This window comes from Streptomyces sp. NPDC053755 (assembly GCF_040677675.1).
Classification (GTDB): domain Bacteria; phylum Actinomycetota; class Actinomycetes; order Streptomycetales; family Streptomycetaceae; genus Streptomyces.
On record NZ_JBFASK010000022.1, the window covers coordinates 1 to 97,650 of the forward strand.

The 97,650-nt window shown below is 72.3% G+C and carries 94 protein-coding genes, 1 tRNA gene and 1 pseudogene; 49 read left to right on the forward strand and 47 right to left on the reverse strand.

Annotated elements, in window-relative coordinates; genetic code table 11:
* Window positions 1-126: 126 nt before the first annotated feature.
* Window positions 127-690 (forward strand): GNAT family N-acetyltransferase, encoded by a 564-nt coding sequence (locus AB0K65_RS21075; protein WP_365718657.1) that lies wholly within the window; start codon window positions 127-129, stop codon window positions 688-690.
* A gap of 102 nt (window positions 691-792) precedes the next feature.
* Here AB0K65_RS21075 and AB0K65_RS21080 read toward each other — a convergent pair whose 3' ends face one another.
* From AB0K65_RS21080 to AB0K65_RS21105, 6 genes are all read right to left on the reverse strand, one after another.
* On the reverse strand, window positions 793-2,433 hold the full coding sequence (locus tag AB0K65_RS21080) for a type IV secretory system conjugative DNA transfer family protein (protein WP_365718659.1): 1,641 nt from the start codon (window positions 2,431-2,433) through the stop codon (window positions 793-795).
* A gap of 1 nt (window position 2,434) precedes the next feature.
* Window positions 2,435-3,847, reverse strand: a complete 1,413-nt coding sequence (locus AB0K65_RS21085; RefSeq protein ID WP_365718661.1) for an ATP-binding protein — start codon at window positions 3,845-3,847, stop codon at window positions 2,435-2,437.
* Between the two features lie 19 nt (window positions 3,848-3,866).
* The gene (locus AB0K65_RS21090) at window positions 3,867-5,420 is read right to left on the reverse strand and encodes an SCO6880 family protein (RefSeq protein WP_365718663.1); all 1,554 of its coding nucleotides are present in this window, start codon (window positions 5,418-5,420) and stop codon (window positions 3,867-3,869) included.
* Window positions 5,417-6,751, reverse strand: coding sequence for a hypothetical protein (locus AB0K65_RS21095; protein WP_365718665.1), 1,335 nt, complete (start codon window positions 6,749-6,751; stop codon window positions 5,417-5,419). The genes AB0K65_RS21090 and AB0K65_RS21095 overlap by 4 nt, the downstream gene beginning before the upstream one ends.
* Window positions 6,741-7,592 carry a hypothetical protein gene (locus AB0K65_RS21100; protein ID WP_365718667.1) on the reverse strand — a complete coding sequence of 284 codons (852 nt, stop codon included), beginning with the start codon at window positions 7,590-7,592 and terminating at the stop codon, window positions 6,741-6,743. Before AB0K65_RS21100 ends, AB0K65_RS21095 begins: the two co-directional genes overlap by 11 nt.
* Before the next feature lie 106 nt (window positions 7,593-7,698).
* Complete coding sequence (locus tag AB0K65_RS21105) at window positions 7,699-8,007, reverse strand: hypothetical protein (protein ID WP_365718875.1); 309 nt, start codon at window positions 8,005-8,007, stop codon at window positions 7,699-7,701.
* 431 nt (window positions 8,008-8,438) lie between these two features.
* Between AB0K65_RS21105 and AB0K65_RS21110 the strand changes: the two genes are divergently transcribed.
* From AB0K65_RS21110 to AB0K65_RS21125, 4 genes are all read left to right on the forward strand, one after another.
* Window positions 8,439-9,458, forward strand: coding sequence for a bifunctional lytic transglycosylase/C40 family peptidase (locus AB0K65_RS21110; RefSeq protein WP_365718669.1), 1,020 nt, complete (start codon window positions 8,439-8,441; stop codon window positions 9,456-9,458).
* A gap of 194 nt (window positions 9,459-9,652) precedes the next feature.
* Window positions 9,653-10,369 (forward strand): phosphatase PAP2 family protein, encoded by a 717-nt coding sequence (locus AB0K65_RS21115; RefSeq protein WP_365718671.1) that lies wholly within the window; start codon window positions 9,653-9,655, stop codon window positions 10,367-10,369.
* A 281-nt stretch (window positions 10,370-10,650) separates the two neighbouring features.
* A complete protein-coding gene (locus AB0K65_RS21120; protein ID WP_365718673.1) occupies window positions 10,651-11,469 on the forward strand; it encodes a hypothetical protein in 819 nt (272 codons plus the stop codon).
* A gap of 114 nt (window positions 11,470-11,583) precedes the next feature.
* Complete coding sequence (locus AB0K65_RS21125) at window positions 11,584-11,841, forward strand: hypothetical protein (RefSeq protein WP_365718675.1); 258 nt, start codon at window positions 11,584-11,586, stop codon at window positions 11,839-11,841.
* 204 nt (window positions 11,842-12,045) lie between these two features.
* Here AB0K65_RS21125 and AB0K65_RS21130 read toward each other — a convergent pair whose 3' ends face one another.
* Window positions 12,046-12,405: a metal-sensitive transcriptional regulator gene (locus AB0K65_RS21130; protein ID WP_365718677.1), complete on the reverse strand. Its 360-nt coding sequence runs from the start codon at window positions 12,403-12,405 to the stop codon at window positions 12,046-12,048.
* Between the two features lie 192 nt (window positions 12,406-12,597).
* Between AB0K65_RS21130 and AB0K65_RS21135 the strand changes: the two genes are divergently transcribed.
* Together AB0K65_RS21135 and AB0K65_RS21140 are read left to right on the forward strand one after the other, a co-directional pair.
* Window positions 12,598-13,218 (forward strand): DUF47 family protein, encoded by a 621-nt coding sequence (locus AB0K65_RS21135; RefSeq protein WP_365718679.1) that lies wholly within the window; start codon window positions 12,598-12,600, stop codon window positions 13,216-13,218.
* Between the two features lie 6 nt (window positions 13,219-13,224).
* Window positions 13,225-14,223, forward strand: a complete 999-nt coding sequence (locus tag AB0K65_RS21140) for an inorganic phosphate transporter (protein WP_365718681.1) — start codon at window positions 13,225-13,227, stop codon at window positions 14,221-14,223.
* Window positions 14,224-14,428: 205 nt separating this feature from the next.
* Here AB0K65_RS21140 and pstB read toward each other — a convergent pair whose 3' ends face one another.
* The 8 genes from pstB to mshD all read right to left on the reverse strand — a co-directional run bounded on the left by pstB (window position 14,429) and on the right by mshD (window position 24,044).
* Window positions 14,429-15,205 (reverse strand): phosphate ABC transporter ATP-binding protein PstB, encoded by a 777-nt coding sequence (gene pstB, locus AB0K65_RS21145; RefSeq protein WP_365718683.1) that lies wholly within the window; start codon window positions 15,203-15,205, stop codon window positions 14,429-14,431.
* Between the two features lie 27 nt (window positions 15,206-15,232).
* Window positions 15,233-16,312 carry a phosphate ABC transporter permease PstA gene (gene pstA / locus AB0K65_RS21150; protein ID WP_365718685.1) on the reverse strand — a complete coding sequence of 360 codons (1,080 nt, stop codon included), beginning with the start codon at window positions 16,310-16,312 and terminating at the stop codon, window positions 15,233-15,235.
* Window positions 16,313-16,403: 91 nt separating this feature from the next.
* Window positions 16,404-17,381, reverse strand: a complete 978-nt coding sequence (gene pstC, locus AB0K65_RS21155; RefSeq protein ID WP_365718687.1) for a phosphate ABC transporter permease subunit PstC — start codon at window positions 17,379-17,381, stop codon at window positions 16,404-16,406.
* A 112-nt stretch (window positions 17,382-17,493) separates the two neighbouring features.
* Window positions 17,494-18,630 (reverse strand): phosphate ABC transporter substrate-binding protein PstS, encoded by a 1,137-nt coding sequence (gene pstS, locus AB0K65_RS21160; protein ID WP_365718689.1) that lies wholly within the window; start codon window positions 18,628-18,630, stop codon window positions 17,494-17,496.
* Between the two features lie 340 nt (window positions 18,631-18,970).
* Window positions 18,971-19,369 carry an NUDIX hydrolase gene (locus tag AB0K65_RS21165; RefSeq protein WP_365718691.1) on the reverse strand — a complete coding sequence of 133 codons (399 nt, stop codon included), beginning with the start codon at window positions 19,367-19,369 and terminating at the stop codon, window positions 18,971-18,973.
* Window positions 19,366-20,355, reverse strand: a complete 990-nt coding sequence (locus AB0K65_RS21170; protein ID WP_365718877.1) for a CHAD domain-containing protein — start codon at window positions 20,353-20,355, stop codon at window positions 19,366-19,368. The genes AB0K65_RS21165 and AB0K65_RS21170 overlap by 4 nt, the downstream gene beginning before the upstream one ends.
* A gap of 106 nt (window positions 20,356-20,461) precedes the next feature.
* Complete coding sequence (locus AB0K65_RS21175) at window positions 20,462-22,747, reverse strand: RNA degradosome polyphosphate kinase (RefSeq protein WP_365718693.1); 2,286 nt, start codon at window positions 22,745-22,747, stop codon at window positions 20,462-20,464.
* A gap of 370 nt (window positions 22,748-23,117) precedes the next feature.
* Complete coding sequence (gene mshD / locus AB0K65_RS21180) at window positions 23,118-24,044, reverse strand: mycothiol synthase (RefSeq protein ID WP_365718695.1); 927 nt, start codon at window positions 24,042-24,044, stop codon at window positions 23,118-23,120.
* A 108-nt stretch (window positions 24,045-24,152) separates the two neighbouring features.
* Here mshD and AB0K65_RS21185 point away from each other — a divergent pair, with 108 nt between their 5' ends.
* The 3 genes from AB0K65_RS21185 (at window position 24,153) to AB0K65_RS21195 (ending at window position 30,402) form a co-directional block, all read left to right on the forward strand.
* Window positions 24,153-25,964, forward strand: a complete 1,812-nt coding sequence (locus AB0K65_RS21185; protein ID WP_365718697.1) for a bifunctional metallophosphatase/5'-nucleotidase — start codon at window positions 24,153-24,155, stop codon at window positions 25,962-25,964.
* A 144-nt stretch (window positions 25,965-26,108) separates the two neighbouring features.
* Window positions 26,109-29,441: a FlgD immunoglobulin-like domain containing protein gene (locus AB0K65_RS21190; protein ID WP_365718699.1), complete on the forward strand. Its 3,333-nt coding sequence runs from the start codon at window positions 26,109-26,111 to the stop codon at window positions 29,439-29,441.
* Between the two features lie 94 nt (window positions 29,442-29,535).
* Window positions 29,536-30,402, forward strand: a complete 867-nt coding sequence (locus tag AB0K65_RS21195) for a phosphatidylinositol-specific phospholipase C (protein WP_365718701.1) — start codon at window positions 29,536-29,538, stop codon at window positions 30,400-30,402.
* Here the strand turns inward: AB0K65_RS21195 and AB0K65_RS21200 are convergent.
* The 5 genes from AB0K65_RS21200 to AB0K65_RS21220 all read right to left on the reverse strand — a co-directional run bounded on the left by AB0K65_RS21200 (window position 30,367) and on the right by AB0K65_RS21220 (window position 35,720).
* A complete protein-coding gene (locus tag AB0K65_RS21200) occupies window positions 30,367-31,797 on the reverse strand; it encodes a HAMP domain-containing sensor histidine kinase (RefSeq protein ID WP_365718703.1) in 1,431 nt (476 codons plus the stop codon). The genes AB0K65_RS21195 and AB0K65_RS21200 overlap by 36 nt on opposite strands.
* Window positions 31,794-32,525, reverse strand: coding sequence for a response regulator transcription factor (locus AB0K65_RS21205; RefSeq protein WP_365718705.1), 732 nt, complete (start codon window positions 32,523-32,525; stop codon window positions 31,794-31,796). Before AB0K65_RS21205 ends, AB0K65_RS21200 begins: the two co-directional genes overlap by 4 nt.
* A 35-nt stretch (window positions 32,526-32,560) precedes the next feature.
* The gene (locus tag AB0K65_RS21210; protein WP_365718707.1) at window positions 32,561-33,646 is read right to left on the reverse strand and encodes a trypsin-like peptidase domain-containing protein; all 1,086 of its coding nucleotides are present in this window, start codon (window positions 33,644-33,646) and stop codon (window positions 32,561-32,563) included.
* A gap of 226 nt (window positions 33,647-33,872) precedes the next feature.
* Window positions 33,873-34,895: a LacI family DNA-binding transcriptional regulator gene (locus AB0K65_RS21215; protein WP_365718709.1), complete on the reverse strand. Its 1,023-nt coding sequence runs from the start codon at window positions 34,893-34,895 to the stop codon at window positions 33,873-33,875.
* A 24-nt stretch (window positions 34,896-34,919) separates the two neighbouring features.
* Complete coding sequence (locus tag AB0K65_RS21220) at window positions 34,920-35,720, reverse strand: response regulator transcription factor (RefSeq protein ID WP_365718711.1); 801 nt, start codon at window positions 35,718-35,720, stop codon at window positions 34,920-34,922.
* Window positions 35,721-35,986: 266 nt separating this feature from the next.
* Here AB0K65_RS21220 and AB0K65_RS21225 point away from each other — a divergent pair, with 266 nt between their 5' ends.
* From AB0K65_RS21225 to AB0K65_RS21255, 7 genes are all read left to right on the forward strand, one after another.
* Entirely contained in the window at window positions 35,987-36,928 is a 942-nt protein-coding gene (locus AB0K65_RS21225; protein WP_365718713.1) for an alpha/beta hydrolase, read from the forward strand.
* 45 nt (window positions 36,929-36,973) lie between these two features.
* Window positions 36,974-37,228 (forward strand): MoaD/ThiS family protein, encoded by a 255-nt coding sequence (locus tag AB0K65_RS21230; protein WP_365718715.1) that lies wholly within the window; start codon window positions 36,974-36,976, stop codon window positions 37,226-37,228.
* 10 nt (window positions 37,229-37,238) lie between these two features.
* The gene (locus tag AB0K65_RS21235; RefSeq protein WP_365718717.1) at window positions 37,239-38,564 is read left to right on the forward strand and encodes a hypothetical protein; all 1,326 of its coding nucleotides are present in this window, start codon (window positions 37,239-37,241) and stop codon (window positions 38,562-38,564) included.
* A gap of 92 nt (window positions 38,565-38,656) precedes the next feature.
* On the forward strand, window positions 38,657-39,346 hold the full coding sequence (locus AB0K65_RS21240; protein ID WP_365718719.1) for a DUF2993 domain-containing protein: 690 nt from the start codon (window positions 38,657-38,659) through the stop codon (window positions 39,344-39,346).
* A gap of 416 nt (window positions 39,347-39,762) precedes the next feature.
* The gene (locus AB0K65_RS21245; RefSeq protein WP_365718721.1) at window positions 39,763-40,602 is read left to right on the forward strand and encodes a sulfurtransferase; all 840 of its coding nucleotides are present in this window, start codon (window positions 39,763-39,765) and stop codon (window positions 40,600-40,602) included.
* A 51-nt stretch (window positions 40,603-40,653) separates the two neighbouring features.
* Window positions 40,654-40,941 carry a DUF1416 domain-containing protein gene (locus AB0K65_RS21250; protein WP_365718723.1) on the forward strand — a complete coding sequence of 96 codons (288 nt, stop codon included), beginning with the start codon at window positions 40,654-40,656 and terminating at the stop codon, window positions 40,939-40,941.
* Between the two features lie 119 nt (window positions 40,942-41,060).
* Window positions 41,061-41,324, forward strand: a complete 264-nt coding sequence (locus AB0K65_RS21255; protein WP_365718725.1) for a DUF3099 domain-containing protein — start codon at window positions 41,061-41,063, stop codon at window positions 41,322-41,324.
* Window positions 41,325-41,361: 37 nt separating this feature from the next.
* Here AB0K65_RS21255 and AB0K65_RS21260 read toward each other — a convergent pair whose 3' ends face one another.
* The gene (locus tag AB0K65_RS21260; protein WP_137994334.1) at window positions 41,362-41,724 is read right to left on the reverse strand and encodes a DsrE family protein; all 363 of its coding nucleotides are present in this window, start codon (window positions 41,722-41,724) and stop codon (window positions 41,362-41,364) included.
* A gap of 103 nt (window positions 41,725-41,827) precedes the next feature.
* Here AB0K65_RS21260 and AB0K65_RS21265 point away from each other — a divergent pair, with 103 nt between their 5' ends.
* From AB0K65_RS21265 to AB0K65_RS21290, 6 genes are all read left to right on the forward strand, one after another.
* A complete protein-coding gene (locus tag AB0K65_RS21265) occupies window positions 41,828-42,343 on the forward strand; it encodes a hypothetical protein (RefSeq protein ID WP_365718727.1) in 516 nt (171 codons plus the stop codon).
* Between the two features lie 198 nt (window positions 42,344-42,541).
* Window positions 42,542-43,498, forward strand: a complete 957-nt coding sequence (locus tag AB0K65_RS21270; RefSeq protein ID WP_365718729.1) for a hypothetical protein — start codon at window positions 42,542-42,544, stop codon at window positions 43,496-43,498.
* The gene (locus AB0K65_RS21275; RefSeq protein ID WP_365718731.1) at window positions 43,495-44,436 is read left to right on the forward strand and encodes a hypothetical protein; all 942 of its coding nucleotides are present in this window, start codon (window positions 43,495-43,497) and stop codon (window positions 44,434-44,436) included. The genes AB0K65_RS21270 and AB0K65_RS21275 overlap by 4 nt, the downstream gene beginning before the upstream one ends.
* A 237-nt stretch (window positions 44,437-44,673) precedes the next feature.
* Window positions 44,674-45,246, forward strand: a complete 573-nt coding sequence (locus tag AB0K65_RS21280) for an FABP family protein (protein ID WP_365718733.1) — start codon at window positions 44,674-44,676, stop codon at window positions 45,244-45,246.
* A gap of 49 nt (window positions 45,247-45,295) precedes the next feature.
* A complete protein-coding gene (locus AB0K65_RS21285) occupies window positions 45,296-45,733 on the forward strand; it encodes a transcriptional repressor (protein ID WP_365718736.1) in 438 nt (145 codons plus the stop codon).
* Window positions 45,734-45,743: 10 nt separating this feature from the next.
* Complete coding sequence (locus AB0K65_RS21290; protein ID WP_365718739.1) at window positions 45,744-46,724, forward strand: folate-binding protein; 981 nt, start codon at window positions 45,744-45,746, stop codon at window positions 46,722-46,724.
* A gap of 61 nt (window positions 46,725-46,785) precedes the next feature.
* On the opposite strand, the gene dtd is transcribed toward AB0K65_RS21290, so the two are convergent.
* Window positions 46,786-47,211 (reverse strand): D-aminoacyl-tRNA deacylase, encoded by a 426-nt coding sequence (gene dtd / locus AB0K65_RS21295; protein WP_365718741.1) that lies wholly within the window; start codon window positions 47,209-47,211, stop codon window positions 46,786-46,788.
* A 128-nt stretch (window positions 47,212-47,339) separates the two neighbouring features.
* On the opposite strand from dtd, the gene AB0K65_RS21300 reads away from it, so the two are divergent.
* The gene (locus AB0K65_RS21300) at window positions 47,340-47,933 is read left to right on the forward strand and encodes an ABC transporter substrate-binding protein (RefSeq protein ID WP_365718743.1); all 594 of its coding nucleotides are present in this window, start codon (window positions 47,340-47,342) and stop codon (window positions 47,931-47,933) included.
* A 163-nt stretch (window positions 47,934-48,096) separates the two neighbouring features.
* Window positions 48,097-49,341, forward strand: a complete 1,245-nt coding sequence (locus AB0K65_RS21305; RefSeq protein ID WP_365718745.1) for a GNAT family N-acetyltransferase — start codon at window positions 48,097-48,099, stop codon at window positions 49,339-49,341.
* A 106-nt stretch (window positions 49,342-49,447) separates the two neighbouring features.
* Here the strand turns inward: AB0K65_RS21305 and AB0K65_RS21310 are convergent, their stop codons facing one another.
* The gene (locus AB0K65_RS21310) at window positions 49,448-50,203 is read right to left on the reverse strand and encodes an ABC transporter permease (RefSeq protein WP_365718746.1); all 756 of its coding nucleotides are present in this window, start codon (window positions 50,201-50,203) and stop codon (window positions 49,448-49,450) included.
* Window positions 50,196-51,179, reverse strand: coding sequence for an ATP-binding cassette domain-containing protein (locus AB0K65_RS21315; protein WP_365718747.1), 984 nt, complete (start codon window positions 51,177-51,179; stop codon window positions 50,196-50,198). Before AB0K65_RS21315 ends, AB0K65_RS21310 begins: the two co-directional genes overlap by 8 nt.
* 141 nt (window positions 51,180-51,320) lie before the next feature.
* Between AB0K65_RS21315 and AB0K65_RS21320 the strand changes: the two genes are divergently transcribed.
* A complete protein-coding gene (locus tag AB0K65_RS21320) occupies window positions 51,321-52,091 on the forward strand; it encodes a TetR/AcrR family transcriptional regulator (protein ID WP_365718748.1) in 771 nt (256 codons plus the stop codon).
* A gap of 36 nt (window positions 52,092-52,127) precedes the next feature.
* Here the strand turns inward: AB0K65_RS21320 and AB0K65_RS21325 are convergent.
* Window positions 52,128-52,229, reverse strand: a pseudogene (locus AB0K65_RS21325) (integrase core domain-containing protein); the annotation flags it as partial.
* A gap of 93 nt (window positions 52,230-52,322) precedes the next feature.
* On the opposite strand from AB0K65_RS21325, the gene AB0K65_RS21330 reads away from it, so the two are divergent.
* Window positions 52,323-53,690, forward strand: a complete 1,368-nt coding sequence (locus AB0K65_RS21330; RefSeq protein WP_365718749.1) for a PQQ-binding-like beta-propeller repeat protein — start codon at window positions 52,323-52,325, stop codon at window positions 53,688-53,690.
* Between the two features lie 131 nt (window positions 53,691-53,821).
* On the opposite strand, the gene AB0K65_RS21335 is transcribed toward AB0K65_RS21330, so the two are convergent.
* The 3 genes from AB0K65_RS21335 to AB0K65_RS21345 all read right to left on the reverse strand — a co-directional run bounded on the left by AB0K65_RS21335 (window position 53,822) and on the right by AB0K65_RS21345 (window position 56,989).
* A complete protein-coding gene (locus tag AB0K65_RS21335; RefSeq protein WP_365718750.1) occupies window positions 53,822-54,757 on the reverse strand; it encodes a WYL domain-containing protein in 936 nt (311 codons plus the stop codon).
* A gap of 64 nt (window positions 54,758-54,821) precedes the next feature.
* Window positions 54,822-56,390: an MFS transporter gene (locus AB0K65_RS21340; protein WP_365718751.1), complete on the reverse strand. Its 1,569-nt coding sequence runs from the start codon at window positions 56,388-56,390 to the stop codon at window positions 54,822-54,824.
* A 113-nt stretch (window positions 56,391-56,503) separates the two neighbouring features.
* Complete coding sequence (locus AB0K65_RS21345; protein ID WP_365718753.1) at window positions 56,504-56,989, reverse strand: MarR family winged helix-turn-helix transcriptional regulator; 486 nt, start codon at window positions 56,987-56,989, stop codon at window positions 56,504-56,506.
* A 231-nt stretch (window positions 56,990-57,220) separates the two neighbouring features.
* Here AB0K65_RS21345 and AB0K65_RS21350 point away from each other — a divergent pair, with 231 nt between their 5' ends.
* The 3 genes from AB0K65_RS21350 to AB0K65_RS21360 all read left to right on the forward strand — a co-directional run bounded on the left by AB0K65_RS21350 (window position 57,221) and on the right by AB0K65_RS21360 (window position 58,747).
* Window positions 57,221-57,709: a helix-turn-helix transcriptional regulator gene (locus AB0K65_RS21350; protein WP_365718755.1), complete on the forward strand. Its 489-nt coding sequence runs from the start codon at window positions 57,221-57,223 to the stop codon at window positions 57,707-57,709.
* A 20-nt stretch (window positions 57,710-57,729) separates the two neighbouring features.
* Window positions 57,730-58,299, forward strand: a complete 570-nt coding sequence (locus AB0K65_RS21355; protein ID WP_365718757.1) for a hypothetical protein — start codon at window positions 57,730-57,732, stop codon at window positions 58,297-58,299.
* Between the two features lie 106 nt (window positions 58,300-58,405).
* Window positions 58,406-58,747 (forward strand): DUF2516 family protein, encoded by a 342-nt coding sequence (locus AB0K65_RS21360; RefSeq protein WP_365718760.1) that lies wholly within the window; start codon window positions 58,406-58,408, stop codon window positions 58,745-58,747.
* 199 nt (window positions 58,748-58,946) lie between these two features.
* Here AB0K65_RS21360 and AB0K65_RS21365 read toward each other — a convergent pair whose 3' ends face one another.
* From AB0K65_RS21365 to AB0K65_RS21375, 3 genes are all read right to left on the reverse strand, one after another.
* On the reverse strand, window positions 58,947-60,227 hold the full coding sequence (locus AB0K65_RS21365) for a fused response regulator/phosphatase (RefSeq protein ID WP_365718762.1): 1,281 nt from the start codon (window positions 60,225-60,227) through the stop codon (window positions 58,947-58,949).
* Between the two features lie 215 nt (window positions 60,228-60,442).
* Window positions 60,443-61,501, reverse strand: a complete 1,059-nt coding sequence (locus AB0K65_RS21370) for a C40 family peptidase (RefSeq protein WP_365718764.1) — start codon at window positions 61,499-61,501, stop codon at window positions 60,443-60,445.
* 290 nt (window positions 61,502-61,791) lie between these two features.
* Entirely contained in the window at window positions 61,792-62,514 is a 723-nt protein-coding gene (locus tag AB0K65_RS21375) for a class I SAM-dependent methyltransferase (protein ID WP_365718879.1), read from the reverse strand.
* Window positions 62,515-62,839: 325 nt separating this feature from the next.
* Between AB0K65_RS21375 and mshA the strand changes: the two genes are divergently transcribed.
* The 3 genes from mshA to AB0K65_RS21390 all read left to right on the forward strand — a co-directional run bounded on the left by mshA (window position 62,840) and on the right by AB0K65_RS21390 (window position 66,675).
* Window positions 62,840-64,198 (forward strand): D-inositol-3-phosphate glycosyltransferase, encoded by a 1,359-nt coding sequence (mshA, locus tag AB0K65_RS21380; RefSeq protein WP_365718766.1) that lies wholly within the window; start codon window positions 62,840-62,842, stop codon window positions 64,196-64,198.
* Window positions 64,191-64,691: a YbjN domain-containing protein gene (locus tag AB0K65_RS21385; RefSeq protein WP_365718768.1), complete on the forward strand. Its 501-nt coding sequence runs from the start codon at window positions 64,191-64,193 to the stop codon at window positions 64,689-64,691. Before mshA ends, AB0K65_RS21385 begins: the two co-directional genes overlap by 8 nt.
* 307 nt (window positions 64,692-64,998) lie before the next feature.
* Entirely contained in the window at window positions 64,999-66,675 is a 1,677-nt protein-coding gene (locus AB0K65_RS21390; RefSeq protein ID WP_365718770.1) for a glycosyl hydrolase family 28-related protein, read from the forward strand.
* Here AB0K65_RS21390 and AB0K65_RS21395 read toward each other — a convergent pair.
* Window positions 66,665-68,113, reverse strand: coding sequence for an MFS transporter (locus AB0K65_RS21395; RefSeq protein ID WP_365718772.1), 1,449 nt, complete (start codon window positions 68,111-68,113; stop codon window positions 66,665-66,667). The genes AB0K65_RS21390 and AB0K65_RS21395 overlap by 11 nt on opposite strands.
* 126 nt (window positions 68,114-68,239) lie before the next feature.
* Here AB0K65_RS21395 and AB0K65_RS21400 point away from each other — a divergent pair, with 126 nt between their 5' ends.
* Entirely contained in the window at window positions 68,240-69,001 is a 762-nt protein-coding gene (locus AB0K65_RS21400; RefSeq protein ID WP_365718774.1) for a phosphoglyceromutase, read from the forward strand.
* Window positions 69,002-69,331: 330 nt separating this feature from the next.
* A complete protein-coding gene (locus tag AB0K65_RS21405; RefSeq protein ID WP_365718776.1) occupies window positions 69,332-69,766 on the forward strand; it encodes a hypothetical protein in 435 nt (144 codons plus the stop codon).
* 615 nt (window positions 69,767-70,381) lie between these two features.
* On the opposite strand, the gene AB0K65_RS21410 is transcribed toward AB0K65_RS21405, so the two are convergent.
* Both AB0K65_RS21410 and AB0K65_RS21415 read right to left on the reverse strand, forming a co-directional pair.
* Window positions 70,382-70,723: a hypothetical protein gene (locus AB0K65_RS21410; RefSeq protein ID WP_365718778.1), complete on the reverse strand. Its 342-nt coding sequence runs from the start codon at window positions 70,721-70,723 to the stop codon at window positions 70,382-70,384.
* A 217-nt stretch (window positions 70,724-70,940) separates the two neighbouring features.
* Complete coding sequence (locus AB0K65_RS21415; RefSeq protein WP_365718780.1) at window positions 70,941-71,189, reverse strand: hypothetical protein; 249 nt, start codon at window positions 71,187-71,189, stop codon at window positions 70,941-70,943.
* A gap of 173 nt (window positions 71,190-71,362) precedes the next feature.
* Here AB0K65_RS21415 and AB0K65_RS21420 point away from each other — a divergent pair, with 173 nt between their 5' ends.
* On the forward strand, window positions 71,363-71,848 hold the full coding sequence (locus AB0K65_RS21420) for a GNAT family N-acetyltransferase (protein ID WP_365718782.1): 486 nt from the start codon (window positions 71,363-71,365) through the stop codon (window positions 71,846-71,848).
* 67 nt (window positions 71,849-71,915) lie between these two features.
* Here the strand turns inward: AB0K65_RS21420 and AB0K65_RS21425 are convergent, their stop codons facing one another.
* Both AB0K65_RS21425 and phoU read right to left on the reverse strand, forming a co-directional pair.
* Entirely contained in the window at window positions 71,916-72,059 is a 144-nt protein-coding gene (locus AB0K65_RS21425) for a hypothetical protein (protein WP_365718784.1), read from the reverse strand.
* Between the two features lie 101 nt (window positions 72,060-72,160).
* Window positions 72,161-72,841, reverse strand: a complete 681-nt coding sequence (phoU, locus tag AB0K65_RS21430) for a phosphate signaling complex protein PhoU (protein WP_365718786.1) — start codon at window positions 72,839-72,841, stop codon at window positions 72,161-72,163.
* Window positions 72,842-73,105: 264 nt separating this feature from the next.
* Here phoU and AB0K65_RS21435 point away from each other — a divergent pair, with 264 nt between their 5' ends.
* Window positions 73,106-74,341: an ATP-binding protein gene (locus AB0K65_RS21435; RefSeq protein WP_365718788.1), complete on the forward strand. Its 1,236-nt coding sequence runs from the start codon at window positions 73,106-73,108 to the stop codon at window positions 74,339-74,341.
* A complete protein-coding gene (locus AB0K65_RS21440) occupies window positions 74,338-75,018 on the forward strand; it encodes a response regulator transcription factor (protein ID WP_015035162.1) in 681 nt (226 codons plus the stop codon). The genes AB0K65_RS21435 and AB0K65_RS21440 overlap by 4 nt, the downstream gene beginning before the upstream one ends.
* A gap of 271 nt (window positions 75,019-75,289) precedes the next feature.
* Here AB0K65_RS21440 and AB0K65_RS21445 read toward each other — a convergent pair whose 3' ends face one another.
* A complete protein-coding gene (locus tag AB0K65_RS21445) occupies window positions 75,290-75,886 on the reverse strand; it encodes a DUF461 domain-containing protein (RefSeq protein ID WP_365718790.1) in 597 nt (198 codons plus the stop codon).
* A 661-nt stretch (window positions 75,887-76,547) separates the two neighbouring features.
* Here AB0K65_RS21445 and AB0K65_RS21450 point away from each other — a divergent pair.
* From AB0K65_RS21450 to AB0K65_RS21475, 6 genes are all read left to right on the forward strand, one after another.
* Entirely contained in the window at window positions 76,548-77,030 is a 483-nt protein-coding gene (locus AB0K65_RS21450) for a CarD family transcriptional regulator (protein ID WP_003953493.1), read from the forward strand.
* A 452-nt stretch (window positions 77,031-77,482) separates the two neighbouring features.
* Window positions 77,483-78,232 carry a 2-C-methyl-D-erythritol 4-phosphate cytidylyltransferase gene (gene ispD, locus AB0K65_RS21455; RefSeq protein WP_365718792.1) on the forward strand — a complete coding sequence of 250 codons (750 nt, stop codon included), beginning with the start codon at window positions 77,483-77,485 and terminating at the stop codon, window positions 78,230-78,232.
* Entirely contained in the window at window positions 78,222-78,740 is a 519-nt protein-coding gene (ispF, locus tag AB0K65_RS21460) for a 2-C-methyl-D-erythritol 2,4-cyclodiphosphate synthase (RefSeq protein ID WP_365718794.1), read from the forward strand. Before ispD ends, ispF begins: the two co-directional genes overlap by 11 nt.
* Before the next feature lie 100 nt (window positions 78,741-78,840).
* On the forward strand, window positions 78,841-80,241 hold the full coding sequence (gene cysS, locus AB0K65_RS21465; protein WP_365718796.1) for a cysteine--tRNA ligase: 1,401 nt from the start codon (window positions 78,841-78,843) through the stop codon (window positions 80,239-80,241).
* A 76-nt stretch (window positions 80,242-80,317) separates the two neighbouring features.
* The gene (gene rlmB, locus AB0K65_RS21470) at window positions 80,318-81,277 is read left to right on the forward strand and encodes a 23S rRNA (guanosine(2251)-2'-O)-methyltransferase RlmB (protein WP_365718798.1); all 960 of its coding nucleotides are present in this window, start codon (window positions 80,318-80,320) and stop codon (window positions 81,275-81,277) included.
* A gap of 247 nt (window positions 81,278-81,524) precedes the next feature.
* Window positions 81,525-83,105 carry a DoxX family membrane protein gene (locus tag AB0K65_RS21475; RefSeq protein WP_365718800.1) on the forward strand — a complete coding sequence of 527 codons (1,581 nt, stop codon included), beginning with the start codon at window positions 81,525-81,527 and terminating at the stop codon, window positions 83,103-83,105.
* Window positions 83,106-83,286: 181 nt separating this feature from the next.
* Here the strand turns inward: AB0K65_RS21475 and AB0K65_RS21480 are convergent, their stop codons facing one another.
* From AB0K65_RS21480 to ugpC, 3 genes are all read right to left on the reverse strand, one after another.
* Entirely contained in the window at window positions 83,287-84,003 is a 717-nt protein-coding gene (locus AB0K65_RS21480) for a nucleotidyltransferase family protein (protein WP_365718802.1), read from the reverse strand.
* A 54-nt stretch (window positions 84,004-84,057) separates the two neighbouring features.
* Window positions 84,058-84,471 (reverse strand): hypothetical protein, encoded by a 414-nt coding sequence (locus AB0K65_RS21485; RefSeq protein WP_365718804.1) that lies wholly within the window; start codon window positions 84,469-84,471, stop codon window positions 84,058-84,060.
* 227 nt (window positions 84,472-84,698) lie between these two features.
* A complete protein-coding gene (gene ugpC / locus AB0K65_RS21490) occupies window positions 84,699-85,796 on the reverse strand; it encodes a sn-glycerol-3-phosphate ABC transporter ATP-binding protein UgpC (RefSeq protein WP_365718881.1) in 1,098 nt (365 codons plus the stop codon).
* 309 nt (window positions 85,797-86,105) lie between these two features.
* Here ugpC and AB0K65_RS21495 point away from each other — a divergent pair.
* Window positions 86,106-86,180, forward strand: a tRNA-Thr gene (locus tag AB0K65_RS21495).
* 70 nt (window positions 86,181-86,250) lie between these two features.
* Here the strand turns inward: AB0K65_RS21495 and AB0K65_RS21500 are convergent.
* Complete coding sequence (locus tag AB0K65_RS21500; protein WP_365718806.1) at window positions 86,251-87,642, reverse strand: FAD-binding oxidoreductase; 1,392 nt, start codon at window positions 87,640-87,642, stop codon at window positions 86,251-86,253.
* Between the two features lie 177 nt (window positions 87,643-87,819).
* Here AB0K65_RS21500 and AB0K65_RS21505 point away from each other — a divergent pair, with 177 nt between their 5' ends.
* Complete coding sequence (locus tag AB0K65_RS21505) at window positions 87,820-88,719, forward strand: aminoglycoside phosphotransferase family protein (RefSeq protein WP_365718808.1); 900 nt, start codon at window positions 87,820-87,822, stop codon at window positions 88,717-88,719.
* An 18-nt stretch (window positions 88,720-88,737) separates the two neighbouring features.
* Complete coding sequence (locus AB0K65_RS21510; protein ID WP_365718810.1) at window positions 88,738-89,214, forward strand: GNAT family N-acetyltransferase; 477 nt, start codon at window positions 88,738-88,740, stop codon at window positions 89,212-89,214.
* A gap of 64 nt (window positions 89,215-89,278) precedes the next feature.
* On the opposite strand, the gene AB0K65_RS21515 is transcribed toward AB0K65_RS21510, so the two are convergent.
* Window positions 89,279-90,277: a zinc-binding dehydrogenase gene (locus tag AB0K65_RS21515; RefSeq protein ID WP_365718812.1), complete on the reverse strand. Its 999-nt coding sequence runs from the start codon at window positions 90,275-90,277 to the stop codon at window positions 89,279-89,281.
* A gap of 135 nt (window positions 90,278-90,412) precedes the next feature.
* Entirely contained in the window at window positions 90,413-91,585 is a 1,173-nt protein-coding gene (locus AB0K65_RS21520; protein WP_365718814.1) for an NAD(P)-binding protein, read from the reverse strand.
* A gap of 122 nt (window positions 91,586-91,707) precedes the next feature.
* Here AB0K65_RS21520 and AB0K65_RS21525 point away from each other — a divergent pair, with 122 nt between their 5' ends.
* Window positions 91,708-92,385, forward strand: a complete 678-nt coding sequence (locus tag AB0K65_RS21525; RefSeq protein ID WP_365718816.1) for a pentapeptide repeat-containing protein — start codon at window positions 91,708-91,710, stop codon at window positions 92,383-92,385.
* A gap of 71 nt (window positions 92,386-92,456) precedes the next feature.
* On the opposite strand, the gene AB0K65_RS21530 is transcribed toward AB0K65_RS21525, so the two are convergent.
* The 4 genes from AB0K65_RS21530 to AB0K65_RS21545 all read right to left on the reverse strand — a co-directional run bounded on the left by AB0K65_RS21530 (window position 92,457) and on the right by AB0K65_RS21545 (window position 96,414).
* The gene (locus tag AB0K65_RS21530; protein WP_365718818.1) at window positions 92,457-92,957 is read right to left on the reverse strand and encodes a hypothetical protein; all 501 of its coding nucleotides are present in this window, start codon (window positions 92,955-92,957) and stop codon (window positions 92,457-92,459) included.
* 155 nt (window positions 92,958-93,112) lie between these two features.
* Complete coding sequence (locus tag AB0K65_RS21535; protein WP_365718820.1) at window positions 93,113-94,408, reverse strand: FAD-dependent monooxygenase; 1,296 nt, start codon at window positions 94,406-94,408, stop codon at window positions 93,113-93,115.
* An 87-nt stretch (window positions 94,409-94,495) separates the two neighbouring features.
* The gene (locus AB0K65_RS21540; RefSeq protein ID WP_365718822.1) at window positions 94,496-95,116 is read right to left on the reverse strand and encodes a response regulator transcription factor; all 621 of its coding nucleotides are present in this window, start codon (window positions 95,114-95,116) and stop codon (window positions 94,496-94,498) included.
* Complete coding sequence (locus AB0K65_RS21545; RefSeq protein ID WP_365718883.1) at window positions 95,113-96,414, reverse strand: sensor histidine kinase; 1,302 nt, start codon at window positions 96,412-96,414, stop codon at window positions 95,113-95,115. The genes AB0K65_RS21540 and AB0K65_RS21545 overlap by 4 nt, the downstream gene beginning before the upstream one ends.
* A gap of 521 nt (window positions 96,415-96,935) precedes the next feature.
* Here AB0K65_RS21545 and AB0K65_RS21550 point away from each other — a divergent pair.
* Window positions 96,936-97,505 (forward strand): heme-binding protein, encoded by a 570-nt coding sequence (locus AB0K65_RS21550; protein WP_365718824.1) that lies wholly within the window; start codon window positions 96,936-96,938, stop codon window positions 97,503-97,505.
* Window positions 97,506-97,650 lie beyond the last annotated feature (145 nt).

Sequence of the window (97,650 nt, forward strand, 5' to 3'; positions counted from 1 at the left end):
AGCCCCGCACCTTATGGTGCGGGGCTTTTCTGCGTTCAGGGGCGGGTGCGGTGCGAGGGCTTGGTGCTGCTGGTGCTGCCCTCGAATTCCGTTGTCAGGGCGGGCGGGGGCGGTGATGATCGCCGTATGAACTATGTGATCCGAGCCATCCGCGCCGACGAGTGGGAGAAGAGCCGCGAGATCCGGTTGGCCGCCCTGAGGGACCCGGTCGCGCGCATCGCCTTCCTGGACACCTACGAGGCCGCCGTCGGGCGGCCCGAGTCGTTCTGGCGGGACCGTGCGGAGGGGGCGGCCGAAGGCAGCGCGCATGCCCGGCAGTTCGTCGCGGAGGCTCCGGACGGGAGCTGGGCGGGCACGATCACGGTGCTGGTGGAGCGCCCCACGGACGACCCTCGCTTCGGTACGGCGGCGAAGGCCGACCAGACGCACATCGTGGGCGTGTACGTCCGCCCCGAGGCGCGGGGTACGGGGCTGGTCGAGCGGCTGTTCCGCGAGGGCGTGGAGTGGTCCTGGGCTCTGGCCGAGCCGTCGGTGCGGCGGGTGCGGCTGTACGTCCACGAAGAGAACGCGCGGGCGGCCGCGTTCTACCGGCGCTTCGGGTTCACGGCGAGCGGGGAGCGGGTGCCGATGCCGGGGAACGAGTCGACGTTCGAGGCGGAGTACGAGATCCGGCGGCCGGCGGGCCGCTGAGGGCCGGCCCGCGGAGGGGTGGGACGCCCGACGCCCCTCCCTGTGCGGGGTGCTCGGCTCTGGTCTGCTCTGCTCGGATCCGGCGTCTCGGTTCCGGCCTGCTCAGCTCTGGGGGAGCGGCTGCTGCCAGCGGGCCCTGGCCTGTTCGCGCGAGCGGAGGAGGACCGTGGTGGGGAGGCCCTTGTCCTGGCCGTGCGCCAGCAGGTCGGGGAGGCGGGGGATCGGGGCCACGGCGGCCACGTCGTCGAGAACGAGCGTGAGTGGTGGGTCGAGCCGACCGTCGGATGACCGTGCGGCCATGCGGCGGCCGTGCCCGACCACGCTCGCGGTGAGGGCGGTCAGCAGAGGCATCGCACCGGGACGGGTGCGGGGGTCCTCGACCGGTTCACCCACCACGTAAAGGGTGCCCCCTTCCGCGATGAATGATTCCAGCGTCAACGAATCCGTTCGATTCGGCGTGCACGCCTCGCGGATGTGGACCGAGGAGAGCGACGACAGCGCACGCGCCGTCAGCTCCTGTGCCATCTGGCGCCGTTCCGGATACGCGGTCAGCGCCGACTCCAGAAGACCGGCGTGGCCGCCGGCCGCCTTGGGGTGGGTGCGGAGGATGCGTACGGGCTCGTGCGCGCCCGTGCCCTGCGCCCAGCGGTGGATCTGCTTGAACGGGCGGTCGCCCACCGCGGCGGCGTGCAGCCAGCAGCGCAGGAGCGTTTCGGCGGTCTCGGCGACGGCGGCGTCCAGCCGGGACGGCGGGCGTACGGGGGCGAGCAGCGCGATCGAGCGTTCCTGGGCCGTGGCCGGGTCCTCGCACCGGTCGGCCGGGGACCAGTGGAGCCGGGCAGGCGTGTCGCAGAGGTGACCGGGGTCGTAGACGAGGACCGGGCCGAGCTTGCCGCGGGCGTCCTTGGTCTCGGCCCAGACGCTGGGGTCGGAGGTCACGACGAGCGCGGGGCCCTCCGCGTCCTGGACGGCCTGGAGGGCCGAGGGCCGGCGGGCTGCGGGGGAGCCGTAGACGAGGCGGGGAGCGCGGGGGGAGGGGAGGACCGGGTCGATGAGGAAGGGGCCGGTGGGGGCGGCTTGGGCGAGCGCGATCGCGGCAGAGGCAGGCTCGGGCTCGGTGGTTTCGGTGGCCTCGGTCGCTTCGGCGCGGAGGGGCTTCGCCGGGGGGACGGGCTCGACGATGACGGGCTCGACGATGACGGGCTCGACGACGACGGCCTTGTGGGCGACGGGCTCGGCGGGGGCGGTGGATTCGGCGGTGTTGTTGGCTTCGTTGGCTTCGGTATGGAGGGGCTCGCTGACGACGGGCTCCGTGGTGGCGGGCGAGGCTTGGGACGGGTGGCGCCGGTGCTCCTCCCGCGCCTCGACCGCCGCGCCTCCGGCGCGGGCGCGTCGGGCCGCCCGTACCCCTCGCCACCGCGCCAGCGTTCCCACCGCGAACACCAGGAGAACCGCCAGCACCATCAGCTCGCCGATGAACAGGCCCCAGAACAGCCCGTACCCCGACAGCTCGCCGGCCGGGGTGTCCGGCCACGCGCCCGCCAGGTCCTGTGGGCTGCCGATCAGGGCCCGGAGGGCGAACGGAGTCCTGGTGAAGGTGACCCCGGTCGGCCACGCGCCCTTCGCGAGCAGACCGGCCAGGCCGGTCGCCGTCCATGCCAGCACGCTCAGGCCGAACAGGAACCCCAGGAGCCCCACGAGCAGCCCGTCGGAGACCCCGCCTGTCCGCTGGTCCTGCGCCATGTCATGCCACCGTTGACTCGGAGGGGTCGTTCACCTGCTGCTCGATGAGGGCGGCCCGTTGCTCGGCTTCCCACTCCGCGGCGCGCAGGTCCTCGGGAAGGTCTTCCGGCCGGGAGGACTCGGTCATGGCGCGGTCGGTGTAGACGAGTGGGCGTTCCTTCTCGGTGATGAGGTGTTTGACCACCTGGACGTTGCCGTTGACGTCCCACACCGCGATGCCGGGTGTGAGGGTCGGGATGATCTCGACGGCCCAGCGGGGCAGGCCGAGGACCTTGCCGGTGGCCCGGGCCTCGTCGGCCTTCTGGGCGTAGATGGTGCGGGTCGAGGCCATCTTGAGGATGGCCGCGGCCTCCCGGGCCGCCGCTCCGTCGACCACGTCGGAGAGGTGGTGCACGACCGCCACGAAGGACAGGCCGAGCCGTCGCCCGAACTTCAGCAGCCGCTGGAAGAGCTGCGCGACGAAGGGGCTGTTGATGATGTGCCAGGCCTCCTCGACCAGGAAGATGCGCTTCTTCCGGTCGGGGCGGATCCAGGTGTGCTCCAGCCAGACGCCGACGATCGCCATGAGGATCGGCATGGCGATGGAGTTGCGGTCGATGTGGGAGAGGTCGAAGACGATCAGCGGGGCGTCGAGGTCGATGCCGACGGTCGTCGGACCGTCGAACATGCCGCGCAGGTCGCCGTCGACCAGCCGGTCCAGGACGAGCGCCACGTCCAGGCCCCAGGCCCGCACATCGTCTATGTCGACGTTCATCGCCTCGGCCGACTCCGCCTTCGGGTGGCGCAGCTGCTCGACGATGTCGGTGAGGATCGGCTGGCGGTCGGTGATGTGGTCGGTGACGTAGGCGTGGGCGACCTTGAGGGCGAAGCCGGACCGCTCGTCCAGGCCGTGGCCCATGGCGACCTCGATGATCGTACGGAGCAGGGCGAGCTGCCCGGTCGTGGTGATCGACGGGTCGAGCGGGTTGAGACGGATGCCGGAGTCGACGGCGACCATGGGGTCCAGGCGGATGGGGGTTATTCCCAGCTCCTGCGCGATGAGGTTCCATTCGCCGACGCCGTCCTCGCCCTGGGCGTCGAGGACGACGACCTGCCGGTCGCGGAAGCGGAGCTGGCGCAGGACGTACGTCTTCTCCAGGGCGGACTTGCCGTTCCCGGACTCCCCGAGGACGAGCCAGTGGGGGGCCGGGAGCTGCTGTCCGTACAGCTGGAACGGGTCGTAGATGTATCCCTTGCCGCTGTACACCTCGCGGCCGATGATGACGCCCGAGTCGCCGAGACCGGGGGCGGCCGTGGGCAGGTAGACGGCCTGGGCCTGTCCGGTCGAGGTGCGTACGGGCAGCCGTGTCGTCTCGACCTTCCCGAAGAGGAAGGAGGTGAACGCCTCGGTGAGGGCGGAGAGCGGATCTCGCATGGCACGGGCCCCTTAGCGGCTAGCGGCGGATGCCGGTCGCGAACGGCAAGGTGTTCACAAAGGCCCGGTGGTGCTCGCGGTCGCACCACTCCAGCTTCAGGTACGACTTGCCGGCGGAGGCCCTGATCGTGCGCTTGTCCCTGGCCAGGGCCTCGGGCGAACGCGACGACACAGTGATGTACCCGACGAGGTTGACGCCCGCCGCGCCGCTCGCGAGATCTTCACCCCGCTGGTCGAGCCGGCCGTGTGCGGCGATGTCGCGGGGGTCGACGGTGCGGTTCATCTTGGCCTGGCGGGAGGCCTCGGCCTCGTCGTTGGTCTTCTCGGTGAGCATGCGCTCGATGGCGACCTCGGTGGGTTCGAGGTCCATGGTGACGGCGACGGTGCGGATGACGTCCGGGGTGTGGACGAGGAGCGGGGCGAGGAAGTTGACGCCGACGGGGGTCATCGGCCACTCCTTCACCCAGGCCGTGGCGTGGCACCAGGGCGCGCGGGTGGAGGACTCGCGGGTCTTCGCCTGGAGGTACGTCGGCTCCATGGCGTCCAGCTCGGCGGGCCAGGCGTTCCGCTTCGTCATGGCCTGGATGTGGTCGATGGGGTGGTCCGGGTCGTACATGGAGTGCACGAGGGAGGAGAGCCGGGACTGTCCGAGGGGCTGGCGGACCCGGATGTCGGCCTCGGCGAGGCGGGCGCAGATGTCGGTGAGCTCGCGGGCCATGACGACGGCGAGTCCGGCGTCGCGGTCGAGCTTGCGGGCGCCGGAGGCGTGGCGGGCGGCGCGGGCCATGGCGTTCGCCTCGGCGGCGAGCTCGCGGGTGTAGTGCATGCAGGCGACGAGGTAGGCGCGGTGCTGCTCGCTGGAGGTGGAGACCATCGACTGGAGCTGCTCGTACGACTCCTGGAGCCAGCCGGGGGCGTTCGGGTCGCCGCGCTGGCCGACGTCCTTGGCGTGGGCGTCGGGGTCCGCGGGGAGGGTGCGGGCGAGCATCTGGAGGCGGGTGACGAAGCCGTCCCCGTTGGCGACGTGCTTGAGGAGCGTGCCGAAGCGGTCGACCAGTGCCTCCTGGTCCTCGCTGTCGCGCAGGCCGACGCCGGGGCCCTCGATCTCGATGGCCGCGGTGACCGTCCGCCGGTCGGCGTGGAGGAGGACGGCGATCTCGTCCGGGCCGAAGGGCGCGGACATCCAGTTGATCCTGCCGATGCCGGGGGGCGGGCCGACCTCGACCTCGCGGCCGTCGAGGCGGGTGCCGGCCTCGGCGGTGGCCGAGCGGTAGGCCGTGCCGCGCTTGAGGGAGCGCTTGTAACTGCGGTTGATCTCGAACCATTTGTAGAACGTGCGGTGCTTGTACGGGACGTAGACCGCGGCGAGCGCGAGCATGGGGAAGCCCATGAGCAGCACGATGCGCAGGGACAGGACGGGGACGATCAGACCGCTCATCATGCCGAGGAACGCGCCGGCGATGATCAGCGCGATCTCGCCCGTCTCGCGGTTCTTGCCGACGATCGCGTTCGGCCGGGCCCGGCCGATGAGATACGTGCGGCGGGGCGTGACCGGATGGGACTGGGTCGTCAACGCCCTCCACCTCCAGAGTTCTTTCGGTTGCTGTGCGGTGTGCCTGACGTGGGGCTGCTGCTACGCGGCGGGGGTGCGGCGGAGGGGACAGTTCCGCCGCCGCCCCCGCCCGAGCCCCCGCGGCTGCTGTGGGCCGCGACGCCACCGGCGAGGGGGTTGGCGGGGCGGGCGCCGCCGCTGTTGCCGCCGGACTGACCGCCTCCGCCGTCGCCGCGGGTGCTGTGGGTCTTGATGCCCTGCGAGACGAGGGAGGCGGGGGAGGAGATGACGGCGGCGGCCGCGTTCTCGCCCGAGCGGTGGAGCCGGTTGTTGCGGGAGGCGACGATCTCGTCGCCGAAGCCGGGTACGAAGCGGTAGATCATGCCGGACGCGAAGATGGCCAGCAGGATGATCGCGAGCCCGGACACGACGGCGGAGAACGAGTCGGGGCCGGTACCGGAGGAGAGCGCGCCGGCGAGCCCGAGGACGATGACGATGACGGGCTTGACGAGGATGACCGCGATCATGATCCCGGCCCAGCGGCGGACGTGGCCCCACATGTTCTTGTCCACGAGACCGGAGTAGACGACGACGCCGAGGAGGGCGCCGACGTAGAGCAGCACGGCGCGGAGGAACAGCTCCAGGTAGAGCACGCCGGCGGCGAGCACGGTCACGAGCGAGACGATGATCAGCATGATGGGCCCGCCGCCGATGTCGTCGCCCTTCTGGAGCGCTTCCTTGAAGCTCCCGAAGAAGACGTCGGTCTGCTGCCCGGTCCCGGAGGCGATGACCTCGGTGACGGCGTCGGTCGCGGAGACGACGGTGTAGAGGATCAGCGGCGTGAAGGCGGACGCGAGGACGGTCAGCCAGAGGAAGCCGATGGCCTCGGAGATGGCGGTGGTGAGGGGGACGCCGCGCATGGCCCGCTTGGCGACGGCGAGGAGCCAGAGGAGGAGGGTGAGGACGGTGGCCGCGGCGAAGACGACGGCGTAGCGGGCGAGGAAGGCGGAGTTGGTGAAGTCGACCTCGGCGGTCTCCTTCACGGCCTTGGAGAGGGCGTCGACGATGGAGACGGCGGCGTCGGCGCAGCCGCGGGCGAGGGAGGAGAGGGGGTCGAGGGCGGAGGTGGGGTCCTCGACGCGGGGGGAGCGGGCGGCGCCGTCGCCGTCCTCGCAGTAGTCCCTGGCCTGGCCGACGATGAGGTCGCACGGGTTGTCGCCCGTGCTGGGCGAGGGGGTGGGGGTCGGAGTGGGTGCCGCGTAGGCCCGCGCCGACAGCAGGACGACCGCGGTGGGCAGTGCGGCGGCCAGCGTGCCGAGCGCACGGATACGGGAACGCCGGTCAGCGGGCATAGGTGAACCCTCCGTAACCTTCGACGGCCTCGGCGATCTCGTCCGCCAGCGAGGCGCGGTTGTCGCCGTTGACCGGCGTCGGGCCCTCTGTCTGCTCCGACGAGACGATCTTCCAGTCGTTCTCCACCCACCTGAGCTTCTGGGTGATGGTGAACCAGTTGGAGGTGACCGGCTTGGTGGAGCCTTCGCCCGCCAGGCCGACGAGGCCGGTGCACCAGACGTCGACGGTGGCGGAGTCGTTCGTGAAGTCCCGCACCTTGGCGCCGACGGGGATCGTGCGCGACACGAAGGCCAGACCGACCGGGGCGGTGCCGTCCGCCTCGAGGCCGACGGCCGCCATGAAGCCGGGGGAGTAGGACGTGTCCAGCCTCGCGAGCAGACCGGTGACCACGGCGGGGTCGTGGACGGTCTCCACGATGACCCGCCGGGGTCCGGCCCGGAACATGTCGGCGGAACCGAGGGCCACGGCGTAGTTCGACGCCGCGCTCTGCGCTCCCTGTTCGTCGTGGGCGAAGCCCGTGGGGATCTGGCCCGTCCTGCCCGTCACCGGGCGGACTCCCGTCGCCGCCGTCGGTGCTCCCGCGCCCGCCGGGGCCTTGTCCGTCGAGGTGGACGAGCCGGCCGTGGGGTCGCCGTCGCCGCGGTTGGCGAAGGCGATCGCGGCGATCAGCAGGACCACCACGCCCACGACCGTGATCAGCGAGCGGGAGCTGCGCACCGGGGGGCGACGGGTGCCGCCGCCGTAGAGGTCGCCGCTGCCGCCCTCGGGGAGACGGGTACGGGTCTGGCCCGAGCCGCCGACACCGCCGCCGAAGCCGTCGTTCTCGTCGCCGAGACTCATGACGGGTACGCCCCCTCAACCGTTCGCGGGTACGACAGAAGCCGTGCTGTTCGCCGCGCGGGCGCGGTGTGGTGACTGGACATCAGGGATCGTGACCTTCGGTGGGTTAGACGGCCATCCCGTACACGATGGTGAAGAGCGTCCCCAGCGATCCGATGATGAAGACGCCGGTGAGGCCGGCCACGATCAGGCCCTTGCCCTGCTCGGCGCTGAACGTGTCCCGGAGGGCGGTCGCGCCGATGCGCTGCTTGGCCGCGCCCCAGATGGCGATGCCGAGGCAGAGCAGGATGGCCACGGCCATCACGACCTCGATCATCACCTTGGCCTCGTTGCCCAGGCTTCCGAAAGGCCCCCAGTTCGGGGCGATTCCACCGATGATGGTGGTGATGTCGCCCTTTGGCGCCGCCAGGTACATGTAACTCACCGCCCCTGTTGGGTAGTTCGTCGCCCCTGCCGGATGGCATGGGTCATCGTCCTATCTTCGCTGATGAAACCGCTCGCGTGTGACGGCTTGGCGGCTCTCTTTACCCGATCCCCGCACACTTGACCGATCTGGCCGCCTTGACCTGCGGCGGTGTGGCCGGTTTCTCTACGAAGAAGCGTATGGTCACTCTGTGTATCACGGGGTGTGACTCCGGGCAATGATTGTCGTTGTTGCACTCTTGGGGGTGTGGCGACCACGGGAAGGGGCGGCACGGTCGCGGAAAGGGGCGGGACAGCCGCGCCGCGCGTGGCCGGAGGGTTTCTGACACATCCGGTCCGTCCTTTTCGTCCACGCCCCGGGCGGCCCCCCGCCGCCTAGACTCGACGCGTGGCGGACTGCCGGGACCTCGGGGGTGTTTGACGGTGCGTAAGGCGTGGCTCGTGGGTGGCGGGGCCGTCGGGGTGTGCCTCGGCTTCGTCGCGCTGCTCGTCGTCGGTACCTACTCCGCCGCCGCCGGTCTCTTCGGGGGCGCGGGGGACGCCAAGAACGGCACCGTGGGCCTGGCCAGGGGCGCCGTGCCGGCCGCTTACCAGGGGCTGGTGCAGAAGTGGGGGAACCTCTGCCCCGCCATCAATCCGGCGCTGCTCGCGGCGCAGTTGTACCAGGAGAGCGGCTGGAACCCGAAGGTCGTGTCCCCCGCCAACGCCATGGGCATCGCGCAGTTCATCCCCGGTACCTGGGCCGGGCACGGTATCGACGGGGACAACGACGGGGACCGGGACGTCTGGGACCCGAACGACGCGATCCCGTCCGCGGCCTCGTACGACTGCGAACTCGCCGGCTATGTGAAGGACGTGCCGGGCGACCCGACGAACAACATGCTCGCCGCGTACAACGCGGGGGCGTACCGCGTCATCAAGTCCGGCGGGGTGCCCCGGATCAGCGAGACCCAGAACTACGTACGGATCATCCGCTCGCTGGAGAAGAGCTTCGCCCGGCCCGTGGGCCGGGTCGAGCCGTCCCGCCAGGCGGCCGGGGCGATCTACTACGCCCAGCAGAAACTCGGCACGCCCTACCTCTGGGGCGGTACGGGAACGGCCGCGCAGAATGGCCGATTCGATTGCTCCGGTCTCACCCAGGCCGCGTACGACAGCGTCGGGATCCGGCTGCCGCGCGTGGCCAACGACCAGTACAACGCGGGGCCCCATCCGTCGCGTGACGAACTGCTCCCCGGCGACCTCGTCTTCTTCTCGGACGACCTCACCAACTCCCGTGCCATCAGGCACGTCGGCATCTACGTCGGCGGCGGCTATATGATCGACGCGCCTCGAACGGGGGCGGTGATCCGGTTCGACAAGATCGACACGCCGGACTACTTCGGTGCCACCCGGGTCACCGCGGACGGTGCGGCGGCGCTGCCGACCAGGCCGCCGCAAGCCTGACGTGGTGTCCGGTCGAACCGGCCGAGTGGCCGGAACTCTCCGTTAAACAATGGCCCTGAGCTGCGACGACGTGTCACTCTTCGGTAACGTCGTGCTGATTCTCGGGGAAGAGCGGAACGCTCGCCTCAGGCGGTTCGTTCCCTGATCCGACCGCCCACGGTCGACTCACAGGACAAGGCAAGGGGCCGCGGCAGATGGCTGGACTCGCATCGGACGGCTCGAACCCCGATGTCGGCCTGCTTTACGACATCAACGGACTGGCCAAGGACGCGCCGCCGTGGTTCGACCGCGTCATGGAGTTCGTCGGCGAGTACGGCATCATGCTCGGCCTCGTCCTCGTCGCGCTCTGGTGCTGGGTGAGCGTCCGCCGGCGCGGCACCCTCGCCGAGTCCGTCGCCGGTGTCGTGGGCCTCGTCTGGGCCCCGCTCGCGGCCGGAGTCGCGCTCCTCGTCAACATCCCCATCCGGGGCTTCGTCGAGCGGCCGCGGCCCTTCAACGACCACCAGGGGCTCGAGGTCCTCATCGGCGGCAAGACCGACTACTCCTTCGTCAGCGACCACGCCACCATGGCGATGGCCATCGGCGTCGGACTCTTCGTCGCCCACCGCGGATTCGGCCTCGCCGCCATCGCGCTCGCCTTCGCCGAGGGCTTCTGCCGCGTCTACATGGGCGTGCACTACCCCACCGACGTCATCGGCGGCTTCGCGCTCGGCACGGCGGTGGCCCTGCTCCTCGCGCCGCTCGCCCACGCCCTGCTGACCCCGGTCGTCTCCGCCGTCGCCCGCTCGTCCTACGGCGCCCGGCTCGTCCGGTCCCGGCGCGCCGCCGAGCGCTGCCCGGTCCCCGAGACGCTCGGCATCACCGACCCCCGGATCGGCTCCGGCTCCGGCGAGAGCGACCTCGCGGCGTAGCGGGGCGAGCCGGCCGCACGGCCTACAGCTCCTCCTCCGGTGGCGCCGCCGTGTGCGCCTCGGCGTCCGTACGGGCCCGCTCGCGAGAGCGCCGGGCAGGGCCCGACCAACCGCAGCTGCACCTGGCCATCGCGAAGGAGCCGCGTTCCGTCGTGGTCGTGTGATGCGGGGCCTGCTCGTGCACACCACCACCGTACTGCGCGTGACGGGGCGCCGGGACCGTCGTTATCCGGTCGGGCGGTCCCGGCAAGCAGCGGCTCGGCGTTGGGGGTTGGCAGGCGATGGTGGTGCGGAGGTACGGACGCGGGACCGGGGCGATCGCCGTCGCCGCCGCTCTGGTCGGAGGGGCGGCCGCCGGCGGGTGCTCCGGCCCCGCCGACGCCAAGCCCGGCGGTGATCCGACGGCGGCCGTGCGGAAGGCGGCCGACGTGCTGGCCCGGGCCGGGACGTCCAAGGCGACCACCTCCATGGAGATGGCGGCGGGCGGAACCCGCGTCACCATCCGCGGCGAGGGCGGCTACGACTTCCGCAGGCGCACCGGCCGGCTGGAGGTCGTGCTGCCCAAGGACGCCGCCGGGGCCGACGAGCACCGGCCCATCACCGAACTCCTCAGCCCCGGTGCCCTGTACATGAAGAACCGCGGGGCCGGAGTGCCCGCCGACAAGTGGGTCCGCGTCGACACCACCACCCTCGACGACGGCAACCTCGTCACGGGCGGGGCCACCGACCCGGCGGCCGCCGCCGAACTCCTGCGCGGCGCGCGCGGCGTCGACTACGTCGGCGAGGTCGACCTGGCAGGGGTGAAGGTCAGCCACTACCGCGGCACCGCCGACATCGCGGCGGCCGCCCGGGCGGCCTCCCCTCAGGTGCGCGGGGCGCTCGCCGCGGCGGCGAAAGGGTTCGCCAAGGACACCGTGCCCTTCGACGCGTACCTGGACGGCGACGGGCGGCTGCGCAAGGTCCGGCACCAGTTCAGCTTCACCAACCAGGGGCGTACGGTCGCGGTCGCCTCGACCACCCTGCTGTACGCCTTCGGCACCCCCGTCGACGTACGCCTGCCGGCCCGGAAGGACATCTACGCCGGGAAGATCAAGGCGTGACGGGACGGTCGTAGGCCGCCAGGCCACCCTCAAATGGTCCGGACGTGTCATGCGCGGTGCGTGGCGCGCTCCCTACGCTGGGAGACCGACGCCGGCAGGAAGAGGTGAAAGCGCGTGGCTCCGTCCCGTACCGCGACATTGCCCACCGAGCAGGAACGCGTCGCTCTCGCCGAGATCGAGCTGTGCGGTGAGCTGATCATCGCGGCCTCGGCCGCCGACGGGGAGCGCCTCAGCGCCGACCGGATCGACGAGGTGCTGCGGGTGGCGGGCGAGCGGGCCGAGGGGCCCGGGCCCGTCGGGCGGGCGGGCACCCGGGCCGGGCGGCCCGACGAAGCCCGGCGGCCCGCCGGCCTCGGCGAGCGGGACCGCTGACCGGCCGGGGCGCGGCTCCGGCGACAGGTGCGGTCCCCGAGTGCGGCGCGGGCCGCGGCTGTCCGGGGCGCGGCTCACGCCTCAGCGTCTCCCGCTGTGCGGTGCGCGGCTCCGGCCACGGGTCAGGTTCCGGCCACGACCGCCCGGACCCGGCCCCGGTGCGCGGCGCCGGCCCCCGCCGCCCGGGTCCCCGCCCCGCATCCGTCAGGTGCGCATCATCCGGGCGATGGCCTTCGTGGCCTCCTCGACCTTCGCCTCGATCTCGTCGCCGCCCTTCAGGGCCGCGTCGGCGACGCAGTGGCGCAGGTGCTCCTCGAGCAGCTGGAGCGCGAAGGACTGCAGGGCCTTCGTGGAGGCCGAGACCTGGGTGAGTATGTCGATGCAGTAGACGTCCTCGTCGACCATCCGTTGCAGACCACGGATCTGCCCCTCGATCCGGCGGAGGCGCTTGAGGTGCTCGTCCTTCTGCTTGTGGTAGCCGTGCACGTCGTGGTCGTGGTCGGCCGGCGCGACGGTCGGCTCGACGGCCTCGGGGGTGACCTGGTCCGCCTCGGTGGTCGTCATCGCGTCCTCCCGTTGTCCAAAAGGGTGTGGATACCCCTCGTGGGTATATGGTACCGAGCCCCGCCGATCCCGGCGGGGGCCCGTGCAGATCACTGTGCCTGATGGGCGACACTGAAGGGACGCCGGTTAGCCGTGGCCGGATGATGCGCCTAGCATCAGCCTGACCGAAACCCAGCACCCCGAGGACCCCACGTGCGATTTCGTCTGACCCCCAGGGAGACGAGCTTCTACGACATGTTCGCCGCGTCCGCGGACAACATCGTCACGGGCTCGAAGCTCCTGATGGAACTGCTCGGAGCGGACTCCTCCGCCCGGGCCGAGATCGCGGAGCGGATGCGGGCAGCGGAACACGCCGGTGACGACGCCACGCACGCGATCTTCCACCAGCTGAACTCCTCTTTCATCACGCCCTTCGACCGCGAGGACATCTACAACCTCGCGTCCTCCCTCGACGACATCATGGACTTCATGGAGGAGGCCGTCGACCTGGTCGTCCTCTACAACGTCGAGGAGCTGCCCAAGGGCGTCGAGCAGCAGATCGAGGTCCTGTCGCGGGCGGCCGAGCTGACCGCCGAGGCCATGCCGCACCTGCGGACCATGGACAACCTCACCGAGTACTGGATCGAGATCAACCGGCTCGAGAACCAGGCCGACCAGATCCACCGCAAGCTGCTCGCCCACCTCTTCAACGGCAAGTACGACGCCATCGAGGTCCTCAAGCTCAAGCAGATCGTGGATGTGCTGGAAGAGGCGGCCGACGCCTTCGAGCACGTGGCGAACACGGTGGAGACCATCGCGGTCAAGGAGTCCTGAGGCTTCGTGGACACCTTCGCTCTGATCGTGACCATCGGTGTCGCGCTCGGCTTCACGTATACGAACGGCTTCCACGACTCCGCCAACGCCATCGCCACCTCCGTCTCGACCCGGGCGCTGACCCCGCGGGCGGCGCTGGCGATGGCGGCGGTGATGAACCTCGCCGGTGCGTTCCTCGGCAGCGGGGTCGCCAAGACCGTCAGTGAGGGCCTGATCGAGACGCCGCACGGCGACAAGGGGATGGGCATCCTCTTCGCCGCGCTCGTCGGCGCGATCATCTGGAACCTGGTCACCTGGTACTTCGGCCTGCCGTCGTCCTCCTCGCACGCGCTGTTCGGCGGCATGGTGGGCGCGGCGCTCGCGGGTGGCACGGAGGTCATCTGGGGCGGCGTCCTCGACAAGGTCGTCATCCCGATGTTCATCTCGCCGGTCGTCGGCCTGGTCGCCGGTTACCTGGTCATGTGCCTGATCATGTGGATCTTCCGCAAGGCCAACCCGCACAAGGCCAAGCGTGGCTTCCGTATCGCCCAGACGGTGTCGGCGGCCGGCATGGCGCTCGGTCACGGTCTGCAGGACGCCCAGAAGACGATGGGCATCGTGGTGATGGCGCTGGTCATCGCCGATGTGCAGCAGTCCGGCGACGACATCCCGGTGTGGGTGAAGATCGCCTGCGCCGTGATGCTCTCGCTCGGTACGTACGCGGGCGGCTGGCGGATCATGCGCACGCTGGGTCGCAAGATCATCGAGCTCGACCCTCCGCAGGGCTTCGCGGCGGAGACGACGGGCGCGTCCATCATGTTCGGCTCGGCGTTCCTCTTCCACGCGCCGATCTCGACGACGCACGTGATCACCTCGGCGATCATGGGCGTGGGTGCGACGAAGCGCGTGAACGCCGTGCGGTGGGGTGTCGCGAAGAACATCATCCTCGGCTGGTTCATCACGATGCCGGCCGCCGCGCTGGTGGCCGCGGTCAGCTTCTACGTCGTCCAGCTGTTCTTCGGCTGACGGCCGGCACCGAGCCGGCGAAGCCTCGCGGCGGGGCCGGCGGGCGCACACCGAACCCGGCCGGTGCGCACCGAGCGCGGCCGGTGCGGGTGGGCGCAAAGATGTGGGCCCGGCTCCCCTGTGGGGGAGCCGGGCCCTTCGCCTTGCGGTGGCACCGCCATGCAGCACCGCAGGACGCCGAGCGGCGAAGCCGCCGGTCTGCCGGCTATCCGAAGCGGCCCGAGATGTAGTCCTCGGTCGCCTGGACGCTGGGGTTGGAGAAGATGCGCTCGGTGTCGTCCAGCTCGATCAGCTTGCCGGGCTGGCCGACCGCCGCCAGGTTGAAGAAGGCCGTACGGTCGGAGACGCGCGCCGCCTGCTGCATGTTGTGCGTCACGATGACGATCGTGAAGCGCTCCTTCAGCTCGCCGATCAGGTCCTCGATCGCGAGGGTGGAGATCGGGTCGAGGGCCGAGCAGGGCTCGTCCATCAGCAGGACCTCCGGCTCGACCGCGATGGCGCGGGCGATGCACAGACGCTGCTGCTGACCGCCGGAGAGGCCGGAGCCCGGCTTGTTCAGGCGGTCCTTGACCTCGTTCCAGAGGTTCGCGCCCTTGAGGGAGCGCTCGACGATCTCGTTGAGCTGGGACTTCTTGTACGAGCCGTTGAGGCGCAGGCCCGCCGCCACGTTGTCGAAGATCGACATGGTGGGGAAGGGGTTCGGGCGCTGGAAGACCATGCCGACCGTACGGCGCACGGCGACCGGGTCGACGTGGGAGCCGTACAGGTTCTCGTCGTCCAGCATCACCTTGCCGTCGACGCGGCCACCGGGGGTGACCTCGTGCATGCGGTTCAGGGTCCGCAGGAACGTGGACTTGCCGCAGCCGGAGGGGCCGATGAAGGCCGTCACCGAGCGGGGTTCCACGGTCATGGAGATGTCGTCGATCGCCTTGTGGGCGCCGTAGTAGGCGGAGAGGCCGCTGACGTCGATTCGCTTGGCCATATCAGTTCACATCCAAGGTGGCCGCGGTCAGCGGCCGGTCTTCGGGGCCTTCCAGCGGGCGATGCCGCGGGCCACCAGGTTGAGGATCATGACGAAGGCGATCAGGACGAGCGCGGCGGCCCAGGCGCGGGCCACGGCGGCGTCGGTGCCGACCGCGTACTGCTCGTACACGTAGAGCGGCAGCGAGGACTGGGCGCCTTCGAAGGGGTTCGGGTTGATCAGCTTCGTACCGAACACGAGGAGCAGAACCGGGGCCGTCTCGCCGGTGATGCGGGCGACCGCGAGCATGACGCCGGTCGTGATGCCGCCGATCGCGGTGGGCAGGACCACCTTCAGGATCGTGCGCCACTTGGGGATGCCGAGGGCGAGGGAGGCCTCGCGCAGCTCGTTGGGGACGAGCTTGAGCATCTCCTCGGTGGAGCGGACCACGACCGGCATCATCAGGATGGCGAGCGCCATCGCGCCGGCGAAGCCGGAGGGGCCGAAGCCCAGCATCAGGTTCCAGGTGGCGAGGATGAAGAGGCCCGCGACGATCGACGGGATGCCCGTCATGACGTCGACGAAGAAGGTGACGGCCTGGGCCAGCCTCCCGCCGCCGTACTCGACGAGGTAGACGGCGGTCAGCAGGCCGATCGGCGCGGCGATCAGGGTGGCGATGCCGACCTGCTCGATGGTGCCGACCAGTGCGTGGTAGACACCGCCGCCGGCCTCGGCGTCGAGGACGCCGTTCATCGAGTGGCCGAGGAAGTACGGGTCGAGGACCGCCAGGCCCTTGCTGATCGTGACCCAGGCGAGGGAGAGCAGCGGGATCACGGCGAGGACGAAGCAGACCCAGACGAGGCTGGTCGCGACGCGGTCCTTGGCCTGACGGCTGCCCTCCACCTTGGAGGTGATCGCGTAGGTGGCGAGGACGAAGAAGAGCGCGGCGATCAGGCCCCACTGGATCCGGCTGTGCCAGCCGGCGGCGAGTCCGAGGCCGACGGCGGCGGCGATGGAACCGACGGCGATGGCGGCCGGGGTCCAGCGCGGGAGGCGGGCGTGGCGCAGCGGGTCGTGCCGCACGGGGGTGGTCGTCACCGGCGGCCGGTCCTGTATGGCGTTGCTCATGCTGTGCCCCCTACCGTGGCTTCTCCGCCGGCGCGGCGCGCAGGTGCGGTCCTCGCTGTCGTCTGCGGCCCGGAGGCCGCGAGTGCGTCGCTCACGCGGCGGCCCCCGAGTACTCCTTGCGGCGGCCGATGATCCACCGGGCCGCGCCGTTGACCAGCAGGGTGATGGCGAAGAGGACGAGGCCGGAGGCGATGAGCGCGTCACGGCCGAACTCGTTGGCCTCGTTGAACTTCGCCGCGATGTTCTGCGCGAAGGTGCCGCCACCGGGGTCGAGGAGGTGCCCCGAGATGACGAAGCTGGGAGACAGGACGACTGCTACCGCCATGGTCTCACCGAGTGCCCGGCCGAGGCCCAGCATGGAGGCGGAGATGATGCCGGAGCGGCCGAAGGGGAGGACCGACATGCGGATGACCTCCCAGCGTGTGGCGCCGAGGGCGAGCGCGGCCTCCTCGTGCATCTTCGGGACCTGGAGGAAGACCTCGCGGGTGACGTTGGTGATGATCGGCAGGATCATGATCGCGAGCAGGATGCCGACGGTGAACAGCGAGCGGGCGACGCCGTCGCTGGACTTGTCGAAGATGTACGTCCAGCCCATGTAGCGGTCGAGCCACTCGTTCAGTCCGGCCAGGTAGGGGACCAGGAAGATCGCGCCCCACAGGCCGTAGATGATGCTGGGGACGGCGGCGAGCAGGTCGACGACGTACGCGAGCGGCTTGGCGAGCCTGCGCGGCGCGTAGTGCGAGATGAACAGCGCGATGCCGATGGCGACGGGCACGGCGATGACCATCGCGATGACCGACGAGACGACCGTGCCGAAGGCCAGGACGGCGATGCCGAAGACCGGCGGCTGGCCGGCCGGGTTCCACTCGGAGGTGGTGAGGAAGTTCGTGGAGTCCTGCGAGATGGCGAGGACGGCGCGGTAGCCGAGGAAGACCGCGATCGCGGCCATGATCACCAGCAGGGTGATGCCGGAGCCCCGGGACAGGCCGAGGAAGATCTTGTCTCCGGGGCGGGTCGCGCCCTTGGGGCGATCGCTTTCGCGTATGGGTGGTGGGGTTGTCGTAACCATCGTGTCTCTCCGGTCTGCGGAGCCGGTACGGGTGTACGGGTTCCTGGCGGCGGTGCACCGGATGCCGGGTCCGGCCCGTCGGGTGTGGCCGACGGGCCGGACCCGGCCGGGATCAGGACAGGGTGGGGACGATCTCGCGGACCTTGGTCGCGATCTCGGCGGGGAGCGGGGCGTAGCCGGCGTCGGTGAGGACCTTCTGGCCCTCCTCGCTGACGGTGTAGTTCAGGAACGCCTTCAGGGTCGGCAGGGTCTCCGCCTTGTTGCCCTTGTCGCAGGCGATCTCGTAGGTGACGAGGATGAGCGGGTAGGCGCCCTCGGCCTTGGTGGCGTAGTCGAGGGAGAGGGCCATGTCGCTGCCGGTGCCCTTGACCTTGGCGGCGGCGATGGCCTTGGAGGCGTTGGCGGAGGTGGCCTCGACCGGGGCGGAGGCACCGGTGTTCAGGTCGACCGTGGAGATCTTGTTGGCGGTGGCGTAGGAGAGCTCGAAGTAGCCGATGGAGCCCTCGGCGTCCTTGACGGCGGTGGCGACACCGGAGGAGCCGTTGGCGGCCTGGCCGCCGGGGGCGGGCCACGACTTCGACTTCGGGTCGTGCTTCCAGTCGGCGGGGGCGGCCTGCGAGAGGTACTTGCCGAGGTTCTGGGTGGTGCCCGACTCGTCGGAGCGGTGGAAGGCCTGGATGGAGGAGTCCGGCAGCTTGGCGCCCGGGTTGAGCTTGGCGATCGCCGGGTCGTTCCACTTCTTGATCTTCGTGTCGAAGATCTTGGCGATGGTGGGGGCGTCCAGGACCAGGTTGTCCACGCCGTCCAGCTTGTAGCCGATGGCGATGGGGCCGCCGACCATCGGGAGGTTCACGCCCTTGCCGCCCTTGCAGATCTTCTGCGACTCGGTGACCTCCTCCTCCTTGAGCGCGGAGTCGGAGCCGGCGAAGGCGACCTGGCCCTGGTTGAACTTGGTGATGCCGCCGCCGGAGCCGATGGCCTGGTAGTTGACCTCGACGCCGGAACAGGCGGCCTGGAAGTTCTTGACCCACAGGTCCATGGCGTTCTTCTGCGCGCTGGACCCGGCGGCCAGGAGCTGGCCCTTGGCACCGTCGCACTTGATGTTCGACGCCGCGGCGGACGTCTTGTCGCCGTTCGGGGTCGCGCCGGTGTTGTCGTCCGAACCACACGCCGAGAGGACAAGGGCGCCGGAGACGACGAGGGCACCGATCGCGGAGGCGCGAAGCCCGTTCTTGCGCGAAAGCTTCACTTTCGGGTGTTCCTTCCAGAAGCCGCCTACGGGGACCGGGTGTCCTGAACGTTGTACGGCGGCGTGTGTCGGGGTCGTGGGATGCGGCGCTGAGGCCGTGCACCTTGTACGGCCGAAATTAGGCAGAACAGGTGAATCGGCCGACCGAGGAGAGTGAACGGGAAGTGAACCGTGCCGTAAGCCCGGGTGCGGGGCGGCGCGCCGGGGGTGCGGGGCGGCGGGGAGGGGGCGGCCGGCCGGCCGGGGCGCCGTGTGCACCGGGCCGACGCGCCTGGGGCGTGGGGGGAATGCGGCGCCGTCCGCCCGAAGGGCGGGGCCGGCGGGCCATTCGCGACACGCCCTATCGGGCCGTCGTGGCCAGGAGGGCGTCGAGGAGTTCGCGGTCCCTCGGCTGGGTGAGGCGGGGCCGGGCCGACGGCGGGGCGAGCCAGAGGAGCCGGTCGACCTCCCGGCTGGGCGTGAACGTGCCGCCGAGGGCGCGCGCGGACCAGTACGTGACCTCCTTCGGGCGTCCGTTGGCCAGATAGCGGGCCGTGGGAAGCCGACGGCCCAGCTCGCAGGTCTGGCCGGTCTCCTCCAGGATCTCGCGGACCGCGCACTCCAGGGCCGTCTCGCCCGGCTTCAGCTTGCCCTTCGGGTGCGACCAGTCGTCGTATTTCGGCCGGTGGACCAGGGCGATCTCGACGCCCCGGCCCGACGGATCCGGGCGCCAGAGGACCCCTCCCGCCGCCCTGATCACGACACCGCCGCCGTCGCTCTCCGCCAGGTCCGCTGGAAGGCGAACCGGGCCGCCTCGACCTCGTGGCGCTGATCCGCGTGCAGCACGCCGAGGGCGTACGCCGTGGCCGGGGCGATGCGGGGGGTGCGGGCCGCCGTTGCCGCGGCCGTGGCCGCCTCGGAGGCGTCGCGGTGGCGGTCCAGGGCGCGGCCGGCCTCGTAGAGGACCGGATCCGGGTCCGTGCCGGCGTGCAGCACCTCGCAGGCGTACCGGTGCAGGCGCAGCAGGAGCCGGGTCTGGTGCCAGGGCGCGTCCTGCGACTCGCCCGCGGCCAGGGCGAGCGCGTCGGCGTTGTACGGGTGGGCCGCGCGGGTCAGCGGGAGCCCGGCGACGGCGTCCAGGAGGCGTCGTTCGACGTCCTCGGCCTGCGGGTCGAGGACGTCGAACGCCGCTGCGGCCGCGGCGGGCCCCAGGGGCACCTCGGACGCCAGGAGGGCGACCGCGTCCGCGACCGCGTGGAAGCGGGAGGAGCCGAGCGCCTGGAGGGCGGCCGAGTGGGCTCGCGTACGGGCGAGGGTGAGCTGGCGTTCGAGCAGGGCTCCCGCGCGGGCGGCGCCCACGGTGAGGCCCGCCGCCTCCGCGCCCCGGGCGGCCGGGACGGGGCCGCTTCCGTTCGACAGGCGGGACAGCGCGTCCACCAGCCGGACGAGGCGCGAGGTGCAGGCGTGCTCCAGGGCCAGCGTGCCGGAGAGCCAGGCCAGCTCGGTCCGGAGCTGGTCGGCCCACACGGGGTCGAGGAGCGGCCGGAAGGTGTGCAGGGTTCCGCCGATTCTGCGGGCGGCGGCCCGCAGGGACCAGGCCGCCTCCTCCGCGTCCGCCGTGCCCGCTCCCCGCTCGGCGTGCAGCCGCAGGGCGCGCAGGAAGTCACCGGCCCGGGCGTGGAGGTAGGGGGAGAGGACCTCACCGGCGGTGATCCCCGTGCCGGGCGCCGGACGGCGGGCCGCCAGGGCCCCGGCACCCTGGGTGGCCCCGGCGCCCGGCGTGGCGCGGACGTCGGGCGTGGCGCGGACGTCCGTCGGGGCTCCCGCCGGGCCTTCCGTGGTGACGTCGTGGTCAGGTTTGTGCACGCCGGCGCCTCCGCGCGTCGATGAGCATCTCCTGGACGTGCCGCAGCGGCTGGCCGTCGGGGTCGGTCGCGTGCCGCGTCCAGTTCCCGTCCGGACCGAGGTGCCAGGAGGAGGTCGTGTCGGACATCCCGGTCTCCAGGAGCCGGGTGAGGGCGGCCCGGTGCGCCGGGTCGGCGACCCGCACCAGGGCCTCTATGCGCCGGTCGAGGTTCCGGTGCATCATGTCGGCGCTGCCGAACCAGACCTCGGGGTCTCCGCCGTTGCCGAAGGCGAAGATCCGGGAGTGCTCCAGGAAGCGGCCGAGGATCGAGCGGACCCGGATGTTCTCGGACAGGCCGGCGACCCCGGGCCGCACCGCGCAGATGCCCCGGACCCAGATGTCGACCGGTACGCCCGCCTGCGCCGCCCGGTAGCAGGCGTCGATGACGGCCTCGTCGACCAGGGAGTTGACCTTGATCCGGACGTAGGCGGGCCGCCCGGCCCGGTGGTGGACGATCTCCTTGTGGATCCGGGAGACCAGCCCGTCCCGCAGGGACTTGGGGGCGGTGAGCAGCCGGCGGTAGGTCTCGCGGCGGGAGTAGCCGGAGAGCCGGTTGAAGAGGTCCGAGAGGTCGGCGCCGACCTGCGGGTCGGCGGTCAGCAGCCCGAGGTCCTCGTAGAGCCGGGCCGTCTTGGGGTGGTAGTTGCCGGTGCCGACGTGGGAGTAGCGGCGCAGCAGCTCGCCCTCCTGCCGGACGACGAGGGAGAGCTTGCAGTGCGTCTTGAGGCCGACGAGGCCGTAGACGACGTGGCAGCCCGATTCCTCCAGCTTGCGCGCCCACTTGATGTTGGCCTGCTCGTCGAAGCGGGCCTTGATCTCGACGAGGACGAGGACCTGCTTGCCGGACTCGGCGGCGTCGATCAGGGCGTCGACTATCGGCGAGTCGCCGGAGGTCCGGTACAGCGTCTGCTTGATGGCCAGCACGTCCGGGTCGCCGGCCGCCTGCTCCAGGAACGCCTGGACGGAGGTCGAGAACGAGTCGTACGGGTGGTGCAGCAGGACGTCCCGCTCGCGCAGCGCGGCGAAGATGTCGGGCGCGGAGGCCGACTCGACCTCGGAGAGGTCCCGGTGGGTGCCGGCGACGAACTTCGGGAACTTCAGCTCGGACCGGTCCAGGGAGGCGATCCCGAAGAGACCGGTGAGGTCGAGCGGTCCGGGCAGCGGATAGACCTCGGCGTCGGAGACCTTCAGCTCGCGCACGAGCAGGTCGAGGACGTACGGGTCGATGGACTCCTCGACCTCCAGACGGACCGGGGGCCCGAACCGGCGGCGCATGAGCTCCTTCTCCAGCGCCTGGAGGAGGTTCTCGGTGTCGTCCTCCTCGACCTCCAGGTCCTCGTTCCGGGTCACCCGGAACATGTGGTGCGCCAGCACCTCCATGCCGGGGAAGAGTTCCTCCAGGTGGGCCGCGATGACGTCCTCGAGGGGGACGTAGCGCTGCGGGGACGCCTCCAGGAAGCGGGAGAGCAGCGGCGGCACCTTGACGCGCGCGAAGTGGCGGTGGCCGCTGACCGGGTTGCGCACGACCACGGCCAGGTTCAGGGAGAGGCCGGAGATGTACGGGAAGGGGTGCGCGGGGTCGACGGCCAACGGCGTGAGGACCGGGAAGATCTGCTGCCGGAACAGGGTGAAGAGGCGGGCCTGCTCCTTCTCGGTCAGTTCGGGCCAGCGGATGAGGTGGATGCCCTCGTCGGCCAGGGCCGGGGCCACGTCCTGCTGGAAGCAGGCGGCGTGCCGGGCCATGAGCTCGCGGGACCGGTTCCAGATGAGTTCGAGGACCTCGCGCGGCTGGAGTCCGGAGGCGGAGCGGGTGGCGACCCCGGTGGCGATGCGGCGCTTGAGGCCGGCGACGCGGACCATGAAGAACTCGTCGAGGTTCGAAGCGAAGATGGCGAGGAAGTTAGCCCGTTCGAGGAGCGGTGTGGCGGGATCCTCGGCCAGCTCGAGCACCCGCTCGTTGAACGCGAGCCAGCTGCGCTCACGGTCGAGGAAGCGGCCCTGGGGCAGCTCCCCGGCGGCGCCGTCGTCCTCGTAGGCGTCCGGATCGGCGTCCAGGTCGGGCGCGAGATCCGAAACCGGGCCCGCGTGGACGGCGTGGGGGCGGTGCGCGGCTATGGAACCGACGGTCGGCTGGCCGTGCCGGCCGCTCTGACCGTTCTGGCCGTGCGGTGTCGGCGTCGCGGACGGTTGTGCGGAGGGCTGGACCGGGACCTCGGCGGGCTGCTGGCTCATGGCCCCATTCTTCCGCGCGAAGGGGTGGTCAAGCGCGTCGGAGCGGGCCGTGGTGGAGGGAAGTCTCCCTTTCGGGAGCGCCTGGCGGGGCGCGGGCACGGCGGGCTTCATTGCGCGAGCCTCGCAAGCGCGTCTGAATAGCCGGTAACGGCGACGTGTCGTACGGGGATCGCTGGCGGGGTCGGTGAGGGGCTTCGGCCGGGCAGGTGCCGGGCGGCGCGCGGACGCCGGCCACGGGGGCGGGGTCTCGCCGCGCCCCGGCGCCCCGGGTGCCGGGCCGGGGGCGCCGGACGTCCGGAGGCGGGGGGCGGCGGCCTCCGCGTGTCGACCGCGGTGGCCGGCCGCCCCCGTTTTCCGTCCCTCGCGCGGGTCAGGACTCCGTGCGGTACATCAGGTCCACCTCGTGGGTGACGAAGCCGAGCCGCTCGTACACCGTCACCGCCGCCGTGTTGTCGGCGTCCACGTACAGCATCGCCGTCGGCAGCGTCTGCGCCGCGAGGTGCCGCAGGCCGATCGCCGTGAGGGCCTTGCCGAGCCCGCCGCCCTGGGCGTCCGGCAGGATGCCGATGACGTAGACCTCGCCGAGCTGCTCCTCGGCGTGCACCTTCGTCCAGTGGAAGCCGATCAGGCGCCCTTCCTTCTCGGCGAGGAAGAAGCCCTTCGGGTCGAACCACGGCTCGGCCGTCCGGTCGTCCAGGTCCCGCTGGGTGAGGGATCCCTGCTCGGGGTGGTGGGCGAAGGCCGCCGCGTTGACGGCCAGCCAGGCCGCGTCGTCCTGGCCGGGGACGAACGTGCGGACGGTGACGCCGTCGGGCAGCACCGGCTCGGGGATGTCGAGCGGCACCAGGGGGCGGCGCAGCTGGCGCAGTTCCCGGAACAGGGTCAGACCGAGCACCTGGGCCAGGTGCCGGGCGGCCGACTTCCCGCCGTGCGCCCAGACCCGCAGCCGCTTCCCGGAGGCGGCCAGCAGCGTCGTGCCGAGCGCCCGGCCGTGCCCCCGCCCGCGGTGCGAGGGGTGCACGACCAGTTCGGCGGCCGGGGCCTCCACCGGGTCGGTGTCCTCCAGCTGGGCGTAGCCGTAGAGGTGGGGGCCGACCGTGAGGAGGAAGTGCCGTACGCCCTCACGGCTGCCGCGACGCAGGTACAGCCGCCCCTGTTCGGACACCGCGTGCATGCCGTCCGAGCGTTCGGCGGCTTCCAGCAGGGCGAACACGTCCTGGACCTGCTCGGGCGAGAGCTCGTCGAGGGTATGGATCTGCCGGCCGGGTTCGAGGGCCGGCGCCACGTCAGAAGTCATGGGTACGAGCCTACGAGCAACTCAGTTGTAACCCGCTACCCCCTGTTGCGCTACGCGCGTTGACTCTAGGCTGCGGCGCGGACTGACTCACAGGAAACAAGGGGAGCGATGTCAGCGACACCGAAGAAGAACAGGGCGAGGCGGCGGATCCTCGCCGCCGGTGCGGGACTTGCCACCGTCGGCGCCCTCGTGGCCGCGATGCCGGCCGGCGCGGCCCAGGACCGGGGCCAGGCATATGGTCACGGATGGGGCCGGACCGTCGACGTCCAGCTGCTCTCCTTCAACGACCTCCACGGAAACCTCGAGCCGCCGGCCGGTTCCTCCGGACAGGTCACCCGTCTGCACGAGGACGGCACCACCGAGAAGATCGACGCGGGCGGCGTCGAGTACCTGGCCACGCACCTGCGCGGGGCGCGTGAGGGGAATCGTTACTCCGTCACGGCCGCGGCCGGTGACCTGATCGGCGCGTCGCCGCTGCTGTCCGGGCTCTTCCACGACGAGCCGACCATCGAGGCGCTGAACGGGCTGGACCTCGACGTCACCTCCGTCGGCAACCACGAGTTCGACGAGGGCGCGCGCGAGCTGGCCCGTATGCAGGACGGCGGCTGCCACCCCACCGCCGGCTGCGCGGTGCCCGGCGAGGAGTTCGAGGGCGCCGACTTCCCGTACCTCGCCGCCAACGTGACGAAGGAGACGACCGGCAAGCCGCTGCTCGACCCCTACTTCGTCTGGGAGCGCGACGGCGTCAGGATCGGCTTCATCGGCGTGACCCTGGAGGGCACCCCGAACATCGTCACCGCCGAGGGCGTCAAGGGCCTGAAGTTCGGCGACGAGGTCGAGACGATCAACAAGTACGCCAAGATCCTGGAGCGCAAGGGCGTCAAGTCCATCGTCGCCCTGGTCCACGAGGGCGGGGCGCCGGCCTCCACCGCGTACAACTACGACTGCGACAGCCCCGGCCCGGGAGACGGCATCTCCGGTCCGATCACCGAGATCGCCAAGAACGTCACCCCGCAGGTCGACGCGCTGGTCACCGGCCACACGCACCAGGCCTACGTGTGCACCGTCCCCGATCCGGCCGGCAAGCCGCGCCTGGTCACGTCGGCGTCCTCGTACGGCAAGCTCTACACGGACACCACGCTCACCTACGACCGCCGTACCCAGGACATCGTCCGTACGTCGGTGGAGTCGGCCAACCACGTCGTCACCCGTGACCTGCCCAAGGCCCGGGACATGACCGACCTGATCGGCCGCTGGAACGCGCTGGCCGCCCCGATCGCGAACCGCCCGCAGGGCTGGATCGCCGCGGACATCAACGGCCGCGGTTCGACGGCGTACGAGAAGCCGCTCGGCGACCTGATCGCCGACGCCCAGCTGGAGGGCCTCGCGGCGGCGGACAAGGGTGGCGCGCAGCTGGCCCTGATGAACCCGGGCGGTATCCGCTCGGACCTGGTCCACAAGGCGTCCGGCACCGAGGGCGACGGGGTGGTGACGTACGGGGAGGCCTTCACCGTGCAGCCGTTCACCAACATGATGAACGTGGTCGACCTCTCCGGCGCGAACCTGCTCGCCGCTCTGAAGCAGCAGGTCAGCGGTGCGAACGCGACCTCGGTCAAGATCCTTCAGGTCTCCAGGGGCCTGACGTACACGCTGGACATGACCAAGAGCGGTGCCGACCGTGTCGTGGACGGCTCGGTCAGGCTGAACGGCGAGCCGATCGACCCGGCGAAGACCTACCGGGTCGCGATGAACGAGTTCCTCGCGGGTGGCGGCGACGGCTTCCCGGCGCTGGCGACGGGCACGAACAAGCTGGTCGGCGCGTCGGACCTGGACCTCTTCAACGCGTACCTGGCGGCGCACTCGACGGCCTCGGCGCCGCTGCCGGTGCCGGCGGCGGACCGGATCACGGTCGTGAAGTAGTCGTGTAGTGCCCTTGGAGGAGGGGCGGCATCCGTTGCGACGGAGGCCGCCCCTCCTTCTATTTGAACGAGTTCGAACTGCTGGTAGCCTCGGGCCACTTGTGGCAGGTGAGGAACCTGCACAGGTTCCTGGGGAGGGACCTTCTTGCACGCCATCTCGAAACACCGCCGTGGCCGCGCCACGGCGGCCGCCGTCGCGACGGCGGCGGCCCTCATCTCGCTCGTCCCGCTGGGGACGGGAACGGCGGCGGCGGAGCCCTCGGGGGCCGCTTCCGGGACGGTCACCGTCCCCGCCGAGTTCTCGGTGGACCCCGACGCGGCGAAGGTGCCCCTGGCCGGGGCGACCGGATTCCTCCAGGGCGCGTCCGGCGGCCAGACCTGGGTCTCCTACGCGGACGGCGCTCGCGTCCCCTTGCCGGACACGGCTTCGACGCGCTTCGGCACCGGCTCGGACGTGATCGCCGAGGTCTTCGGCGCGTCCATCGGCCTGCGTGATCCGGTCTCGGGGACGGCCACCCACCTCACCGTCCCCGTCGGGCAGCAGTTCAGGACCATGCTGGGGACGTCCGTCGTCACCGTCGAGCCGAACGCCCCGCGCAGGTGGCACCTGCTCACCCGGGAGGCGGACAAGGTCACCGACCGCATGATGGAACTGCCCGCGGGGGCAGTCGAGGTGCGGCTGGGCAACGTCCGGAGCGCGTACGGCTTCATGCTCGCGTACAAGCTCGACGGTGTCGCCGAAAACGTGTGGGTCGACGCGACCATGACGCCCCGTCCGCTCCGCTTCGGCACGACCGGGGGCGCGACGCGCGTCGCGGGCGCCCAGATGTTCCGCGGCCCCGTCGCGGGCCGCATGGAGGTCTGGGACCTGGCGGGAGACTTCTCCGCGCCGTCGGCCGCGCTCGACTGGGCCGACGGCGTCCCGGTCGCCCTGCTGGGCGGCCACGTCCTGGCACGTGTTCCCGGCGAGGCGGGGACGGAGCGTCTGGTCGCCCGGGCGCTCGACGGCGGCCCGGACCGGGTCGTCCTGGACCATGTCGTCGGAGACGTCGCGGTGGGCCCCGGCGGCCGTGTCGTCGCCACGAGCACCGCGGGCGGGAGCGGGCACACGTACCACTCGGTGAGCGTCCCCGAGTCCGGCGGGGCCCCCGTGGCCACACGGGTGGCCGAAGCGCCCCTCGCCCGTACCCGCGTCAAGCAGGTCGCCGTCGCCCAGGGCGTGATGCACACGCTCGACCAGGTGCCCTGGAACCGGGCCCGGGTGCGTGCGGTCGAGCTCGGTGTCGGGACGGACCCGTCGGCCGGGCCCCGGACCGACCGAGGCGAAGACGGATCGCTCCACCACGGATCCTGCCGGGTCGGCGGCGACTGCGAGAACGCCGTCCCCACGGGCGACGGGCGGCTGGTGTTCCGGGAGGCGGGCTACGGCTCCGGGATGTACGTGCTCCAGCCGGGCGGGACACTGCCGGCGACCCGGGTGTCCGGCGTCGACGACGTCGGTGGGGACATCGGCGCCTCGGGGCGGCACGTCCTCTACGGCTCCACCGACGAGTGGCGGGTGGTGGACCTGGACACCGGCGCGCTCGTGTACCGGCGCGCGCACGGCGGCCGGGGTGCCTCGCTGGTCGGCGGATCGCTCTGGTTCCCGGCCGGCGGCGGCAGCGTGAGCGCCGTGGACGTGCGGTCCGGGACCGTGACGCGTACGGCGAAGGTCGCGGACTGCGAGGTCAAGGGCGTCGAGGTGTGGAGCACCTTCGCCCACTGGCGGTGCGACACCACCTCCGGTGTCCGCGACCTGGCCACCGGGGCGAACGTCGCCCTCCCGGGTGTCCACCCGCGGCTCGGCGACGGATACGCCGTCAGCACGAGGGGCGCGGACCTGCTGCTCACCCCGCTGAAGGGGTCGGCACCGACCCGGGTCCTCGCCACCGGCGTGGACCACCGCTGGACCGTGGACCGTTTCGGCGGGCACGTCTCGTACGTCGACGACCGGGACCGCGTGCACGTGGTCCCGGCCGGGGTGCCCGCCTCGGCGCTCTCCGTCCTCGACTCCGTGCGCCCGGCCGAGGTCGTCGACCGCAGGGCCGAGGCTCCGCGGTCGTGGTCCGGGAAGTGGTGGCTGTCGAAGCCCGCCGCGTCCTGGCGGGCCGAGTTCAGGAACAGGGCCGGCGAGGTCGTCCGCACCCTGACGGGCGGCGAGACGCGCGGGCGGATCGACGCGGTGTGGGACGGGAAGGCGGCGGACGGCGGGACGCTCGCGGACGGCCTGTACGGCTGGACGCTGACGGCGGTCCCGGCCGACGGCGTCGGGCCCGCGCTCACCCTGACCGGCGATGTCGCGCTGACCCGCGAGCGGTCGCTCGCCTCCGGGACGTACCGGCCCGTCACGCCCACGCGGGTGATGGACACGCGGGGCGGTCTGGGCGCGCCGAAGGCCAAGGTCGGTCCCGGGGGCACCGTGACGCTCCAGGTCGGCGGCCGGGGCGGGGTGCCCGCGAGCGGTGTGTCGGCCGTGGTGATGAACGTGACGGCGACGAACGCGACCTCCTCCACCTACGTGTCGGTGTATCCGGCCGGGACGGTGCGGACGAGCGCGTCCAACCTGAACGTGGTGGCGGGGCGGAACGTGTCCAACCTGGTCACCGTGCCGGTGGTGGACGGGAAGGCGACGTTCTACAACCGCGCGGGCTCGGTCGACCTGCTCGCCGATGTCGCCGGCTACTACTCGCTCGCCGGTGACGGGTCCCGGTTCGCGCCGGTGAAGCCGGCCCGGATCCTGGACACCCGGGCCGGTCTGGGCGCGCCGAAGGCCGAGGTCGGTGCCGGCCGCACGGTGAACGTGCAGGTGACCGGCCGGGGCGGGGTGCCCGCGAGCGGTGTGTCGGCCGTGGTGATGAACGTGACGGCGACGAACCCGACGGCGTCGAGCTTCGTGTCGGTGTACCCGGACGGGACGACCCGCACCAGCGCGTCGAACCTGAACGTGGTCGCGGGGCAGACGGTCGCCAACCTCGTGGTGGTACCGGTGGTGAACGGCAGGGTGAGCCTCTACAACCACGCGGGGTCGGTCGACCTGATCGCGGACGTCTCGGGCTACTTCACGGCGGGCGGCGACGGTTCGCTGTTCGAGCCGCTGCCGCCGGAGCGGGTGATGGACACCCGGGAGAACTGGATGGCGCTGAAGCTGGCGCCCCGGAGCACGACGGTCCTGGCGATCGCCGGACTCGGCGGCGTGCCCGCCGAGGGTGTGTCGGCGGTCGTGCTCAATCTGACGGCGACGAACGCGACGGCGCCGACGTTCCTGACGGTGTACCCGCCCTCGGGGACGGTTCCCGAGGCGTCCCACGTGAACGTGGTCCCGGGCCAGACGGTGCCGAACCTGGTGGTCGTCCCCGTGGTGAACGGGCAGATCTACATCGAGAACCACGCGGGGTCGGTCGACGCCATCGTCGACGTCTTCGGCTACTACGCCGACTGACGCCGGAGCGCGCGCGGAGGGGAGGCGGCCCGTTTCGGCGGGCCGCCTCCCCTCTCTGGTGCTTTTTGACGCGTACCCGTCATACTCCCGTGCCATGGACCGACGAAGCTTTCTCGCGGGAGCCGCGGCGACGACCGCCACCGTCCTCATCGGAGCCCCGCCCGCACGGGCCCGCACCCGGGCCCTCGGGACACAGGACTGGATGGCCGGCCACGGCGACCCCACCCCGCTCCAGAAGCTCACCATCCCCGGCACCCACGACTCCGGAGCCCGGTTCGGCGGCCTCTGGGCCGCCTGCCAGAACACCACCATCGCCCAGCAGCTGGACAGCGGCATCCGCTTCCTGGACATCCGCTGCCGGGTCACGGGAGGCTCCTTCGCCATCCACCACGGCGCCGCCTACCAGAACATGATGTTCGGCGACGTCCTCGTCGCGTGCGCCGCCTTCCTCGCCGCCCACCCCTCCGAGACCGTCCTCATGCGCGTCAAACAGGAGTACTCCACGGACTCCGACACCGTCTTCCGGCAGATCTTCGACGACTACCTCGACGTACGCGGCTGGCGCTCGCTCTTCCGCATCGGCGACGGCCTGCCCACCCTCGGCGAGGCCCGGGGCAAGGTCGTCCTGCTCGCCGACAACGCCGGCCTGCCCGGCGTCCGCTACGGCGACGGCGCGCTCTTCGACATCCAGGACGCCTACATGACCGAGCCCGGAGCCAAGTACCCCCTCATCGAGTCACACCTGCGCAAAGCCGCCGCACAGCCCGGAAAGCTCTACGTCAACTACGTCTCCACCTCGGCCTACCTCCCGCCGCGCTGGAACTCCGACCGGCTCAACCCCCGGGTCCACACCTTCCTCGACGGCGCGGAGGCCGCCGGCTGGAAGGGGCTCGGCATCGTCCCCCTGGACTTCCCCGCCACGCGCTCAGGCCTCGTCGAGTCCCTCATCCGCCACAACTGACCCGTCCGGCGGAGGAGTCGGCGCGCCCGGCAGACGGATCACCGCCGCCGTGCCGCCGCCCTCCGCCGGCGTCAGCGCCACCGTGCCGCCCGCCTGCTGGACGGTGCGGGCCACGATCGAGAGCCCCAGGCCCGAACCGGGCAGGCTCCGGGCCGACGGCGAACGCCAGAAGCGTTCGAAGACGTGGGGCAGCTCCTCGGGCGGAATCCCGGGACCGTGGTCCCTGACCGTCAGCTCGCCCCGCATCAAGGTCACCTCCACCTCGCCCCGCGGCGGCGAGAACTTCACCGCGTTGTCGAGCACGTTCACCAGTGCGCGCTCGAGCCCCGCCGGCTCCGCCCGTACGTACCAGGGCGCGAGGTCGGTACGGAAGGCCAGCTCCGGCCCCCGCAGCCGTGCCCGGTCGAGCGCCGAGCGCAGGATGCCGTGCAGCGGCACCACCCGCAGCGGCCCCCGCTCGACCGCGTCCGGGCGGGCCAGCTCCTGGAGGTCCCCGATCAGCGCGGCCAGCTCCGTCATCTGCGCCTTCACCGAGGCCATCAGCGCCACCCGGTCCGCGGGCGGCAGCGCGCGGCCCGTCTGCTCACTGCGGGCGAGGAGTTCGACATTGGTCCGCAGCGAGGTCAGCGGGGTCCGCAGCTCGTGGCCGGCGTCCGCGATCAGCTGCGCCTGCCGGTCGCGCGAGCTGGCGAGCGCCGCCGTCATCGCGTTGAACGAGCGTGACAGCCGGGCGACCTCGTCCTCGCCCTCGACGGGGATACGGACCGTCAGGTCCTCCGTCCGCGCCATGTGCTCGACCGTCTCCGTCAGCCGGTCCACCGGCTTCAGACCGGCCCGGGCGACCCACAGCCCGGCCGCCCCCGCACCGACCACGCCGATCCCCGAGACCAGGAGCAGCACCCAGGCCAGCGTGGACATCGAGTTGTCGATCTCCGACAGAGGCCGGGCGATGCTGACGACGGCCACGTTCTGGAACGCCTGAGGATAGGTGTAGACCCGCATCTCCGCGCCGTTCTCGGCCTTCGTCGTGTGCAGGGCGTACGGAGCCTGGCCGCGCGCCACGGCCAGATCGGCCGGCTGGACGGGGATCGGCGAGGAGCCGGACGTGCAGACCTTGCCGTCCGTCAGCACGATCTGCCAGGTGAACGCCGCACCGGCCGCCGGCACGGGCGTCTCCAGGTTTCCCGCGCAGGCCAGCGCCAGACTGGCCACCGCACGGTCGTTCATTCTGCTGTCGCGCAGCGACGAGTCCAGCTCGGCCTCCAGCTGCGCCCGCGTCACGAACCAGCACGCCGCCGACGCCGCCGCCACCGCGAGCGCCACGGCCACCGCGGTGAGCAGCGCCAGCCGCGACCGCAGTGGCCGCGACCGGAACCACGCGACCGGGTTCCTCACTCCGGGCCCCCGCCGCGCAGCACGTACCCCACGCCCCGCACGGTGTGCACCAGGCGCGGTTCGCCGCCCGCCTCCGTCTTGCGCCGCAGGTACATCACGTACACGTCCAGCGAGTTCGAGCTCGGCTCGAAGTCGAAGCCCCAGACCGCCTTCAGGATCTGCTCCCGGGTCAGCACCTGCCGCGGATGCGCGAGGAACATCTCCAGGAGCGTGAACTCCGTCCGCGTCAGCTCCACCGGCCGGCCGGCCCGTGTCACCTCGCGTGTCGCCAGATCCATCCGCAGGTCCCCGAAGACCAGCACGTCGCCCACCGGTTCCTCGGACCCGGCCGCCGTCGCCGCGTACGAGCTGCGGCGCAGCAGCGCCCGGATCCGGGCGAACAGCTCGTCCAGCTCGAAGGGCTTCACCAGATAGTCGTCCGCGCCCGCGTCGAGACCGGTGACCCGGTCGCCGACCGTGTCCCGGGCCGTCAGCATGAGGATCGGCACGGTGGAGCCGGACGAGCGGATGCGGCGGGCCGCCGTCAGGCCGTCCATGCGGGGCATCTGGATGTCCAGGACGACCAGATCGGGGGCGTACGTCCCCACCTTCGCGAGGGCGTCGAAGCCGTCGACGGCCTCCTCGGTGCCGTACCCCTCGAAGGCGAGGCTGCGCCGCAGGGCTTCCCGTACGGCGGGCTCGTCGTCGACGATGAGGATGCGGCCGCCTTCATTCACCGGACCTGTCATGACCCCAGCGTCGCACGGCTCGCCCGGGCCCCCGTTCAGTTGCCGCCGCCGGAGCGCAGGCTGTCGAGATCGGCCTTCAGGGTGTTGACCGGGATCGCGAACCCGAGGCCGACGCTTCCGGCCGAGGAGCCGTTCGAGGCGCTGGGGGAGTACATCGCCGAGTTGATGCCGATGATCGCGCCGTTCATGTCGATCAGCGCGCCGCCGGAGTTCCCGGGGTTGAGCGAGGCGTCGGTCTGGATCGCCTTGTAGGTCGTCTTCGACGAGCCGGTGTCGCCGTTGAACCGCTGCCCGCCGAACTCGAAGGGCCAGCCCTGCCGGGGGTCGTACTGCGGCTGCTGTCCCGGGCCTTGGCCGTCGTCGTCCTTGGCGACGGTCACGTCGCGGCCGAGAGCCGAGACGATGCCGCTGGTGACCGTGCCGGTCAGGCCCTCGGGCGAGCCGATCGCGACGACCTCGTCGCCGACCCTGACGTCGTCGGAGTCGCCCAGCGTGGCGGCCTTCAGCCCGGACGCGCCCTTCAGCTTGACGAGCGCCAGGTCCTTGTCGGGGGCCGTGCCGACGACCTCGGCGTCGTAGGTCCTGCCGTCGGACAGCCGCACGGTCATCGCGGTGGCCCCGGAGATGACGTGGTTGTTGGTGACGATCTCGCCGTCGCCGGTGATGATCACGCCGGAGCCGGTGGACTTGCCGGAGGCCGAGGTCGCGGAGATCTCCACGATGGACGGCGAGACGGCCTGGGCGACCCCGGCGACGGTGCCCTTGCCGCCGGCCGAGACGTTCGTGCCGCTGACCGCGGACCCGGCCGCCGGGGCGCGGTCCGCGGTGAGCTGCTGCGTCAGCGTCGCCGTGCCGCCGCCGATCGCGGCCGCGGCGATCGCCACGGCGGCCATCAGGCCGACGCCCCGCCTGGCGCGCCGGTGCTGCGGCACCGGAGCCGGGGCGGGCGCGGCCGAGGCGGTGACCACGGGAGGGGCGGCCGGCGGGGGCACGTGCCCGCCGCCGGGCCAGATCGTCGTACCCGGCTCGGTCATGACCGGCGCAGCCGGGTCGTACGGCGGGTGCGCGGGCTGCGGCGGATAGTACGGGTGCTGCTGCGGCTGCTGGGAGTGGTCGGTCATGGGAACGACTCTCGGATCGGGAGATGAGAGGTCCCTGAGGAAGGGCTGAGAAGCCCGACAGAAGCGCGTATGCCCGATATAAAGACGAGGCCCGGGAGGAGCCCGGTGAACGAGACGGGTCCGGTCCCGGACAGGGCACGGGCGTGGCCGTGTGCGGCCGGGAGGGCTTGGTCCGTGCGAGCGGTGCCTGGCGGTGTCGCGCGTCGTCGGCCGGTGTGCCTGCCGGTCAGCCGCAGCCGCAGGAGCGGCGGATCACCAGCGCGGAGGGGAACTGCTTCACCCGCTCGCGCTTCGACCCCGCCACCCGCAGCGAGTCGTCGAGTACCAGGTCCACCGCTGCCCGGGCCATCGCCGGGCGGTCGGAGTGGACGGTCGTGAGCGGCGGATCGGTGAGCGCCGCTTCCTTCACGTCGTCGAAACCCGCCACGGCCAGCTCGCCGGGCACGTCGATGCGCAGCTCGCGCGCCGCGCGCAGCACGCCGAACGCCTGGTCGTCCGTGGAGCAGAAGATGGCCGGCGGCCGGTCGGGGCCGCCGAGGATGGTCAGTGCGATCCGGTAGGCGTCGTAGCGGTTATACGGGGCCTGGAAGAGCCGGCCCTCGATCGAGCGGCCGGCCTCCAGCATCGCGCGGCGCCAGCCCTCCTCGTGGTCCGCGACCGGGTCGCCGACCGCCGGGGTGTTGGGGACGCCGCCGAGGCAGGCCACGTACGGGTGCCCGTGCTCCAGGAGGTGCCGGGTGGCGAGCTGGGCCCCGCCGATGTCGTCCGTGACGACGGCGACGTCGTCGAGCGCCTCGGGCCGCTCGTGCAGCAGCACCACACGCGCGTCCCACGCCTCGATCTCGCTCGCGGCCCGCTCGCTCATGCCCTGGCTGACCAGGATCAGCCCGGAGACCCGCATGCCGAGGAAGGCCCGGAGATAGTGGACCTCCCGCTCGTCGCGGTAGTCCGAGTTGCCGACGAGGACCATCTTCCCGCGCTCGGCGGCGGCCTGTTCGACCGCGTGCGCCATCTCCGCGAAGAACGGCTGCCGCGCGTCCGGGACGATCATGCCTATGAGGTCCGTGCGGCGGGACGCCATCGCCTGGGCCACCCGGTCGGGGCGGTAGCCCAGCTCCTTGATGGCGGCGAGGACACGCTCGCGCGTGGCCGGGGCGACCGGCCGGGGTCCGTTGTTGATGACGTAACTCACGACCGCGGTCGAAGTACCCGCCAGTCGAGCTACGTCATCCCGCGTCACCTTGGCCACGCGCGGCAGTCTACGCGGGGTGACCTACCCATTGGCAGGGCGTGCTGTGGCGTGCGCCACGTCGGCCGGTTCCTCCGTCGGAGTGACGGTGCGGGCGGCGCCCTTGACCCGGGCCTCCTCCTTCACCCGTGCCTCCTCGGCCGCGCGCTCCACCTTCTCCGGTGTCACGAAGCGGTACCCGACGTTGCGGACGGTGCCGATGAGCGACTCGTGCTCGGGCCCGAGCTTCGCCCGCAGCCTCCGGACGTGGACGTCGACCGTACGGGTGCCGCCGAAGTAGTCGTACCCCCAGACCTCCTGGAGGAGCTGGGCGCGCGTGAAGACCCGGCCCGGGTGCTGGGCGAGGTACTTCAGGAGCTCGAACTCCTTGAAGGTCAGGTCCAGGACCCGGCCCTTGAGCTTGGCGCTGTACGTCGCCTCGTCCACCGAGAGATCGCCGTTGCGGATCTCCATGGGGGAGTCGTCGGCCACGATCTGCTGGCGGCCCATCGCGAGACGCAGCCGCGCCTCGACCTCGGCCGGGCCCGCGGTGTCGAGCAGCACGTCGTCGATGCCCCAGTCGGCGGTGACGGCCGCGAGGCCGCCCTCCGTGACGACGAGGATCAGCGGACAGCCGGGGCCGGTGGAACGGAGCAGCTGGCAGAGGCTGCGCACCTGCGGGAGGTCGCGGCGGCCGTCGATCAGGATCACGTCGGCACCGGGGGTGTCGACGAGCGCGGGGCCCTCGGCGGGTGCCACGCGCACGTTGTGCAGCAGCAGGCCGAGTGCGGGAAGCACCTCGGTCGACGGCTGCAGGGCGTTGGTCAGAAGCAACAGTGAGCTCATCGCTTCCCGCCCCCCAGCTCGTCGCTGCGCTCGAGCAGGGGTGACCCCCACCGGGTCGTCGGTCGGTCGTGCTTCGTTCGCTCGCCCATAACGTCGGTTCCTCCTCGGTCCCTGCGAGGACGTTCTGCGGCACTTACTCACTGCTGGTCACACGAGGCTCTCGCGCCCTGAGAGCTTTTGTTCACCCGGCCGTAACAACGGCCGGAAAAGACAAAAGGACCCGGGGGCTGCGTCGCCCGGATCCTCTGCCAAGCACAATAGCCCACATGAGTTCCGAGGCAGAGGGCCGATTTCACATGGTGGATGTCTCCTCGATCACGTACGGCCCTCGGCGCGCCACCCTCCTCACGGACGACGGTGTCCGTATCGAGGCGGTTTACGAACCGTGTACGGCAAGTGTCACCGAAACGAGCGGTGCCGCAACGGCTGTCGTCGTGGCCCACGGGTTCACCGGTTCGGTGGACCGGCCCGCCGTCCGGCGGGCCTCCCGGGTCCTCGCCGAGCGGGCGGCGGTCGTCACCTTCTCCTTCCGGGGCCACGGCAGGTCAGGGGGCCGTTCCACCGTCGGCGACCGGGAGGTCCTCGACCTCTCGGCGGCCGTCCGCTGGGCGCGCGCACTCGGCCACACGCGCGTGGTGACGGTCGGCTTCTCCATGGGCGGGTCCGTCGTGCTGCGGCACGCCGCCCTGGAGAGGAAGGAGGAAGAGGGCGCGCCCGGCGAGGGCGTGCCCACGGCCACGTCCGGCGCGGGCGGGCCGGGCGACACGTCCGCCGCGGGCGGGTCGAAGGCCGGGGAGCAGTCGGGGAGCGCGCGGAAGCGCGCGGGGGCGTACACCGACGCGGTCGCCGCCGTGAGCGCCCCGGCCCGGTGGTACTACCGCGGTACGCCGTCGATGCGCCGGGTCCACTGGGTGATCACCCGGCGGGCAGGGCGCCTGGTCGGCCGGTACGGCCTCGGCACCCGCATCCACCACCAGGACTGGGACCCCGTCCCGCTGTCCCCCGTGGAGGCGGTCCCCATGATCGCGCCGACGCCCCTGCTGATCGTGCACGGCGACCGCGACCCGTACTTCCCCGTCGACCACCCGCGGAGCCTGGCCGCCGCCGGCCCCTGCGAGCTGTGGCTGGAGCGGGGCATGGGCCACGCCGAGAACGCGGCCGACGACCGGCTGCTCCGCCGTCTGGGGGACTGGCTGACGCGCGCATAGCCCATCATGGGGAGCGGCGCGCACACGAACGAAGGGAGTGCCGCTATGGCAGCGGGAACCATCCGCTACTGGGCCGCGGCCAAGGCCGCCGCCGGAGTCGCCGAGGAGCCGTACGCCGCGGAGAACCTGGCGGAGGCCCTCGACGCGGCCCGCGAGAAGCACCCGGGCGAGCTCGTCCGCGTCCTCCAGCGGTGCTCGTTCCTCATCGACGGCGACCCCGTCGGAACCCGCGCGCATGAGACCGTACGGCTTGCCGAGGGCGGCACGGTCGAGGTGCTCCCGCCGTTCGCAGGAGGGTGAACCGCACAGCATGAGCAGCGATCAGCAACATCCGTACGACCCCTCGTACGACCCGTACGCCCCGCAGCAGCAGGGCGCCGGCCCGTACGGCGGGCATCCGCACGGCCACGCCCCGCAGGCGTACGACCAGCCGGCCGACATCCGGCAGCCGTACGGACAGCAGCAGGCCTACGGGCAGCCGCAGCCCGGGCAGCAGGCATACGGACACCCGCTGCCCGCAGGACAGCAGCCCTACGGGCAGCCGCGGCAGTCCGGACAGCCCTACGGCCAGGCCTCCGCGCAGGAGCCCGGCCCCCAGGCCCCCGGGGGGCACACCTACGGCCGGCAGCCGCACGGACAGCAGGACCCCGACGTCACCCAGACGTGGGAGGGCCAGACCTGGGACACCCAGTACCAGCCGACCGTCCGGCCCGATGCCGTCCCGCACCCGGCCCCCCGGCCCGCCGCGGACGACACCGCCTCCCTGCCCCCGCAGGGCGCGTCCGGCCACGACGCACGGCCCCCGGCGCCCCAGGAGACCCCCGGGCCCCTGAGTCCCGCCCCGCAGTACTCCCCGCCCACCACCGGCGGCAGCACCCGCCTCACCGACGCCCAGCGCGCCCGCGCCGAGGGCCGGTCGCCCATCATCGACCCCGGCGTCCAGCCCGCCGCGCTCACCGCCGTCCTCGGCGTGCTGCTCGCCGCCGGCGCGGCCGTCGGCCCGTACGCGCTGCTCGTGCCGCTCGTCCTGCTCCAGGCCGTCACCGCCGCCGGCTGGTTCCGGCTCAACGGCATGTGGCCGGCCCGCCAGGGCATCGCCCTCGCCTTCCTCGGCGGCCTCACCGCCGACATCGTGCTCCTCGCCACCGGCCGCGAGCACGCCCCCGCCGCGATCATCGGCACGCTCGGCGTCTGGGTGCTCCTCACCCTCGTCCTCCAGCTGCGCAGCCGCGCCGACGCGGACGAGCGGATGTACGGCCTCATGGCGACCGTCGCCTCCGCGGCCCTGACCGTCGTGGCCACCGGACACCTCGGCGCCGCCCCCGACGCCGTGACCGTCGGCGGGATCGCCGTCGCCGCCGCCGTCCTCGCCCGCGCCCTGCCGCTGCCCGGACCGGCCTCCGTCGTCGTGGCGCTGCTCGCCGCCGCCGGCGCCGGCATCGCCGCCGGGGGCTTCACCGACCTGGGCTCCTCCGGGGCCCTCCTCGGCCTGGGCGCCGGCGTCTGCGCCCTGGTGGGCCTGCGGGCCGCCGCCTACGATTACCCCTCCCGCTTCGTCCACATGACGGCCGGCGTCGCCCTGCCGCTGGCCGCCGCCGCACCCGCCGTCTACCTGCTGGGCCGCGCGCTGGCGTGATCCCCGTCGCAGCGCCCCCGGGAACCAACCGGCCCCCCGACACGTCGATCAACGTGTCGGGGGGCCGGAGACTTTTGGGGGATGCACGGGCCATGCGAGCTCTACGCGTATTGCTGATCGTGGCCGTCGTGCTGGGCGGCCTCTTCGTCGGTCTGGACCGGCTCGCCGTCAACTACGCCGAGTCGGAGGCCGCCGACCGGGTGCGGCTCGGGCCCGGCCGGGCCGGCTCCACCGAGGTCGACATCAAGGGCTTCCCCTTCCTGACGCAGCTCATGGACAAGCGCCTCGACGAGGTCGACGTGAAGCTGACCGGAGTCGAGGCGACGGCGGGCAGCCGCAGGATACGGATCAGCGAGATGACCGCCGCGCTCCACGACGTGACGGTGAACGGCGACTACTCCAGCGCCCGCGCGGGCTCCGCCACCGGCACCGCCCTGATCTCCTACGCCGACCTCACCGCCGCGTCCGACAGAGACGTGACCGTCGCCTACGGCGGCAACGGCAAGGTCAAGGTCACCGGCGGCATCGAGATCCTGGGCCGCACGGTCACCCGCAGCGTGATCTCCACCGTGACCGTGACCGGCGGCGACACGATCCGGGTCCGGGCGGACGAGGTGCCCGGCGAGGGCATTCCGGGAGTCGAGGGTCTGGTCCGCGAGCGCACCGACTTCGACCGCCGGATCGGCGGCCTGCCGGCCGGCATGAAGCTCGAGAAGGTCGAGGCCCGCGAGGACGGCGTGGCCATCGCCGTGACCGGCAAGGACGTGGTCCTCGCGAGCTGACGCCGCACCCCCTGGGGCCCTTGGGCCACATGGTGAGACGGCGCAGTCCGATACGTAGATGGAAAGCCCCGGCACCTCCGCGCGGAGGTGCCGGGCGATGCCGTGCGCAGTGATCGCGTCCCACATCTCGGACGATCGCGTCTCAAAATACGACACGCCGGTGACACGGCCACCCGTCCGTCCCTACGATCGTGGCATGAAGCGACAGGCGGAACTCACGAAGCGGCGGGCAGTAGACCTGTGCCGCGTCGCCGCCATGCTCTGTCGCTCCGTCTGAGCGGAGCCCCCGAGCCCCGCATTCCCCGGGCCCGCCGACCGGCACGGTCGGCGCCGCCCCGTGTAGCCGTACGCACGCCATGCCGCGTACCCGCACCACTTGCGCCACACCGCCGAACACTGCCCCGGAGGAGAAAAGCATGAGCCGCAGCGACGTCCTGGTAGACGCCGACTGGGTCGAGGCGAACCTCGACAACCCCCAGGTCGCGATCGTCGAGGTCGACGAGGACACCTCGGCCTACGAGAAGAACCACATCCGCAACGCGATCCGGATCGACTGGACCCAGGACCTGCAGGACCCGGTCCGCCGCGACTTCATCGACCAGGAGGGCTTCGAGAAGCTCCTCTCGGCCAAGGGCATCGCGAACGACACCACGGTCGTCCTCTACGGCGGCAACAACAACTGGTTCGCCTCCTACGCCTACTGGTACTTCAAGCTCTACGGCCACCAGGACGTGAAGCTCCTCGACGGCGGCCGCAAGAAGTGGGAGCTCGACTCCCGCGACCTCGTCGCCGAGGTCCCGACCCGCCCGGCCACCGAGTACAAGGCCAAGGCCCAGGACAGCTCGATCCGCGCCTTCCGCGACGACGTCGTGGCCGCGATCGGCGCCCAGAACCTGGTCGACGTCCGCTCGCCCGACGAGTTCTCCGGCAAGCTGCTCGCCCCGGCGCACCTCCCGCAGGAGCAGTCGCAGCGCCCCGGCCACGTGCCGAGCGCCCGCAACATCCCGTGGTCGAAGAACGCCAACGACGACGGCACCTTCAAGTCGGACGACGAGCTCAAGGCCCTCTACGAGGACGAGCAGGTCGACCTGGCGAAGGACACCATCGCCTACTGCCGCATCGGCGAGCGCTCCGCGCTGACCTGGTTCGTGCTGCACGAGCTCCTCGGCGTCGAGAACGTCAAGAACTACGACGGCTCGTGGACCGAGTACGGCTCCCTCGTCGGCGTGCCGATCGAGCTCGGCGCCAACAAGTAAGCCCCGGACCTCCTCCCCTCCGGACCCCTCGACCGTAAGGACAGAACAGACATGTGTGGAGCGCAGCCCGGCGGCCCCGACGCCTCGACGATCAAGCCCGGTGAGACCACCATCCAGGGCTTCGTGACCAAGGACGGCGAGCCGGTCACCGGTTACGTCCGTCTCCTGGACTCGACCGGCGAGTTCACGGCCGAGGTCCCGACCTCCGCCACCGGCCAGTTCCGTTTCTACGCGGCCGAGGGCACCTGGACCGTCCGCGCCCTGGTCCCCGGCGGCACCGCCGACCGAAAGGTCGTGGCGCAGCAGGGCGGCCTCGCCGAGGTCGCGATCGCGGTCTGACACACCGCACCGCAGAACCGGCCGAAGGGCCGTGCCTCCTGGGGGTTGGACGCCATCCGGGACTTGAGGCACGGCCCTTCGGTCTGCCCGCGTGCGGGGTGCGGTCGTACGGTGGAGGTATGTACGCACGTCGGCGGCATGTCTACTTCTGGATGATGGGCATCTGCGTGGCCCTCTTCGTGGGCGCCTGGGCCGTGGTGCGGCTGTTCTCGATGCCCGGCGCCATCGGCATGTGCGTGATCGCCATGGTCATTCCGCCGGTCGCCGCGATGGTCGCGAACCGGCGGGGCCCCGAGGACAGGTGGTGGGACGATCCGTCGGGCGACCCGAAGTCCGACGAGTGGTGGGACGAACTCGACGGCAAGAGGCGCCGGGAGCCGTGACCGGAAGCCGGCGCGGAGCTGCGCCGCCCGGTCGGGGTCAGTAGACGAGCGCCTGGGTGCCGTCCGTCATCGCCTCCTGGACGAAGACCTGGGCGCCGGCGATGCGCACGCCCTCCAGGACGTCCTTCTCCGTGATCTCGCGGCGCGCCGCGCACTGCGTGCACAGCGTGATGCGGCCGGCCGCGAGGATCGAGTCGATCAGGTCGGGAAGCGGTGCGGCGTGCGGCAGTTCGAACTCGGCCGCCCGTCCGGGGAGCGCGAACCACGACGACTCGCCCGTCAGCCAGAGCGAGACCTCGACGCCGCTGGCCACGGCGACCGCGGCCACGGTGAAGGCCTGCGAGCAGCGTTCGGGGGCGTCGGCCCCTGCGGTCACCTTGATCACGAGCTTCTTCGCCATATACCGAACTGTAATGCGAAGTCGTGCAACTTCATGCATGACCCACGTGTCAGGTGGGTGCGCAGGTTACGGAATCTGCGCTTCAAGTCTCGTGGGGGGACTTTTGAGCGTCGAAGCACACACCCCGGACCCGTCCTCGCCTCCGCCGGAGGCGACGCCGGAGACCGCCCCGGAGCCCGCGACGGCTCAGCGGCGGCGGGTCGCCCGGACAGCCGGGCTGATCGCCGTCGCGGCCGTCCTCGGCCTCGTCGGCGGTACGGCGGTGGGATACGGCATCCAGGCCGAACGCGAGCCGACACCACTGCCGGCCCTGAACCAGCCGGCCCTCGCCTACCCGTCGAAGCCTCTGCCGAAGGGCCAGGAGCCTAAGCCCCTGAGCGCGGCCGAGGACCGCGGGGCCAGGACGGGCGGCGACCTGCGCAAGCTGCTGCTGCCGAGGCCGGCGGGCGCGCGCGCCGCGGAAGGCCGTCCGGAGGACGGCTGGATGCGGGTGGCGTCCTACGCCGGCTGGTACAAGGACGAGGGCTACATCCTCGAGCTCCTGAACGAGAGCCGGATCCGTCGGGTCGCCACGCGGAGCTGGCAGACCGGCGAGCACCGGGAGGCCGTCGTCCAATGAGGGCGACCCGGTCAAGGGCAGCGGAAACGGCCGCTATTACCTCTACCCGGTCGAGAAGAAGGCCGGATACCTGGACTTCTACCAGGCTCGGGCGGTCCTCCACCGCGGAGACGTGATGGTCGACATCCACCTCTTCGACACCAAGAAGATCAGCAAGAAGGACATCCGCACCCTGGCCGAGCGACAGCTGGAGCGCCTGTGAACGACGACCGGACCCCCGACCAGGCTCCGGAGCAGATGGCCGGTGCCGAGGCGGCCGGGCAGGCTCCCGCGCCTGACGCCGAGCGGACGGCCGACGCCGGGCAGGCTCCCGCGTCCGCCGCCGAGCCGGTGGCCGACGCCGACGCCGAAGCCGACGTCGACGCCGCGCAGGCGCCGGGCCGCGCGGGCGCCTCCCGTACGGGGTGGGCGCGCACGCTGCTGACCGTGGCGCTCCCCGCGGTGCTCGTCCTCGGGGCGATCGGCGGCGGCGTCACGTACACCGCCGTCACCGTGAGCGGGGCCGACCGCTCCTCCCCGACACGCGTGTGGGAGACCTCCGACTGGACGGGCGGCGAGGACCCCGCCCTCGGTGCGGCACGGGGCAACGCCTCGACGCCCCTCAGCAAGCTGCTGCTGCCGGTGCCCGAGGGGTACCGCCTCGGCCCGGACGTCGAGTCGTACGGCAACGACGGCGAACTCGGTGACGAGGAGGCCGTCGCCCTGCTGAAGAGCGAGGGCCGCGGGCTCGCGGGCAAGAAGCGCCGCGACTACGAGAAGCGCGTCGACAAGCTCGGTGTGCAGGGCATCGCCGTCCGCTCCTTCGCCTCCCGGGACGACGACCTCCTCGTGGAGGTCCAGGTCATCCGCATGAAGAACAAGAAGCGGATCCACGACATGTACGAGATCAAGCAGGAGCTCGCCGAGCTCCTGGAGTTCCCGAAGGGCCCGAAGATCCAGGGGCACAAGAACTCCTTCTGCCACGCGATGCCGGACTGGGGCGTGAAGGACGACGACAAGAAGGCGGAGCTCGACGGCATGAGCTGCACCGCGTACGACTCCGAGCTGCTCGTGACGGTCACGTCCTCCGGGTCCAAGCCGTTCGACAAGGCGGCCGTCGCCGCGCTGGTGAAGAAGCAGCTCGACCACATCGAGTCCCCGGGGGAGTACGTATGAGCGAGCAGACCGACACGGCACCGCGGCGACCGGCCGCGGCGCCCTCCGAGCCGGTGGCCGACGCCGCCGAGCCGGAGACGGTGCCCTCCGAGCCGGTGGCTCCCGCCGCCGCGCCGCCGGAGGCCGCTCCCGTCCCGTCGGAGGCCGACGCCGGGTCTTCCGGCGCCCCCGTCGTCGCGCGCGGCTCCGCCCGGCGCGTGCTGTGGGCCGTCGCCCGCTGGACCGCCGCCGTGGTCGTGTGCGGCGGCCTCGGCGCCGGGACCGCGATCGGCATCACCTCGATGGAGCGCACCGACGTCCCCGGCCTGGAGACCGAGCACGACGGCCGGTGGCAGTACCCGGAGCTGAGCCTTCCGGCCCTGCCGCAGGGCTCACCTCGCCCCTTCAGCCAGGGCAACGAAGGCGAGGTCCACCACGCGGACCTGCGCGCCCTGCTGCTGCCCGCGCCCGTCGGCGCCACGGTCGACCCCCGGGTGAACGGCGGCTGGGTCACCGTGGAGCAGTACCTCACGACGTACCGGAAGGACGACCGGACCGAGCTGCGGCAGACCCTCGCCGACTCCGCGCTCCGCCACATCGCGGCCCGCGCCTGGACCACCCCGGACGGCACGACGACCCGTGTCCAGCTGCTGCGGTTCGGCTCCGTGGCCTTCGCCGAGGCGTTCAAGGACGACGCCCTGAAGGCCGGCTCGGTGGACGGACCGCTCCTGGAGGGGGTCGAACAGGTCCGGACGGACGGCTCGCTCGTCAGCCGGGTCACCGTGCAGTACACCGCTCGCTACGCCTACGTGGAGGAGCCCGCCGACGCCGAGCAGAGCCGCTGGGCCTACATCCAGGCGGGCGACACCGTCGCCCTGATCACGCAGTCCCGCAAGGGCGAGGCGCTCACGGTCCCCTTCCAGCAGACCGTCGCCCTGCAGAACCAGCTCCTGGGCTAGCGACGGTCCCCGGGTGGCTTGACCCACCTCACAGAGAGAGGCCGGGCCCCGGCCCACTAAGCTGGGGTCCGGCCCGTTTCGCCTTCACCGCTCATTCGAGGAGCACCCTGTGATCATCTTCTTCGAAGCCCTGCTGGTCCTGGTCTGCGTCGGCGTCCTCGCCTTCACCGGTCTGGCCGTGAAGAAGCTGTACCAGGGCCAGCGCTAAATCACCCCTACAGATCGACAGAGCTGCTCATGATCGAGATCCCGTCCGACCTCAACCCGGACCTCGTCCCCCTCGCGTTCCTCCTCGGGACGTGGGAAGGCGCGGGCGTCTCCGACTTCCCCGGCGCCGAGAAGTGCAACTTCGGTCAGTCCGTGACGTTCAGCCACGACGGCCGGGACTTCATCGAGTACGTCTCCCACTCCTGGGTGCTGGACAACGACGGCAACAAGGTCCGCCCGCTGGAGAGCGAGAGCGGCTACTGGCGGATCGACAAGGACCGCAAGGTCGAGATCGTCATGGTCCGTGACCAGGGCATCGTGGAGATCTGGTACGGCGAGCTCGCCGCCCAGAAGCCGCAGATCGACCTCGTGACCGACGCCGTCGCCCGTACCGCCGCCGCCGGCGCGTACAGCGGTGGCAAGCGGCTCTACGGCTACGTCAAGGGCGACCTCATGTGGGTGGGCGAGAAGGCCACCCCCGAGGTCCCGCTGCGGCCGTACATGTCGGCGCACCTGAAGAAGGTCGTGTCGCCCGAGGAGGTCGCGGAGATGGCGCGCGGTCTCGGCGACCTGCCGGACGACGGCATCGCCTTCTTCAAGTAGGCGCTCCGAACCTCCCGGTATCGCGCCACGCCCTCCTACACTGGGGGGCGTGGTGAGCACCGACTGGAAGAGCGACCTGCGGCAGCGCGGCTACCGGCTGACGCCCCAGCGTCAGCTTGTCCTGGAGGCCGTCGACACGCTCGAACACGCGACGCCCGACGACATCCTCGGCCAGGTCCGCAAGACGGCCTCCGGCGTCAACATCTCCACCGTGTACCGCACGCTGGAGCTGCTGGAGGAGCTGGGCCTCGTCAGTCACGCCCACCTGGGACACGGAGCCCCGACGTACCACCTCGCCGACCGGCACCACCATCTGCACCTGGTGTGCCGGGACTGTACGAACGTCATCGAGGCGGATGTCGACATCGCCGCCGAGTTCACCGGCAAGCTCCGTGAGACGTTCGGGTTCGACACGGACCTGAAGCATTTCGCGATCTTCGGCCGCTGCGCGGACTGTTCGAACAAGGACGGGGCCACGCGGTCGTAGGCTGGTCCCCATGCAGCGTCATTCCACGCACAGCCCTCTGCTCTCCCTGCCCGGCGCCGTTCCCGCCGAAGGCCGGGACGAAGGCGTCGCCGCGCACTACGGCGACCTGTTCCGGGAGCAGCGCGCCCTCGCCGCCGGCACCGGTTTCGTCGATCTCTCCCACCGCGGTGTCGTCACCGTCACCGGGGACGACCGGCTGAGCTGGCTGCACCTGCTGCTCACCCAGCACGTCTCCGAGCTTCCGGCCGGCCAGGCCACCGAGGCGCTGATCCTCTCCGCGAACGGTCACATCGAGCACGCCCTCTACCTCGTCGACGACGGCGAGACCGTCTGGGCGCACGTCGAGCCGGGCACGAAGGACGAGCTCATCGCCTATCTGGAGTCGATGAAGTTCTTCTACCGCGTGGAGGTCGCCGACCGTACGGAGGAGGTCGCCGTCGTCCATCTGCCGGCCGGGTCCATCGCCGAGGTGCCGGAGGGCGTGGTCGTACGGGAGACCCCGCACGGCCGTGACCTGTTCCTGCCGCGGGCGGAGCTGGAGTCCTTCGGGGCCGCGCACGGCCCGGCCGCCGGGATCCTCGCGTACGAGGCGCTGCGGGTCGAGACACACCGTCCGCGGCTCGGATTCGAGACCGACCACCGGACGATCCCGCACGAGCTGGGCTGGATCGGCAGCGCGGTGCACCTGCAGAAGGGCTGCTACCGCGGTCAGGAGACCGTGGCGCGCGTCCACAACCTGGGAAAGCCGCCCCGGCGGCTCGTCTTCCTGCACCTGGACGGCAGCGAGGTCCACCTGCCCGGCCACGGCACCCCGATCCGGCTCGCGTCGGACGGCGCCGAGGGGCGCCAGCTCGGCTTCGTCACCACCTCGGCACGCCATCACGAGCTGGGGCCGATCGCGCTGGCGATGCTGAAGCGGAACGTGCCGGTGGACGCGAAGCTGCTCGCCGGGGACACGGCGGCGGCGCAGGAGACGGTCGTGGAGCCGTAGGACCCTGATGTCCGAGCCCTGAACCGTGCGGAACCGAGCCCTACGGCCGGCGGCGGGAGGCTCAGACCTCGATCAGGACCGTGAACGGGCCGTGATTCGTGAGCGAGACGCGCATGTCCGCTCCGAACCGGCCCGTTTCCACCTTCGCGCCCAGCTCGCGCAGCCGCTCCACGACCTCGTCGACGAGGGGCTCGGCGACCGGGCCGGGCGCGGCGGCGTTCCACGTGGGCCGGCGGCCCTTGCGCGCGTCCCCGTAGAGGGTGAACTGAGAAATCACCAGCAAGGGCGCATTCACGTCCGAACAGGATCTCTCGTCCTCCAGAATCCGGACGGACCACAGCTTTCGGGCCAACTGGGCGGCCTTCTCCGGTGTGTCGTCGTGGGTCACTCCCACCAGCACACACAGTCCCTCGCCGACGATCTCGCCGACCGTCTCTCCTGCGACGACGACGCTCGCGCCGTCCACTCTCTGCACCACCGCACGCATACGGACCAACCTACCGACCCGACTCGTCTGGGGCTGAACGGGTGCAGAGCGCCTGCACACACACGTGCGGGGGTGGCACCATGCGTGTCAGGCGGTGCGGCTCCGCACCGGTCGAGGGGACGATTCACATGAGTGCACATGGCGCCGGGCAGACGCCGTCCGGTCCCGTACCGCTGACCCGAGCCGGCGCGGCCGTACGTCCACCGATGCAGCGCACGGCGGCTCCGTCGCTGCCGGAACCGCCACAGCCGGACATCGCCGGGCTTCGGCTGCCCGAGCTGCGTGCCCTGCGCCGCGACGCCCAGGGCGACGAGGCCGACCTCAGCTATGTGCGACGGATGCTCCAGGGCCGGATCGACATCCTGCGGGCGGAACTGGCCCGCCGTACGGATCCGGAGGCGTCGGTCATGGACCGGCTCTCGGAGATCCTCGCGGACGCGCCCTCCCGGCTGCGGACCTCGGCGCGGCACGTCACGCTGTCGACGCCGCGGAGCGAGGAGTACCGGCGGCTCGCGGCCGAGATGCTGTCGGAGGTCGAGCTGTCGGACCTCTGCGCCCGCACGGACGACGAGCTGCACACGGCGATGGGGCGGCTCGCGGGCTACGAACAGCAGGTCTCACAGCGCAGGCAGCAGCTCCAGCGGACGGCCGACGACTGCAGCGCGGAGATCGCCCGCCGCTACCGCGAGGGCGAGGCGCAGGTGGACGACCTGCTGATGTGAGGCGGGCGGCGGCGCGCCGGGCGGGGCAAGGGGCGCGGCTCCCGTACGGGGACCGCGCCGGGCGGGGCAGGGGGCCCCACGTGGGGCGAGGGGCGCGGCCGCGCCCGCGGAACCGGGCGAAACTCGCGTGCGCGGGGCGGGAGACCGCGCATAGCCTCGGGGGATGAGCCTTGAGGTGCGCGCCGTCGACGAGTCCGAGTACGCCGACTGGGTGCGGGCGGTGCACACGGGCTTCCTGCGGCCCCCCGTCGTGTCGGACGAGGAGGTCGCCGACCGGCTGCCGCACACCGACCTCACGCGCGTCCTCGGCGTCTTCGACCGGGGGCGGGTCGTCGCCACCTTCCGGTCGTTCACCCAGGAGCTGAGCGCGGTCGGCGGCGGCACGCTCGTCGCCGACGCCGTCTCCGGCGTCACCGTCTCCGCCACCCACCGCCGCCGCGGCCTGCTCCGCCGCATGATGGCGGCCGACCTCGCCGCGGCGCGGGAGCGCGGCGACGCCGTCGCCACGCTGATCGCCGCCGAGTACCCGATCTACGGCCGGTACGGCTTCGGGCCCGCGACCTGGACGACCGAGTGGACCGTCGACGTCCGGCGCGCCGGCCTCGACCCGCGCCGCTCCGGCCGGCCCGAGGACGGCGGTCGGATCGACTTCGCCGACGGCGAGGAGATCCGGAAGATCGGCCCCGGGCTCCATCGCGCCCTGGCCGGCGTCCGCGCCGGCATCGTCGGCCGAGACGCCCGTGGCTGGGACGTCGGCACCGGCCTCGGCCACCAGAGCCGGCCCTGGACCGAACCGTTCTACGCCGTCTACCGCGACGAGGACGGGACCGCGCAGGGATTCGCCGCCTACACCTGCGACGACAAGTGGGAGGACGGCAAGCAGCCCCTCAACACCGCCACCGTCCGGGATCTGATCGCCGTCACGCCGGCCGCCGAGCGCGCGCTGTGGACGTTCCTGTGCTCCCTCGACTGGGTCACCACCGTCGCGTCGGGTCACCGCGCCCCCGACGACCTCCTGCCGCTGCTCCTGCCGGACCCGCGCGCCGCCCGTGTCACCACGCACGCCGACATGCTGTGGGTCCGGGTCCTGGACGTCGTCAAGGTCCTGGAGGGCCGTACGTACGGAGCCACGGGCGGTCTCGTCCTCGAACTGCGGGACGACGACGGGCCGGCGGGCGGCCGCTACCGCCTCGACGCCTCCCCGGAGGGCGCCGCCTGCGCCCGTACCACCGCGTCCGCCGACCTCGTCCTGGACGTGGCCGAGTTGGGCACCCTCTCGCTCGGCGACGAGTCGGTCGTACGGCTCGCGGCCCTGGGCCGGGTGGAGGAGGTCTCCCCGGGCGCCGCCGCCCTCGCCGACGTGCTGCTGCGGACCCCGCGCAGGCCCTGGTGCCCGGACGTCTTCTGACCCGGACATCTCCTTCCCTTGCCGCTGCCGGGGCGGCCCTGGCCCGAGACCGTGCGGGCCTGGCCGCACACCCGGTCCGGCCGGGACGGTCCTGGCCGCCCGGTCCTCACCTCGTACGCAGCCGGAAGAGGCTCTCCGAGGCCGTCACCGCGAGGGCGAGCAGCCCGGCGCACCAACCGAGCGCGATCCAGGGCGTGTCGCCCACCGGCTGGTCGAGCAGGAGTCCGCGCAGCGACTCGATCACCGGGGTCACCGGCTGGTGTTCGGCGAAGCCGTGGAGCCAGCCGGGCATGGTGTCGATCGGTACGAACGCGCTGCTCGGGTAGGGCAGGAACATCATGAGGAAGGTGAAGCCGCCGGCCGCCTCGGGTGTTCTGGCGAGCAGTCCGGCGGCGGCCGACAGCCACGAGATGGCGGTGATGAAGGCGACGAGCAGGCCGATGGCCGCGAGCCAGCCGAGGGGGGTCGCCGTGGGCCGGAAGCCGATCAGGAAGGCGACGCCGAAGACGAGCACGGTGGCGAGCAGGTTGCGGGCCACGCTGGCGCCCACATGTCCGGCCAGGATCGGCGTACCGCCGACGTCGAGCGACCGGAACCGGTCGATGATCCCGCCCTTCATGTCCTCGCTGACGCTGACGGCGGTGCTCGCGGAGCCGAACCCGGCGCACAGGAGCAGGACACCGGGGACGACGTAGGTGACGTAGCGCGTCCCGGTGTCGATGGCCCCGCCGAAGAAGTACACGAAGATCAGCATCAGCATGACCGGGAGCATCATCGAGGTGATGACGGCGTCCGGGTTGCGGCGGCTGAGGCGGATGCCGCGGCCGGTCAGGATCCTCGCGGTGGTCAGCGTGTCAGACATGGGCGGGCTCCCGGGGGTCGCGTGAGGGGTCCTCGGCGCCGTCGCGCGCGGTGAGGGTCAGGAAGACGTCGTCGAGCGTCGCGGTGTGCAGGGCGAAGCGCGTGATGTCCCGGCGCTCCGGGTCGAGTTCGTCGAGGAGCGCCCGGACGTGGACGGCGCTGCCGTCGGTGGGGACGCCGAGGGTGAGGGTCTCGGGGGAGTGGTGGACCGCCCGGCCCGCCAGCCGCAGGTAGGCGTGCTCGTCGGCGAGGACGAGGTCGAGGCGGTGGCCCGCGACGCGTGACTTGAGCGCGTCGGCGGTGCCCTCCGCGACGATCCGGCCGGAGTCCATGACGGCGATCCGGTCGGCGAGGCGGTCGGCCTCCTCCAGGTACTGGGTGGTCAGGAAGACGGTCGTGCCGTCCGCCGCGAGGTCCCGGACGACCTGCCAGAGTTCCTGGCGGCTGCGGGGGTCGAGGCCGGTGGTGGGCTCGTCGAGGAACATCACCTCGACGCGGCGGACGAGCCCCGCCGCGAGGTCGAGGCGGCGGCGCATGCCTCCGGAGTACGTCCCGGCCCGACGGCGGCCGGCGTCGGCGAGGCCGAAGCGTTCCAGGAGCTCGGCGGCGCGCCGGTCGGCGTCCCGGCGGGAGAGCCCGGAGAGCCGGGCGGCCATGCGGAGGTTCTCGGCGCCGGTCTGCGTGTCGTCGACGGCCGCGAACTGGCCGGTGAGGCTGATGGCCCGGCGGACGTCGGAGCGTCGGGTGACGACGTCGTGGCCCGCCACGCGCGCGTGGCCGGCGTCGGGCCGGGTGAGGGTGGTGAGGATGCGGACGGTGGTGGTCTTGCCGGCGCCGTTGGGGCCGAGGAGGGCGAAGACGGAGCCCCGCTCGACGCGGAGGTCGAGGGATTCGAGGACCGTGACGGTCCCGTACGCCTTGCGCAGGCCGGCGGTCTCGACCGCGGGCCCGGAGGTGGGTGGGGTGGCGGATGGCATGACGGCTCCTGCTCCTCGAGCTGGGACACGTGCTGCGGACGGATCACACGAAGGCTTACTGCGTATGCCCTACGCGTTACTGTGTAAGGGTTACGCATTACTAGGATGGCCGTCAAGCGCGAGGTGTGGAGGCGGCGACTCATGGCGGACGACAAGAGCGGTGGCGGGACGTTCCTGCCCGCGAGCATCGAGGCCGCCTGGGGTCTGCGGGAGCGGCCCTCCAAAGGGCCCAAGCCCGGACTCACCCTCGACCGGATCGTCGCCACGGCCGTCCGTGTCGCCGCGGCCGAGGGGCTCGACGCCGTCTCCATGGGGCGGATCGCCAAGGAGCTGGGCGTCTCCCCGATGTCGCTCTACCGCTACGTCGGCGCGAAGAGCGAGCTGTACGTCCTGATGACGGACGCGGCGACCGGCGCGCCGCCCGAGGTGTTCCCGCCCGGTACGCCGTGGCGGGAGGCGATGGAGGCGTGGGCCCGGGCGATGCGCGACCTCTACCGGCGCAACCTGTGGATGGTCCGCGTCCCCGTGTCGGGGCCGCCCGCGACGCCGCACACCGTCGCCTGGTGGGAGAAGGGCATGGTGGCCCTGGCGGGCACCGGCCTCGACGAGGGCGCCAAGATCTCGGTCATCCTGCTGGTGAGCGGATTCGTGAAGAGCGACGCCATGACGAGCGCCGACCTCGCCGCCGCCATCGCCGCGAGCGGGGAGGAGGCGAACGTCGTGATGGCCCGGTACAGCCGGATGCTGCGCCGCCTCGCCGATCCGGAGCGCTACCCGGCGGTGGCCAGGATGCTGGACTCGGGGGTCCTCGACGAGGCGGACGAGCCGGACTACGAGTTCCGCTTCGGCCTGGCGCGGCTCCTCGACGGGGTCGCGGTCCTGGTGGACGGGGTGACGGGAGACGTCTCGTAGGGAGGCGGGCGGGCCTCGGTCCGCTCGCGGTTCGAGGTAGGGCCGCAGGTAGGCCCACTCGTCCAGGAGCGTGCGGTTGAAGCGTTCGACCTTGCCGTTCGTCTGCGGACGGTAGGGACGGATCTTCTTGTGGGCGATGCCGGCCGCGGCCGGTCCCCGCGCTGGGCGCTGATCAGGTGTGCTCTAGCCTGACGGGGATCGGACCGTTTGGAGCCAGGGGTGGGGATCCGCATGGCAGCGCGCACGACCGACGACACGGGACGCGGGCGGGTGCGGTGGCCGTCGGGCCGCCGGGGATCGGGGCGCGGGCTCCACCCCCTCCTCGCGGCCGTCACCGCGCTGTGCGCCCTCGGACTCGTCACGGGCTGCTCCGCCCTGGGGAGTTCGCTGCGCCTCGTCTGGGAGGCCCCGGTCGACAACGGCGCCAGGACCTACGGCAACGGGGCCTGGCTGGTCGGCGAGACGCTCGTCCGCAGCCGGTACGACGCGGTCGGCGCCTTCGACGCGAGGACGGGCAAGGTCCGCTGGGAGTACGCCCCGCCCGGGCAGGAGCACATCTGCGCCGTCAGCCGCCGCACGGCCGGCTCCGTCCTCCTGATCGCCCGGGGGAACGTGATGAAAGCGGGCTGCTCGACGGTCGCCGCGCTCGACCTCATGAGCGGCCGCGAGCGGTGGCACACGCCCCGCACCCCGGGGGGAAACCTGACCGAGACGTTCGCGGACATGGTCGCCGTCGGTGGCGGGGTCGCCGTCCTGCGGGACGCCGACGACCTGTGGACCCTCGACGACGACCTGTGGACCCCCGACTCCCGGCCCGCCGTCTCCGGAACGAAGGCGCTGCGCGCTTTCGACCTGCGGACCGGCGCCCCGCGCTGGACGGCCGCCGTCCCCGAGGGCTGTGTGCCCGAGCAGGTCGCCGCCGGGGAGCGGCAGGTCGTCGCGGTACTCGCCTGTGGCCGCACCGATCTGCGGCTGGCCGCGTTCGACCCGGCCGGCGGCGGGCTGCGGTGGACCGCTTCCCTCGGCGGGCGGACGGCGCCCGCACCGGACGGCCAGGTGGCCTTGCTGTCGGCCGAGCCGCCGGTCGTGCAGAACGGCGGGACGACCGAGGGCGAGCAGGGCGCCTTCCTCCTCTTCGGCGAGGACGGGAAGGCGGCCGGCCGGATCGAGACAACCGGCGGGTATGGAACCATCCGGGCGCATGCGCCGGCCCTCGTGACCGTCGCGGACGGGCGGCTCTACGCCGGCGCCGAGATCAGAGAGCGCAAGTCGTACCGGGACCGGGTGGTCGCCTTCGACCTCGCGAGCGGCAGCCAGGTCTGGCTGGCGGACGTGGCCGTCGCGGGCGGCCTGCGCGCCCTCGACGTGACCGGCGGCCGGGTGACCGTCCTCGCCGACCGCGGCTCCCGGCAGGACAGCCTCGACGAACTGGTGGTGCTCGACGCCGCCACCGGTGAGGAGAGGGAGAGCATCGACACCGGCAGCGACGTGGACCGGCACAAGGGCGAACTGGCGGGCGTGCGCGTGTACGAGGACCTGGTCGTCGCCGTGCGCTGGGGCTCGGGAGTGCGCCCCTTCTCGGCGTACACACGCGACTGACGCGTCGGGCCCGGCGGGAATCGTCGGACACGCCCTCACCGGGCGCGCGGGGACTCGTGGGGCGGTGGGGCCTCGCGAGGCGGGCGGGGCCTTGGGGCCGCGCGGCGGTCCTGCGTCGTCCCGGCGCGCGGTCAGCCGTACATGCCGCTGAGTTCGGCGGCGATGCGGGCGAGGTGACGGCGGGCCTCGGGCGGGTCGAGGATCTCGGCCCGGGCGCCGAGCCCGGCGAGCCGGGCGGCGACGGCCTCGGGGGAGGGGCCGTCGACCTCGATGGAGGTCCAGCCGTCCCGGCCGGTCGCCCCGAGGCGTATCCGCGTCCCGAACAGCCCCGTCAGAACGCCCTCCGTCCCGGGTGCGGCCCGTCCCCGGACCGTCGCCGCCACCATGCGGGTCTCCATCCGCGCTGCCAGTGCCCGCCAGGCGGTGGCGAGGTCGAAGTCCTCGGGCCGTACGACGGGTTGACCGGTCGCCTCGACGGACGTCACCCGGTCGACGCGGAAGGCGCGCGGGCCCTCGTCCGTGCCGGCCACCAGATAACGGACCCCGGCCTTGGCCGCGATGCCCAGGGGATGGACGGTCCGCTCCCGGGGTTCCCGTCCGGGCGAGGCGTATCCGATCCGTACCCGCGTGCCGTCGACCACCGCCCGCTGGAGAGCGGGGAGCCGGGGCTCGTCGGTCCGGGCACCCGACCAGTCCGTACCGTCGGCGACCCCGGCCCGCGCGGCCGCTTCCGCGTCCTCCCGCAGTGGCGCGGGCAGGGCGCGTACGAGCTTGCGGAGGGCGACGCGCAGGTCGGGGGCCGTGGCGCTCGGCCCGGTGAGGAGGAAGAGCGCGCGGACCTCGTGCGCGGTGAGGCCGGTGAGGTCGGTCCGCGCCCCGCCCACCAGCGCCCACCCGCCACCGCGACCCGGCTGCGAGTACACCGGGATCCCGGCGGTGGCGAGCGCCCCCAGGTCCCTGCGGGCGGTCCGCTCGGACACCTCGAGCTCGGCGGCCACCTCGGCGGCGGTGACGCGGCCGCGGGTCTGGAGGAAGAGCAGGGTGGCGACGAGTCGATCGGCTCTCATGCGGATCATTGTGCGGCAACCCGCCGCCGAACCACGGGAGTTCGGCGGCGGGGGCCCTGGCGGCTCAGTGGGCCGTGAGACCGGCCTCGCGCTCGGCGGTCACGACGGGCGCCTCCGCCCCCGCCGGGCCGCCCGCCTGGGAGGCGCCGCCCGTCCCCGCCCGGCTGTCCGTCCGGGAGGCGCTCGCCACCGCCCGGCTGTCCGTCCGAGGCCGCCGCAGGACCGTCGCCGCGACGACGAGGGCGGCGACGAGGAGGCCGGCGCCCACCGCGAAGGCGAGGTGATAGCCGCCGGTCAGCGCCTCGGGGGCGGGACGGCCCGCCTCCGCGAGGCTCTCGGTACGCGAGGCGGCCAGGGTGGAGAGGACCGCGATGCCCAGGGCCATGCCGATCTGCTGGGTGGTGTTGAACAGGCCGGAGGCGAGCCCCGCGTCCTCCTCCTTCGCGCCGGACATCCCCAGTGAGGTGAGGGCCGGGAGCGCGAGACCGAAGCCGGCCGCGAGGAGCATGACGGGCAGCAGGTCGGTGGCGTACGAGGCCCGCACGGGCACCCGGGTGAGCAGCCCGAGGACGCCGATCAGGAGGACGAGGCCGGTCAGCAGCACATTGCGTTCGCCGAAGCGCGCGACCAGGCGGGCGGAGACGCCCAGGGACACGGCGCCGATCACGGCCGCAGCCGGGAGCATCGCGAGACCGGTCTCCGCGGCGCCGTAGCCGAGCACCTTCTGCAGGTAGAGCGCGACGAGGATCTGGAACGAGAAGAGCGCGGCGACCATCAGCATCTGGACCAGGTTGGCGCCCAGGACGCTGCGCGAGCGGAGGATCCGCAGCGGCATGAGCGGGGTTCTCGCCGTGGCCTGGCGGACGACGAAGCCCGCGAGGAGGGCGAGCGCGAGACCGCCGAGTCCGAGCGTGTGGGCGGAGGCGGCGCCGTACTCCTCGACCTTGACGACGGCGTAGATGCCGAGCATCAGCCCGGACGTGACCAGCAGGGCGCCGACGAGGTCGGCTCCGGCCTTCAGGCCGAGGCCGCGGTCGCCGGGGAGGGCGGGGAGGGCGACGAGGAGGACCGCGATGCCGACGGGCAGGTTGATGAAGAAGATCCAGTGCCAGGTGAGCGCGTCGGTCAGGACGCCGCCGAGCACCTGCCCGAGGGAGGCGCCGGCCGCGCCGGTGAAGCTGAACACCGCGATGGCCCTGGCCCGTTCGCGCGGGGCGGTGAACAAGGTGACCAGGATGCCCAGGCTGACGGCGGAGGCCATGGCGCTGCCGGCTCCCTGGAGGAAGCGGGCGGCGATCAGCACGCCGGGGGAGCCGGCCACGCCGGCCATGAGGGAGGCGGCGGTGAACACGCCCGTACCCGCGAGGAACATCCGCTTGCGGCCGATGAGGTCGCCGAGGCGCCCGGCGAGGAGGAGCAGGGACCCGAAGGCGATCAGATAGGCGTTGACGACCCAGCTCAGGCCGACCGGGGTGAAGCCGAGGTCGCCTTGGATGGCCGGCATGGCGACGGTGACGATGCTGCCGTCGAGGATCGTCATGAGCATCCCGGCGGACAGCACGCCCAGGGCGAGCCGGCGGGAGCGGGCGGGCGCCCCGGAGGCGGTGTCGGTGGGGGAATCGGTGGCGGGCATCGCGGGCACTCCTGTCGTCGGACGGCAACAGGAACGACCGTAGCAGATAGTTTTGTTGCAGACTATCTTTTACGGATCGATGAGGGCGAGGGTGCGGACGCGCGCGCCGGGGGTCATCCCTTCTGGCGCGCCCGCCTGGCCGGCCGTGGACCCTCGGCGGGGGTTTCCAGATGGCCGGTGACCAGGCGGTTCAACGCCCGGAGCAGGACCGTGCGCTCCTCCTCGGGCAGGGAGCCGAGGGTGTTCTCATGGACGCGGTCGACGATCTTCTGACTCTCTCCGGCCACCTTCGCCCCCTCCTCCGTCACGGCGATGATCCGCGCCCGGCGGTCGGCGCTCGACGGCCGCCGCTCGGCGAGCCCGGCCTTCTCGAGCGCGTCGACGGTCACCACCATCGTGGTCTTGTCCATGTCGCCGATCTCGGCGAGCTGTGCCTGGGTCCGCTCCTCCTCCAGCGCGTGCACCAGGACGCAGTGCATACGGGGAGTGAGTCCGATCTCCCCCAGCTCGGCGCTCATCCGCGTCCTCAGGACGTGGCTGGTGTGATCCAGCAGGAAGGAGAGGTCCGGCTCGGTGCGGGTGGGTGCCATGGCTGTCATGTCGGCCAGGGTAGAGGAAGTCGATCCGTGGCGGATTATCAGGAAGCGGACGACTGGAACGTGTCTCGCATCCGGTCCCTGCCGTCGCCCCGGCGGCCTGGCCCGACCGTGAGCGGCCCCGGCGCGGCCGCGGTTGACGCGCGGGCGACCGCCCGGAGGGGGGCAGGCGATGTGCGACACACTTGCAAGCAGTTGCTTGCAATAGTTAGCAGGGTCTGGCAAGGTCGCAGCATGGCATCACTCAACGTCGGCAATCTCGGCGAGTACCTCCGCGAGCAGCGGCGCACCGCGCAGCTGTCCCTGCGGCAGCTCGCCGATGCCGCCGGGGTGTCGAACCCGTATCTGAGCCAGATCGAGCGGGGGCTGCGCAAGCCCAGCGCCGAGGTGCTGCAGCAGGTCGCGAAGGCGCTGCGGATCTCCGCCGAGACGCTGTACGTGCAGGCCGGGATCCTCGACGAGAAGGAGCGGGAGGAGCTGGAGACGCGCGCCGTCATACTGGCCGATCCCTCGATCAACGAGCGGCAGAAGCAGGTGCTGCTCCAGATCTACGACTCCTTCCGCAAGGAGAACGCCGCCGAGAGCGCCGAGACCGCCGCGCGTGCGGCGCGGACCGCGCCGGGTGACGAGGCGGGCGCCGACTCCGGTGCCGGCCCGGGTGCGGATCCGGGCGACGACGTGGGTGCCGAACGATCCTCGAACGACCCTCGAACCAGTACGTGACGTCCGGGAGGACCACCACCATGGCCATCATCGAAGAACTGCGTACCCCCCTCTACTTCGCCGCCGGTACCGCCGATCTCGCCGTCCAGCAGGCCAGGAAGGTCCCCGGGCTGATCGAGCAGATCGCCGCCGAGGCCCCCGCGCGGATCGAGGCCGTGCGCAAGACGGACCCGAAGGCCGTGCAGGAGAAGGTGTCGGAGCGGGCCAAGGAGGCCCAGGTCACCGTGCAGTCCAAGCTCGCCGAGGTCGTGGGCAACTTCGACACCGACCTGAAGAAGCTGGGCGAGCAGGCCCAGGACCTGGCCCTGCGCGGTGTCGGTGTGGCCGCCGAGTACGCGGTCAAGGCCCGGGAGAAGTACGAGGAGGTCGCCGCGCACGGCGAGGAGGCCGTGCGTTCCTGGCGCGGTGAGGCCGCCGACGAGATCACCGAGATCGCCATCGTCGTCGAGCCCGAGGCGAAGACCGAGTCGGAGAAGGCGGGGACGGCCGAGGTGAAGGCGGAGGCCACGTCCGCGGAGCCCAAGGCCGGCCGCAAGACCGCCGTCCGCAAGCCCGCCGCCAAGAAGACCACGGCCGCCACGGAGCAGTGACCCCGGCGGCGTGACGCAAGCCCGGGCACCGATCAGGGTGCCCGGGGCGTTGAACCGGGTACCTTGGCCGCGAGGCGCTCCATCCACTCACGAGGCGGTGCTACGCATGTTGCGCGCGGGATTCGACTCCATCATCTGGCTGGTGATCGGCCTGGTCTTCATCGGCTTCGCCGTCACCGCGCTCGTCTTCGCGGCCATGGCGCGCGAGGACGCCTACCGCGCGGCCGACAAGCAGACGAAGAAGTTCTGGCTGATCCTCCTGGGCATCAACCTCGCCCTCAACCTGCTGCTGCCGATGCTCTTCCTCCAGATCGCCGGTCTCATCGCGGCCATCGTCTTCATGGTCGACGTCCGGCCCGCCATCCGGCAGATCTCCGGCGGAGGCGGCGGCCGTCGCGGCGGCTCCAGCAGCGACGGGCCCTACGGCCCGTACAACGGCGGCCGCTAGGGCGTGTTTCGACAGGCGCGGAGAGGCCCGCGAGGGGCCCGTCGCGCGAGGACGCCGATCGAATGGCAAAGGGCCCGGGCTCAGCCCGGGCCCTTTGCCGTGCCTCGGGCTCAGCGCCGGGGCCGTCCCCATGACGCGGGATCAGCGCCGGGCCCGTTCCCCGGGCCCAGTGCCGGGCCCTTTCCAGGGCCGCCGCCGTTCAGCCCCGGGCCCTTTCCAGGGCCAGGACCGCCACGTCGTCCGTCAGCTCGCCGCCGTTCAGCGACCGGACCTCCGTCACCGCCGCTTCCAGGAGCTCCTCGCCCCGCAGCCCTTCCGCCAGCTGCCGGTTGATCATCGCGACCATCCCCTCCTGGCCGAGCCGAGGCGAACCCGGGCCCGCCGAGCGGCCCTCGATCAGCCCGTCCGTGTACATCAGCAGGCTCCACGTCCCGCCCAGCTCCACCTGGCGGCGCGGCCAGCGGGCGCGCGGCAGCAGGCCGAGGGCCGGGCCGCTGTCCTCGTACGGCAGGAGCCGCGCCGCCGCGCCCGCCCTGGCGATCAGCGGCGAGGGGTGCCCGGCGAGGCACAGGCCGGCCCGGCGCCCGTCCGGCGCGATGTCGACCGTGCAGAGCGTCGCGAAGATCTCCTCGCTCTCCCGCTCGTGCTCCAGGACCTGCTGGAGCGTGGAGAGCAGCTCGTCCCCGCACAGGCCCGCGAAGGTCAGCGCCCGCCACGCGATGCGCAGCTCCACGCCGAGCGCGGCCTCGTCCGGGCCGTGCCCGCAGACGTCGCCGATCATGGCGTGGACCGTGCCGTCCGGGGTGCGGACGGTGTCGTAGAAGTCGCCGCCGAGCAGCGCGCGCGAGCGGCCGGGGCGGTAGCGGGCCGCGAACCGCAGGTCGGAACCCTCCAGCAGGGGAGTGGGCAGCAGCCCGCGCTCGAGCCGGGCGTTCTCCTGGGCCCGCAGCCGCGACTCGGCCAGCTTCACCTGTACGGCGTCGGCCCGCTTGCGCTCCACCGCGTACCGGATCGCCCGGCTCAGCAGCCTTCCGTCGAGCTCCTCGCGGAAGAGGTGGTCCTGGGCCCCCACCCGTACCGCCTCCGCCGCCAGCTCCGCGTCCGCCGAGGCGGCGAGCGCCAGGACGGCGTGGCGCGGCGCGAGCCGCAGGACGTGCCGCAGCGGGGCCAGGGGGTCGTCGCCGGCCGCCCGGGGCCCGGGCAGGGCGAGGTCGACCAGGACGCAGTGCACGTCGTCCGTGAGGAGCCGCTCGGCCTCGGTGAGGTTGCGGGCGGTACGGATCCGGACGCGGGTCCCGTCGGCGTCGAGCATCTCGGGTACGGCGAGGGCACCCGCCGGGTCGTCCTCGACGACCAGAAGGGTCAGGTCGGTGCCTGTCGTCGCCGTGGCGACGGTGGCGGCCGTGGCAGCCGGGGCGGCGGTGGCAGCGCCTGGCGCCGCAGCAGAGACGCTTCTCTGTCGCGGTACGGGTATGGGCATCGGCTTTGTTTCCTTCCCTCCCCCCGAGGGCGCGGCGTGACGACGAACGACGTCCCGCCAGACGGGGACCATAGCGCCACCCCGACGGGCAACGGAATGGTGATCACGGCACGAGCACAGAAGTGAGGTTGGCATATGCCGCGCATAGGGAGGTTGTCGCCCGCCGGGCCATGACGAACATCACGCCCCGTCCCGGCCCGGAGCGGCCCGTCGTGTCACTCCGGGCGGACGACTCCCAGGATCTCCATCGAGCCCGCTCCCGCGATCGTCACGTTCCGGCCGGGCCGCGGCGCGTGCACCATGGCGCCGTCGCCGATGTACATCCCGATGTGGCTGGCGTCCTTGAAGTAGACGATCAGGTCACCCGGCCGCATGTCCTTGATGTCCACCCTCGGCAGCAGCCGCCACTGCTCCTGCGAGGTGCGCGGGATGGGCCGGCCCGCAGCGCCCCAGGCGCTCTGGGTCAGGCCGGAGCAGTCGAACGAGCCCGGGCCCTCCGCGCCCCAGACGTACGGCTTGCCGATCTGCGCCGTCGCGTACCGGACGGCCTGCTTGCCGCGCGCGGTCGCCTTCCCGTCGAGGCCCTTGAGGACGCCGGTGTCCAGCCAGGCGGTCTGGGCCCGGTACCGTTCCTGCTCCTCCATGCGCAGCAGGCGCGCCAGCTCCTCGGCCTCCAGCTCGGACTCGAGCTTGCGGGCCGCGGCGATCTTGGCCTCGATGTCCTTCTTCGCCTTGGCCTGCTTGACGCGGTTGGCCTCCAGCTTGGTCCAGTTGGTGCCCGCGTCCTTGGCGTAGAGGGTCAATTCGCCCTGCGTGCGGTTCAGTTCGCCGAGGAGGTCGCTGGTGGCCTTCTGGCCCTGCTTGAGCCGGCCGGCGTGGTCGAGGAAGAGCTGCGGGTCGTCGGTGAGGACGAACTGGGCGCCGTCGGGAAGGCCGCCGTTGCGGTACTGGGCGCGGGCCGCCGCGCCCGCCTGGGCCTTGAGCCGGTCGATCTTCTCGCGGCCGGCCACGATCATCCGGGCCAGCTTCACGATCTCGGCGGACTGCTCCTTGGTCTGCTCCTCGGCGAGGTTGTACGCGTCGGTGGCGACGGCGGCCTGGCGGTACAGACCGTCTATCTCCCTGCGTACCTCTTCGAGGGTCTTCTCGGGCGCGGCGGGTGCCGCGGGCGGCAGCGGTGCGGCGGTGGCGGTCAGGGTCAGCGCGGGCGAAGCCAGTACCGTCAGGGCGCAGACCACGGTGATCGCGGTGGTGGCATGGCGGCGTCGGTTCACTATCTCCCCCTCGGACGGCCTTGCATCCCGAATCTGATTTACCGTCAGTAACTTGCTGGTGACCTTGGCGATAGTGCCATGCGAAACCCGAAAACGACAGGGGAAACCTGGGCTTGTCGGGCCAGTTCCCCCGACCAGGGACGAGTGTGCGGCGTGTCGCGTTCCGCAAGCGGCGGAAATTCAGCCGGATGTGACGAGCGCGACGTTCCCGCGCCCCGGGCCGGGCCCTCCCGCGAGGCGGCGCTCACGCCGGCGTCGCTCCCGCGCCTGGTCCTCCCGCGAGGCGGCGCTCACGCCGGCGGCGCCAGGGCCTCCCAGCGCACCGTCACCTCTCCCTGCCGCCAGCGCCGGTGGCCGTCCGTCAGCGGCCAGTCCGCCGCCAGGTCACGTACGGCCCGGATCCAGCGCTGCCGCGCGCCGAGCGAGGCGTACGGAGCCGCCGCCGCCCACGCCCGGTCGAAGTCGCGCAGGAAGGCGTGCACCGGCTCACCCGGCACGTTGCGGTGGATGAGGGCCTTCGGCAGCCGCTCCGCGAGGTCGGAGGGGCGCTCCAGGGAGCCGAGGCGGGTCGCGAAGGTCACCGTCCGCGGCCCCGACCGGTCGAGCGCCACCCACACGTGCCGCCGCCCGATCTCGTCGCAGGTCCCCTCCACGAGCAGCCCGTCCGGCCCGAGCCGCGCGCACAGGCGCGCCCACACCGCGGCCACCTCGCCCTCGTCGTACTGCCGCAGCACGTTCGCCGCCCGGATCAGCGCGACCTCGCCCGGCACCGGGACCTCGAAGCCGCCGTGCAGGAAGGTCAGGCCCTCGCGTTCGTAGGGCCGGGCGGCGGCGACCCGGGACGGCTCGATCTCGATGCCGACGACCTCGGCGCGCGGATCGGCGGTCCGCAGCCGTCCCAGCAGCTCGACGGCCGTCCAGGGGGCCGCGCCGTACCCCAGGTCCACGGCGACGGGAGCCCCGGGCGACCGGCGCAGGGCCGGGCCGTGGACGGCGGCGATCCAGCGGTCCATGCGGCGGAGCCGGTTCGGGTTGGTGGTCCCGCGGGTCGCCGTGCCGACCGGTCGGGTCACGGCGAGCGACGCGCGGGCGGGGCGACCCCGGCCGGAGCCGTCGGGGAGGGGGGTGCGCGGGGCCATGGGACGAGCCTAAGCGGTGAGCCACGTGGCCCCTCGCGGGCAATGAATTGGCAAAACGGAAATGGATGGCGTCATTCCGGTGTTGTGCCGCCAGGAGGGCGACGTGGGCCGCCCGGTTCGCCGTGCCCGGCCTGCCGTACCCGCTCCGCAACGCCCCCGCTGACCGCTATGCCTCGCTCCGAGCGGAAGGACCGTCGACGTGAGCCAGTACGTGTCCCGGCTCGCCGGCTCCCTGGCGACACCGTCCAGGCTCCGGCTCCCCGGCCGTCACCGCACGCCCCGCCGGGTGGCCATGCTCAGCGTCCACACCTCGCCCCTCCACCAGCCGGGAACCGGCGACGCGGGAGGCATGAACGTCTACATCGTCGAGCTGGCCAAGCGCCTCGCCGCGATCAACGTCGAGGTCGAGATCTTCACCCGCGCCACCACCGGCGGCCTCGCCCCGGTCGTCGAGCTCGCGCCCGGCGTCCTCGTGCGGCACGTGGACGCGGGGCCGTACGAGGGTCTGGCCAAGGAGGAGCTGCCGGCCCAGCTCTGCGCCTTCACGCACGGGGTCATGCAGGCGTGGGCGGGCCACCGTCCGGGCCACTACGACCTGGTCCACTCCCACTACTGGCTCTCCGGCCACGTCGGATGGCTCGCCGCCGAGCGGTGGGGCGTCCCGCTCGTGCACGCCATGCACACCATGGCCAAGGTCAAGAACGCGGCGCTCGCGGAGGGCGACACTCCCGAGCCCGCGGCCCGGGTGATCGGCGAGACCCAGATCGTCTCCGCCGCCGACCGGCTGATCGCCAACACCGCCGAGGAGGCCGACGAGCTGGTCCGCTTCTACGAGGCCGACCCCGGCAAGGTCGCCGTCGTGCACCCCGGCGTGAACCTCGACCACTTCCGCCCCGCGGACGGCCGCGCCGCCGCCCGGGCCCGCCTCGGCCTGCCCGCCGACGCCTTCATCCCGGTCTTCGCGGGCCGCATCCAGCCGCTGAAGGCCCCCGACATCCTGCTGCGGGCGGCGGCCCTGCTGCTGGACCGCGACCCCTCCCTGCGCTCCCGCATGGTCGTGCCGGTCGTGGGCGGGCCGAGCGGCAGCGGCCTGGCCAAGCCGGAGAAGCTGCAGAAGCTGGCGGCCCGGCTCGGCATCGCGGACGTCGTGCGCTTCCACCCGCCGGTCGGACAGGAACGGCTCGCGGACTGGTTCCGCGCGGCCTCGGTGCTGGTCATGCCCTCGTACAGCGAGTCCTTCGGGCTGGTCGCGATAGAGGCCCAGGCGGCCGGCACACCGGTCGTCGCGGCTGCCGTCGGGGGCCTTCCCGTCGCGGTGCGCGACGACGTGACCGGCTTCCTCGTGCAGGGCCACGACCCGGCCGACTACGCCCGCGCGCTCGGCCGGTTCCTCGAGGACCCGGCCCTCTCCGCCCGGATGGGCGCGGCGGCCGCCCGGCACGCCGGCTCGTTCGGCTGGGACACGGCGGCGTCCGGTACGGCGGACGTGTACACGGCGGCGATGCACGATCACCGGATGCGTGATCACCGCCGTCGCGTACGCTCGCACCATGGCTGACGTCGCACGCGCCCACCAGGTCATCGAGGACACCCTCAAGGACGCCGAACTGGAGTGGGAGTCCCCCGAGCCCGGCTCGTACGTCGTCAAACTGCCGGGCACGCGCAAGCTCTTCACGACGCTCTCGCTGCGCGTCGGCCGCCACTCCCTCTCCCTCAACGCCTTCGTCATCCGTCACCCCGACGAGAACGAGGCGGGGGTCCACCGGTGGCTCCTGGAGCGCAACCTCAAGCTGTACGGAGTGAGTTACGCGGTCGACGGCCTCGGCGACATCTACCTCGCCGGCAAGCTGCCGCTGGCCGCCGTCACCGCCGAGGAGCTGGACCGGCTGCTCGGCTCGGTCCTCGAAGCGGCCGACGGTTCCTTCAACACGCTTCTGGAGCTCGGCTTCGCGCGTGCGATCCGGCGTGAGTACGAGTGGCGGATCGCCCGCGGCGAGTCGACCCGCAACCTGGACGCGTTCACGCATCTGACCCAGCGGCCGGCAGACTGAGGCTCGGGCGCCCGGCTACGTCCGGCGCCCGCCTGGCCCCGGGCCGTACAGCGCCCGCCCGCCCCGCAGGTTTGAAGCGCCGACCGGCACGCGAGGCTCTCTTGCCGATCCTTGCCCCTCTCGCCGGGTTCGCGGCCTGATCCAGCCCTCCGGCCCGACCGGGCCTGACCGACACGACACCTCTGGCCGGCCCCCGCCCCCTTTCCCCATTCCGCTTCCCATGCCTTCCGCACCCCGGCCTAGGCGTGGCATGCTCACGCCCGGCATAGAGCTGAACACCATTCATGTACGTGAAAGGGGCTCGGGTATGGCACTCAGCAGGCGGCAGTTCGTGGGCGGCGCGGCCGCGGTGGCGGGCGCCACCGCGGGCACGGGGTTCGCCCCGGCCTCCCGGCCCTCCCTCGGGGACGTCCCCGGCCCGGCCTCCCGGCCCTCCCTCTGGGACGAGTACACGGCCGCCCCCTACACCCACCCCCAGATCCCCTACGTCGGCCGCGCCGGCGCCCGCCGCGGCGCCACCCGCCTCGCCCGGCCGAGGACCGTCGCCGACGTCCGCGACTACGGCGCCACCCCCGACGGCTCCACGGACTCCGCCCCCGCCGTCAACCGGGCCCTCGCCGACGCGGGGGAGCGCGGCGGCGGCACGGTGATCGTCCCGCCGGGCACGTACCGGATCGACGGGCTGATCCACATCGGCCACAGCGGCGTGGTCCTGCGCGGCGCCGGCTCGGAGCGGACGACCCTGCTGGCGACCCGGCACCTCACGGAGCTGATCGGCCCGTACGGCTCCCGCTACGGCGGCGACAAGTCCTCCTGGTCCTGGGCCGGCGGACTGATCTGGCTCAGCCCGCGCGCCCGCCACGCCTCCCTCCTCGCCGCGATCACGGCGCGCGCCTGGCCCTTCGAGGGCTGGACGGGGAACGCCCGCGACGAGTGGACCACCCTCACGACGGTCCGCCCGGCCCGCCGCGGCGACTGGACGGTGACGGTCGACGACCCGTCAGCCCTGCACCGGGGGCGGATCGTTCTCCTCCGGCTGGCCGACGACGACGGGCACACGCTGCTGGAGCACATGGCGGGCGGCGGACCGGGCCCGGAGGCGTACACCTGGGACGACAAGACGAAGCTGACGAGCTACGTCCCCTACGAATGGCCGGTGCGGATCGCCTCCGTACGCGGCCGGAGGGTCACCTTCGAGCGGCCGCTGCCCCTGGACGTACGACCGGAATGGGACGCCCGGCTGACCACCCTCGCCGAGCCGCTCACCGACTCGGGCGTGGAGGGCCTGACCCTGGAGGCGGTCGAGACGCCCCAGGCCCCGCACCTGCTGGACAAGGGCTACAACGGCGTCACCTTCCAGTGCGCGTACGACTGCTGGGCGGACGACGTCGTCGTCCGCCACGTCGACAACGGCTTCGGGCTCGTCGCCGCCTCCGCCTGCACCCTGCGCCGTACGCGGGTGGAGGGGCGCGGCTCGCACCACCCGTACTTCTGCCGGGAGGGAGCGCACGACAACCTCGTGGAGGACTTCCGCGTGGCGGCCCGCACGGTTCCGGCGCCGGCCGGGACGCAGCTCCACGGCATCAACGTCGAGGGGCTGTCGAGCCACAACGTCTGGTCACGGGGCCGGATGGAGATGGGCACCTTCGACACGCACCGGGGCATGCCCTTCGCCAACGTGCGGACGCAGATCACCGTCGAGAACAACGGCCGGCACGGCGGCGACGCGTCGGCCGGGCCGCTCTACGGGGCGCGGTTCGCGCACTGGAACGTGACGGTCACGAACGGCCGGGCGGGTCTGGTCAGGATCGACACGGTCGCGCCGTACAGCGTGACGGCCGGCATCAGCGAGGTGCGGGAGTTCGACCAGATCGACGTGCCGGACTTCGCGGGCGACCTCCACGCGCGCGTGGAGGCGTACGGGGAACCGGAGGCGGTGCGCCCCCGGAACCTGTACGAGGCCCAGCGGAGGGTCAGGCGCTGACGGCGGGTCTCCGGCCGGGCCCCTGACCGGACTCCGGGCCGTTCGGGCCGTGCGGACCCTCCAGACCGGCCGTCAGGTCCTCCGGGCCGGGTTCCGGCTCGGGCCTCGGCCCGGAGGCCGGCCCGGGCCTCAGGTCCTCCAGGTCGGGCTTCAGGTCGGGCTTCTGGTCGGGGAGGTCGCCGGGGCGGGCGTCCTCGTGGACCGGATCGATCGCGATCGGCTCGTCGTCGACGAGGGCCTTGCGCAGGCGGGTCGTGTAACCGACGGCCGCGACCGCCCCGATGACCGCACAGGCCGCCCACAGGACGTCGGGCCCGGGCCCGTCCACGACCCAGCCGGCCAGGATCGGCGCGACGAAGCCGGCCACCGCCCAGGACATGCCCATCACGCCCTGGTAGCGGCCGCGGGCGTGCTCGGGGGCGAGCCTGGCGGTGGCGGCGGCGTTGGTGGGCACGTGGACCATCTCGCCGATCGTCCAGACGACGACCGTGGCGGCGAAGGCGACGGGCGACCCGGCCAGGGCGGTCGCTCCCGTACCGAACGCGAACAGCAGCGAGGACACGGTCAGGAGCATCGTCGGCGACCGCTTGTCGGTCACCTTGTTGACCAGGAGCTGGAAGGCGACGATGACGACGCCGTTGACGGCGATGACCGCGCCGTACGCGGCGGTGGAGAGGCCCTGCTCCGCCATGGAGAGAGGCAGGCCGATCCACGGGGCGGTGAAGACGAGGCAGACGAGGAGGTTGAGGAGCACGAGGGTGCGGAAGGGGGCGTCGCGCAGCACCGTGAGGACGCTCAGGCGCTGTTCCTCGACGATCTCGCCGGCGGTGTCCCGGCGGGCGTCGGGCCGGGTCTCCGGCAGCCGGAGGAAGACGATGAGCGCGCAGAGGACGGTGGCCACGGCGTCGACGACGAACAGCGTCCGGTAGCCGAGGAAGACCGCTGCGCCGCCGCCGAGGGCGGCGATGGCGAAGCCCAGGTTCAGAGCCCAGTAGTTGAGCGCGTAGGCCCGGCGCAGGTCGTTCTCGGGGACCATGTCGGCGATCGTGGCGTTGATGGACGGCCGGACGCCCTGCATGGCGACGCCCATGAGCAGGACGACGGTGGCGACGGCCCAGGCGCTGGTGACGTACGCGAGGGCGGCGGCGCAGGCCGCGGCCGCCAGGTGCATCGAGACCATGGTGGGCCGCCGGCCCCACCGGTCGGTGAGCATGCCGCCGAGCGGCGAGCCGGCGACCCCGCCGAGACCGTGCAGGGCGACGACGAGCCCGGCGAACCAGGCCGAGTGCCCGAGCTCCTGGGTGAGGTAGAGGGAGAGGAAGGTGAGGACGAAGGCGCCGGTGCGGTTGACGAGGGTGGAGAGCCAGAGCCACCAGAAACCGCAGGGGAGCCCGGAGACGGTCGCACGCGCTGATCGTCTGAGCGAGTCGATGGACATGTGTGGCCGGCCCCCTGGCATGTGTAAGTCCCTCTTGGCGACTCCGTAACTTACGCATCTCACGTGTCGGACGCCAGCGAATTGCTGGGGGGCGTCCGGTGTCAGGCGTCGATTAGGCTCGGACGCATGGCCGACGCACCGTACAAGCTGATCCTCCTCCGCCACGGCGAGAGCGAGTGGAACGCGAAGAATCTGTTCACCGGCTGGGTGGACGTCAACCTCACCGAGAAGGGCGAGAAGGAGGCGGTCCGCGGCGGTGAGCTGCTCAAGGACGCCGGCCTGCTGCCCGACGTACTGCACACCTCGCTCCAGAAGCGCGCCATCCGCACGGCGCAGCTCGCGCTGGAGGCCGCCGACCGCCACTGGATCCCGGTCCACCGCTCCTGGCGCCTGAACGAGCGCCACTACGGTGCGCTCCAGGGCAAGGACAAGGCGCAGACGCTGGCCGAGTTCGGCGAGGAGCAGTTCATGCTCTGGCGCCGCTCGTACGACACCCCGCCGCCGGTCCTCGCCGACGACAACGAGTTCTCGCAGGCGCACGACGCCCGCTACTCCACGATCCCGCCGGAGCTGCGCCCGCGCACGGAGTGCCTGAAGGACGTCGTCGACCGCATGCTGCCGTACTGGTACGACGGCATCGTCCCGGACCTCCTGACCGGCCGCACGGTCCTGATCGCCGCCCACGGCAACAGCCTGCGCGCCCTGGTCAAGCACCTCGACGGCATCTCGGACGAGGACATCGCGGGCCTGAACATCCCCACGGGCATCCCGCTCGCCTACGAACTCGACGAGACCTTCAAGCCCGTCAAGCCGGGCGGCACCTACCTGGACCCTGACGCGGCCGCTGCGGCGATCGAGGCCGTGAAGAACCAGGGCAAGAACAAGTAGCCATAGTGATCATGCCCCTGACCTGCGTCGCACACCGCGCAGACCGGGGGCATTTTCATGCCCTGGGCCCACCCTGGGCCCTCGGCGCGGAGAGTCGTCCGGCCTCAGGGTCCTGCCGAGCGCTTGCCGTGCGCGGTGGCCCGAGCGCGGCGTGAGCTCCCGCCCCGGCCGGGGCCACGCGCTCTCGTCCGCAGCATGGGGACCGCCCGGGCGTGCCCGTGGCTGCGGCGAGGGCGGCAATCCGCAACGTTGCGGGGTCACATCGCGCGGACGCGCTGGCACAGTCACATCCCGGGCGGCCGGACGGCGCCCGCGATGAGAGGAGCCACCGTGCCCACAGCCAGGAAGAGCGGATTCCTTACGACCTCGCTCGCCACCGCCGCCGTTCTCGCCGGCACGCTCGCCCTCGCGCCGCCTGCGGGCGCCGCCGGCGGCTCGTGCGCAGGAGCGGGACCGACGACGCCGTGGGGGCAACCGACGGTCTACTGCGACACCTATGTCACCGCGAGCGTCACCCAGGGCAACACCCCCTTCGAGGGCGACTCGCGCGAGGTCGGCATCCTCTACGCGGGCCACAACTGGTTCACCTGCCAGCTCAAGGGCCGCGACAACCCGGTGATCCAGGGTGCTCGGAACAACTGGTGGCTCACGACCCTCGCCGACGTCGTCACCCGCCCGGGCGCCTCCGGCTGGGGCTCCTTCCCCGCCACCGCCGTCGTCCAGGGCAACGACTGGGAACCCGTCCCCGGCGTCCCCCTCTGCTGACCGTCCCTCGGTGACGGCGAGCGTACGCGCCGGCGCCCAGCGGAGAGCAGCAGCCGGGGCAGCTCCGCCCGAAGCCTTTCCACGACCTCGGATAGCCTCTGCCCACGCGGGATTCGGGCTACCTGAAACGGAGGCCGACGGTGTCGGTACGCGAGAACCTCGCCAGGCTCTTCAAGCGAACGGCCGAGGCCTCCGACGGTGAGCCGTTCGCCATGGAGCGGTCGTGTGAGTGCTCACCGGAGTGGCCCGGCCTGGAGTCGACAGCGAACGGACACATGGTTCCGGCTCGGCCCTCGAGCCACTACAGCATCCTGACGAACCCCGACGTCGGTCCGTTCGTCGCTCGGTGCACAGGCTGCCGGGCGCGTTACCCGCACCCTTGGGTGGTTTCGCAGGAGGCACCGATGCCCTTCGACTGGGCTCGCGACTGAAGGGATCCGGGCCGTCCGCGGGCAGGCGGCACGTAAGGCAGCCGAGTGTGTGGGGAACCGGCCGCGCCGCCGCCGGCAGTCGGCGGGTTCTCCTCCCCGGTCATCGCTGTCATCGCAGTGGGCCTCATCGCGATCGGACATGTCATGAAGGCCGAGTGATCAGACACCGAACAGGGCGGCGGGGTCAGTCGGTGTTCCCGGACCGGGCGCCGATGTCGTTCCACATGAAGGGGTCCTTCCAGTCCGGGCGCCCCTTGGCCCAGCCGCGCAGGGCGGCGATCACCTTCTCCTGAGAGAGCGTCCTGGTCTGGTAGTGCTCTGCCGCCGTGCCGTCACGGAACTCCAACTGGTAGGTGTTGTCGTCCCTCAGCCACACCCGCACGTACCCATCACCGGCCGCCTCGTCGTCGACCCGCTCCACGACCACGAAGGCATTGCCCCGGCCGAGGTTCGCCACCATCCGGCTCAAGGCCGTGGGCCCCGGATTCCTCACCTGACGACCGTGCTCGTCTCTCGCCTGCAGCATGCCGGCATCATCCCCCACGGCTCTGACAACAGCCGCGGGGCGACCACGTCCGCAATGCGCGCGGAGTGGTCCTTCCGGCTCTGCGTGGGCACCCATACGACAAGAAGCCCCCGGCCACCCGGGGTTCGGGGGTGGAGGGGCCGACACCTCGGAGCTCCCTTCCCGCCGGTCGCCCGATGGGCAGGGAGCTGGTCGTCCATGGGTGAAGGGTGCCGCGCTACTTGTTGTGGCCGCCGGGGGCGTGGCCGGCCGGGTTGCGGTTCTCGGTCTCCTGGGTCAGCGAGTTGCCCTTACAGTTCGGCTGCTGCCCGCCGGGCTCGTGGCCCGCGTTGTTGCTGCAGGAGACGTCGTGCGGCGTGATCGCCGCCGTGGCCGTACCGGCTGTGCCGAGGCCCAGGGCGCAGGCTGCCGCTGCGGCGGCTATCGCCGCGCCGATCCTCTTCTTTCGGATGGTTGTGGTCGTCATGACTCGACTCCAGACACGAGGTCTTGAGGGTCACGCTCGTCGCCTCACTCGACACCTGTCAAGGGATTCCGGCAATTGCGACATAAGTTCTCAACTGCCCAGTAACGCATACCCGTGCCGACCTGCGGGATATCCCCGCGCGCCCCCCGCCCCGCCCTCGATAACCTCCGCGCATGCCCGCAACGCTCCGCCTGGAGAAGATCACCCCCGCGAACGTCGACGCCGCCCTCGCGCTGCGCGTCCACCCCCACCAGGAGAAGAACGTCGCCCCGGTCGCGACATCGCTCGCCGAGGCGTACGCCTTCGGGGACCCCGCCTGGCCCCGGCTCCTCTTCGACGGTGACGCGCTCGTCGGGTTCCTGATGGCCTTCATCGACATCCAGTGGGCCCCGGACAAGGACCCCGACGACTACCGGAGCGGCCTCTGGCGGCTCAACATCGCCGCCGGCCACCAGGGCAAGGGGTACGGGCGCTTCGCCGTCGAGGCCGTACGCGAGGAGATACGGCGACGCGGCGGCACGCTGATGTACGTGTCGTGGGAACCGGGGGAGGACGGGCCCGGGGACTTCTACGTCAAGCAGGGCTTCCGCACGACCGGCGAGACGACCGGCGGCCAGATCGTCGGCGTCCTCGACGTCCAGGGCCCGCCGTCGGTGTGAGACGGGTACGAGACGAGGGACCCCGCCCGCTCACCGGGCGGGGCCCCTCGTCCCGCGGCTCTCCCGCTCAGCCCCCGCACTGGCACGGCGCCCCGGACTGGCAGCCGCAGCCGCAGCCCGAGCCGCACCCGCAGGCGCCGAGGACGGGCAGGAACACCGCGTCGCGCGGTGCCTCCTGCTGGGAATCGGTCGGAGCGGAATCGGCTGCCATGGGTCCCTCCTCGAAGGCGTACGTCGCCTCCGCCCATTGCACGCCCGGCAGGCCGGGCGCATCAACGGCGCACAGGAGTGCGACCCGCGACCCCGGTCGGCTTACGCGCCCTCCACCGGCACGTCCGACTGCTGCAGCTCGTCCGCGTGCTCACCCGTCACCAGGTACACGACCCGCTTCGCCACCGACACCGCGTGATCCGCGAAGCGCTCGTAGTAGCGGCCGAGCAGCGTCACGTCGACCGCCGTCTCGATGCCGTGCTTCCACCGGTCGTCCATCAGGTGCTTGAACAGCGTCCGGTGCAGCAGGTCCATCTCGTCGTCGTCCTGCTCCAGCTGCAGCGCCAGGTCGACGTCCTTCGTGATGATGACCTCCGCCGCCTTCGCCATCAGGCGCTGCGCCAGCTGCCCCATCTGCAGGATCGTGGCGTGCAGGTCCCGCGGCACCGCCGTGTCCGGGAACCGCAGCCGCGCCAGCTTGGCCACGTGCTGCGCCAGGTCGCCCGACCGCTCCAGGTCAGCGCTCATCCGCAGCGAGGTGACCACGATCCGCAGGTCCGTCGCCACCGGCTGCTGCCGGGCGAGCAGTGCTATCGCCCGGGCCTCCAGGTCGTGCTGGAGATCGTCGACCTTCTGGTCCGCCGCGATCACGCTCTCCGCCAGCTTCAGGTCCGCGTCGAGCATCGCCGTCGTGGCGCGTCCGACCGCCGACCCGACGAGCCGGGCCATCTCGACCAAGGCCTCGCCGATCGAGTCAAGTTCCTCGTGGTACGCGTCCCGCATCGAATGTCCCTCTCTCACAAGCGTCCGGGGTCCGGGTGGGGCTCGGACCCCCACGCTCCCACGTTCGGACCCGTACGCGTCCGGTTCCTCCACCTCACATGAACCGGCCCTTTCTCCCCGGTGAACTCTGGGCGACGCACGTCAGCGCTCCGCGCGGGTCAAATGAACCACCACCGTCCCCACGGTGAACTCTGGGCGACGACTGTTCGAGCAGCCACTCGCACGGCTGGGAGAGTGTCCGCCACCCCGCATAACCTGGATGGCATGGACGTGAACGCGGCAGTCGCCGCATTGGCAGCGATCGCCGGGGTGTGCACCGGCGTGATCGCCATGCTGGCGTTCCGCTGGAGCGAACGCGACCAGGCGCGACCCACCCGTACCTCCCTGCACACCGACGCCGTGCTCCCGCCCGGCGTCGACACCGTCCTCTCCGTGCTGCGCTCCTCCGCGGTCGTCCTCGACGAGAGCGACTCGGTCGTCAAGGCCAGCTCGGCGGCGTACGCCCTCGGCCTGGTCCGCGGCGGAAAGCTGGCCGTGGAGCCGATGCTCAACATGGCCCGGGACACCCGCCGCGACGGAGAGATACGCCAGGTGGAGCTCGACCTGCCCCGGCGCGGCACCGGACGCGGCGAAGCCCTCGCCGTCTCCGCCCGCGTCGCGCCGCTCGGCTCCCGCCTGGTGCTCCTCCTGGTCGAGGACCTCACCGAAGCCCGCCGTATCGAAGCGGTACGACGTGATTTCGTCGCCAACGTGAGTCATGAACTCAAGACTCCCGTAGGCGCGCTCTCCCTGCTCTCCGAAGCCGTCATGGACGCCTCGGACGACCCCGAGGCGGTCACCCGCTTCGCCGGCCGCATGCAGATCGAGGCGACCCGCCTCACCAACCTCGTCCAGGAGCTCATCGACCTGTCCCGGGTGCAGAACGACGACCCGCTGGAGGACTCCGAGCCGGTGCGCGTGGAGGAGCTGGTCGCCGAGGCCATCGACCGCTCCCGCCACACCGCCTCCACCAAGCAGATCACCATGGCGTCCGGCGGCTCCGCCGACCTCTACGTCTGGGGCAGCCGCGGCCAGCTCGCCGCCGCCCTCGGCAACCTCGTCGAGAACGCCGTCAACTACTCCCCGGCCCACACCCGCGTCGGTGTCGCGGCCCGCAAGATCGCCGCACCCGGCGGCGACCTCATCGAGATAGCCGTCACCGACCAGGGCATCGGGATCCCCGACAAGGACAAGGAGCGCATCTTCGAGCGCTTCTACCGCGTCGATCCGGCCCGCTCCCGAGCCACCGGCGGTACGGGCCTGGGCCTCGCCATCGTCAAGCACGTGGCCGCCTCGCACGGCGGGGAGGTCTCCGTGTGGAGCACCGAGGGCCAGGGCTCCACCTTCACCCTGCGGCTGCCCGAGGCGGGCGCCGTGCGGGAACGCCGCGCCAACGGCTCCGCCTCTCCCACCCCCGATCTCATGACCGAACCGCTCCCTGCCCCGGAGGTCCTTCCGTGACCCGAGTGCTCGTCGTCGAGGATGAGGAATCCTTCAGCGACGCCCTGTCGTACATGCTCCGCAAGGAAGGCTTCGAGGTCGCGGTCGCCGCGACCGGGCCCGACGGCCTCGACGAGTTCGAGCGCAACGGAGCGGACCTCGTCCTCCTCGACCTGATGCTGCCCGGGCTGCCCGGCACCGAGGTCTGCCGCCAGCTGCGCGGCCGCTCGAACGTCCCGGTCATCATGGTGACCGCCAAGGACAGCGAGATCGACAAGGTCGTCGGTCTGGAGATAGGAGCCGACGACTACGTCACCAAGCCCTTCTCCTCGCGCGAGCTGGTCGCCCGCATCCGCGCGGTCCTGCGCCGCCGCGGGGAGCCGGAGGAGGTCACCCCGGCGGCCCTGGAGGCCGGTCCGGTCCGCATGGACGTGGACCGCCACGTCGTCACGGTCGCGGGCGGCAAGGTCGACCTGCCGCTGAAGGAGTTCGACCTCCTGGAGATGCTCCTGAGGAACGCCGGCCGCGTCCTCACCCGCATGCAGCTGATCGACCGCGTCTGGGGCGCGGACTACGTCGGCGACACCAAGACGCTCGACGTCCACGTCAAGCGCCTGCGCGCCAAGATCGAGCCGGACCCGGGCGCGCCGCGCTACCTGGTGACGGTGCGCGGCCTGGGCTACAAGTTCGAGCCGTAGGCCGGCCCGGGCCCCGGCCCCGCGTCCGGGGGCGACCGGGTGCCCGACACGGGCCCGGATCTCCTGACGGCCGGACGTGCGCGGCCGGCTCTCTCGACGGCCTGACGGCCTGACGGCCTGACGCGGCCGAGCGCCGGACCGCCCGCCTGACGTGGCCGGAGGCCCGACAGGCCCGCAGGGCCCACGACACGCCTGAAGGGGCGCCCCGACACGGGGGCGCCCCTTCAGGCGTATGGCGTACGGACCGCCGGTGTACGGCCCGTACGGTCCGTCAGTGACCCGCCTCGTGGCTGGCCTCACCCGACGGCGTGGCCTCGCCCGTGGGCGTGGGCTCGGCGCCCGGGGGCTTGGGGACCTCGACCGGGCCGAAGTCCTTGAAGTAGCTGGTCGCCGGGACGACGAACGCCTGGAGGCCCACGTCGCCGGTCTTGCTCAGCTTGAAGACGACTTCCTGGGCGTTGCCGTTCTTGGCGGCCTCGGCGCCGGTCTCGATCGTGGCGGAGGCGTTGCCCTTGCCGCCGATGATGACCGAACCCATCGCGGGGACGGTGATCGGGCCCGTGCCCTCGGCGGCCTTCAGCTTCACCGTCGCGGTCGTGCCGGGAAGGGTGATCGAGTCGAGCGTCTGCGGCGCGCTGCCGTTGTTGAAGACCGTGGCCGAGACGACGGCCGGGCCCTTCACGGCGGCGTCCGGCTGGGTGATCACGAGCGCGTTCTGGATCTTGACGTCGTCCACGGAGACGGCGGCGTTGTCCGGCCGGACGCCGAGCGTCTGGGCGTCGTTACCCGCGCCGCATGCGGACAGTGAGGCGATCGAGAACACGATGGCGGTGGCGGCGAGGGCGCCGCGTCGAAGGCTGCGGCTCACGGCGGCGGCAACTCCTAGGACGTACGGACGGGCGAGGGACAGGCCGGCGGGGGTGGAGCGTGGAGCAGCCGGCCGAGGACGAGCCGAAGGTGCGTCGGCGCGCTTAGGTTACCGAGCCGCACTCTCCGTCCCGCACCCGACCCGCCCCTACGGCCTCCCGGTGGGTTCGGCTTCGCCCGGAGACGGAGGCGGCGACACTCCCGGCTCCCGTCCCGGATGTTTCGCGCCACGGCCGGATCACGACCCATTGACCCGCCGTTCACATAACCGCCTTGATCAATTCGGTGACCGTCCGCGCATTTCCCGGGCCTCCCCGTGAAAAAGCCCGGAGCGGCCTCCCCGTGATCAATTCGGGATTCGCTCGGGCATGCATCCGTACGAGTGAGCGACCCTCGAACGGAGTACGCATAGAGACCCGCGCCGAACCCGACAAACCGGGACATCACGCCTTCTTCGCGCGACCTCGGACGGGTGTAACGTGCGCGTTTCTCTGCGTCCGCGCAGCGGCTCCGACCTGCGAATACCCCCTCCGGGCAGCCCGCCGCAGCACGTTCGTGTCGCTGTTGTCAAGCCCCGAGATATGCCCTGACCTGCGAAAACGCCATTCAGAAGAAGCCGTATCCGTGTTACCCTGGATAGCCACGGAAGGGGTACCTGTCACATGACGTTCAAGGTTGGCGACACCGTGGTCTATCCCCATCACGGGGCCGCGCTGATCGAGGCCATCGAAACTCGCCAGATCAAAGGCGTGGACAAGACCTACTTGGTGCTCAAGGTCGCTCAGGGCGACCTGACGGTGCGTGTACCGGCGGACAATGCGGAGTTCGTCGGAGTTCGCGACGTAGTCGGTCAGGACGGGCTGGACCGGGTCTTCGAGGTGCTGCGCGCGCCGTACGCCGAAGAGCCGACGAACTGGTCCCGTCGCTACAAGGCAAATCTCGAGAAGCTCGCCTCCGGCGATGTCATCAAGGTCGCCGAAGTAGTGCGCGACCTGTGGCGTCGGGAGCGGGAGCGCGGACTCTCCGCAGGTGAGAAGCGCATGCTCGCCAAGGCTCGGCAGATCCTGGTGAGCGAGCTCGCCCTCGCGGAGAACACGAACGAGGACAAGGCCGAGGCTCTCCTCGACGAGGTCCTCGCGTCCTGAGTGCAGCGATGCCGCGGTGCCCGCTGACGTGCTGTGAAGACCACAGTGCCGTCGCCGGGCGCTGCGGCATGTCCGTCTGCGGTCGACCCGTCCGCCTCGACGGACGGCCTCGCACCGCAGAGCCGGCCGCTGGAGCCCCAGGCCACCGGAGCTGACACGTACGGAGTCGTACGCGACGCACGGAGACGTACGCGACACCCCGGATGCGTCACCGGCGTACGGAGACGTACGAAGCGTGGAGCCGCACGAGGCCCGGACGGCTACCCGCATCACGTGTTTCACGGAAAAACCCGCAGTCCCTGTCCCCTTGGTCCCCTCGCGCCACATCCCCTGTGCCCGCCGCGGAACGCCCCGACCGTCGTCACGGAAAGGGCCCGGTCAAGGCGTCGCGTCCGGCACGGTGAGGCCATACCCATGTCGGCCGAGGAAACAAACCTGCCGGAGTGCAACCAATGACAGACCCAGCGCGTCCTGTCCGTACCGCCGTGGTGATCCCCGCGGCCGGCCGGGGCGTACGGCTCGGCCCAGGAGCCCCCAAGGCGCTCCGGGCGCTGAACGGCACCCCCATGCTCATCCACGCCGTCCGCGCGATGGCCGCCTCCCGGGCGGTCTCCCTCGTCGTCGTGGTCGCCCCCTCCGACGGCGCCGCCGAGGTCAAACACCTCCTCGACGCCCACGCGCTCCCCGAGCGCACCGACTACCTCGTCGTCCCCGGCGGCGACACCCGCCAGGAATCCGTACGGCTCGGCCTCGAAGCCCTCCCCGAGGGCATCACCACCGTCCTCGTCCACGACGCGGCCCGCCCCCTCGTCCCCGTCGACACCGTCGACGCCGTCATCGAGGCCGTACGGGACGGCGCGGTCGCCGTCGTCCCCGCACTGCCCCTCGCCGACACCGTCAAGGAGGTCGAGCCCGCCGAGGAGCAGGGCCGGCCCGAACAGGTCGTCGCCACTCCCGAACGCTCCCGGCTCCGCGCCGTCCAGACCCCGCAGGGCTTCGACCGCGACACCCTCGTCAACGCCCACGCCACCATCGCCCTCACCGGCGACGGCGCCACCGACGACGCGGGCATGGTCGAACGCCTCGGCGCACCCGTCGTCGTCGTCGCCGGCCACGAGGAGGCGTTCAAGGTGACCCGCCCGCTCGACCTCGTCCTCGCCGAGGCCGTACTCGCCCGCAGGAGGGCCAACGATGGCTTCTGACCGGCCCCTCATGCCGCAGGTCGGCATCGGCACCGACGTCCACGCCTTCGAGCAGGGCCGCGAACTCTGGTGCGCCGGCCTCCTCTGGGACGAGGCCGACAGCGGCGGCCACGGCCTCGCCGGCCACTCCGACGGCGACGTCGCCGCACACGCCGCCTGCGACGCCCTCTTCTCCGCCGCCGGAATCGGCGACCTCGGCGCCCACTTCGGGACCTCACGCCCCGAGTGGTCCGGCGCCTCCGGCGTCACCCTCCTCGCCGAGGCCGCCCGCATCGTCCGCGCCGAGGGCTACGAGATCGGCAACATCGCCGTCCAGGTCATCGGCGTCCGCCCCAAGGTCGGCAAGCGCCGCGACGAAGCCCAGAAGGCCCTGAGCGCCGCCGCCGGCGCCCCGGTCTCCGTCTCCGGCACCACCACCGACGGCCTCGGCCTCACCGGCCGCGCCGAGGGCCTCGCCGCCCTCGCGACCGCCCTCGTCGTCCGCGTACGGCCCCCGCACACCGCATAGGCCCCCGCCCGCCGGCGTGGAGACCTCCACAGCGCGAAAAAGACGCCCCGCGGCCGGTATAGGTCGCGGGGCACTACCACACGCCCACTACCCTGGAGTGGTGACTATTCGCCTGTACGACACCAGCGCCCGGCAGATCCGTGATTTCACCCCGCTCACACCGGGCTGTGTCTCGATCTACCTCTGCGGTGCCACCGTGCAGGCCGCCCCGCACATCGGTCACATCCGCTCGGGGCTGAACTTCGACATCATGCGCCGCTGGTTCGACCACCGCGGCTACGACGTCACGTTCATCCGCAACGTCACCGACATCGACGACAAGATCATCGCCAAGGGCGCCGACCAGGACCGCCCCTGGTGGTCCATCGGCTACGAGAACGAGCGCGCCTTCAACTCCGGCTACGACGCCCTCGGTTGCCTGCCGCCCACCTACGAGCCCCGCGCCACCGGCCACATCACCGAGATGGTCGAGATGATGCGCGGCCTCATCGAACGCGGACACGCCTACGAGGCCGACGGCAGCGTCTACTTCGACGTCCGCTCCTTCCCCGGCTACCTCGCCCTGTCCAACCAGGACATCGACGACCTGCGCCAGCCCGCCGAGGAAGGCATCACCGGCAAGCGCGACCCCCGTGACTTCGCCATGTGGAAGGCCAGCAAGCCCGGCGAGCCCGACTGGGAGACCCCGTGGGGCCGCGGCCGTCCCGGCTGGCACCTCGAGTGCTCCGCCATGGCCCACAAGTACCTCGGCCCCGCCTTCGACATCCACGGCGGCGGCCTCGACCTGATCTTCCCCCACCACGAGAACGAGATCGCCCAGGCCAAGGCCTACGGCGACGACTTCGCCTCGTACTGGGTCCACAACGCCTGGGTCACCATGAGCGGCGAGAAGATGTCGAAGTCCCTCGGCAACTCCGTCCTCGTCTCCGAGATGGTCAAGCACTGGCGCCCCATCGTCCTGCGCTACTACCTCGGCACCCCGCACTACCGCTCGATGATCGAGTACAGCGAGGACGCCCTGCGCGAGGCCGAGGCCGCGTTCGCACGGATCGAGGGCTTCGTCCAGCGCGTCACCGAGAAGGCCGGCAAGACCGTCCCGCCCGCCCCCGACGTCCCTCCCGCCTTCGCCGAGGCCATGGACGACGACCTGGGCGTCCCGCAGGCCCTCGCGATCATCCACACCACCGTCAGGCAGGGCAACAGCGCCCTCGCCGCCGACGACAAGGACGAGGCCATCGCCCGCCTCGCCGAGGTACGCGCCATGCTCGGCGTCCTCGGACTCGACCCGCTCGACCCGCACTGGGCCGGCGAGGCCGACCGGGGCGAAGACCTCCACGGCGTCGTCGACACACTCGTACGCGTCGTGCTCCAGCAGCGCGAGTCCGCCCGCGAGCGCAAGGACTGGGCCACCGCCGACGCGATCCGCGACCAGCTCACCCAGTCCGGACTCGTCGTCGAGGACAGCCCCGAAGGCCCCCGCTGGACGCTCGGCAACCGCTGAAGACATGCCGCCCGGGCGACCGGGCGGCACACTTCATCTACAGACCTATGCACGCAACACCGAGGATTAGGTAGTCATGGCCGGGAACAGCCAGCGCAGGAACCGTCGCACGTCCAACAAGAAGGGTGCGACGGTCGGCAGCGGTGGCCAGCGGCGCAAGGGCCTCGAAGGCAAGGGCCCCACCCCGCCCGCCTCCGCACGCAAGGGCCACAAGAAGAACCGCATCGCCAACGCCCAGGCCAAGCACGCCGCCGCCCGCCGTCCCGCCCCCCGCCGCGGCGGCCCCAAGGGCACCTCCGAGATGGTCGTCGGCCGCAACCCCGTCTTCGAGGCCCTCCGCGACGGCGTCCCCGCCGTCACCCTCTACGTCCAGCAGTTCATCGACAACGACGAGCGCGTACGCGACGTCCTCAAGCTCGCCGGCGAGCGCGGCAACATCAACCTGATGGAAGCCCCGCGCCAGGAGCTCGACCGGATGACCAACGGGCTCAACCACCAGGGCCTCGTCCTCCAGGTCCCGCCCTACGAGTACGCGCACCCCGAGGACCTCACCGCGGCCGCCTACGACGCCCACGAGGACCCGCTCATCGTCGCCCTCGACGGCGTCACCGACCCCCGCAACCTCGGCGCCATCGTCCGCTCCGTCTCCGCCTTCGGCGGCCACGGCGTCGTCGTCCCCGAGCGCCGCGCCGCCGGCATGACCGCCGGCGCCTGGAAGTCCTCCGCCGGCACCGCCGCCCGCACCCCCGTCTCCCGCGTCACCAACCTCACCCGGGCCCTGGAGGGCTACCAGAAGGAAGGCCTCACCGTCGTCGGCCTCGCCGCCGACGGCGAGCACACCGTCGAGGACCTCGAAGCGCTCGACGGGCCCGTCGTCATCGTCATCGGCAGCGAGGGCAAGGGCCTCGGCCGCCTCGTCGGCGAGACCTGCGACTACCGCGTCCGCATCTCCATGCCCGGCGGCGCCGAGTCCCTCAACGCCGGCGTCGCCGCCGGCATCGTCCTCTACGAGGTCGCCCGCCGCCGCACCCGCTGACCCACCGCCGCACCGGCGCGGGGCCACCCCACCCGGCCCCGCGCCGGGCGGTTCCGGGCCGGCGCCGCCGCCGCGCCGCCCGCCCTCGGCGCGCGCGCCGGCACTCCGTACGCCCCCTCGATCGGCGTACACCGGGAACGGGCCCACCTCGCTGAGCTGGGCCCTTTCCCGTATCGGGCGATCTTGACGGGTCTCGGACATTCCGAGCCCGTCAAGGCAGTGTCCTTATCCCGCGTCACTCGGTTAGATGAGTGTGGACACCAGAACGCCCCGGCCGGGGTTCGACGATCAGCCCGCGCTGAGCATGGTCAAAGTGGATTCCGACCCCGCGCAGGTCATCGTGAACCACGCCAGCTTCCGTGTGCGGCTCGCGCCGACCGCCCAGCAGCCGAAGTTCGCCGTCGCCCCCCGCCTCTCCGTACTCGGCGGAGCCGCCGCGGGCGCGACCGCGGGTGCGGCCGCGGGCGCCGCGGGCCGCCGCCGCCCCGTCGTCTGGACCGGGAAGTCCGCGCCGGGCGACCCCGGCGCCACCGGACTCCTCCAGGCCATGCGCGAGTCCTCCGTCTCCACACTGGAGCCCCCCGCGTCCCACGACGCCGGCGCCACGCAGGCCATCCCGCGCGTCGACGACACCATGCCGACCCCCGTCGTCCCCTCCGGCGCGCCCCCGCTGCTGCCCCCCATGCGGCGCGCCGAAGGCGCCTACGACCCCCCGCAGGACGACCCGTACGACACGCCGTACCGGCCCGCCCACGGCGAGGAGGACACCGACGCCGACCGCGCCCGGCCGCACCGCCACGGCGCCGACCCTGTCCGGCACGCCTACTACCCCGGACGCCGCATGAACCTCGGTGTCGTCCTCCTCCCCCTGCGCGTCTTCCTCGGCTTCATCTCCATCTACGCCGGCATGGGCAAGCTCTGCGACCCCGTCTACTTCGACGGCGGCGAACGCGGCTCCATGGTCAAGTGGCTCAACTCGCTCCACCCCTGGCCCCTCGCCGAACCGCTCCGCGACTTCGCCCTCCAGCACCCCGTCGGCGCCGGTCTCACCGTCGCCTTCCTCCAGGTCGTCGTCGGCGTCCTCACCGTCCTCGGACTCTGGCAGCGCGTCGCCGCCGTCTTCGGCGCCCTGCTCTCCGCCGCCCTCATCCTCACCGTCAGCTGGAAGAGCGTCCCGGTCTACGACGCCCCGGACATCATCTTCCTCGCCGCCTGGTCCCCCCTCGTCATCGCCGGCGCCCCCGTCTACTCCATCGACGGACGACTCGCCGGCGAAGCCTGGCGCACCCTCGGCCCGCGCTCCGAACTCTGGGACCTCCGGCGCCGCGTCCTGCGCCGCGGCGGCGTCGTCACCGCCGTCGTCGTCGGCCTCACCCTGCTCGTCGGCTCCATGCTCGGCGGAGCCGTACGCTCCACCGAAATGGTCACCGTCCCCGGCCCCAACGACGACCCCATCAACCACCTCCCCGGCCAGCCCCTCCCGCAGGAACCCGGCCGGCGCACCCCCTCGAAGTCCGCCTCCGTCCGCCCCACGCCGTCGGAGACCGCCGGCGCCGTCGGCGAGCGCGAGGAGGAGGAGAGCGCCGCGCCGACCGAGACCGCCCGCGAGACCGGCCGCATCGAGGAGAGCCGCCCCACCGCCACCCGCGGCACCGACAGCTCCCCGACGCAGTCCAAGCCCGCGCCCCCGACGTCGACCAGCTCCGGCCCCACCAGCACCGGCGGAAGCACCACCGGAGGCGGCTCCGGCGGCGACAGCGGCAGCACCGACGGCGGCTCCTCCAGCGGCGGCGGCAACCGCAACCCCATCGGCGGCCTCCTCGGCTGACCCGCCCTCACCGACGGCCCACGGCTTCGGACACCACGAAGGGGCGGCACCGCACGAGCGGTGCCGCCCCTTCGTCATGTCCGCCGCCCGCCCGAGGACGGCCCAGCCCGGCGGGTGCCTCACCCGTCCCCGTGATCCCGTCCGCCGGCCTCCACGCCGGCCGCGCCCCCGCACCGGGCTGTCAGGTCCCCTGAGAGGCCAGCTCCTTCGCCGCCTCCGTCAGGTCCTTCGCCGTGTCGATCGCCCGCCAGTAGGCCCCCTGAGGCAGCGGGAAGCCCGCCAGACGCCGCTCACGGGCCAGCCGCGGGAACGTGGTGCGCTCGTGGTCGCCCAACTCGGGCAGGAGGTCCGTGAAGGCCGCGGAGAAGACGTACACGCCCGCGTTGATCAGATACGGCGACGGCGGCGACTCGATGAAGTCGGTGATGTGCCCGAAGGTGTCGGTCTCGACAGCGCCCCACGGGATCCGCGGGCGGGCCAGCGCCAGAGTGGCGGTGGCGTCCCGCTCGGCATGGAACTCGGCCATCTCCCGCAGGGAGAAGCGGGTCCAGATGTCGCCGTTGGTGGCGTACCAGGGCTGCCCCGGCTCGGGCAGGTGCGCGGCCGCGTACTTCAGACCGCCGCCGCGGCCCAGCGGCTCCGTCTCCACGACCGTCGTCACGCGCAGGGGGAGGACGGCGGAGGCCAGCCACTCCTGGAGCACCTCGGCGAGATGGCCGCAGGACACGACGGCGTCGGTGACACCCTCGGCGGCGAGCCAGGAAAGCTGATGGCCGATGATCGGGGTCCCGGTACCCGGGATCTCGACCATCGGCTTGGGGCGGTCGTCGGTGTAGGGGCGCAGGCGCGAGCCCTGGCCGCCCGCCAGGACCACGGCCTGCGTCGGGGTGGTGTGCATACCGGAACGATATGCGTACCTCGTGAGGCTGGAACCGCTGTCGGCGTCGGCGGCTCAGCTCGCGTACATCACACCCGTCGCGAACGAGGTGTCACAGACCGGACGGGAGTAGGACTGGGCGCGCGTGGGGCCGTAGTGCTGCACGGCGGCACGGCCCAGGGCGCGCGCGATCGACATGCAGTGCCGGGCGAGCGACGGGCGGTTCTCGACCTCACGCTGGAGGTGGGTGAGAGCCGTCCCGGGGTCCTTCTCCTGAAGCTCTGCGAGGAGGCGGTCGCGCAGAATATCCTGCGGGGCACGGGCCTTGGCGGGGGCGGAGACGTCCTTGGAGGATGCGGTCAGCATCTGGGTCCCGGAGCCCTGGCCGGCCCACGGAACGGCGGACACCGCGAGCGTTCCGGAGAGCACCAGGACGACGGGCAGGACGAGGGCGAGAGAGCGGCCGATACGGCGGGCAGTGTGCGTCACGCAGGCGAGCGTAGCGGTCCGTACAGATATGGCGACATTTAGTCACTCTCGCGAGGGACGGTTCGAGGTGTCTTTTCGAATCCCATGTTGACGCCGACGCGTCGAGGCAGTCCGAATTGACGGATCTGCCGGGGTATTTGTCGACAGCGTCCACCGGGGGCGATCAAGGTCCGCGAACGGCCCCGCGTCGGCGAGCGACGCGGGGCCGTACGGCACGGGGCGGGACGTCAGCCGGAGAGACGCTCACCCGTCGAGGTCGAGAAGACGTGCAGCTCGTCCGCGCGCGGCACGACGTGCAGCGTGGAACCCTTCTCCGGCACCGCGCGGCCACCGACTCGGACCACCAGGTCCTTGTCCTCGCTGCCGACCCGAGCGGAGCCGTACACGTAACCGTCGGCGCCGAGCTCCTCGACGACGTTCACGGAGACCGCCAGGCCCTCCTTGCTGGTGGCACCCGAGACGTCGAAGTGCTCCGGGCGGATGCCGACCGTCACGGTCGTGTCGCCCTTGGCGGAGGCGGCGGAGAGCGCGTCACGGGAGACCGGGACGATGCTGTTGCCGAACCGCACGCCCCCCTCGGTGATCGGCACCTCGACCAGGTTCATGGCCGGGGAGCCGATGAAGCCGGCGACGAAGAGGTTCGCGGGGCGGTCGTACATGTTGCGCGGCGAGTCGACCTGCTGCAGCAGACCGTCCTTCAGCACCGCCACACGGTCGCCCATGGTCAGCGCCTCGACCTGGTCGTGGGTGACGTACACCGTCGTGATGCCGAGACGGCGCTGAAGCGACGCGATCTGCGTACGGGTGGAGACACGGAGCTTGGCGTCGAGGTTCGACAGCGGCTCGTCCATGAGGAACACCTGCGGCTCACGCACGATGGCGCGGCCCATGGCCACACGCTGACGCTGACCACCGGAGAGCGCCTTCGGCTTCCGGTCGAGGTACGGCGTGAGGTCGAGGATCTTCGCGGCCTCCTCGACCTTGGCGCGGATCTCGCTCTTGTTGACGCCGGCGATCTTGAGCGCGAAGCCCATGTTGTCCGCGACGGTCATGTGCGGGTACAGCGCGTAGTTCTGGAACACCATGGCGATGTCCCGGTCCTTCGGCGGCAGGTGCGTGACGTCACGGTCGCCGATCCGGATGGCGCCGCCGTTGACGTCCTCGAGACCGGCGAGCATGCGCAGGGAGGTCGACTTGCCACAGCCGGAGGGGCCGACGAGGACGAGGAACTCGCCGTCCTCGATCTCGATCTCGAGCTGGTCGACGGCGGGCTTGTCGGAACCCGGGTAGAGCCGGGTCGCCTTGTCGAAAGTGACGGAGGCCATGGTGATGTGTCCCTTCACCGGCAGGAACGTGCCGGACGATCCGTTGTAAAGGAAGGATGTGGTGTAGTCCACCGGAGTGAACCGCACGTGACGCTACCTTGGCGGTGTCCGATCTGTCAGCAGTCGGAGGCGGAGAAGTTTTCGAGAGCGCTCGGTCCCGAGGGGCGGAGCGACGCACTTTTGACCAGCACGCGACAGTCCGGTCGGCGGCGGTGCGGGCGGGCGCTCACGGTCCTCGTTACTTCTTGGCTGGTGGTTCGTGGCGCTGTGTAAAGTGGGAGCCGCGCGCGCTCGACGTATGCGGGCAACGCCTCCTTAGCTCAGTCCGGCCAGAGCAACGCACTTGTAATGCGTAGGTCGTCGGTTCGAATCCGACAGGGGGCTCTCCGAATCCTGTGTCCCGGACCACCTTGGTCCGGGACACTCGTGTTTCACGGGGTGGCGGGTGGAGGGCTCAGCGGCCGCTGAGGCGGTCGGCGAGGGTGGCGATGCGGTCCGTCGTTGCCCTGTGGGTGGTGGTCTCGCGGTGGTCGGCGGTGCGGTAGGCGGCGTACATGGCCTGGACGCCGAGCCAGCGGAGGGGCTCTGGTTCCCACTTGCGGACCTTGTGGCCGACCCAGGGGAGTGTGGTGAGGTCGGTGGGGCCCGACTGGCCCGAGTCCTGCTGGATGAGGTCGCGCAGGGTGCGGGCGGCGAGGTTGGTGGTGGCGACGCCGGAGCCGACGTAGCCGCCGGCCCAGCCGAGGCCGGTGGTGCGGTCGAGGGTGACGGTGGCGCACCAGTCGCGGGGGACGCCGAGGACGCCGGACCAGGCGTGGGCGATGCCGATGCCGGCGAGGGAGGGGAAGAAGCGGGTCAGGATGTCGCGAAGGGCTTCGACGGTCCGGGGTTGGGTGCGGCCGTCGTTGTCGGTCCTGGAGCCGTAGCGGTAGGGGACGCCCCGGCCGCCGAGGGCGATGCGGCCGTCGGCGGTGCGTTGGGCGTACATGTAGGCGTGGGCCATGTCGCCGAGGGTTTCGAGGCCGTTCCAGCCGATGGTTTCCCATTGGGCGTCGGTGAGGGGCTCGGTGGCGATCATGGAGGAGTTCATGGGGAGCCAGGTGCGGCGTTGGCCGGTGAGGGTGGCGGTGAACCCTTCCGTGCAGCGCAGGACATAGGGGGCGCGGACGGTGCCGTAGGGGGTGATGGCGTGTTTGGGCTTGATCTCGGTGACGGGGGTCGATTCGTGGATGGTGACGCCGAGGGCCTCGACGGCGGCGGCGAGGCCCTTGACGAGTTTGACGGGGTGGATGCGGGCGCCGTGGGGGGTCCAGGTGGAGCCGACGGCGCCGGTGACGCGGATGCGGTCGGCCGTCTCGCGGGCGCCGTAGAGTTCGCGGTCCTTTTCGCCGAAGGCGATGTCGAGGGCGTGGAAGTGCTTGAGGCGGGCGAGTTGGGCGGGGGTGTGGGCGATCTCGAGGACGCCGCCACGGTGGATGTCGGCGTCGATGCCTTCTTCGGCGGCGACGCGGATGACTTCGCCGACGGTGTCGTTCATGGCGTGCTGGAGGCGGACGGCTGCTTCGTGGCCGTGGAGTGAGGCGTAGCGGTCGCGTCCGGCGATGCCGTTGTAGAGCCAGCCGCCGTTGCGTCCTGAGGCGCCGTAGCCGCAGAACTTGGCTTCGAGGAGGGTGATGTCGAGGAAGGGGACGGCCTTCTTGAGGTAGTAGGCGGTCCAGAGGCCGGTGTAGCCGCCGCCGACGATGCAGATGTCGGCGGTGGTGTCGCCGGGCAGCGGTTCGCGGGGGGCGGGGGTGCCTTCTTGTGCGTACCAGAACGAGATGCCGCCGTTGACCGTGCTGCTCATGGTGTCCTCTGTCCCTGCGGGCCTTGGGGTTCGGTGGCGGGAGGGTACTGGACGGGGTGGCGTGTTCCGGGGTGTGGGGTGGGGCTGCGGCAGGGGTGTGCGGGGTTGCGGATTTCGTTGTCGGGGCGGCCGGTTCTCTCGGCTGTGCCGCGGGAGGCGCGCCTGTAGCGTCGTCGTGTGATCGAGATTCCGGCGGAACTGGCGGCGTCGCAGGCGAGGTTCAACGGCGAGGCGGGACGGGCGTTCGTGGCGGCGTTGCCGGGGCGGGCGCGGGAGTTCCTGGGGCGCTGGGGGTTGCGGGTGACGGGGCCGTCGATGCACGGGGTGGCGTCGTTGGTGTTGCCGGTGACGCGGCGTGCGGATGGTGTGCGGGCGGCGTTGAAGCTGCAGTTGCCGGACGAGGAGAGTGCCGGCGAGCCGGTGGCGCTGCGGGTCTGGGACGGGAACGGGGCCGTTCGGCTGCTGGCGGAGGATCCGGGGGCGGGCGCGATGCTGCTGGAGCGGTTGGACGAGGGCCGGCATCTGTCGGCGTCGGGGGATGTGCGGGCGGCGGTGGAGGTTCTCGCGGGTCTGCTGTCCCGGTTGGCGGCGGCACCGGCACCGGAGGGGATGCGGGGGCTGGGTGAGATCGCGGCGCGGATGGTGGCGGCGGCTCCGGCCGCGGCGGCGCGGCTGGGGGCGGAGGACGGGGCGTTGTTGCGGGACTGTGCGGCGGCGGTGCGGGAGGTGATGGACGAGCCGGGGGATCGGCTGCTGCACTGGGATCTGCACTACGACAACATCCTGGCGGGACAGCGGGAGCCGTGGCTGGCGATCGATCCGAAGCCGTTGGCGGGGGATCCGGGGTTCGAGCTGCTTCCGGCGCTGACGGACCTGTGGCAGGCGGATCCGGCGGCCGGGACGCGGTGGCGGTTCGATCTGTTGACGGAGCGGCTGGGGCTGGACCGGGCGCGGGCGCGGGCGTGGACGTTGGGCAGGGTGTTGCAGAACGGTCTGTGGGATGTGGAGGACGGGGAGCCGGCGCTGGATCCGGATCAGGTGTCCATCGCGCGGACGCTTCTGAGCGCGGGGCGCTGATGGGGGCAGGCTGGGGTCATGATTCGTACCGCCACACCGGCTGATGTCCCTGTGATCCATGCGATGGTCCGCGAGCTCGCGGAGTACGAGAAGGTCCCGCACGAGGCCCGGGCGACGGAGGCGCAGCTCCGTGACGCGCTTTTCGGCCCGGGGGCGGCGGTCTTCGCGCACATCGCGGAGTCCGCGGAGGGGGAGCCGGTGGGCTTCGCCCTGTGGTTCCTGAACTTCTCGACGTGGCGGGGTGTCCACGGCATCTATCTGGAGGACTTGTACGTCCGCCCGTCGTGCCGGGGTGGTGGTCACGGGAAGGCTCTGCTGACGGAGCTGGCGCGGATCTGTGTGGAGCGGGGGTACGGGCGTCTGGAGTGGTCGGTTCTGAACTGGAACACGCCGGCGATCGAGTTCTACGAGGCGTTGGGGGCGCGGGCGCAGGACGAGTGGTCGGTGTACCGGTTGACGGACGGGGCGCTGCGGCGGTTGGGGACGGGCGCCTGAGGTGTGAGGGCGGGTGGGCCCGGCGGGGGCGGGTGCCCCCGTCGGCACGGGTGTGCTCCGGGGGCTACGGGACGAGGACCACCTTGCCGGTGGTCCCTCGGGTTTCCAGGGCGTGGTGGGCGGCCGCGGCCTCGGCGAGGGGGAAGCGGTGGACGGCCGGGCGGAGGTGGCCGGCGGTGGCGGCGGCCAGGGAGGCGAGTTCGAGGGTGCGGATGTCGCCGCCGGCCTTCCGGAGCATGGCGGGCCCGAGGACGTTCTCCGAGGTGATGCCGCGGGTGGTGAGTTCGGCGTCGGTGAAGGTGAGCGGTTCGCCGTCGTGGGGGCCCTTGCCGGACCAGCCGAAGACCAGGTGCCGGCCGCCGCGGCCGAGGAGGCCGACGGCGGCGCGGCCGGTGTCGCCGCCGACGGAGTCGAAGACGATGGTGGCGGTGCGGGGGCCGAGGAAGTCGCGGACCGTGGCCGTCCAGTCGGGGAGGGTGTAGTCGACGGCGAGGTCGGCGCCGTTCTTCCCGACGAGGGTGACCTTCCGGGGGCCGCCGGCCAGGCCGATGACGGTGGCGCCGGCGTTCTTCGCGTACTGGACGAGGAGGGTGCCGATGCCTCCGGCGGCGGCGAGGACGATCGCGACGGAGTCGGGACCGAGTTCGGCGAACCGGAGGATGCCGAGGGTGGTGCGGCCGGTGCCGATCATGGCGACGGCCTCGGCGTCGCCGAGGGAGTCGGGGAGGGCGTGGAGCCGGTCGGCGTCGGCGACGGCGAGTTCCGCGTAGCCGCCGGGGGCGAGGCCGAGGTGGGTGACGACCCGCTTGCCGAGCCAGGCGGGGTCGGTGTCCGCGCCGAGTGCGTCGACGGTTCCGGCGACCTCGCGGCCGGGGATGGTGGGGAGTTCGGCGGGGGCGGGGAAGGGGCCGCTGAAACCCCTGCGCAGGGCGGTGTCGAGGAGGTGGACGCCGGCCGCGGTGACGGCGATGCGTACCTGGCCGGGTCCGGGGACGGGGTCGGGCGTCTCCTCGTAGCGGAGGTTCTCGGCGGGGCCGAAGGCGTGGAGGCGGATGGCGTGCATGGTGGGCTCCCCTGTCCGGTGGTCGCGTGGGGCGGTCGTGGTGCGTGGTGCGGGTCCCGCGGCAGCCCGGGGGCCGGGTCGGCCGGCACCCGGTGGGTGTCGGTGTGCCCCGTGGGCGAGCCCCAGCTTTCAACCTCAAGCTCGCTTGAGGTCAAGGCGTGTGGCGCGCAGGGCCAGGGACACCGCTTCGACGGCGCTGGTGAAGGAGACCTCGGAGAGCACGCCGGGTGCGGCGACCTGGTCGCCGGCGAGGTAGACGCCGTCGCCGCGGTCGATCGCCGGCCGGTCGCGCCAGGTGGTGCCGGGGCGGTCGACGGCTCCCGTGCGGCCGTGGGAGACGGCGACGCGTCGCTGGACGGTACGTTCCCGCCAGCCGGGGAAGCCCAGGTCGAGGAGGCGTTCGGCGTGGGCGACGCCGTCGGCCTTGGAGCCGTCGGGGCCGATGGGGAGCTGGGCCTGGAGGAGCTGCTCGCCGGCCGGGGCGAGGCCGGGGTCCTGGGCGGTGAAGCGTTCGATCCAGCCGGGGGCGTCCAGGTCGGAGATGACGAAGGGGTCGCCCGCGCGGTGGCGCAGTACCAGGTCGACCAGGACGGTGCGGCCGCTCTCCCAGGTGAGGCCGGGGTCGTCGAGGAGGCGGGCGGCCGCGGCGAGGGAGGTGGCGACGACGACGGGACCGTCGGCGACCGGCAGGGCGTCGACGCGGGAGGAGGTCTCGATCCGTACGCCCAGGTCCCAGGCGCGGGCGGCCATCCGGTCGATGAGCCGTCCCCAGCCGCCGCGGGGGTAGTGGGCCTCGGGGGGCAGGGAGGTGGACCGGCGGAGCCGTTCCTGGACGAAGCGTGCGGACAGGGCGCCCGGGTCGTGGTGGAAGAGGGCGACTCCGCTGAAGGCGGCGGCGTCGCGGGCGGCACGGGGGCCGGCCACGCGGTCGGCCCAGCTGAGGAAGTCGACGTCGACGGGGGCCTCCTCGGGCGTGCGGCGGCTGAGGCGGAGGAAGCCGAGGGGCGGGGTGCGGCGCAGGGCGCCGTCGCGGTGGAAGCGCAGCCGGGCGGCTTCGAGGGGCGGCAGCGGGGCGAGCGGGCCGAGGAGGTCGCGCTGCTTGAGCCAGGTCCAGTGGGGGCCGCCGCTGTAGAGGGCGTGCGGTCCTTCGTTGGTGCGGTACGGGCCCTCCGCGGTCCGGGCGCGGCCGCCGAGGGTGCCGTGGGCCTCGTGGAGGGTGACCCGCGCTCCGGCTTCGGCGGCGGTGACGGCCGCGGTGAGTCCGGCGAAGCCGCCGCCGATGACGGTGAGGTGCTTCGTCTGCCTCATGTGCTTCTCCTTGATGTCGGTGGGGTGCGGCCGGTGCGGACCGGCCCTACGGAGGGGACGGGCCGGGGTCCGCGGTTTGTGACATCGGGGGCGTTGTCAGTGGCGCACGTCACGATGGGGTCATGGCGACACGGAGTGGCAGGAAGACGGCGGGGGTGGCGGCGGTGCGGCGGCCCGAGGTGCGGCTGCCGCCCCTCACCGCGCACGCGGGGGGACTGGAGCCGGACGGGGACTATGACGGTCTCGAGTTCCGGGGTCTGGACCTGGCCGGGCAGGAGGGGGCGGGTGCGCGGTTCATGGACTGCGCGCTGCGGGAGTGCGTGCTCGACGAGACGCGGCTGGCCTCGGCCCGTGTCCTGGACTGTGTGTGGAGCGAACTGCGGGGGGTGGGCACGGATCTCGCGGGGGCGACGCTGCGGGACGTGGAGGTGCGGGACGCGCGGCTCGGGGGGACGCAGCTGCACGGGGCGGTCCTGGAGCGGGTGTGGGTGAGGGGAGGGAAGATCGACTATCCGAACCTCCGGATGGCGAAGCTGAAGGACGTGCTCTTCGAAGGGTGCGTGCTGAGCGAGCCGGACTTCGGGGGCGCGCGGCTGGAGCGGGTGGAGTTCCGCGACTGTGTCCTGGCGGGGGTGGACTTCGGCGGGGCCGTGATGAAGGACGTGGATCTGCGGACCGTGGAGCGCCTGGAGATCGCGCGCGGGGTGGACGCCCTGGCCGGTGCGGTGATCGGTACGGGGCAGCTGCTGGACCTCGCGCCGGTGTTCGCCGCGCAGTTGGGGGTGCGGGTGGAGGACTGAGCTGCGGCGGTCGGGCGGGGACGTTCCGGGAGGCGTGGAGGAGTGCCTGGGGGTCCTCCTGGCGGAGCGCCCTAGGGCACGCGGGGGAAGCGGGCCTGGAGGTCCCAGATCACGGGGTTGTCGCCGAGGCCCTCGTGCATGTCGGTGAGGTCGGCGATCACGTCGTGCAGGAAGTCGCGGGCCTCGCGGCGCAGTTCGCGGTGGTTGAAGGTGAGCGGGGGCTCGTCGCCGGGCATCCAGTCGGCCTCGACGTCCACCCAGCCGAAGCGGCGCTCGAAGAGCATGCGGTCCGAGGACTCGGTGAAGTCGAGTTCGGCGTACTGAGGGCGGGAGGAGCGGTTGCCGCGCGGGTCCCGGTCGAGCTGCTCGACGATGTCGCACAGGGCCCAGGCGAAGTCGAGCACCGGCACCCATCCCCAGGCTGTGGACAGCTCCCGGTCGGCCTTCGGGTCGGCGAGGTAGACGTCCCCGCAGAAGAGGTCGTGGCGCAGGGCGCGGACGTCCGCGCGGCGGTAGTCGGTCTGCGGGGGGTCGGGGAAGCGACGGGAGAGGGAGTAGCCGATGTCGAGCACGGGTCGATGGTCCCACGCCCGGGGAGGGGGACGACGCGGGGCGAGGGGCCCGCCCCCGGCCGGCGGGGGCGCCCCGGGCGGGAGCGGGTGCTCGGCCCCGGGCGGGGGTGGGTGCTCGGCCCCGGTGGTCGGAGGTCGCCCCGGCCCTCCCGGTGTCAGGCGTGCGTGCGGGGGCGGGTGCGGGCGTGGAGGGTGCGGGCCAGGCGGGGGCCGAGCCAGCGCTTGAGGCGGCGCAGGGCTTCCAGCCGTCCGGTGGCCTGGTCGAGCCGGTAGTAGAGCTGGGGCGGGATGTGCGGGAGCAGAGGGGAGTGGCGCTGGCCGAGGAGCGCGAACATCCGGGCCGGATCCAGACGCATGTAACGGGGGAGGTTCTCGTACCACTGGGCGCTGTAGCGGGCCGCGCTCTGGGCCGACAGGAGCTCCGCCCGTCTCCGCCGGGCATAGCGGGTGAGCGCCCCGTCGAGATCCACGCCCGCCACGCTGCCGCCGGCTCCGGCTCCGGCCCCGTTCTCCGCAGCCCGCCCGCCCGCGGTCCCGGCCCCGGCCTCGCGCAGGGCGGCCGCGAGGGCGAGGGCGTCCTCCAGCGCGAGGGTGGTGCCCGCGCCGATGGAGTAGTGGGTGGTGTGGGCGGCGTCTCCGAGGAGGACCAGGTTGCCGCGGTGCCAGACCCGGTTGGTCAGGGTACGGAAGTGCAGCCACTGGGCGGCGTCGTCGGCCTGCGCCCGCCCGATCAGCCGGTGGCCGTCCAGGAGGTCGTGGAAGAGCTTCTCCATCAGGTTCAGGCTGTCGGCCTCGCCCATGGTGTCGAGCCCGAGGCCCGACCAGGTCTCCGGGGAGCATTCGACGACACAGGTGGACTGCTCGCCGCTGAACCCGTAGGCGTAGCACCAGATCCAGCCGTGGTCGGTCTCCTTGAAGGCGAAGCTGAAGGAGTCGAACACCTTGGTGGTGCCGAGCCAGATGTAGCGGTTGCGGCCGGTGGCGAAGGTGGCGCCGAAGTGGTCGCCGTGGGCCTCGCGCAGGACGCTGTTGACCCCGTCGGCGGCGACGACGAGGTCCGCGTCGGCGAGTTCGGGACCGTCCGCGCCGGTGATGTCGTGCTCGAACTCCACCCGCACGCCGAGGGCCTCGGCCCGTTCGGCCAGAAGGGCGAGCATCCGGCGCCGGCCGATGCCGAAGCCCTCGTCGCCCCGGTGGACGGTCCGCTCGTCGCGGACGATGGCGACGCCGTCGGTCCAGCGCACGGACGCGGCGCTGATGGCGTCGGCGGACTCGGGGTCGCCGGCCCGGAGCTTGTCGAGGAGCCCGGCCCAGTAGGTCACGCCCCAGCCGTAGGTGGAGCCGGCCGGGTTGCGTTCGTAGACGGTGATGTCGTGGGACGGGTCCTGCCGCTTCATCAGGATCGAGAAGTACAGGCCGGCCGGGCCACCGCCGACGCAGGCGATCTTCACGCGCGCTCCCACTTCTTCTCACACGTAGTGATGGATGAGCGACGCAGGGTAGCAGTGGGTGAGGTGGGTGGCGGGGGAGGCGCGGGCTCAGGGGAGGAGGCGTTGTTCCTTGGCCACGGCGACGGCACCCGCCCGGGTGTCGACGCCGAGTTTGGCGTAGATCCGTCCCAGGTGGGTCTTCACCGTCGCCTCGCTGATGAAGAGCGCGCGGGCGATCTCGCGGTTGCCGAGGCCGTGGGCGAGCTGCCCGAGGATGTCCCGTTCGCGGTCGGTCAGCGTCGGTCCGGCCGCTCCGCGCATCCGGTCCATGACGCGGCTGGCGACGGGCGGGGAGAGGGCGGTGCGGCCCTGGGCGGCGGAGTGGATCGCCGCGAACAGCTCCTCGGGCCGCTCGGCCTTCAGGAGGTAGCCGGTGGCGCCGGCCTCGATGGCGCGGGTGATGTCGGCGTCCGTGTCGTACGTGGTGAGGACCAGCACGTGCACGTCGGGGGTGGCGATCCGGCGGGTGGCCTCGACGCCGTCGATCCCCGGGCCGAGCTGGAGGTCCATCAGGACGACGTCGGGGGTGAGCTTCGCGGCCATCGCGACGGCCTCCTCGCCGCTGCCGGCCTCGCCGACGACCTCGATGTCGGGGGTGCTGCCGAGGAGGGCGAGCAGTCCGGCGCGTACGACGGCGTGGTCGTCGCACAGCAGGATTCTTACCGTCATGAACGGGCCTCCGGGGGTGCCGACAGGGGGATCGCGACCGAGAGCACGGTGCCCTCGCCGGGTGTGGACTCGATGGTGAGGCTGCCGCCGAGCTGCCGGGCGCGCACCCGCATGGCGGGCAGGCCGTGGCCGCGGACGCCCGGTTCCCGGGCCGGCGGGGTGGGCTCGAAGCCGCGTCCGTCGTCGGCGATGTCGAGGACGACCTGGTCGTCGAGGTAGGTCAGGGTCAGGGCGGCGGAGGTGGCGGCGGCGTGTTCGCGGACGTTGGCCAGGGCGCCCTGCGCGATCCGCAGCAGCGCCGACTGCACCCGGTCGGGCAGCGGGACCGGCATGCCGTCGACCCGGAACGCGCTGGACTCGCGGGCCGCGAGGCTCCGCAGCGCCTCCTCGAGACCGCCGCCCTCGGCGAGATCGGCCGGGGCGAGGTCGTGCACGAAGCGGCGGGCCTCGGCGAGGTTGCGCTCGGCGATGGACTCGGCGGTACGGACGTGGCGGCGCGCGGTCGCCGGGTCGCCGTCCCAGGTGCGGTCGGCGGCCTGGAGCAGCATCTGCTGGCTGGACAGGCCCTGGGCGAGGGTGTCGTGGATCTCCATCGACAGCCGCTGGCGCTCGGCGAGGGTTCCCTGGCGGCGCTCGATGGCGGCCAGTTCGCGCCGGGTGCGGATGAGGTCGTCGATCAGCGCCCGCTGCCGGTCGGCCTGGCGCTGGGCGTGGACGAAGACGGCGGTGGCGATGGCGGCGACCGCCGGCGGGGCGATGACCAGGTTCGGGTCCCAGCCGCCGTGCGAGAGCTGGACCTGGGCGGTCACCACGAAGGCGGTCAGCAGGGCGACCAGGACGAGGGCGGCCCGGGGCGGCAGGGTGCGCAGACCCGTATAGAAGAGCGGTACGGCGCACCAGGCGAAGCTCGGCGCGAGGACGACCAGGAGCATCCAGACCGCGACGACGGTGAAGAGCCAGGCGATCCGGCGGGGGGTGGCGCGGGTCCCCGGGTCGTGTCCGGGGCGTCTCGCCTGGGCCGCGACGCTCCGCACGCTCGCTCGCCGCGTCGTCGGCCGCCCTGGCTCCGCCATGCCTCGCTGCTCCGCCGTGCGGTCGCACGCACCGGACGCCTCGGCCCCCGCCCTTCGGGCGGACGCCGATACTTCCCGGACACCCCCCAGCACCGGCCCGAGGAGGTAGAGGGAGGCCAGGGCGCAGGAGAGGGCGACGACCCACGGGCCGCGGTCCTCCCAGGGGTGCCGCAGCAGGAACCGGGCGAGGGAGGCGCCGAGGAGGAGGAAGAAGGCGACGTGCATGACCCGCGCCAGCCAGCGGGCGTCCGGGTCCTGCGCGTTCACGTGCCTCTCCGGCCTTTCCGGTCTCGTGCGGTCGTTCCGGCAGGGGCGGCCGGGTGTCGAGGGGGTCGTTCCGGCCGTGGCCGGGTGCCGGGTGCCGGGGATCGCCGGGTGGGCCGGTCCGCCGGGGTGGCGGCAACCGTGAACCGACGGCCGGTTCCGGTCCGTCCGGCGTCCCGGCGGCCGGTTCCGGTCCGCCGGTGCCTGACGGCCGGTCTCGGTCCGTCCGGCGTCCCGGCGGCCGGTTCCCGACGCGCCCCGTGCCCTGGCGGCCGCGGGCGGCCCCGGGTGCACGGATCCATCCGACCTGGGTGTACGCATCCATGGTGACCCGGCGGGACCACACCGGCATCAACCGATCGGCTGACCCGCGTGTCGTCCGTACCGCGCGGCGGACGCATCCGCTCCGTCGACCGCACAGGGCCGGAAGCGGCCGGAGGATCGATGGCAGAGCGATTCACGCAGCGATCCAGGGAGTTCCCATGAAGAAGATCCTCATCGGCGCCACCGCGGCGGCCGCCCTCGCCGCCGGCACCTTCGGCGCCGTCTCCGCGAACGCCTCCGCCCCGGCCGCGCCCGCCTCCGCCCCGGCCGCGCCCGCCGCCGCCCCGGCCGCCGCGGCGAAGGCCGACGCCGCGAACGAGAACCTCCAGCAGTCCACGCACCTGACCGTCGAGGCCGCGACCAAGGCCGCGCAGGCCACCCTGGACGCCGCCGAGGACGAGAACCAGCGTGTGACGGTCGCCGTCGTGGACCGCAACGGCAACACCATCGTGACCCTGCGCGGTGACGGCGCCGGACCGCAGTCCTACGAGTCGGCCGAGCGCAAGGCGTTCACGGCGGTCTCCTGGAACGCCCCGACCTCGGTCCTGGCCGGGCGCCTCGCCCAGGCCCCGAACCTGAAGGACATCCCCGGCACCCTCTTCCTCGGCGGCGGCGTCCCGGTCACCGCCAAGGGAGCCCCGATCGCCGGCATCGGCGTGGCCGGCGCGCCCAGCGGCGACCTGGACGAGAAGTTCGCCCGGGCCGGCGCCGAGGCGCTCGGCAAGTAGCCCTCGCCGCGGGGAGACGGCGCCCGGACCCCCGCCGGGCGCCACCGTTCCGTAACGCCCCGCACCAGGCGGGGCCACGCCCCCGCACCAGGGCCACGCCCCCGCACCAGGGCCACGCCCCCGCACCAGGGCCACGCCCCCGCAC

Bases quoted from the DNA above. Each gene is read 5' to 3' on its own strand.
- AB0K65_RS21075 (WP_365718657.1), top strand. From the start codon at position 127: ATGAACTATGTGATCCGAGCCATCCGCGCCGACGAGTGGGAGAAGAGC.
- AB0K65_RS21080 (WP_365718659.1), bottom strand. From the start codon at position 2,433: ATGGCGCAGGACCAGCGGACAGGCGGGGTCTCCGACGGGCTGCTCGTG.
- AB0K65_RS21085 (WP_365718661.1), bottom strand. From the start codon at position 3,847: ATGCGAGATCCGCTCTCCGCCCTCACCGAGGCGTTCACCTCCTTCCTC.
- AB0K65_RS21095 (WP_365718665.1), bottom strand. From the start codon at position 6,751: ATGCCCGCTGACCGGCGTTCCCGTATCCGTGCGCTCGGCACGCTGGCC.
- AB0K65_RS21100 (WP_365718667.1), bottom strand. From the start codon at position 7,592: ATGAGTCTCGGCGACGAGAACGACGGCTTCGGCGGCGGTGTCGGCGGC.
- AB0K65_RS21105 (WP_365718875.1), bottom strand. From the start codon at position 8,007: ATGTACCTGGCGGCGCCAAAGGGCGACATCACCACCATCATCGGTGGA.
- AB0K65_RS21115 (WP_365718671.1), top strand. From the start codon at position 9,653: ATGGCTGGACTCGCATCGGACGGCTCGAACCCCGATGTCGGCCTGCTT.
- AB0K65_RS21120 (WP_365718673.1), top strand. From the start codon at position 10,651: ATGGTGGTGCGGAGGTACGGACGCGGGACCGGGGCGATCGCCGTCGCC.
- AB0K65_RS21130 (WP_365718677.1), bottom strand. From the start codon at position 12,405: ATGACGACCACCGAGGCGGACCAGGTCACCCCCGAGGCCGTCGAGCCG.
- pstB (WP_365718683.1), bottom strand. From the start codon at position 15,205: ATGGCCAAGCGAATCGACGTCAGCGGCCTCTCCGCCTACTACGGCGCC.
- pstA (WP_365718685.1), bottom strand. From the start codon at position 16,312: ATGAGCAACGCCATACAGGACCGGCCGCCGGTGACGACCACCCCCGTG.
- pstC (WP_365718687.1), bottom strand. From the start codon at position 17,381: ATGGTTACGACAACCCCACCACCCATACGCGAAAGCGATCGCCCCAAG.
- AB0K65_RS21175 (WP_365718693.1), bottom strand. From the start codon at position 22,747: ATGAGCCAGCAGCCCGCCGAGGTCCCGGTCCAGCCCTCCGCACAACCG.
- mshD (WP_365718695.1), bottom strand. From the start codon at position 24,044: ATGACTTCTGACGTGGCGCCGGCCCTCGAACCCGGCCGGCAGATCCAT.
- AB0K65_RS21185 (WP_365718697.1), top strand. From the start codon at position 24,153: ATGTCAGCGACACCGAAGAAGAACAGGGCGAGGCGGCGGATCCTCGCC.
- AB0K65_RS21195 (WP_365718701.1), top strand. From the start codon at position 29,536: ATGGACCGACGAAGCTTTCTCGCGGGAGCCGCGGCGACGACCGCCACC.
- AB0K65_RS21205 (WP_365718705.1), bottom strand. From the start codon at position 32,525: ATGACAGGTCCGGTGAATGAAGGCGGCCGCATCCTCATCGTCGACGAC.
- AB0K65_RS21210 (WP_365718707.1), bottom strand. From the start codon at position 33,646: ATGACCGACCACTCCCAGCAGCCGCAGCAGCACCCGTACTATCCGCCG.
- AB0K65_RS21220 (WP_365718711.1), bottom strand. From the start codon at position 35,720: ATGAGCTCACTGTTGCTTCTGACCAACGCCCTGCAGCCGTCGACCGAG.
- AB0K65_RS21225 (WP_365718713.1), top strand. From the start codon at position 35,987: ATGAGTTCCGAGGCAGAGGGCCGATTTCACATGGTGGATGTCTCCTCG.
- AB0K65_RS21230 (WP_365718715.1), top strand. From the start codon at position 36,974: ATGGCAGCGGGAACCATCCGCTACTGGGCCGCGGCCAAGGCCGCCGCC.
- AB0K65_RS21235 (WP_365718717.1), top strand. From the start codon at position 37,239: ATGAGCAGCGATCAGCAACATCCGTACGACCCCTCGTACGACCCGTAC.
- AB0K65_RS21240 (WP_365718719.1), top strand. From the start codon at position 38,657: ATGCGAGCTCTACGCGTATTGCTGATCGTGGCCGTCGTGCTGGGCGGC.
- AB0K65_RS21245 (WP_365718721.1), top strand. From the start codon at position 39,763: ATGAGCCGCAGCGACGTCCTGGTAGACGCCGACTGGGTCGAGGCGAAC.
- AB0K65_RS21250 (WP_365718723.1), top strand. From the start codon at position 40,654: ATGTGTGGAGCGCAGCCCGGCGGCCCCGACGCCTCGACGATCAAGCCC.
- AB0K65_RS21255 (WP_365718725.1), top strand. From the start codon at position 41,061: ATGTACGCACGTCGGCGGCATGTCTACTTCTGGATGATGGGCATCTGC.
- AB0K65_RS21260 (WP_137994334.1), bottom strand. From the start codon at position 41,724: ATGGCGAAGAAGCTCGTGATCAAGGTGACCGCAGGGGCCGACGCCCCC.
- AB0K65_RS21275 (WP_365718731.1), top strand. From the start codon at position 43,495: ATGAGCGAGCAGACCGACACGGCACCGCGGCGACCGGCCGCGGCGCCC.
- AB0K65_RS21280 (WP_365718733.1), top strand. From the start codon at position 44,674: ATGATCGAGATCCCGTCCGACCTCAACCCGGACCTCGTCCCCCTCGCG.
- AB0K65_RS21290 (WP_365718739.1), top strand. From the start codon at position 45,744: ATGCAGCGTCATTCCACGCACAGCCCTCTGCTCTCCCTGCCCGGCGCC.
- dtd (WP_365718741.1), bottom strand. From the start codon at position 47,211: ATGCGTGCGGTGGTGCAGAGAGTGGACGGCGCGAGCGTCGTCGTCGCA.
- AB0K65_RS21300 (WP_365718743.1), top strand. From the start codon at position 47,340: ATGAGTGCACATGGCGCCGGGCAGACGCCGTCCGGTCCCGTACCGCTG.
- AB0K65_RS21305 (WP_365718745.1), top strand. From the start codon at position 48,097: ATGAGCCTTGAGGTGCGCGCCGTCGACGAGTCCGAGTACGCCGACTGG.
- AB0K65_RS21310 (WP_365718746.1), bottom strand. From the start codon at position 50,203: ATGTCTGACACGCTGACCACCGCGAGGATCCTGACCGGCCGCGGCATC.
- AB0K65_RS21315 (WP_365718747.1), bottom strand. From the start codon at position 51,179: ATGCCATCCGCCACCCCACCCACCTCCGGGCCCGCGGTCGAGACCGCC.
- AB0K65_RS21320 (WP_365718748.1), top strand. From the start codon at position 51,321: ATGGCGGACGACAAGAGCGGTGGCGGGACGTTCCTGCCCGCGAGCATC.
- AB0K65_RS21330 (WP_365718749.1), top strand. From the start codon at position 52,323: ATGGCAGCGCGCACGACCGACGACACGGGACGCGGGCGGGTGCGGTGG.
- AB0K65_RS21335 (WP_365718750.1), bottom strand. From the start codon at position 54,757: ATGAGAGCCGATCGACTCGTCGCCACCCTGCTCTTCCTCCAGACCCGC.
- AB0K65_RS21340 (WP_365718751.1), bottom strand. From the start codon at position 56,390: ATGCCCGCCACCGATTCCCCCACCGACACCGCCTCCGGGGCGCCCGCC.
- AB0K65_RS21345 (WP_365718753.1), bottom strand. From the start codon at position 56,989: ATGACAGCCATGGCACCCACCCGCACCGAGCCGGACCTCTCCTTCCTG.
- AB0K65_RS21350 (WP_365718755.1), top strand. From the start codon at position 57,221: ATGGCATCACTCAACGTCGGCAATCTCGGCGAGTACCTCCGCGAGCAG.
- AB0K65_RS21355 (WP_365718757.1), top strand. From the start codon at position 57,730: ATGGCCATCATCGAAGAACTGCGTACCCCCCTCTACTTCGCCGCCGGT.
- AB0K65_RS21360 (WP_365718760.1), top strand. From the start codon at position 58,406: ATGTTGCGCGCGGGATTCGACTCCATCATCTGGCTGGTGATCGGCCTG.
- AB0K65_RS21365 (WP_365718762.1), bottom strand. From the start codon at position 60,227: ATGCCCATACCCGTACCGCGACAGAGAAGCGTCTCTGCTGCGGCGCCA.
- AB0K65_RS21375 (WP_365718879.1), bottom strand. From the start codon at position 62,514: ATGGACCGCTGGATCGCCGCCGTCCACGGCCCGGCCCTGCGCCGGTCG.
- AB0K65_RS21385 (WP_365718768.1), top strand. From the start codon at position 64,191: ATGGCTGACGTCGCACGCGCCCACCAGGTCATCGAGGACACCCTCAAG.
- AB0K65_RS21390 (WP_365718770.1), top strand. From the start codon at position 64,999: ATGGCACTCAGCAGGCGGCAGTTCGTGGGCGGCGCGGCCGCGGTGGCG.
- AB0K65_RS21395 (WP_365718772.1), bottom strand. From the start codon at position 68,113: ATGTCCATCGACTCGCTCAGACGATCAGCGCGTGCGACCGTCTCCGGG.
- AB0K65_RS21400 (WP_365718774.1), top strand. From the start codon at position 68,240: ATGGCCGACGCACCGTACAAGCTGATCCTCCTCCGCCACGGCGAGAGC.
- AB0K65_RS21410 (WP_365718778.1), bottom strand. From the start codon at position 70,723: ATGCTGCAGGCGAGAGACGAGCACGGTCGTCAGGTGAGGAATCCGGGG.
- AB0K65_RS21415 (WP_365718780.1), bottom strand. From the start codon at position 71,189: ATGACGACCACAACCATCCGAAAGAAGAGGATCGGCGCGGCGATAGCC.
- AB0K65_RS21420 (WP_365718782.1), top strand. From the start codon at position 71,363: ATGCCCGCAACGCTCCGCCTGGAGAAGATCACCCCCGCGAACGTCGAC.
- AB0K65_RS21425 (WP_365718784.1), bottom strand. From the start codon at position 72,059: ATGGCAGCCGATTCCGCTCCGACCGATTCCCAGCAGGAGGCACCGCGC.
- phoU (WP_365718786.1), bottom strand. From the start codon at position 72,841: ATGCGGGACGCGTACCACGAGGAACTTGACTCGATCGGCGAGGCCTTG.
- AB0K65_RS21435 (WP_365718788.1), top strand. From the start codon at position 73,106: ATGGACGTGAACGCGGCAGTCGCCGCATTGGCAGCGATCGCCGGGGTG.
- AB0K65_RS21450 (WP_003953493.1), top strand. From the start codon at position 76,548: ATGACGTTCAAGGTTGGCGACACCGTGGTCTATCCCCATCACGGGGCC.
- ispD (WP_365718792.1), top strand. From the start codon at position 77,483: ATGACAGACCCAGCGCGTCCTGTCCGTACCGCCGTGGTGATCCCCGCG.
- ispF (WP_365718794.1), top strand. From the start codon at position 78,222: ATGGCTTCTGACCGGCCCCTCATGCCGCAGGTCGGCATCGGCACCGAC.
- rlmB (WP_365718798.1), top strand. From the start codon at position 80,318: ATGGCCGGGAACAGCCAGCGCAGGAACCGTCGCACGTCCAACAAGAAG.
- AB0K65_RS21475 (WP_365718800.1), top strand. From the start codon at position 81,525: ATGAGTGTGGACACCAGAACGCCCCGGCCGGGGTTCGACGATCAGCCC.
- AB0K65_RS21480 (WP_365718802.1), bottom strand. From the start codon at position 84,003: ATGCACACCACCCCGACGCAGGCCGTGGTCCTGGCGGGCGGCCAGGGC.
- ugpC (WP_365718881.1), bottom strand. From the start codon at position 85,796: ATGGCCTCCGTCACTTTCGACAAGGCGACCCGGCTCTACCCGGGTTCC.
- AB0K65_RS21500 (WP_365718806.1), bottom strand. From the start codon at position 87,642: ATGAGCAGCACGGTCAACGGCGGCATCTCGTTCTGGTACGCACAAGAA.
- AB0K65_RS21510 (WP_365718810.1), top strand. From the start codon at position 88,738: ATGATTCGTACCGCCACACCGGCTGATGTCCCTGTGATCCATGCGATG.
- AB0K65_RS21515 (WP_365718812.1), bottom strand. From the start codon at position 90,277: ATGCACGCCATCCGCCTCCACGCCTTCGGCCCCGCCGAGAACCTCCGC.
- AB0K65_RS21520 (WP_365718814.1), bottom strand. From the start codon at position 91,585: ATGAGGCAGACGAAGCACCTCACCGTCATCGGCGGCGGCTTCGCCGGA.
- AB0K65_RS21525 (WP_365718816.1), top strand. From the start codon at position 91,708: ATGGCGACACGGAGTGGCAGGAAGACGGCGGGGGTGGCGGCGGTGCGG.
- AB0K65_RS21540 (WP_365718822.1), bottom strand. From the start codon at position 95,116: ATGACGGTAAGAATCCTGCTGTGCGACGACCACGCCGTCGTACGCGCC.
- AB0K65_RS21545 (WP_365718883.1), bottom strand. From the start codon at position 96,414: ATGCACGTCGCCTTCTTCCTCCTCCTCGGCGCCTCCCTCGCCCGGTTC.
- AB0K65_RS21550 (WP_365718824.1), top strand. From the start codon at position 96,936: ATGAAGAAGATCCTCATCGGCGCCACCGCGGCGGCCGCCCTCGCCGCC.